Annotated in this window: 89 protein-coding genes and 2 tRNA genes (2 of these 91 running past the window's edge); 41 read left to right on the plus strand and 50 right to left on the minus strand. The window is 72.7% G+C overall.

Annotation, left to right across the window (positions count from 1 at the left end):
• The 5 genes in view from CXY01_RS06480 to pnuC are tightly spaced (each overlapping or abutting the next) and all read right to left on the minus strand, a layout consistent with a single transcriptional unit that may run on beyond the window.
• Positions 1-1,693, minus strand: partial view of a hypothetical protein gene (locus tag CXY01_RS06480; RefSeq protein WP_186813310.1) — the 5' portion only. 29 nt of this gene lie to the left of the window's left edge; 1,693 of the gene's 1,722 nt are visible here — the first part of the coding sequence; it begins with the start codon at positions 1,691-1,693; its stop codon lies beyond the left edge, outside the window.
• On the minus strand, positions 1,690-2,646 hold the full coding sequence (locus CXY01_RS20775) for a hypothetical protein (RefSeq protein ID WP_186813311.1): 957 nt from the start codon (positions 2,644-2,646) through the stop codon (positions 1,690-1,692). The genes CXY01_RS06480 and CXY01_RS20775 overlap by 4 nt, the downstream gene beginning before the upstream one ends.
• Positions 2,643-4,238 carry a MoxR family ATPase gene (locus tag CXY01_RS06485; protein WP_146926283.1) on the minus strand — a complete coding sequence of 532 codons (1,596 nt, stop codon included), beginning with the start codon at positions 4,236-4,238 and terminating at the stop codon, positions 2,643-2,645. Before CXY01_RS06485 ends, CXY01_RS20775 begins: the two co-directional genes overlap by 4 nt.
• Entirely contained in the window at positions 4,235-5,302 is a 1,068-nt protein-coding gene (locus CXY01_RS06490) for an AAA family ATPase (protein ID WP_146926284.1), read from the minus strand. The genes CXY01_RS06485 and CXY01_RS06490 overlap by 4 nt, the downstream gene beginning before the upstream one ends.
• A complete protein-coding gene (gene pnuC / locus CXY01_RS06495) occupies positions 5,299-5,889 on the minus strand; it encodes a nicotinamide riboside transporter PnuC (RefSeq protein ID WP_146926285.1) in 591 nt (196 codons plus the stop codon). Before pnuC ends, CXY01_RS06490 begins: the two co-directional genes overlap by 4 nt.
• Before the next feature lie 38 nt (positions 5,890-5,927).
• On the opposite strand from pnuC, the gene CXY01_RS06500 reads away from it, so the two are divergent.
• The 3 genes from CXY01_RS06500 to CXY01_RS06510 all read left to right on the plus strand — a co-directional run bounded on the left by CXY01_RS06500 (position 5,928) and on the right by CXY01_RS06510 (position 9,602).
• Complete coding sequence (locus CXY01_RS06500) at positions 5,928-6,599, plus strand: HAD hydrolase-like protein (RefSeq protein ID WP_146926286.1); 672 nt, start codon at positions 5,928-5,930, stop codon at positions 6,597-6,599.
• Between the two features lie 54 nt (positions 6,600-6,653).
• A complete protein-coding gene (locus CXY01_RS06505; protein WP_146926287.1) occupies positions 6,654-7,409 on the plus strand; it encodes a MerR family transcriptional regulator in 756 nt (251 codons plus the stop codon).
• A 129-nt stretch (positions 7,410-7,538) separates the two neighbouring features.
• A complete protein-coding gene (locus CXY01_RS06510; RefSeq protein WP_146926288.1) occupies positions 7,539-9,602 on the plus strand; it encodes a PQQ-dependent sugar dehydrogenase in 2,064 nt (687 codons plus the stop codon).
• 28 nt (positions 9,603-9,630) lie between these two features.
• On the opposite strand, the gene CXY01_RS06515 is transcribed toward CXY01_RS06510, so the two are convergent.
• The 11 genes from CXY01_RS06515 to CXY01_RS06565 form a co-directional block, all read right to left on the minus strand.
• Complete coding sequence (locus CXY01_RS06515) at positions 9,631-11,460, minus strand: ABC transporter ATP-binding protein (RefSeq protein WP_371862753.1); 1,830 nt, start codon at positions 11,458-11,460, stop codon at positions 9,631-9,633.
• Complete coding sequence (locus CXY01_RS06520) at positions 11,457-13,349, minus strand: ABC transporter ATP-binding protein (protein ID WP_146926289.1); 1,893 nt, start codon at positions 13,347-13,349, stop codon at positions 11,457-11,459. The genes CXY01_RS06515 and CXY01_RS06520 overlap by 4 nt, the downstream gene beginning before the upstream one ends.
• 43 nt (positions 13,350-13,392) lie before the next feature.
• Entirely contained in the window at positions 13,393-14,151 is a 759-nt protein-coding gene (locus CXY01_RS06525) for an SDR family oxidoreductase (RefSeq protein ID WP_146926290.1), read from the minus strand.
• A gap of 43 nt (positions 14,152-14,194) precedes the next feature.
• Positions 14,195-15,499 carry an aspartate aminotransferase family protein gene (locus tag CXY01_RS06530; RefSeq protein ID WP_146926291.1) on the minus strand — a complete coding sequence of 435 codons (1,305 nt, stop codon included), beginning with the start codon at positions 15,497-15,499 and terminating at the stop codon, positions 14,195-14,197.
• A gap of 64 nt (positions 15,500-15,563) precedes the next feature.
• Positions 15,564-16,724: an ABC transporter substrate-binding protein gene (locus CXY01_RS06535; protein WP_146926292.1), complete on the minus strand. Its 1,161-nt coding sequence runs from the start codon at positions 16,722-16,724 to the stop codon at positions 15,564-15,566.
• 61 nt (positions 16,725-16,785) lie between these two features.
• A complete protein-coding gene (locus CXY01_RS06540) occupies positions 16,786-17,547 on the minus strand; it encodes an ABC transporter permease (RefSeq protein WP_146926293.1) in 762 nt (253 codons plus the stop codon).
• A complete protein-coding gene (locus CXY01_RS06545; RefSeq protein WP_146926294.1) occupies positions 17,544-18,338 on the minus strand; it encodes an ABC transporter ATP-binding protein in 795 nt (264 codons plus the stop codon). Before CXY01_RS06545 ends, CXY01_RS06540 begins: the two co-directional genes overlap by 4 nt.
• Entirely contained in the window at positions 18,335-19,270 is a 936-nt protein-coding gene (locus CXY01_RS06550; RefSeq protein ID WP_146926295.1) for an ABC transporter permease, read from the minus strand. Before CXY01_RS06550 ends, CXY01_RS06545 begins: the two co-directional genes overlap by 4 nt.
• Positions 19,267-20,283: a TIGR03842 family LLM class F420-dependent oxidoreductase gene (locus CXY01_RS06555; RefSeq protein ID WP_146926296.1), complete on the minus strand. Its 1,017-nt coding sequence runs from the start codon at positions 20,281-20,283 to the stop codon at positions 19,267-19,269. The genes CXY01_RS06550 and CXY01_RS06555 overlap by 4 nt, the downstream gene beginning before the upstream one ends.
• Before the next feature lie 11 nt (positions 20,284-20,294).
• Complete coding sequence (gene hydA / locus CXY01_RS06560; RefSeq protein ID WP_146926297.1) at positions 20,295-21,713, minus strand: dihydropyrimidinase; 1,419 nt, start codon at positions 21,711-21,713, stop codon at positions 20,295-20,297.
• Between the two features lie 13 nt (positions 21,714-21,726).
• Complete coding sequence (locus CXY01_RS06565; RefSeq protein WP_146926298.1) at positions 21,727-22,575, minus strand: nitrilase-related carbon-nitrogen hydrolase; 849 nt, start codon at positions 22,573-22,575, stop codon at positions 21,727-21,729.
• Between the two features lie 224 nt (positions 22,576-22,799).
• On the opposite strand from CXY01_RS06565, the gene CXY01_RS06570 reads away from it, so the two are divergent.
• From CXY01_RS06570 to cofD, 5 genes are all read left to right on the plus strand, one after another.
• Positions 22,800-24,182, plus strand: a complete 1,383-nt coding sequence (locus tag CXY01_RS06570; RefSeq protein WP_146926299.1) for an aminotransferase-like domain-containing protein — start codon at positions 22,800-22,802, stop codon at positions 24,180-24,182.
• 320 nt (positions 24,183-24,502) lie between these two features.
• Complete coding sequence (locus CXY01_RS06575) at positions 24,503-25,486, plus strand: putative F420-0 ABC transporter substrate-binding protein (RefSeq protein WP_146926300.1); 984 nt, start codon at positions 24,503-24,505, stop codon at positions 25,484-25,486.
• Entirely contained in the window at positions 25,483-26,502 is a 1,020-nt protein-coding gene (locus tag CXY01_RS06580; RefSeq protein WP_186813312.1) for a putative F420-0 ABC transporter permease subunit, read from the plus strand. The genes CXY01_RS06575 and CXY01_RS06580 overlap by 4 nt, the downstream gene beginning before the upstream one ends.
• Complete coding sequence (locus CXY01_RS06585; protein ID WP_146926301.1) at positions 26,493-27,263, plus strand: putative F420-0 ABC transporter ATP-binding protein; 771 nt, start codon at positions 26,493-26,495, stop codon at positions 27,261-27,263. Before CXY01_RS06580 ends, CXY01_RS06585 begins: the two co-directional genes overlap by 10 nt.
• On the plus strand, positions 27,260-28,213 hold the full coding sequence (cofD, locus tag CXY01_RS06590) for a 2-phospho-L-lactate transferase (protein WP_146926302.1): 954 nt from the start codon (positions 27,260-27,262) through the stop codon (positions 28,211-28,213). The genes CXY01_RS06585 and cofD overlap by 4 nt, the downstream gene beginning before the upstream one ends.
• Here cofD and CXY01_RS06595 read toward each other — a convergent pair.
• Both CXY01_RS06595 and cofC read right to left on the minus strand, forming a co-directional pair.
• Positions 28,210-29,259 (minus strand): zinc-binding metallopeptidase family protein, encoded by a 1,050-nt coding sequence (locus CXY01_RS06595; protein ID WP_246125105.1) that lies wholly within the window; start codon positions 29,257-29,259, stop codon positions 28,210-28,212. The two genes, cofD and CXY01_RS06595, sit on opposite strands and share 4 nt — an antisense overlap.
• Positions 29,260-29,268: 9 nt before the next feature.
• A complete protein-coding gene (gene cofC, locus CXY01_RS06600; RefSeq protein ID WP_146926303.1) occupies positions 29,269-29,871 on the minus strand; it encodes a 2-phospho-L-lactate guanylyltransferase in 603 nt (200 codons plus the stop codon).
• 36 nt (positions 29,872-29,907) lie between these two features.
• On the opposite strand from cofC, the gene CXY01_RS06605 reads away from it, so the two are divergent.
• A complete protein-coding gene (locus tag CXY01_RS06605; RefSeq protein ID WP_146926304.1) occupies positions 29,908-30,486 on the plus strand; it encodes an HhH-GPD-type base excision DNA repair protein in 579 nt (192 codons plus the stop codon).
• On the opposite strand, the gene CXY01_RS06610 is transcribed toward CXY01_RS06605, so the two are convergent.
• Genes CXY01_RS06610 through CXY01_RS06625 form a run of 4 tightly spaced genes read right to left on the minus strand, consistent with a single transcriptional unit; the run spans position 30,470 to position 37,460 of the window.
• Positions 30,470-31,237: a coenzyme F420-0:L-glutamate ligase gene (locus CXY01_RS06610; protein ID WP_146926305.1), complete on the minus strand. Its 768-nt coding sequence runs from the start codon at positions 31,235-31,237 to the stop codon at positions 30,470-30,472. The two genes, CXY01_RS06605 and CXY01_RS06610, sit on opposite strands and share 17 nt — an antisense overlap.
• Positions 31,234-32,250 (minus strand): TIGR03557 family F420-dependent LLM class oxidoreductase, encoded by a 1,017-nt coding sequence (locus CXY01_RS06615; RefSeq protein WP_146926306.1) that lies wholly within the window; start codon positions 32,248-32,250, stop codon positions 31,234-31,236. Before CXY01_RS06615 ends, CXY01_RS06610 begins: the two co-directional genes overlap by 4 nt.
• Before the next feature lie 54 nt (positions 32,251-32,304).
• Positions 32,305-33,624, minus strand: coding sequence for a M1 family metallopeptidase (locus tag CXY01_RS06620; RefSeq protein WP_222594500.1), 1,320 nt, complete (start codon positions 33,622-33,624; stop codon positions 32,305-32,307).
• Positions 33,621-37,460 (minus strand): Pls/PosA family non-ribosomal peptide synthetase, encoded by a 3,840-nt coding sequence (locus CXY01_RS06625; RefSeq protein ID WP_146926308.1) that lies wholly within the window; start codon positions 37,458-37,460, stop codon positions 33,621-33,623. The genes CXY01_RS06620 and CXY01_RS06625 overlap by 4 nt, the downstream gene beginning before the upstream one ends.
• Before the next feature lie 172 nt (positions 37,461-37,632).
• Between CXY01_RS06625 and valS the strand changes: the two genes are divergently transcribed.
• Together valS and CXY01_RS06635 are read left to right on the plus strand one after the other, a co-directional pair.
• The gene (valS, locus tag CXY01_RS06630; RefSeq protein ID WP_146926309.1) at positions 37,633-40,260 is read left to right on the plus strand and encodes a valine--tRNA ligase; all 2,628 of its coding nucleotides are present in this window, start codon (positions 37,633-37,635) and stop codon (positions 40,258-40,260) included.
• Between the two features lies 1 nt (position 40,261).
• Positions 40,262-42,064, plus strand: coding sequence for an AMP-dependent synthetase/ligase (locus CXY01_RS06635; protein ID WP_146926310.1), 1,803 nt, complete (start codon positions 40,262-40,264; stop codon positions 42,062-42,064).
• Positions 42,065-42,201: 137 nt separating this feature from the next.
• Here the strand turns inward: CXY01_RS06635 and CXY01_RS06640 are convergent, their stop codons facing one another.
• The 8 genes from CXY01_RS06640 to CXY01_RS06675 form a co-directional block, all read right to left on the minus strand.
• Positions 42,202-43,395, minus strand: a complete 1,194-nt coding sequence (locus CXY01_RS06640; RefSeq protein WP_146926311.1) for a baeRF2 domain-containing protein — start codon at positions 43,393-43,395, stop codon at positions 42,202-42,204.
• A gap of 118 nt (positions 43,396-43,513) precedes the next feature.
• Positions 43,514-43,828: a chorismate mutase gene (locus CXY01_RS06645; protein WP_146926312.1), complete on the minus strand. Its 315-nt coding sequence runs from the start codon at positions 43,826-43,828 to the stop codon at positions 43,514-43,516.
• Between the two features lie 31 nt (positions 43,829-43,859).
• Positions 43,860-45,140 carry an ATP-dependent Clp protease ATP-binding subunit ClpX gene (clpX, locus tag CXY01_RS06650; protein WP_146926313.1) on the minus strand — a complete coding sequence of 427 codons (1,281 nt, stop codon included), beginning with the start codon at positions 45,138-45,140 and terminating at the stop codon, positions 43,860-43,862.
• 224 nt (positions 45,141-45,364) lie between these two features.
• Entirely contained in the window at positions 45,365-46,066 is a 702-nt protein-coding gene (locus CXY01_RS06655) for an ATP-dependent Clp protease proteolytic subunit (protein WP_146926314.1), read from the minus strand.
• Between the two features lie 34 nt (positions 46,067-46,100).
• On the minus strand, positions 46,101-46,700 hold the full coding sequence (locus tag CXY01_RS06660) for an ATP-dependent Clp protease proteolytic subunit (RefSeq protein WP_146926507.1): 600 nt from the start codon (positions 46,698-46,700) through the stop codon (positions 46,101-46,103).
• A 165-nt stretch (positions 46,701-46,865) separates the two neighbouring features.
• Positions 46,866-47,525, minus strand: a complete 660-nt coding sequence (locus CXY01_RS06665; RefSeq protein WP_146926315.1) for a dihydrofolate reductase family protein — start codon at positions 47,523-47,525, stop codon at positions 46,866-46,868.
• A gap of 76 nt (positions 47,526-47,601) precedes the next feature.
• The gene (gene tig / locus CXY01_RS06670; RefSeq protein WP_146926316.1) at positions 47,602-49,026 is read right to left on the minus strand and encodes a trigger factor; all 1,425 of its coding nucleotides are present in this window, start codon (positions 49,024-49,026) and stop codon (positions 47,602-47,604) included.
• A gap of 199 nt (positions 49,027-49,225) precedes the next feature.
• Positions 49,226-49,299 (minus strand) — tRNA-Pro (locus CXY01_RS06675).
• A 115-nt stretch (positions 49,300-49,414) separates the two neighbouring features.
• Here CXY01_RS06675 and CXY01_RS06680 point away from each other — a divergent pair.
• A tRNA-Gly gene (locus CXY01_RS06680) sits at positions 49,415-49,485 on the plus strand.
• Positions 49,486-49,502: 17 nt separating this feature from the next.
• Here CXY01_RS06680 and CXY01_RS06685 read toward each other — a convergent pair.
• The 5 genes from CXY01_RS06685 to CXY01_RS06705 all read right to left on the minus strand — a co-directional run bounded on the left by CXY01_RS06685 (position 49,503) and on the right by CXY01_RS06705 (position 63,336).
• Entirely contained in the window at positions 49,503-51,137 is a 1,635-nt protein-coding gene (locus CXY01_RS06685) for a SulP family inorganic anion transporter (RefSeq protein WP_146926317.1), read from the minus strand.
• Positions 51,138-51,214: 77 nt separating this feature from the next.
• Positions 51,215-53,119 carry an alkyl/aryl-sulfatase gene (locus tag CXY01_RS06690; protein WP_146926319.1) on the minus strand — a complete coding sequence of 635 codons (1,905 nt, stop codon included), beginning with the start codon at positions 53,117-53,119 and terminating at the stop codon, positions 51,215-51,217.
• Between the two features lie 48 nt (positions 53,120-53,167).
• Positions 53,168-54,025 carry a bile acid:sodium symporter family protein gene (locus CXY01_RS06695; protein WP_222594501.1) on the minus strand — a complete coding sequence of 286 codons (858 nt, stop codon included), beginning with the start codon at positions 54,023-54,025 and terminating at the stop codon, positions 53,168-53,170.
• 152 nt (positions 54,026-54,177) lie between these two features.
• On the minus strand, positions 54,178-62,469 hold the full coding sequence (locus tag CXY01_RS06700; RefSeq protein WP_186813313.1) for a DUF5979 domain-containing protein: 8,292 nt from the start codon (positions 62,467-62,469) through the stop codon (positions 54,178-54,180).
• Positions 62,470-62,694: 225 nt separating this feature from the next.
• Positions 62,695-63,336, minus strand: a complete 642-nt coding sequence (locus CXY01_RS06705; protein WP_146926322.1) for a hypothetical protein — start codon at positions 63,334-63,336, stop codon at positions 62,695-62,697.
• Positions 63,337-63,508: 172 nt separating this feature from the next.
• Here CXY01_RS06705 and CXY01_RS06710 point away from each other — a divergent pair, with 172 nt between their 5' ends.
• Complete coding sequence (locus tag CXY01_RS06710; protein ID WP_146926324.1) at positions 63,509-65,515, plus strand: MDR family MFS transporter; 2,007 nt, start codon at positions 63,509-63,511, stop codon at positions 65,513-65,515.
• Positions 65,516-65,587: 72 nt separating this feature from the next.
• On the opposite strand, the gene CXY01_RS06715 is transcribed toward CXY01_RS06710, so the two are convergent.
• The 3 genes from CXY01_RS06715 to CXY01_RS06725 form a co-directional block, all read right to left on the minus strand.
• The gene (locus CXY01_RS06715) at positions 65,588-66,601 is read right to left on the minus strand and encodes a TIGR00341 family protein (RefSeq protein ID WP_146926326.1); all 1,014 of its coding nucleotides are present in this window, start codon (positions 66,599-66,601) and stop codon (positions 65,588-65,590) included.
• Between the two features lie 223 nt (positions 66,602-66,824).
• Positions 66,825-67,781, minus strand: a complete 957-nt coding sequence (locus CXY01_RS06720) for an alpha/beta fold hydrolase (RefSeq protein ID WP_146926328.1) — start codon at positions 67,779-67,781, stop codon at positions 66,825-66,827.
• Positions 67,782-67,913: 132 nt separating this feature from the next.
• On the minus strand, positions 67,914-68,909 hold the full coding sequence (locus CXY01_RS06725) for an MBL fold metallo-hydrolase (RefSeq protein WP_146926330.1): 996 nt from the start codon (positions 68,907-68,909) through the stop codon (positions 67,914-67,916).
• Between the two features lie 397 nt (positions 68,910-69,306).
• Here CXY01_RS06725 and CXY01_RS06730 point away from each other — a divergent pair, with 397 nt between their 5' ends.
• The 3 genes from CXY01_RS06730 to CXY01_RS06740 all read left to right on the plus strand — a co-directional run bounded on the left by CXY01_RS06730 (position 69,307) and on the right by CXY01_RS06740 (position 74,308).
• Positions 69,307-70,434 carry an alpha/beta fold hydrolase gene (locus tag CXY01_RS06730; RefSeq protein WP_146926332.1) on the plus strand — a complete coding sequence of 376 codons (1,128 nt, stop codon included), beginning with the start codon at positions 69,307-69,309 and terminating at the stop codon, positions 70,432-70,434.
• Between the two features lie 267 nt (positions 70,435-70,701).
• Positions 70,702-73,470 (plus strand): ATP-binding protein, encoded by a 2,769-nt coding sequence (locus tag CXY01_RS06735; RefSeq protein WP_246125107.1) that lies wholly within the window; start codon positions 70,702-70,704, stop codon positions 73,468-73,470.
• A 55-nt stretch (positions 73,471-73,525) separates the two neighbouring features.
• Positions 73,526-74,308: an SDR family NAD(P)-dependent oxidoreductase gene (locus CXY01_RS06740; protein ID WP_146926335.1), complete on the plus strand. Its 783-nt coding sequence runs from the start codon at positions 73,526-73,528 to the stop codon at positions 74,306-74,308.
• Positions 74,309-74,329: 21 nt separating this feature from the next.
• Here CXY01_RS06740 and CXY01_RS06745 read toward each other — a convergent pair whose 3' ends face one another.
• Together CXY01_RS06745 and CXY01_RS06750 are read right to left on the minus strand one after the other, a co-directional pair.
• The gene (locus CXY01_RS06745; RefSeq protein WP_146926337.1) at positions 74,330-75,856 is read right to left on the minus strand and encodes an alpha-N-arabinofuranosidase; all 1,527 of its coding nucleotides are present in this window, start codon (positions 75,854-75,856) and stop codon (positions 74,330-74,332) included.
• Between the two features lie 88 nt (positions 75,857-75,944).
• A complete protein-coding gene (locus CXY01_RS06750) occupies positions 75,945-76,940 on the minus strand; it encodes a LacI family DNA-binding transcriptional regulator (protein WP_246125109.1) in 996 nt (331 codons plus the stop codon).
• Between the two features lie 337 nt (positions 76,941-77,277).
• Here CXY01_RS06750 and CXY01_RS06755 point away from each other — a divergent pair, with 337 nt between their 5' ends.
• The 3 genes from CXY01_RS06755 to CXY01_RS06765 all read left to right on the plus strand — a co-directional run bounded on the left by CXY01_RS06755 (position 77,278) and on the right by CXY01_RS06765 (position 80,993).
• Positions 77,278-78,948 (plus strand): ABC transporter substrate-binding protein, encoded by a 1,671-nt coding sequence (locus tag CXY01_RS06755; RefSeq protein WP_146926340.1) that lies wholly within the window; start codon positions 77,278-77,280, stop codon positions 78,946-78,948.
• Positions 78,949-79,029: 81 nt separating this feature from the next.
• Positions 79,030-80,067, plus strand: coding sequence for an ABC transporter permease (locus CXY01_RS06760; RefSeq protein ID WP_246125111.1), 1,038 nt, complete (start codon positions 79,030-79,032; stop codon positions 80,065-80,067).
• A gap of 38 nt (positions 80,068-80,105) precedes the next feature.
• The gene (locus CXY01_RS06765) at positions 80,106-80,993 is read left to right on the plus strand and encodes a carbohydrate ABC transporter permease (protein WP_246125112.1); all 888 of its coding nucleotides are present in this window, start codon (positions 80,106-80,108) and stop codon (positions 80,991-80,993) included.
• A 10-nt stretch (positions 80,994-81,003) separates the two neighbouring features.
• On the opposite strand, the gene CXY01_RS06770 is transcribed toward CXY01_RS06765, so the two are convergent.
• On the minus strand, positions 81,004-82,638 hold the full coding sequence (locus tag CXY01_RS06770; RefSeq protein WP_146926344.1) for a GH39 family glycosyl hydrolase: 1,635 nt from the start codon (positions 82,636-82,638) through the stop codon (positions 81,004-81,006).
• Positions 82,639-82,761: 123 nt separating this feature from the next.
• Between CXY01_RS06770 and CXY01_RS06775 the strand changes: the two genes are divergently transcribed.
• From CXY01_RS06775 to CXY01_RS20780, 3 genes are read left to right on the plus strand one after another with little or no spacing between them, the layout of a single operon-like run.
• On the plus strand, positions 82,762-83,820 hold the full coding sequence (locus CXY01_RS06775; RefSeq protein ID WP_146926346.1) for a LacI family DNA-binding transcriptional regulator: 1,059 nt from the start codon (positions 82,762-82,764) through the stop codon (positions 83,818-83,820).
• Complete coding sequence (locus CXY01_RS06780; RefSeq protein ID WP_146926348.1) at positions 83,817-84,233, plus strand: nitroreductase/quinone reductase family protein; 417 nt, start codon at positions 83,817-83,819, stop codon at positions 84,231-84,233. Before CXY01_RS06775 ends, CXY01_RS06780 begins: the two co-directional genes overlap by 4 nt.
• 47 nt (positions 84,234-84,280) lie before the next feature.
• A complete protein-coding gene (locus tag CXY01_RS20780) occupies positions 84,281-85,006 on the plus strand; it encodes a MerR family transcriptional regulator (RefSeq protein WP_186813315.1) in 726 nt (241 codons plus the stop codon).
• Between the two features lie 3 nt (positions 85,007-85,009).
• Here the strand turns inward: CXY01_RS20780 and CXY01_RS06790 are convergent, their stop codons facing one another.
• Positions 85,010-85,210, minus strand: a complete 201-nt coding sequence (locus tag CXY01_RS06790; protein WP_146926350.1) for a hypothetical protein — start codon at positions 85,208-85,210, stop codon at positions 85,010-85,012.
• A gap of 343 nt (positions 85,211-85,553) precedes the next feature.
• Positions 85,554-86,636 carry a winged helix DNA-binding domain-containing protein gene (locus CXY01_RS06795; RefSeq protein ID WP_146926352.1) on the minus strand — a complete coding sequence of 361 codons (1,083 nt, stop codon included), beginning with the start codon at positions 86,634-86,636 and terminating at the stop codon, positions 85,554-85,556.
• A 73-nt stretch (positions 86,637-86,709) separates the two neighbouring features.
• Between CXY01_RS06795 and CXY01_RS06800 the strand changes: the two genes are divergently transcribed.
• The 15 genes from CXY01_RS06800 to CXY01_RS06870 all read left to right on the plus strand — a co-directional run bounded on the left by CXY01_RS06800 (position 86,710) and on the right by CXY01_RS06870 (position 101,777).
• On the plus strand, positions 86,710-87,123 hold the full coding sequence (locus tag CXY01_RS06800; RefSeq protein ID WP_146926354.1) for a VOC family protein: 414 nt from the start codon (positions 86,710-86,712) through the stop codon (positions 87,121-87,123).
• A gap of 56 nt (positions 87,124-87,179) precedes the next feature.
• On the plus strand, positions 87,180-87,794 hold the full coding sequence (locus tag CXY01_RS06805) for an SGNH/GDSL hydrolase family protein (RefSeq protein ID WP_146926356.1): 615 nt from the start codon (positions 87,180-87,182) through the stop codon (positions 87,792-87,794).
• Between the two features lie 409 nt (positions 87,795-88,203).
• On the plus strand, positions 88,204-89,139 hold the full coding sequence (cysK, locus tag CXY01_RS06810; protein ID WP_146926357.1) for a cysteine synthase A: 936 nt from the start codon (positions 88,204-88,206) through the stop codon (positions 89,137-89,139).
• 58 nt (positions 89,140-89,197) lie between these two features.
• The gene (gene epsC, locus CXY01_RS06815; RefSeq protein ID WP_146926360.1) at positions 89,198-89,782 is read left to right on the plus strand and encodes a serine O-acetyltransferase EpsC; all 585 of its coding nucleotides are present in this window, start codon (positions 89,198-89,200) and stop codon (positions 89,780-89,782) included.
• Positions 89,783-89,830: 48 nt separating this feature from the next.
• On the plus strand, positions 89,831-90,181 hold the full coding sequence (locus CXY01_RS06820; protein ID WP_146926362.1) for a GntR family transcriptional regulator: 351 nt from the start codon (positions 89,831-89,833) through the stop codon (positions 90,179-90,181).
• Positions 90,178-91,149, plus strand: coding sequence for a DUF1648 domain-containing protein (locus tag CXY01_RS06825; protein ID WP_146926364.1), 972 nt, complete (start codon positions 90,178-90,180; stop codon positions 91,147-91,149). Before CXY01_RS06820 ends, CXY01_RS06825 begins: the two co-directional genes overlap by 4 nt.
• Positions 91,150-91,224: 75 nt before the next feature.
• On the plus strand, positions 91,225-92,268 hold the full coding sequence (locus CXY01_RS06830; RefSeq protein WP_146926366.1) for an LLM class F420-dependent oxidoreductase: 1,044 nt from the start codon (positions 91,225-91,227) through the stop codon (positions 92,266-92,268).
• Between the two features lie 389 nt (positions 92,269-92,657).
• The gene (locus CXY01_RS06835; RefSeq protein ID WP_146926368.1) at positions 92,658-93,491 is read left to right on the plus strand and encodes an ABC transporter ATP-binding protein; all 834 of its coding nucleotides are present in this window, start codon (positions 92,658-92,660) and stop codon (positions 93,489-93,491) included.
• Positions 93,492-93,555: 64 nt separating this feature from the next.
• Positions 93,556-94,599: an aliphatic sulfonate ABC transporter substrate-binding protein gene (locus tag CXY01_RS06840; protein ID WP_146926370.1), complete on the plus strand. Its 1,044-nt coding sequence runs from the start codon at positions 93,556-93,558 to the stop codon at positions 94,597-94,599.
• Positions 94,600-94,658: 59 nt separating this feature from the next.
• Positions 94,659-95,567 (plus strand): ABC transporter permease, encoded by a 909-nt coding sequence (locus CXY01_RS06845; protein WP_146926372.1) that lies wholly within the window; start codon positions 94,659-94,661, stop codon positions 95,565-95,567.
• Positions 95,564-97,624 carry an acetate--CoA ligase gene (gene acs, locus CXY01_RS06850; RefSeq protein ID WP_371862754.1) on the plus strand — a complete coding sequence of 687 codons (2,061 nt, stop codon included), beginning with the start codon at positions 95,564-95,566 and terminating at the stop codon, positions 97,622-97,624. The genes CXY01_RS06845 and acs overlap by 4 nt, the downstream gene beginning before the upstream one ends.
• Entirely contained in the window at positions 97,621-98,952 is a 1,332-nt protein-coding gene (locus CXY01_RS06855) for an O-acetylhomoserine aminocarboxypropyltransferase/cysteine synthase family protein (RefSeq protein WP_146926376.1), read from the plus strand. Before acs ends, CXY01_RS06855 begins: the two co-directional genes overlap by 4 nt.
• The gene (locus tag CXY01_RS06860; protein WP_146926377.1) at positions 98,949-99,434 is read left to right on the plus strand and encodes a CoA-binding protein; all 486 of its coding nucleotides are present in this window, start codon (positions 98,949-98,951) and stop codon (positions 99,432-99,434) included. The genes CXY01_RS06855 and CXY01_RS06860 overlap by 4 nt, the downstream gene beginning before the upstream one ends.
• A gap of 16 nt (positions 99,435-99,450) precedes the next feature.
• The gene (locus CXY01_RS06865; RefSeq protein WP_146926380.1) at positions 99,451-99,783 is read left to right on the plus strand and encodes an MGMT family protein; all 333 of its coding nucleotides are present in this window, start codon (positions 99,451-99,453) and stop codon (positions 99,781-99,783) included.
• A 104-nt stretch (positions 99,784-99,887) separates the two neighbouring features.
• On the plus strand, positions 99,888-101,777 hold the full coding sequence (locus CXY01_RS06870) for an acyltransferase family protein (RefSeq protein WP_146926382.1): 1,890 nt from the start codon (positions 99,888-99,890) through the stop codon (positions 101,775-101,777).
• Between the two features lie 12 nt (positions 101,778-101,789).
• On the opposite strand, the gene CXY01_RS06875 is transcribed toward CXY01_RS06870, so the two are convergent.
• Complete coding sequence (locus CXY01_RS06875; RefSeq protein ID WP_246125114.1) at positions 101,790-102,881, minus strand: PP2C family protein-serine/threonine phosphatase; 1,092 nt, start codon at positions 102,879-102,881, stop codon at positions 101,790-101,792.
• Positions 102,882-102,977: 96 nt separating this feature from the next.
• Between CXY01_RS06875 and CXY01_RS06880 the strand changes: the two genes are divergently transcribed.
• Complete coding sequence (locus tag CXY01_RS06880) at positions 102,978-104,246, plus strand: GNAT family N-acetyltransferase (RefSeq protein ID WP_146926386.1); 1,269 nt, start codon at positions 102,978-102,980, stop codon at positions 104,244-104,246.
• Positions 104,247-104,250: 4 nt separating this feature from the next.
• On the opposite strand, the gene CXY01_RS06885 is transcribed toward CXY01_RS06880, so the two are convergent.
• Complete coding sequence (locus CXY01_RS06885) at positions 104,251-104,700, minus strand: ribose-5-phosphate isomerase (RefSeq protein ID WP_146926388.1); 450 nt, start codon at positions 104,698-104,700, stop codon at positions 104,251-104,253.
• A 124-nt stretch (positions 104,701-104,824) separates the two neighbouring features.
• Here CXY01_RS06885 and CXY01_RS06890 point away from each other — a divergent pair, with 124 nt between their 5' ends.
• Positions 104,825-106,813: a M13 family metallopeptidase gene (locus CXY01_RS06890; protein WP_146926391.1), complete on the plus strand. Its 1,989-nt coding sequence runs from the start codon at positions 104,825-104,827 to the stop codon at positions 106,811-106,813.
• A 31-nt stretch (positions 106,814-106,844) separates the two neighbouring features.
• On the opposite strand, the gene CXY01_RS06895 is transcribed toward CXY01_RS06890, so the two are convergent.
• From CXY01_RS06895 to CXY01_RS06905, 3 genes are all read right to left on the minus strand, one after another.
• Positions 106,845-107,372 (minus strand): hypothetical protein, encoded by a 528-nt coding sequence (locus tag CXY01_RS06895; protein ID WP_146926393.1) that lies wholly within the window; start codon positions 107,370-107,372, stop codon positions 106,845-106,847.
• Between the two features lie 142 nt (positions 107,373-107,514).
• On the minus strand, positions 107,515-108,135 hold the full coding sequence (locus CXY01_RS06900) for a mycothiol-dependent nitroreductase Rv2466c family protein (protein ID WP_146926395.1): 621 nt from the start codon (positions 108,133-108,135) through the stop codon (positions 107,515-107,517).
• Positions 108,136-108,202: 67 nt separating this feature from the next.
• The gene (locus CXY01_RS06905) at positions 108,203-109,747 is read right to left on the minus strand and encodes a phytoene desaturase family protein (protein ID WP_146926397.1); all 1,545 of its coding nucleotides are present in this window, start codon (positions 109,745-109,747) and stop codon (positions 108,203-108,205) included.
• A gap of 82 nt (positions 109,748-109,829) precedes the next feature.
• Here CXY01_RS06905 and pepN point away from each other — a divergent pair, with 82 nt between their 5' ends.
• Both pepN and CXY01_RS06915 read left to right on the plus strand, forming a co-directional pair.
• Entirely contained in the window at positions 109,830-112,430 is a 2,601-nt protein-coding gene (gene pepN / locus CXY01_RS06910; protein ID WP_146926399.1) for an aminopeptidase N, read from the plus strand.
• Between the two features lie 107 nt (positions 112,431-112,537).
• On the plus strand, positions 112,538-113,038 hold the full coding sequence (locus CXY01_RS06915; RefSeq protein WP_146926400.1) for a hypothetical protein: 501 nt from the start codon (positions 112,538-112,540) through the stop codon (positions 113,036-113,038).
• Positions 113,039-113,067: 29 nt separating this feature from the next.
• Here CXY01_RS06915 and CXY01_RS06920 read toward each other — a convergent pair whose 3' ends face one another.
• Both CXY01_RS06920 and malQ read right to left on the minus strand, forming a co-directional pair.
• Positions 113,068-113,619 (minus strand): P-loop NTPase family protein, encoded by a 552-nt coding sequence (locus tag CXY01_RS06920; protein WP_146926401.1) that lies wholly within the window; start codon positions 113,617-113,619, stop codon positions 113,068-113,070.
• Positions 113,616-115,343: the 3' portion of a 4-alpha-glucanotransferase gene (malQ, locus tag CXY01_RS06925; RefSeq protein WP_246125116.1), read on the minus strand. 411 nt of this gene lie beyond the right edge of the window; only the last 1,728 of its 2,139 coding nucleotides appear in the window; its start codon lies beyond the right edge, outside the window — the gene reads right to left on this strand; its stop codon occupies positions 113,616-113,618. Before malQ ends, CXY01_RS06920 begins: the two co-directional genes overlap by 4 nt.

The following is a 115,343-nucleotide window of genomic DNA, read 5'->3' on the forward strand; positions in this document are numbered from 1 at the left end:
CCCAGGTGCTCGCCGCCATGCGGCGCACGAACGTCAGCAGGTCGTCCTCGGTCACCACGGCGTGCACGGCGTAGCCGTCGGCCCGCTCCTCGAAGCGCGCCGCCCAGTCTGCGGGCACCTGGAGCACCAGCGTGCCGCCGCCGTCGGCCGCGCGCAGGGCCTCCCCGGCCGTCGGGTCGGCGGTGGTGCCCCGCGGCCGGAACATCGTCTCGACGCCGTCGTCCGAGATGACGGCGATGTGCGCCGGACCGCGTCGTGCGTTTCTTGCGCCTGCGGCGGGGCTGCCCAGGTGGGTCCGGCGGAGCAGGTCGAGCGGGAACGCCGTGGAGCCGCCGAAGTACGCGACCACGGCCCGCAGGACCTCGTCCGCGTCGCGCGTGAACCCGTCCGTCGCGGCCACCTGCCCCGGGCCGCTCCACGTCGTGGCCTGCACCCGCGCACCGGCGCGCAGCGCCGACAGGGCGAGGATCGCCCCCGCCAGCGCGATGGGCGCGCGCGTCCGCGTGGGGTCCGGCATCGACCCCGACGAGTCCAGGTACAGGTCGAGGTCGACCGGGTGGACCTCGACGGACTCCTCCGGGTCGTCCAGGTACGACCGCCGCACCGTCGTCATCCCCGGCACGACGACGGGCGACGCGGTCACGGTGCCCGTCCAGTCGACCGTCGACAGGTCGTCGCCCACCTCCCACGGCTCGAGCCCCGCGAGCAGCTCGCCCGCGCGTCGCGGCTGCGGCCGGCTCGGGAACGGCACGAGGTGGCGTGCCGCGTGCTCCCGGTACCAGGAGACGGCCACCTCCTCCGCGGTCGTCGTCGAGCCCAGCGCCTGCAGCACCGCGTGCAGCGCGCCGGGAGTCAGCGCGTTCCCGCCCGTCGCCCCCGCGGTCACCGGCTCCGTCTCCGGGGTCGCCGTCTCGACGACCCCCACGACCCGGGGGTCCCTCGACGGGTGCAGCGCGGGGGCGCCCAGCGTCGGGTCCGTGGCCACGCCGAACGGCACCGACCCGTCGCCACCCGTCTGGCCACCGCACGCGACGCCGGCGCCCGGCTGCTGCGCCCGCAGCTGCTCGACCGGGATGGTGGACCGCACGAGCAGCGCGAAGCCGGCCGCGCCGCCGACGGGGTCGCGGGCGTAGGCGCGCACGAGCCGCGCGCAGAGCAGCGCCTGGTCGTCGGGGGTGACGTTCTTCCCGACGAGGGTGCCGCGCGTCAGACCCCAGAGGATCTCGTTCGTGCGCAGCACCAGGAGCATGAGGGAGTCCCCGGGGTCGGGCGCTCCGACCGCCGCCGACAGCGCCGCACGGTCCACCCCGAGCTGCCGCTGCAGCCGGTCGTTGATCAGCAGGTCGCACCAGAGGTTGGCGACCAGCCCGACCAGGTGGTCGAGGTCGACGAGCCCGACCCGGACGCGCGCGGCGATGCGCACGTGCGTGGCCCGGTCGACCGGCGCGAGCAGGTGGTGACCGATCTCGTGCGCGAGGACCGCGAGCGCGTGGTCCTCGACGTGCCGCTCCCGCACCACGGTCAGGTCGACGTGGACCTCGACGTCGTCGAGCGAGTACCACGCCCAGGACGGCATGCCGCAGGGGTCGGTGTGCAGCACGGGTGCGTGCAGCCGGGACGTGCGGCCCCAGGTCGCCAGCGCGGCGGCCCAGGTGGCGCGCCAGCGCTCCGCCAGCTCCTCGAGGGGCGTCATGACGCGACCCGGACCACGTCGACCCAGTACGAGTGGCGGCGGCTCACCACGACGACCCGCGGGTCGCCCCCGGCGGCGGCCCACCCCGTGACCTCGTCGTCCCACGGCACGGCGAGGCGCGGCACGGCGGCGGCCCGCTCCTCGACGTCGGGCTCGTCGAGCCGGACGACGGCACCGCCGTGGACGTCGGCCAGCACGGCCCAGCACTCGCCGTCGGCCCGGACGCGGCACCCCAGGCCGGCGTCGGTCGCGCCCGCCGAGACCTGTGGCACGGCGAGCCAGGGACCGCCGAGACCGCGGAAGCCGCCGACGCGCCGCAGCACCCCCGCGGCCTGCTCACGCCCCGGCCACCACCACGGGTCGGCCGTGTGCGCGTCGAGCACCGGTCCCGGGTCGGTGCCCGGGGCAAGGCCGAGCGCGGCGACGGCCAGCGGTGCGGGGAGCCGCGCGGCGGCGGCGAGGGCGGCCGCCCGGTAGCGGACCGCGCCCGCCCGCCACGTGGCGACGAGCACGGTCGCGCGCAGGTGGTCGACGTCGTCCGTGGGCGGTGCCGCGGCGAGCAGGTCGGCCACGACGGCGGTGTCGGCGCTGCGCTCGACGGTGCGCGCGGACGCCACCAGGAGCGGCACGACCACGTCGGGCCGCGCCCGCACGAGAGCCGCCAGGCGCGGCACGAGCTCGAGCACCGTCGCGCGCTCCACCGTGCCAGCCCGCCAGCGGCCCCGCGCGGCGAGGTCGGTCGCCGCGCCCAGCAGCGCCCGGCCGAGCCGCGGGTCGAGGTCGTCACCGTCGGCGAGCCGGTCGGCGGCGCCCGCGACGTCGAGGACGGCCGCACGCACGAGCTCGGGGTCTCCGCCTCGGGTGGCGGCCGCGCGCAGCACGTCGTCGACGAACGCGCGGTCGTCCACCACGAAGCGGCCGAACGGCGTCTCGCGGCCGAGCGGCTCCGTCACGCGCCGCTCCAGCGCAGCCACGCGAGGTAGCCGGAGTACCGCTGGTGGGCGTACTTCAGGGCGAGCGCGTCCTCGTACAGGCTGCCGTGCAGCTTGGTGGTGTCCTGCCAGCCCGACAGGATCCCCTCGATGCGCGCCAGGCGACGGCGCACCTCCGCCTCCGTCAGCCCGTCGAGCCCGGCGTGGAGCTCGTCGAGGACCGCGCCGACGGGGTCGTCCGTGTCCAGCCCCTCGGCGTCGTAGAGCATGCAGGCGCTGTCGAACAGGTCGCGCAGCCAGGAGACGCGGTCGATCCGCATCGCCTCGCGGGCCGGGTCCTCGAAGGACGGCGACGCGAGGTCGGGCTGCAGCTTGTCGTGCAGGACGAACGGCAGGACCGCCCGCAGGTCGTCGAGCCCGACCTCCGGCTGCCCGCGGAAGTACGCCATCGCCTTGGCGTAGAGGACCAGGGACTGCAGCGCCCGCACGGACAGCCCGTTGAGCGTCTGCGCGCCGATATCGGCCCGCAGGTCACGGCCCGTGTCCTGGGCGAGGACCCGGTGCGGGTCCTCCCCCGCGAGGCGGACGGTGTCCTTGGTCCGGTACTCCAGCTGCACGGCGCCGCGCTCGGCGAGCTCGAGCTGGGCCGCGAAGTACTCCAGCCGGCGCCGCACGTGCAGCGGCACGGGCACGGCGACGACCTCGCGGTGCAGCCGGTCGTGCTCGTCCTCGTCGAACACGACCGCCGGCGGGACGTGCTCCTCGGGCCGCAGCCGGCGCTCGGCCCGGTCCACCAGCTCGCCGACGAAGCGGGAGTTGAACGACAGGGCCTTCACGACGACGTCGATGCGGTCGCGCAGGGCGTCGACCACCTGGAACGTGCCGCCGCCGGCGTCGTCGTTCGCCGTGAGGTACCAGGCAGCCGCCCCCGTCTCGTAGACCTGGTCGAAGACCTCGACGTAGCCGTCCGCGAGCACCGTCAGCAGCGCCGACTGGGTGCGGGTCGGGATGCGGTTGTACTCGTCGACGATCTTCACGCGGCGTCCCAGCCACGACCGCCACGCGACGTCGATGTCCGCGAGGCTCTTGGCGGCCACCAGGTCGCTCGGCAGGGGCGTGCCGAACATGTCCTGCACGGTGAGCTGCGGGTGCCCGTGCTGCATCGCCCGGCGCACCTCGCGCACCGGGTAGCCCGCGAGGACCCCCATGAGCACGGCGCTGGCCGTCTTGCCGCGGCCCGGCCCGCCGACCAGCAGGCAGCGGCCGCGCACGGCGAACGTCAGCAGCGGGAGCAGGACGAACGACGAGTACGACTGGTCGGTGGGCAGGTCCACCTCGGCCTTGGAGTCACCGAGCCGGAACCGCGTGCGCGGGCGGTCCGGGTCGTGGAACTCGACGTCGTAGTGCGGGCTGATGATCCCGTGGTTGACCATCCAGAAGTACGCCTGGCGCAGCTTCTCGTCCAGGGCCGGCCCGGCGGTGCCGGCCGGCGTCTGCGCGCCCGCGAAGAGCTGGTCGACGTCGAGCTGGAGGGCGGCGCGCGATCCTGGCGTGCCGGCCCGGGTCGGCGCGGCGGAGACCTGCGCGAACGTCTCGTCGGGGTGCGTCGTCACGCGCCCGAGTGTGGCAGAGCGAGTGCCGCCAGCAGGTCCGGGACCACCTCGTGGCGCTGCTCCATCGGGTCGGCCAGGGGTCGTGGACGGTCCCGCAGCTGCTCGACGAGGGGCAGCGCCGCCGCGAGCCGCTCGGCGGGTGTCCCCCGCAGCTCGACCCACGGCGCGTCCTGCTCCGCGAGGACCTCCCGGAACCGCTGCTGCATGTCGTGCCGCAGGTGCTCGCCGTCGCGCAGCCCGTCCTGCACGAACGGGATCTCGTCCCCGGTCAGGAGGTAGAGGTCGGGGACGCGCTCCGCGGCGAGCGCGCGGACCGACGGGGACGGGTGGCCGACGTAGCGCTCGTGCCAGACCGCGGTCGCCAGCACGTCGGTGTCGCAGACCAGCAGAGGGACAGGCGTCCGGGTGGCGGCGTCGTCCTCGCGCCGGGCCTGCTCGCGGGCGATGAGGTCGAACTCCGCGGGGTGCCAGGGCGCGTCGAGACCTCCCGGCCGGACCTGCGACCACTCGCGCCCGAACTCCGCCACCGTCGGCAGCCCCAGGTGCGCGGTGAGCGCCTCGGTGAGCGTCGTCGTGCCCGTCGACTCGGCACCGATGACGACGACCCGCCGCACGAACCACGCGCGCACGGCGGCGGGCAGCGCCCACCAGTACGCGGCCGGGTCGGCGCGGACGGCCCGCGCGCTGACCGGCGTCCCGCGCCGCGCCGGGTCGACCTGCACCCAGCGGGCACCGAGGCGGCGGGCGAGCTCCTCGCCGTAGTCGTCGGAGCTGAACAGCGTGTCGACGGGAGCGTCCAGCAGGTCCTCGATGATCGCCGTGTGGACCCGCCACGCGGTCTCGCTCGCGTAGTCGACCGGCTCGTCGTCGAGGCCCGGGACGACGTGCGCGCCGGGCAGCTCGTCGCGCAGCCACCGCGCCCGCTGCTCCGCGGGGATGCTCTCCTGCGAGGCACCGAGCACCAGGACGGTGACCCGGTCGCACCGGGCGAGCGCGGCCCGGACGAGCGCCAGGTGGCCGGCGTGCGGCGGGTAGAACTTGCCGATGACGAGGCCGTGCCTCATGCCGGGACCGTCACCGGTGCGGGCTCGGCACCGGGCACGAGTGCGCGCCGCCAGTCGCGCCAGCCCAGCACGCACAGCCCGATGAAGCCGGCGTACAGCACGGCGGTCAGCATCAGCCCTTGGCTCGCGTACAGGCCGACGAGGACGACGTCCGTGGCGATCCACACGCTCCAGCTGCCCAGCCACTTGCGGCCCAGCATGACCTGCGCGACGAGGCTGGACGACGTCGTCAGCGCGTCCCAGAACGGCGCCGCGGAGCTCTCGGACGACGACAGCAGCGCGGTCAGCCCGACGGTGCACGCGGCGACCACGACGGCGCCGACCGGCCACACCCACCGCGGCGTCCGGGTGACCGCGAGCGCGTGGTGGTCCGGCCCGCCCCGCACCCACCAGACCCACCCGAGCACGGCCAGGGCGGCGAACACCACCTGGAGCCCCGCGTTGGCGTAGAGGCCCGCGTCCGTGAACAACCAGAGGAACAGCAGGTTGTTCGCGATGCCGACCGGGAAGTTCCAGACGTTCTGCCGGGTGGCCAGCCAGACGCACAGGGCGCCGCTGACGAACCCGAGGACCTCGACCCAGCTCACGACCGGACACCCTACGGCGATGGGAGAGGATCGGTGGTGTGACCTCACCCCTCGTCCTCCTCGACCTCGACGGCACCCTCATCGACTCCATCCCCGGCATCACGGCATCGCTCGCCGTCGCCTTCCGCCGGTGCGGGATGCCCGTCCCCACGCCCGCCGAGCTGCGCAGGTTCGTCGGGCCGCCCATCGGCGACAGCATGCGCGCGTACGGCGTCCCCGAGGACCGCGTGGCGGAGGTCGTCCGGGAGTACCGCGAGGACTTCGGCGCGACCGGGATGCACGACGCGACCGTCTTCGACGGCGTCCCCGGGCTGCTCACCGACCTGCGTGCCGCGGGGTGCCGGCTGGTCGTCGCGACGTCCAAGCCGGAGGTGTTCGCGGTGCCGATCTGCGCGGAGCTCGGGCTCACCCCGCTCCTGGACGGTGTCTTCGGGGCGCCGCTCGACGAGTCCGGTACCAAGGCGGACGTGATCGCCCGGGCGCTGGCCGCGGAGCCGGTGCCTCCCGTGGCAGCGCTCATGGTCGGCGACCGCGAGCACGACGTGCACGGAGCGCGGGCGAACGGGCTGGACTGCGTCGGCGTGACCTGGGGCTACGCGGCGCCGGGCGAGCTGGCGGACGCGGGAGCGGTCACGGCCGTCGACACGACGGACGAGCTGCGGCGCACCGTCCTGGACCGCCTGGAGCTGCCGGTCGTCCCGCGCGCTTGACCTTGACGCTGCGTCAACTCCTACCGTGGATCAGGAACACGAGAGGAGGGACGCATGGAGGTCTCGATCCAGGAGGTGGCCCGGCTGACGGGCACCACCAGCCGCACCCTGCGGCACTACGACGCCATCGGGCTGCTCGAGCCCAGCCGCGTCGGCGACAACGGGTACCGCTGGTACGACGACCGCGCGCTCGTGCGGTTGCAGCGGATCCTGCTGCTGCGCGGGCTCGGGCTCGGGCTGCCGGACATCCGGCGGGTGCTCGAGCGCGAGCAGGACGAGACCGCCGCCCTGCGCCACCACCTCGACTGGCTGCGCAGCGAGCAGCGACGACTGGAGCGGCAGGCCGCCTCGGTCGAACGGACGATCACCGCACGGGAGAACGGAGGGCCACTCGTGGCCGAGAACATGTTCGACGGTTTTGACCACACGCAGTACAAGGACGAGGTCGAGCAGCGCTGGGGAGCCGACGCCTACGCGTCGTCCGACGCCTGGTGGCGTGGGATGAGCGAGGACGAGCGAGCCGCGTGGAAGGCGACGACCGCGCAGCTCGCCACCGACTGGGGCGCCGCGGCCGACGCGGGCACCGACCCGGTGTCCGACGAGGCGCAGGAGCTCGCGCGCCGGCACGTCGCGTGGCTCGGCGGCGTCCCGGGCACGCCCGGGCACGGTGCCGCGCCGGTGAAGGAGCACGTGCTTGGCCTCGCCGACATGTACGTCGCCGACGAGCGGTTCGCCGCCAACTACGGCGGTGTCGCCGGCGCGACGTTCGTCCGCGACGCGTTGCACGAGTACGCGGCACGGAACCTTTAGGTCACGCAGGCGGAGAGGCCGGTCCGGCCTCTCCGCCGTGCGGGTTGTCCCGGTATGCGACAGAGTGACACCCGGCGATGACTGGACCGTCGCCCAGCACCTCCCCCGACGTCGCGGCAGGAGCAGACCATGCGGTGGAACCCCCTACGGATCCCGGCGGCGGTCGTCACCGCCCTGGTGCTCGTCGTCACCCTCGCGGGACCGGCCCCGGCGGCGGTGGTCGCAGGTCCGGCACCGATCACCGGAGTCGGGTCGGGCAAGTGCCTCGACGTCAACGGCGGGGCGCGGACGGCCCGGACGGGCGTGGCGATCCGCGACTGCACCGGCGCCGCGAACCAGGCATGGACGCTCACGACGAACGGCGAGCTGCAGGTCTACGACGCCGCCACCTGCCTGGACGTGGCGGGCCAGGACACCACGGCGCCGGCCGTCGTGCAGATCTACCCGTGCAACGGCGGGGCCAACCAGAAGTGGCGGCTGCAGACCAACGGCACGATCGTGGGCGTGCAGTCGGGGCTCTGCCTCGACGTCACCGGCCGCGGCACCGCGAACGGGACCGTGGTCGGCATGTGGACCTGCAACGGCCAGACCAACCAGAGCTGGACCACGACTCTCCGCACGGGTGACACGACCGCGCCGACGGTGCCGGGCAACCCGCGCGTCAGCAACCTGACGTGCAGCACGGTGACCTTCGCGTGGAACGCGTCCACCGACGCGGTCGGCGTGGCGTTCTACGACATCTACCACGACGGGCAGCAGATGACCTCGGTCAGCGGCAGCACCCTGTCGACCAGCCTCCCCGTCGTCGCCGGCGCCGTCTGGGGGCTCTACGTCAACGCCCGGGACGCGGCCGGCAACGTGTCGCAGGCCAGCACCACCGTCACCATCACCGTCCCGCAGTGCCAGGCGGACACGCAGGCGCCCACCGCACCGGGCACACCGAGCGCCACGGTGTCCGGCACCACGGTCACGCTCACCTGGGCCGCGGCGACCGACAACGTGGGCGTGCGCACGTACGAGGTCCGCCGCGGCGGCACGGCGGTCGGCACGGTGAGCGGCAACCCGCCCGTGACGACGTTCATCGACAGCGGCCTCGCGGCGTCCACCGCGTACTCCTACTCCGTCGTGGCGCGGGACGCCCAGGGCAACACCTCGCCCGCGAGCGGGTCCCGGACCGTGACCACCGGCGCCGCCTGCGGGTCGGCGGTCTGCAGCGTGACGCAGGTCGGCACCGACACGGACATCCCGTGGGGCCTCGACACGCTCCCCGACGGGACCGTGCTGTACACCCGGCGCGACGCGCAGCAGGTCGTGCGGCTCGACCCGGCCACCGGCGCGAAGACGACCGTCGGCACCGTGCCGAACGTGCAGGGCACCGACGGGGAGGGCGGGCTGATGGGGCTGGCGCTCTCGCCGACCTTCGCCTCCGACCAGTGGGTGTACCTGATGCACACCTCCCCCACGGACAACCGGATCGTGCGGATCAAGCTGGTGAACAACGCGCTGGTCACCAGCTCCGCGCAGGTGCTGCTCACCGGCATCCCGCGGAACAAGTACCACGACGGCGGTCGGCTGCGGTTCGGGCCCGACGGCAAGCTCTACGCGTCGACCGGCGACGCGCAGAACGGCGACTACGCGCAGAACACGTCGAACCTGGCGGGCAAGATCCTGCGGCTCAACCCCGACGGGACCGTGCCGTCGGACAACCCCTTCGGCAACGCCGTGTGGAGCTACGGGCACCGCAACCCCCAGGGCATCGCGTTCGACTCGCAGGGCAGGCTCTGGGAGCAGGAGTTCGGCAACTCCGTGATGGACGAGACCAACCTCATCGTCAAGGGCGGCAACTACGGCTGGCCCGCGTGCGAGGGCACCGTCGGCACCTGCGGCACCGCCGGGTTCATCGCACCCAAGCGGACCTACCCGACGTCCGAGGGGTCCTGCTCCGGGATCGCGATCGTGCGCGACGCCCTCTACGTGGCCTGCGCACGTGGCGCGCGCATGTACCGCGCGGTCATCAGCGGGTCCTCGCTGACCAACGTGCAGACGTTCTTCAGCGGCACGTACGGGCGGCTCCGCACGGTCGAGCCCGCACCCGGCGGCGGGCTGTGGCTGACCACGACCACGACCGGCGACAAGGACAGCGTCGCGAACAACAGCAACGAGCGGATCCTGCGGGTGACGCTGGGCGGCTGACGAGGTCCAGCCGCTCGCGCCCCGCGGGCTACGTGGTGCGGCGCAGCGACCGCTGCCAGTCGGCGTGCAGGTCGGCGAACCGGCCGCCCGACGCGACCAGCTCGAGGGGTGAGCCGTCCTCGACGACCCGGCCGTCCTCGATGACCAGCACGCGGTCCGAGCCCATGACCGTGGACAGCCGGTGCGCGATGACGACGGACGTGCGGTCGGCGAGCAGCGTCTGGAGGCCCTCCTGCACGAGCGCCTCCCCCGGGACGTCGAGCGAGCTGGTCGCCTCGTCGAGGATAAGCAGCGCCGGGTCCGCCAGGAACGCGCGCGCGAACGACACCAGCTGGCGCTGCCCGGCAGAGAGCCGGACCCCGCGCTTGTCCGCCTCCGTGTCGTAGCCGTCCGGCATCGCCGCGATCAGGTCGTGCACGCCGACCGCGCGTGCGGCCGCCTCGATCTGCTCCGGTGTCGCGTCCGGCCTGCCGAGCGCGATGTTGGCCCCCAGGGAGCCGGAGAACAGGTACGCCTCCTGGGTCACCATCACGACGGCCCGCCGCAGGTCGACCGGGTCGACGTCCCGCAGGTCGAGGCCGTCGAGACGGACCGACCCGGCGCGCACGTCGTAGAACCGGGCCAGCAGCTTGGCGATGGTCGACTTGCCCGCCCCGGTCTCGCCGACGAGCGCGATCGACTGACCGGCCGGGATGTGCAGGTCGACGTGCGGCAGGACGGTCGGGCCGGTGCCGTAGCCGAACTCGACGTCGTCGAACCGGACGTCCCCGCGCGGGCTCTCGAGACGGCGCGGGTGCACCGGCTCGGGGACCGTCGGCTCCTCGGCGAGCAGCGACGCGAGCTTCTCCAGGGCGGCCGTCGCCGACTGGAACGAGTTGTAGAACATGCCGATCTGCGCGAGCGGGTTGAAGAACCGCCGCGCGTAGAGGACGGCCGCCACCAGCACCCCGACCTCGATGCCGCCGTCGAGCGCCCGCAGCCCGCCGACGAGCAGGACCGCGGCCACCGTGACGTTGCCGATGAGGGTCAGCCCCGTGTCGAAGACGCCGTTGAGCCGGATCGACCGGGCGTTGGTGTCGCGGTAGTCCTCCGCCAGCTCGCCGTAGACCTCCCGCACCTGGGGCTCGCGACGGAACGCCTGCACCGCGCGGATGCCGGTCATCGTCTCGACGAACCGCACGATGAGCCGGGCCGCCGCCGTCCGCTGCTTGCGGTACTGCGCCTGCGAGCGGACCTGGAACCACCGCGTGAGGACGACTCCCGGCACGACCGCGATGAGCAGGACGAGCCCGCTGCGCCAGTCGAGGAGGACGAGCGACACCGCGGTGAACACCATCGCCAGCACGCCCGACGCGAGGGTGGTGACGCCGCCGTCGAGGAGCTCGCGCAGCGCGTCCACGTCCGAGGTCTGCCGGGAGATGATCCGGCCCGACGTGTACTTCTCGTGGAACTCCAGGCTGAGGCGCTGCGTGTGCCGGAACACCCGGCGGCGCAGGTCGAGCAGCATCGTCTGGCTCACCCGGGCCGACGCGCGCACGGTCGCGGCCGTCAGCAGCCCGCCCAGCAGCGCCGCGGCGAGGTAGGCGCCGGTGGCCAGCGTGAGCGGACCGGCGTCGCCGTCCGTGAGCGCCGGGAGCGCCTGGTCGATGCCGTACGCGACGAGCGCGGGACCGGCGACGGCCGCGAGCTGCGCGCCGACGACCAGCGCGGCGGTGGCCCACGCGGCACCGGCGACCGGTCGCAGCAGGGACCGGAGCAGGAGGAGGGACCGTCGACGCAGGCGCCGCGACTCGGCGACGGTGGCCTCGTCGTCGACGCCCTCGGGGGCCACCGGGCCGGTGCTCACCGTCGCGCTCACGGTCGGGCCTCCGCGAGCTCGTCGCTCTCCGCGTCGTCCGACCCGCCCGGCACGTCCTCGCCGTCGAGCGCCGAGAGCGCGGTGAGCACGTACCGGTAGTGCGGGTGCGTCGACAGGAGGTCGGCGTGCCGCCCGACGCCGGTGATCCGGCCGTCCTCGAGCACCGCCACCCGGTCGGCCAGCGCGACGGTGGAGGGCCGGTGCGCGACCACCAGCGTCGTGGTGCCGGTGAGCATCTCGCGCAGCCGGGCGGTCACCGCCGCCTCCGTGGTGACGTCCAGCGCCGAGAGCGGGTCGTCCAGCAGCAGCACCCGGGGGCGCACCGCGATCGCACGGGCCAGGGCGATCCGCTGCCGCTGACCGCCCGACAGGCTGAGCCCCTCCTCGCCGATGATCGTGTCGAGGCCGTCGGGCAGCCGGTGGGCGAACCCCGCGCGGGCGACGTCGAGCGCCTCGGCCAGCAGGTCGTCCGCGGCCTGCCCGGTCGCCTCCGTGCCGAGCAGCACGTTCTCGCGCACCGACGCCGAGAACAGGATGGGGTCCTCGAAGGCGATCGACACCGCCGCGCGCAGGTCCGCACGGCTCAGGTCCCGCACGTCGACGCCGTCGATACGGACGCTCCCCGCGGTGACGTCGTACAGCCGCGGGACCAGCTGGAGCAGCGTCGTCTTGCCGCTGCCGGTGAGCCCGACGAGCGCCATGGTCTCCCCCGGCTCCAGCACGAGGTCGATGCCGGCGAGGATGTCCGACCCGCCCCGCGGCTCGCCGCCGGCCGTGGTGCTGCGCGGGTGCGCGAAGTGCACGCCCGACAGCTCCACGCGCGAGCCGGCCGGGTCCGCGGCAGGCAGTGCGAGCGGCTGCGCGGGGTCCCGCACGGTGGATCCCGTGTCCATGACCTGCAGATAGCGGTCGGTCGCGGCCTTGGCGTCGAGCGTCATGGCGAGCAGCATGCCGAGGCGTTCCACCGGGTTGTTCACCACCGCGGCGGTGGCGAAGAACGCGACCAGCGCTCCGACGCTGAGCTGACCGCGGGAGGTCAGGACGACGCCGAACCCGAGCGACACCGCCAGGATCGCCTCGGGGATCGCCCCGAGCGCGAACGAGACCCGGGACAGCGTCTTCGCCTTGTGCACCTCGGTGGTGCGCAGCTCGTCGGCCTGCCGCCCGAAGTCGACCAGCGCGTCGTCCCCACGTCCGAACGCCTTGAGCACGCGGATGCCGTGCACGGACTCCTCGACCGTCGTGGCCAGGTCCCCCGCCTGGTCCCGTGCGCGGCGCGCGACGACCTTGTAGTCCTCGCGGAACCGGAAGCCCAGCCAGATCATGGGCACCGCGCCGACGAGGTAGACCAGCCCGAGCACCCAGCTGGTGGCGATCATCAGGCCGATGCCGACGACCACCGTCGTGGCGCTGACCAGCAGCATCACCAGGCCGAAGACGGTCCAGCGCCGGATGGTCCCGAGGTCGGACATGATGCGCGACAGCAGCTGCCCGCCGGACCAGCGGTCGTGGAACTCCACCGGAAGGTCCAGCAGGTGCTGGAACAGGTCGGTGCGCATGTCCCGCTCGACCGTGGTGCCCGGCGTGAGGATCAGCGCGCGGCGGCACCACACCAGGAACGCCTCGAGCGCGCCGAGCGCCAGCACGAGCAGCGCACCCAGGATCACGCCACGCCGGGAGCCCTCCGTGAGCAGGGGGCCGTTGACGATCACGCGCAGCACCTGCGGCACCGCGAGCGCCAGCAGGCTGGCGCCGAGGGCGGTCAGCCCGCCGAGCGCGATCCGCGGGAGCGCGGGGCGCGCCCAGCGACGGAGGCGCAGGAGCACCCGGGTGGTGGACTCGGGAGGGCGGGACGCGGGCGCAGGTCGTGCGGGTGGAGCAGAGGGCACACCTCCACCCTACGTACGCCCTCCGACAGTTGCCCGGTCGACCTCAGGCGCCGGTCCGCACGATCCGGTTGTTGCTCGCCTGCGCGCGCGGCCGGACCACCAGGAGGTCGATGTTCACGTGCGCCGGTCGGGACAGGGACCACGCGATCGCGTCGGCGATGTCGTCGGCCACCAGCGGCTCGTACCCGGCGTACACGGCGGCGGCCCGCTCGCTGTCCCCGTCGAACCGGACCATCGAGAACTCCTCGGTGGCCACGGCTCCCGGCGCGATCTCGATGATGCGCAGGGGCTCACCGAGGATCTCCCAGCGCAGCGTCGTTGCGAGCATCCGCTCCGCGTGCTTCGCACCGACGTACCCGGCGCCGCCCTCGTAGGTGCCGTGCGCGGCGGTCGAGGTCACGACGACGATGTCGCCGCCGCCGTCCTCGCGCAGGTGCGGGAGCAGCGCCTGGGTGACCCGCAGGGTGCCGATCACGTTGAGCTCGTACATCTGACGCCAGTGGTCGAGGTCCGCGGACTCGACCGGGTCGAGCCCGAACGCCCCTCCCGCGTTGTTGACGAGCGCGTCGAGCGGACCGTTCGCGGCCACCTGCTCAGCCAGCCGCGCGACGTCGGCGTCGTCCGTGACGTCGGCGACGACCGTGCTCGCGCCGGTCTCCTCGGCCAGCGCCGCCAGCCGGTCCGCGCGGCGCGCGGTCGCGACGACGTCCCAGCCCTCCGAGCGCAGGCGCCGGACGGTCGCGGCGCCGATCCCGGAGGACGCGCCCGTCACCAGGGCGCGTCGGGGCGTGCTCGTGCTCATGCGGAACTCCAGGGGTGAGGTGGCGGGCTGGCTGGGCAGAAGGCTAGGCGACCTCGGCGAGGACCTCGGTCAGGAGCCCGAGGCCGGTCTCGGCCTCCTCGGGCGTGACGACGCAGGGCGGCACGACGTGCACCCGGTTGTCGGCGAGGAACGGCAGGAGGCCGCGGGCCAGCGCACCGGCCTTGACCCGGCCCATCAGGGCAGCGTCGACGGGCTCCCGCGTGGCCTGGTCCCTGACCAGCTCCACGGCCCAGAACACCCCGAGCCCGCGCACCTCCCCGACGAGTGGGTTCGTGGCGGCCAGCTCCGCGAGCCCGGGGCCGAGCACGTCCCGCCCGACCGTCGCGGCGTTCTCGACGATCCCCTCGTCGGCCATCGCATCGAGCGCAGCCACGATCGAGGCCATCGCCAGCGGGTGGCCCGAGTAGGTGAGCCCGCCGGGGAAGACGCGGTCGTCGAACGTCTTCGCGATCGGCTCGCTGAGGATCACCCCGCCTGCGGGGACGTAGCCGGAGTTGACGCCCTTGGCGAAGGTGATGAGGTCCGGGACCACGTCGAAGGAGTCGAACGCGAACCACCGGCCGGTCCGCCCGAACCCCGCCATGACCTCGTCCAGGATGAGCAGGATGCCGTACCGGTCGGCGATGGCCCGGACGCCCGCCAGGTAGCCGGGCGGCGGCACGAGCACCCCGGCGGTGCCGGGGATGGTCTCCAGCAGGATCGCCGCGACGGACGTCGGACCCTCGGCCTGGATCACGCGCTCCAGGTGGTGCAGGGCGCGCTCCGACTCCTGCTCGGGCGTGGTGGCCCAGAACTCCGACCGGTACAGGTACGGACCGAAGTGGTGCACGTGCGCGCGGGCGTACTCGTTGGGCACCCGGCGCCAGTCCCCCGTCGCCACCACGGCCGCGCCGGTGTTGCCGTGGTACGAGCGGTACGCCGAGACCACCTTGTCGCGGCCGGTGTGCAGGCGGGCCATCCGGATCGCGTTCTCGTTGGCGTCGGCGCCGCCGTTGGTGAAGAAGACGCTGGTGAAGCCGTCGGGGGCATGGCTCAGCACACGCTCGGCAGCGAGCCCGCGCGTCAGGTTGGCCGTCGCCGGGGCGACCGTCGTCAGGGTCGCTGCCTGCTCCTGGATCGCCGCGACGACCTTGGGGTGCTGATGGCCGATGTTCGTGTTCACCAGCTGGCTGGAGAAGTCGAGGTACCGGCGGCCCGCGTGGTCCCAGACGGTCGAGCCGAGCCCGCCGGCGATCACCAGCGGGCTCAGGTGCGCCTGCGCCGACCACGAGTGGAAGACGTGGTCGCGGTCCAGCCGCAGCGCGGTGGCGTCGTCGTCGGTGCTCATCAGGTGCTCTCCCTCGGTGCGGTCCCGCGCGCAGGCGCCGTGCCCGACGCCTGCGCGCGAGAGGTCACTTGCCGCCGGCCTCGAGTGTGACGTCGATCGGCTCGAAGTCCTCGCCGGACACGTCGACGCCCTCGTCCTGCAGCTCGGCCAGGGCCTTCTCGACGTACTCGTTGGTGTACGCCTCGGCGTCGGGCTCCGTCGTGATGACCGTGGCCCCCTGGTCGTTCTTCGTCGTGAGGGCCACGTCGACCGTCTGCGTCCACGCGTCCTCGTCGATCATGCCGATGCCGTCGGGCGACGGCCAGATGAGCTTGTTGACCTCGTTGGTCATCCAGAGCTGGTGGCTGTTGCCCAGCTGCGAGCCGGCAGCGACCACGAGGTCCCGCGCCTCCTCCGGGTTGTCCCGCGCGAAGATCCAGCCCTTGAGGCTCGCCTTGATGAACTTCACGGTCGTGTCCTGGTACGCCTCGTCGGACGCGAGCTTCTCCGAGTTCGCCCAGATCGCGTCCTGCAGCATCGCGGTGCCCTCGTCGTTCCAGTCCACCGCGGTGAAGTCGTCGGCGGTGTACAGCTCGCCGGTCTCGGGGTTCTCGGCCTCGAGCAGCTGGGCGTACTCGTTGTAGGTCATCGCCTGCGCGGCGTCGATGTCCCCCGCCAGGAACGCGTTCATGTCGAACTGCTGCTGGACCAGCGTCACGTCCGTCGCCGGGTCGAGCCCCGCCTTGGTCATGCCGGCGAACAGCTCGAACTCGTTGCCGTAGCCCCAGTTGCCGACCGTCTTGCCCTCGAGGTCGGCGGCGGACGTGATGCCCTTGTCCGCGAACGAGACCTGGAGCGTGCCGGACCTCTGGAAGATCTGCGCGACGTCGGTGATCCCGGCGCCCTGCTCGCGCGATGCCAGCGCCTTGGGCACCCACGCGATCGCGTAGTCGACCGAGCCGTCGGCCAGCACGGACTGCGGGACGATGTCGGTGCCGCCCTCGACGATCTCGACGTCGAGCCCCTCGTCCTCGTAGTAGCCCTGGTCCACCGCCGCGTAGTACCCGGCGAACTGGGCCTGCGTGAACCACTGGAGCTGGAGCTTGACGGGGGTGAGGTCGCCTCCGGCGGAGTCGCTGGCTGCGGGCTCCTCGGACCCGCCGCCGTCGTCGGAGCTGCACCCCGCCAGGAGGAGCGCCGCGGCGACGCCGACCGCGCTCCACGCAGTACGCCTGGTGAGTCTCATGATTCGTCCTCTCGTTGGCTGTGCGATGGATCCGGCCTGGCGTCGCTGGCAGGCGGGAGGTCTAGCCCCCTTGGCGCCTCGCGACGGCGCGCTCGAGCGCGAGGGTCGCGAGGTAGAACACGAGACCGAGCAGGATGGCGCCGAGGACGAACGCCCACGCCCGTGCGTAGGCGCTGTTCGAGGCTGCCGACGTGATGCGCGACCCGAGCCCGTTCTGCAGGCCGCCGAAGTACTCGGCGACGATCGCGGCGATGACGGCGGTCGACGACGCGATCCGCAGGCCGGTGAAGAGGTACGGCAGCGCGCCGGGGATCGTCACCGTACGCGTGATCTGGCGGGGCGTAGCGGCGTAGGCCTTGAGCAGGTCCCTGTGCACGGGCTGCACCTGCCGGAGCCCCCGGAGCATGTTCACGAACACCGGCGCGAAGACGACCACGGACACGACGAGCCGCCGCGGCGTGGTGGACGTGGTGCCGAACATGGTGTTCAGCGCGGGTGCGAGGGCGACGATGGGCATCACCGACAGGGCCGCCGCGGTCGGCGACAGGAGCGTGTCGGCCATCCGGCTGCGCGCGGCGACGATCGCCGCGCCGATCGCCACGACGCTGCCGACCACGAGCCCGACCAGCACGTTCATGCCGGTGGCCAGCGCCGCGGACCAGACGAGCGGCAGGACGAGCACGAGCTGCTCGACGATCGCCGTCGGGCTCGGCAGCAGGTACGGCTTGATGCCCGCCCCCACGACGAACGCCTGCCACAGCAGCAGCGCGACGACGCCGAGCAGGACGGGTGCGACCCAGCGGCGGACGGCGGCAGCGGTCATCGCAGGTCCACCCCTCTGGCCGTGACCGGTGTGCCGTGCAGCGCCTCGCGCACCGCGGTGACGGCCGCGAAGAACGACGCGTCCTCGCGCAGCCCCTCGCCGCGCACGTCGCCGAGCGTGATCGGCACGACCGCGCTGATCCGGCCCGGCCGTGGCGACATCACGACCACGCGCTGCGACAGGAACACGGCCTCGGGGATCGAGTGCGTGACGAACACGACCGCCGCCCCGCTCTCGGCGCAGATCCGCACGAGCTCGGTCTGCATCCGTTCGCGGGTCATCTCGTCGAGCGCCCCGAACGGCTCGTCCATGAGCAGCAGGCTGGGCCGCTCCGCGAGCGACCGGGCGATGGCGACGCGCTGCTGCATGCCGCCGGACAGCTGGTGCGGGAAGTGCCCGGCGAACTCGTCGAGCCCGACGAGCGACAGGAGCTCCTTCGCGCGCACCGCCCGCTCGCCCTTGCCCACGCCGTGCAGCTCGAGCGGCAGCTCGACGTTCGCGGTCACGGTCCGCCACGGCAGGAGGCCCGCCTGCTGGAACGCGATCCCGTAGTCCTGCGCCTCGCGGGCCTGCTGCGGGGTCTTGCCGAACACCGTCAGCTCGCCGGTCGTCGGCGTGTCGAGGTCGGCGATGAGGCGCAGGAGCGTCGACTTGCCGCAACCCGACGGGCCGATGAGCGACACGAACTCCCCGGCCGCGACGTGCAGGTCGATGCCCTCGAGGGCGCTGACCTCTCCGGAGCGCGACGAGAAGACCTTCCCGACGCCACGGGCTTCCACGGCGTTCGTCATCTGACCTCCGCATAGCGGTAGCGGCCCAGGCCGAGCCCGAGCAGGGACACCAGGCCGGCGGCGAGCAGGCCGAGCAGCGCGGCCGCGGCGATCGCGGCCCAGGGCTTCGCCGGGTCACCGCTGGCGGACTGGGCGTAGCTGATGATCAGGCGCCCGATGCCGCCCTTCGTGCCGGTCGACACCTCGGCGACGATCGCGCCGACGACCGCCGTCGCGGCCCCCAGCCGCAGGGCCGGCAGCAGGTAGGGGACGCTCGCCGGCAGGCGCAGGGAGAGCATCGTGCGGTTCCAGGTGGCGGCCTGCGCCCGGAACAGCTCGACCTGCGCGGCGGGCGGCGACTGGAACCCGCGCAGCGCACCGATGGTCACCGGGAAGAACGCCAGGTAGCTCGCGATGAGCGCGACGGACATCCAGCGCTGCCACTCGAACGCGCCGATGTGGATCCGGCCACCCCAGCCGACCACCAGCGGGGCCAGCGCGATGAGCGGCACCGTCTGGCTGAGCACCACCCACGGCACCAGCGCGTGCTCGGCCAGCTGCCAGCGCTGCATGAGCGCGGCGAGCAGCAGCCCCCCGACCGACCCGACCAGCCAGCCCGCGAGCGCGACCCGCAGCGTGAACCAGCAGGCGGACAGCATCGCGCCCAGCACGGTCGGCGAGCCGGTGGCCGACGTCTCCGGCTGGAGCACGCGCTCGACGATGTCCCACACGTGCGGCATCGCGAGGTCGTCGGTCCGGGGCAGGACGCTCGCCTCGCCGAGGTGCCCGCCCGCGTCGGGGACGACGACCTTGACCAGCTCCCAGAGGGCGGCCAGCAGGAGGACCGCCAGCACCCCGACGAGGATCCGTCGGCGCGCCGTCGACCGCTCGCGCGGGCGGACGGGCACCGGGGCGGTGCGCTCCGGCGCGAGCGTGGTGGCCAGGTCGGTCATGCGGTGGCCACGACCGGGGTCGCCAGGGCGGGGATGACGTGCTCGCCGTAGACGCGCATCGTCTCCTCCTTGTTGTCGTGCTGGAGGTAGCCGGCGAACTGCGTGACGCCCAGGTCGCGCAGCGCCTCGAGCCGCTCGACGTGCTCCCGGGCGCTGCCGAGGATGCAGAACCGCTCGACGATCTCGTCGGGCACGAACGCGGCGTGGGTGTTCCCCGCGCGGCCGTGCTCGTTGTAGTCGTAGCCCTGCCGGCCGGCGATGTAGTCGGTGAGCGCCTTCGGCACGGACGAGTCGGCGCCGTACCGGGCCACGATGTCGGCGACGTGGTTGCCGACCATGCCCCCGAACCAGCGGCACTGCTCGCGCATGTGGTCGCGATCCTCGCCGACGTACATCGGCGCGGCGACGCAGAACTGCACCGCGTCCGGGTCCCGGCCCGCCTGCTCGGCGGCGTCCCTGACCACCTTGATCGTCCACGCCGCGATGTCCGGGTCGGCGAGCTGCAGGATGAACCCGTCGCCCACCTCGCCGGTGAGCTTCAGCGCGAGCGGCCCGTACGCGGCGACCCAGATGTCGAGCGCCGACCCGCGCGACCACGGGAAGTGCACCTTGGCACCGTTGACCTCGACTGCCCGGTCGTTGGCCAGCTCGCGGATGACGTGCACCGACTCGCGCAGCGTCGCCAGGTTCGACGGCTTCCCGTGCAGGGTCCGCACCGCCGAGTCGCCGCGGCCGATCCCGCAGATCGTGCGGTTGCCGTACATCTCGTTGAGCGTGGCGAACAGGGACGCGATCACCGTCCAGTCCCGCGTCGACGGGTTGGTCACCATGGGCCCCACCATCACCTTGCGGGTGGCCGCGAGGATCGCCGAGTAGATGACGAACGGCTCCTGCCACAGCAGGTGCGAGTCGAACGTCCACACGTGGCTGAACCCGTGCGTCTCGGCCAGACGCGCCAGCTCGACCGTGCGGGAGGCGGGCGGGTTCGTCTGCAGGACGACGCCGAAGTCCATGGGGTGCCCTTCTACAGGAGGTACTGGGACAGGCCGCGCGGCACGTACTTCCCGTGCCCGGCGCGTCCGCGGAAGCCGGTCTCGTCCACCACGACGGTCCCCCGCGACAGGACGACGTCGACGTGCCCGTCGATCTCGTACCCCTCCCACGCCGAGTGGTCCATGTTCATGTGGTGCGTCTTGCCCACGCCGATCGACGTGTGCCCGGCCGGGTCGTAGACCACGACGTCGGCGTCGGCCCCCGGCGCGATCACGCCCTTCGTCCCGTACAGCCCGAACATCCGCGCCGGGGTCGTCGAGGTGAGCTCCACCCACCGCTCCAGCGTGATCTGCCCGGTGACGACCCCCTGGTACATGAGGTCCATCCGGTGCTCGATCGAGCCGATCCCGTTCGGGATGGCCCGGAAGTCACCGACCCCCAGGTCCTTCTGGCCCTTCATGCAGAAGGGGCAGTGGTCGGTGGAGACCATCTGCAGGTCGTTGGTCCGCAGCGCCTGCCACATGTGCTCCTGGTGACCCTCGGCCCGGGAGCGCAGGGGTGTGGAGCACACCCACTTGGCGCCCTCGAAGCCTGGTGCTCCCAGCTGCTCCTCGAGGCTGAGGTACAGGTACTGCGGACACGTCTCGCCGAACACGTTCTTGCCGTTGTCCCGCGCCCAGGCCAGCTGCGCGACGGCCTGCTTGGCGCTGACGTGCACCACGTACAGCGGCGCGTTGGTGACGTCGGCCAGCATGATCGCGCGGTGCGTGGCCTCCTCCTCGAGCTGCCAGGCCCGCGCGATGCCGTGGAAGTACGGGTCGGTCTTGCCCTGCGCGACGAGCTGGGCGGCGAGCACGTCGATCGCCGGCCCGTTCTCCGCGTGCATCATCGTGAGCAGCCCCAGGTCGGCGGCCTTCTGCATGGCCCGCAGGATCTGCGCGTCGTCGGAGTAGAAGACGCCCGGGTACGCCATGAAGAGCTTGTAGCTGGTCACTCCCTCGGCGACCAGGCCCTCCATCGCCTTGAGGGAGTCCTCGTCGACGCCCCCGACGATCTGGTGGAAGCCGTAGTCGATCGCGCAGCTGCCGGCCGCCTTGTCGTGCCAGGCGCCGAGCCCGTCCATGACGCGCTCCCCCGTGCGCTGCACGGCGAAGTCGATGATCGTCGTGGTCCCGCCCCACGCCGCCGCGCGGGTGCCGGTCTCGAACGTGTCGGACGCGTTGGTGCCGCCGAACGGCAGCTCCATGTGGGTGTGCGCATCGATGCCGCCGGGGATGACGTACTTGCCGGTCGCGTCGATGACCTGGTCGACGCTCGCCGCCAGGTCGTGGCCCAGCAGCGTCGAGCCGGGGGCGAGCACCGCGGCGATGGTCTCGCCGTCGATCAGCACGTCGGCGGCCGTCCGCCCGGTCGCGCTGACCAGGGTGCCGCCGGTGATGAGGATCGTCATGGTCTCCTCCGGCTCAGGGCGCCACGATGGGGCCGTAGGCGTCCGGTCGGCGGTCCCGGAAGAACTGCCACCGCTCCCGCACCACGCGGATCTGGTCGAGGTCCAGGTCCCGGACGATGAGCTGGTTCTCGCTCGACGAGCCGACCTCGCCGACGTAGTTGCCGTCCGGGCCCACCGCGTACGACGAGCCGTAGAAGTTGACGGCCTGGTCGCCGTACTCGTTGTCCTCGAGCCCCACCCGGTTGTTCGCGACGACGAAGTAGCCGTTGGCCACCGCGGCGGCCGGCTGCTCGATCTCCCACAGCTTGTTCGAGATCCCCGGGGCCGTGGCGTTCGGGTTGAACACGATCTGCGCCCCGTTGAGCGCCAGCACGCGCCAGCCCTCCGGGAAGTGCCGGTCGTAGCAGATGTTGACGCCGATCGTCCCGACCGCGGTCTCGAACACGGGATACCCGAGGTTCCCGGGCCGGAAGTAGAACTTCTCCCAGAACTTCGGCAGGTTCGGGATGTGGTGCTTGCGGTACTTGCCGAGATAGCTGCCGTCCGCGTCGATCACCGCCGCCGTGTTGTAGAGCACGCCCGGCTGCTCCTCCTCGTACACAGGGAGCACCATGACGATGCCGAGCTCCTTGGCCAGCGCCGCGAACCGCTCCGTCGTCGGCCCGGGAACCGACTCCGCGTAGTCGTAGTAGGCGGTGTCCTGCGTGATCCCGAAGTACGGGCCGTAGAAGAGCTCCTGGAACGCGATGATCTGGGCGCCCTGCGAGGCGGCCTCCCGGGTCCAGGCCTCGTGGAGCGCGATCATCGACTCCTTGTCGCCCGTCCAGGTGGCCTGGGTGAACGCGACGCGTACGACGGTCATAGGGCTCCTCCGTTCGTCTTGTCTCGACCGGCCTCGGAGCCCTACGCGGCGCCTGAGTGCCCGTTCTTGGCACCGTAGCCTGGAATGTGACTGTCCGGGTTGAACATTTCTGCGCTGTTACTGACGGGTACCCGGTCGCGAACATCGGCGACTCCCACGTAAACATCTGAGCCGTCTTCCCGGCGCCCTCCGTCGGCCTCGTTGCGACGGGCATCCTGAGCCGCATGGACCTCGCCTCCCACGTGGACGACCGCAGCCCGCGCGGCATCGCGGCGACCGTGGCACGCCTCGTCCGCGGCGGTGACCTGCGACCGGGCGACCGTCTGCCGACCGTCCGGCACCTCGCCGCCGACCTCGGCGTCAGTCCCGCGACCGTCAGCGGCGCGTGGCAGGCGCTCTCGGCGGTCGGCATCGTCATCTCGCGCGGCCGCGCCGGGACCGTCGTGCTCCCGCCCCCCGCCAGCTGGCTGCCGCCGCGCTACCGCGACCTCGCCGGCGGTGCGCCCGCCCGCCTCGACCTCTCGACCGGCACCCCCGACCCCGACCTGCTGCCCCTGATCGGTCCCGCCCTGTCGCGCGTCGCCCTGCAACGCCCCGCGGCCGACGCCGGCGCCTACGTCACCTCCCCCGTCGTGCCCGCGCTCGAGCTGCTGCTCCGGGACTCGTGGCCGTTCGCGCCGCAGCGCATCACCGTGGTCGACGGCGCGCTCGACGCCATCAGCCGCACCCTCGAGCGCGTCGCGGGCTACGGGTCCCGGGTCGCCGTCGAGGACCCCGGCTTCCCGCCCCTGTTCGACCTGCTCGACCAGCTCGGGCTCGAACGGGTCCCCGTGACCCTCGACCGCCACGGCATGCGCCCCGACGCGCTCGACCGGGCCCTCGACGCCGACGCGCGCGTCGTCGTCCTGCAGCCCCGCGCCCACAACCCGACCGGCGTCAGCATGACGTCCACCCGCGCGCGCGAGCTCGCCGCCGTGCTGCGCCGGCACGACGCCCTCGTCGTCGAGGACGACCACTCCGGTGAGATCGCCTCCGCCCGCGACGTCAGCCTGGGTTCGCTCCTGCCCGACCGGGTCGTGCACGTGCGGTCCTACTCCAAGTCCCACGGCCCCGACCTGCGCATCGCCGCCGTCGGCGGACCCGCCTCGGTGCTCGACGGTCTCGTCGCGCGCCGCATGCTCGGCCCCGGCTGGACCAGCCGCCTGCTGCAGCACGTGCTCGTCGACCTCCTCACCGACACCACCGCCATCGAGGCCGTCGCCCACGCCCGCCGCGTCTACTTCGCCCGCCGCCGCGCCCTCCGTGACACGCTCGCCGGCCACGGCATCACCATCGACCCCGGTGACGGCATCAACGTCTGGCTCCCGGTGAACGACGAGCGCACCGCCCTGCTGCGGCTCGAGGCGGCCGGCATCCGCGTCGCCCCCGGCTCACCGTTCTCCGCGGACGACGGCGCGCCGCCCGGCAGCGACGCGAGCTCCCTGACCGACGCCGCGCACGGGGCGCTGGGGTCGCCGACGGGCCAGCACGTCCGCGTGACGGTCGGCCACGTCGGCGCCGACGTCGAGGAGGTCGGCCGGGCGCTCGCGCTCGCGGCGGCACCGTGAGCCGCTGTCCGCACCGACGTGAGCGTGATCCGGGACCTCCCCGAGCCCCGGATCACCGCTCGCGCCGTTCCTCGAACAGGTGTTCGATGCTACGCCCGCCGGATAGGGACGGCAAGGGATCCGCGCGAGCCGATCGTGCTCCGCTTGCCGACCCACCACCCCCCGGGCCTACGCTGTGCCCGGAACCCGTCCAGCTGTGGCCGGGTCGCGCCGCCCGGACGTGGGCGGTCCTCCGGAGGTGCGACGTGCACCCCACCCCCCCGCGCTGAGCGACGTGCTCGCGCGCCCTCACGACGACGACCCCCGGAGCCCTCATCCCGATGCCCAGGACCCGTCCGTACCTCCTGACCGCCGTCGCCGCCCTGACGCTCGTGGCGTGCTCGCCCCAGAGCTCCCCCGAGGCGGCGCCGGCCGAGACGACGAGCGCCACGTTCGCCCCGGTCACCGTCGACAACTGCGGCACGGAGGTCGAGGTCACCGCTCCGCCGACGAAGGTCGTGACCATCAAGTCCACCGCCACGGAGATGCTCCTGGCGCTGGGCCTGCAGGACGCCATGATCGGCACGGCGTTCGCGGACGGACCGGTGCCGGAGCAGTACGAGGCCGCCTCCGCCCAGATCCCGGTCGTCTCGGAGAAGGTCCCCGGCCAGGAGGCGCTGCTCGGCCTGGCGCCGGACTTCGTGTACGCCGGCTGGGAGTCCAACTTCTCGGCGGACGGCGCGGGCGACCGGGCCGTGCTCCACGACCTCGGGATCACGACGTACGTGTCCCCCGCGGCGTGCAAGGAGGCGGGCTACATGCCGGACCCGCTGACGTTCGACGAGGTCGCGGACGAGATCCGGGAGGTCGCGGCGATCTTTGGCGTGCCGGAGCGGGCCGAGGAGCTGGTCGCGGAGCAGCAGGCCACGCTGGCAGCCGTGCAGCAGCCGGCCGACGAGACGACCGCGCTCTGGTACAGCTCGGGCACGGACAGCCCGTACGTCGGCGCAGGCATCGGCGCGCCGCAGATGATCATGGACGCGGCAGGGCTGACCAACATCTTCGCGGACGTGCACGACAGCTGGACCTCGACCGGCTGGGAGCAGGTCGTGGCCGCGGACCCGGACGTCATCGTGCTCGTCGACGCCGCCTGGAACACCGCCGAGAAGAAGATCGGTCTGCTCGAGTCGAACCCGGCGACGAGCCAGCTGACCGCGGTGCAGGAGAAGCGGTACCTCGTCGTACCGTTCGCCGCGGGCGAGGCCGGGGTCCGCAACGCCGACGCGGTCGCCTCCCTCAGCGACCAGCTCGCCGAGCTGGGGTGAGGGCCCGCACGCCCCTGCCGCTGCTGGTCCTCGCCGGCCTGGCGGCGCTCGTCGTGACGGTCCTGGTCGCGGTGACGATCGGGCCGGCGGACCTCGGGGTCGCCGAGGTGGCGCGCAGCATCGCGGGGCACCTCCGCCTGCCGGTCGACGGCGTCCCGCGCCTGCACGACGCGATCGTGTGGGACCTGCGCCTGCCGCGCGTGCTCACGGCCGCCGCCGTGGGTGCCGGGCTCGCGCTCGCGGGCGCGGTGATGCAGAGCCTGACGCGGAACCCGCTGGCCGACCCGTACCTGCTCGGGCTGTCGTCGGGCGCGTCGCTGGGCGCGGTCGCCGTGCTCGTCGTCGGGGTCAGCCTGCTGCTCCCGGTCGCCGCGTTCGCCGGTGCGCTGCTGGCCCTCGTCGCCACCCTGGCCCTCGCCCGCTCGGGGAGCACGCTGTCGCCGGGCCGGACGGTCCTGGCGGGCCTCGCGGTGTCCCAGATGGCCGCCGCGGCGACGAGCTTCGTCATCTTCTGGAGCTCCACGGGCGACTCCTACCGGGAGATCCTCAACTGGCTCCTCGGCTCCCTGGCAGGTGCGACGTGGACGTCGGTCGCCATCGCGGGGGTCGCGGTGGTCGTCGTCGGCACGGTCCTGGTGCTCAGCGCGACGCGGTTGGACGCGTTCGCGTTCGGGGACACGTCGGCGGCGGCGCTCGGCATCGACGTGGACCGCACGCGGTGGACGCTGATGACGGTCGTCGCGCTGCTCACCGGGGCGATGGTCGCGGTCAGCGGCGCGATCGGGTTCGTCGGCCTGATCCTGCCGCACGCCGTGTCGTCGCTGACCGGGCCCGCGCACCGCCGCCTGCTGCCCGTCGCGGCGCTCAGCGGCGGGGTGTTCCTCATCTGGGCGGACACCCTGGCACGGACGGTCTTCGACCCGCGCGAGCTGCCCGTCGGCATCGTCACCGCGCTGATCGGCGTGCCCGTCTTCGCATTCCTGCTGCGCCGCGGGAAGGGGTCGGCATGGACCTGACCCTCGACGGCGTCGGCACGCGGCTCGGCGGGCGCTGGGTGGTGGACGGGATCGACGCGACCCCGCCGGCGGGTCACCTGACCGGGCTGCTGGGCCCGAACGGCGCCGGCAAGACCACCCTGCTGCGCCTGGTCGCGGGGCTGCTCCCGCCGGAGAAGGGCGCGGTGCTCATCGACGACGCGCCTGTGCACGAGCTGCCGCGCCGGTCGCGGGCACGACGGGTCGCCCTCCTCGAGCAGGAGTCGACGAGCACCGTGCCCCTGACGGTCCACGAGGTCGTGTCGCTCGGCCGGATCCCGTACCGGAGCCTGTGGGGCACCGACCCCGACGCCACGGCGGTGGACCGCGCTCTGGTCAGCGCGCAGGCGGGCCACCTGGCCGACCGCCCGTGGTCCTCGCTGTCCGGCGGCGAGCGGCAGCGCGTGCAGATCGCCCGGGCGCTCGCGCAGGAACCCGAGCTCCTGCTGCTCGACGAGCCGACCAACCACCTGGACGTCAGCGCGCAGCTGAGCCTGCTCGCGTTCGTCCGGGACCTGGGCACCACGACGGTCGCCGCGCTGCACGACCTCAACCTCGCGGCCGCGTTCTGCGAGCACGTGCTGGTGCTCGCCGACGGGCACCTGGCCGCGGCGGGGCACCCGCGGGAGGTCCTGACCCCGGAGCTGCTGCGCCGGGTCTACGGGGTCGAGGCCGACATCCTGCAGCACCCGCGCACGGGCCGCCCGGTCATCGCGTTCCACGAGCCGACGAGGGACGCATGAACGTCACCATCCTGTCCGGGGGCGTCGGCGGCGCCCGCTTCACCCGCGGCCTGCGCGCACTGCTGCCGGACGCGGCCGTCACGGTCGTCGCCAACACCGGCGACGACCTGTGGCTGCACGGCGTCCGCGTCTGCCCCGACCTCGACACCCTGATGTACACGCTCGGCGGTGCGGTGCACGAGGAGCAGGGCTGGGGCCGCCGCGACGAGAGCCGGCGGACCAGCGACGACCTGGCGGCGTACGGCCTCGGCTGGGAGTGGTTCACGCTCGGCGACCTGGACCTGGCCACGCACCTGGCCCGGACCGAGCTGCTCCGCGCCGGGCTGCCGCTGTCCCAGGTCACCGCCCGCCTCGCGCAGCGGTGGGCGCCGGACGTGACGCTCCTGCCGATGACCGACGACGAGGTCGAGACCCACGTGGTCCTCGCCGACGGCCGCGAGGTGCACTTCGAGGAGTGGTGGGTCCGGCACCGTGCCGCGCTCCCGGCGGTGCGGTTCGTGCAGACGAACCTGGCGACGGCCGTGCCCGCCCCCGGGGTGCTCGAGGCGATCGCGGACGCGGACGTCGTCGTCGTCCCGCCGTCCAACCCGGTGGTCTCCGTGGGGACGATCCTCGCGGTCCCGGGCGTCCGCGAGGCCCTGCGCACGACGACCGCGCCCGTGGTGGGCGTGAGCCCGGTGGTCGGTGGGGCGCCGGTGCGCGGGATGGCCGACGCGTGCCTGACCGCGATCGGCGTCGAGACCAGTGCCGCCGCCGTGGCGCGGCACTACGGCAGGAGGCCGGACGGGGTGCTGGACGCGTGGCTCGTCGACGACCGGGACGCCGACGCGGCCCGGGCGCTGCGGTCGGAGGGCTGGACGGCGGGCTCGGCCAACACGCTCATGACGGACGTGCCGACGACCGCCCGCATCGCCGCCGACGCGCTCGCGCTGGTGGGCGCACTGCCCTAGCCCAGAGGCCGCTCGACCCGGGACGCCGTCACGACGCGGTGCACGAGGTCCAGCTTGCGGGCCACGGGCTCCGCGATCGTGAACGGGTACAGGTCGCTCTTGCCCATCGCGCGGTTGACCCGGTTGAGGAACGTCGACACGGGCAGCCAGTCGGCGAGGATCTCCGCCATCGTGGCGTCCGCGTAGCTGGTCCGGGGGCGCACCTCACCGTCGGCGATCTGCGGCACGCCCTCCATCCGGACGGACAGCCCGCCGGCCGCGGCCGTCTGCAGGGTGCTGGTCAGGTGCAGGTAGTGCGCGAAGCACTCCGCGAAGTCCTCCCACGGGTGCATCGTGGCGTACTCGGAGATGAAGCTCTCCGCCCAGTCGCGCGGTGCCCCGGTGCGGTAGTGCCGGGAGATCGCATCCCGGTACGACGCGCGCTCGTCGCCGAAGATCGTCCGGCACTCGTCGATCCACCCGGTCTGCTCGACGAGGATCCACTCGTAGTAGTGCCCGACCTCGTGCCGGAAGTGCCCGAGCATCGTGCGGTACGGCTCACCGAGCCGGATCCGCAGCGCCTCCCGGTGCGCGTCCAGGGACTCCGCCAGGTCGATCGTGACGATCCCGTTGGCGTGCCCGATGGTCACGCGCGCGCCGTCCGACCGCGACGAGAGCAGGTCGAACCCCAGCCCACCCGGCCGCTCGTACCAGGGCGTGACCGGCAGCCCGAGGTCGGCGAGCTGGACGAGCAGCCGCCGCTTGTCGCCGGACGCCGTCGCCAGCTTCTCGAGCGCGAGGGTGTCGTCGTTGCCCGGCCGGGTGCGCGTGAGCCGGCACGAGATGCACTGCCCCGAGCCGGAGTCCGCCGCCGCGAGCCAGTTGCACTCCCACAGCCGGTTGGCGCACGGGAACCACCAGGTGCCGTCGACGTCGCTGCCCTGCGCGGGTGCGGCGCGCATCGTCAGCGTCGGCGGGTGCAGCCCGAGCTCCAGCCCGCAGCCGTCGCAGGACGTCGACTCGATGAACGCCACGTTCGCGCAGCGGGGACAGCGGAAGACGCGCACGCGCTGACGCTAGAGCACGGCGCCCGTCGCGGGGCCCACGCCGAGCCGCGCCACCTCGGCCAGATCCTCCGGGACGTCGACGTCACGACGAACCGTGGACGTCGCGCCGACCGCGAGCCGCACGTGACCGGCCCGCTCGTGCGCCGCTGCCGAGCCGGGCCCGAACGCCGGATCCACCGGCACCCCCGGCAGCGCGGTGAGCAGCGTCGTCCCGGTGCCGTCGGCGTCCGCGACGAACGCCCGGTCGTGGGCGTCCGCCAGCCGCAGCGCGTCCGCGAGGTCGTCGGGCCGCAGGGCGGGCAGGTCCCCGAGCAGCACGGCGACGGCCACGTCCGCGGCCGAGGCCCGGTCGATGCCCGCGCGGACGGCGCCGTTCAGCCCGCCGCCCGGCTCGTCGACGAGCTCCACCGTGCCGGCCAGCAGCGTCCGCAACGGCGCGTCGGCCGTCACGACGACCACCCGGTCGACGTCCGGCGTCGCGACGGCCGCCGCGACCGTGTCACGGGCCATCGCCCGCACCAGCCGCTCCCGCGCGGACGCGGACAGCACACCGGCCAGCCGGGTCTTCCCGTCGGCCGCCGGCTTCACGGGCACCACCACCACCCATCGCACCGGCGCATCCTCCCCCACTCGCGAGAGGATGCCGTCATGACTCTCTGGCTCACCGGCGACCCGAGCGCCGACCGGCTCCTCACCGACGACCCGTTCGCCCTGCTCATCGGCATGCTCCTGGACCAGCAGGTCACCATGGAGTCCGCCTTCGCGGGGCCGGCCAAGATCGCGGCGCGGATGGACGGTCTCGACGTCCACCGCATCGCGGAGGCCGACCCGGAGACGTTCGCCGCCCTGTGCGCGACTCCCCCGGCGGTCCACCGCTACCCCGGCTCGATGGCGGGCCGCATCCAGGCCGTGGCCGCGGCCGTGGTCGAGGACTACGACGGCGACGTCACGCGCCTGTGGACCGACGGGGACCCCGACGGGAAGACGGTCCTGAAGCGGCTCAAGGCGCTCCCGGGCTTCGGCGACCAGAAGGCGCGGATCTTCCTGGCGCTGCTGGGCAAGCAGCGCGGGGTGCAGCCGGCGGGCTGGGCGGAGGCGGCCGGCGCGTACGGGGAGCCGGGCTCGCGACGGTCGATCGCCGACGTCACCGACCCGACGTCCCTGAGCGAGGTCCGGGCCACCAAGCAGGCCGCCAAGGCGGCCGCGAAGGCTACGGCTGCTCCCTGAGCGCGTCCTTCCACCCCTGCGAGTAGGCCTCGGCGCTGCCCTGCTGGAACATGTCGTCGGCGCCGAGCCGCACGAGCACCCGCGCGCCCGGCCCGTCGTCGTCGGTGACCAGGTGGCCCAGGCCGCGGACGACGGCGAGCGGCCGCCCCTCGGCCTTGCCCTTGACCAGCTCGCCGGCGGAGGCGATCTCGTCGGCGACGGCCGCCTGCGTCATGACGAGCGGGCGGCCGAAGGAGTCGACCTGCCCGCGCAGGTCGTCCAGCACGACGAGCCCGGCGGCGCCGATGGCGATGTCGGCGACGCCCTGCCGCCAGGGCCGGCCGGCGGTGTCGGTGATGACGACGCCGATGCGGACCCCGAAGGCGTCCGACAGCCCGGCCCGGATGCGGCGCGCGGACGCGTCCGGGTCCACCGGGAGCAGCAGCACGGTGCCCTCGGGGGTGTTGGAGGCGTCGACGCCGGCCGCGGCCATGACGAGCCCGAGCCGGTTCTCCACGATCCGGGTGATCCCGCCTGCGTGCTCGCGGGTGGCGACGACGCGGACCGTCTCGTCGGTGATGGCCTGCTCGCGGTCGTCGGCGGGCACGACCCTGCCCTCCGCCTTCGAGACGACCTTGCTGGTCAGCACGAGGACGTCGCCGTCGACGAGCGGGTCGTCGCGGAGCACCCCGGCGAGCAGCCCCACGAGGTCGTCGCCGGGCGCGATCTCCGGGAGGCCGTCGGGAGCCCAGACCTCGAGGCGGGTGCTCATCGCACCAGCTTGGGCAGCACGTCCGCCCCGAACGTCTCGATCCACGCGCGCTGGTTGCGCCCGACGTTGTGCAGGTAGATGCGGTCGAAGCCCAGGTCGACGTACTTCTGGATCTCGGCGCGGTGCTTGTCGGGGTCCGCGGAGATGACCATCCGGCCCTCGAAGTCCTCGGGCCGCACCAGCTTGGCCATCTGCTCGAAGTCGAACGGCGAGCGGATGTCGGCCTTCGGGAACTTCATGCCGCCGTTGGGCCACTCGTGCATCGCGTGCGCGAGGGCCAGCTCGTCCGTCTCGGCCCACGACAGGTGGAGCTGCAGCACCTTCGGCATGGTGTCGGGGTCCTTGCCCGCCTCGCGCGCGCCCTCCTCGAACTTGCCGAAGAGGCCGGAGATCTTCTCCAGGGGCGCCCCGACGGTGATGAGCCCGTCGGCGTTCTTGCCCGCGCGCTTGGCGGTCACCGGCCCCGCGGTGGCCACGAGGATCTCGGGCGCGACCTCCGGCATGGTCCACAGGCGGGTCGACTCGACCTTGTAGAACTGCCCGGCGTGCTTGACGTCCTTGCCGGCGAGCGACGCCGTGAAGAGCTTCTTGATGATCTCGATGGCCTCGAACATGCGGTTGATCCGCTCGGGCGCCTCGGGCCAGTAGCTCGCCACGATGTGCTCGTTGAGCGCCTCGCCCGAGCCGAGCCCCAGCCAGTGCCGCCCGGGGTACATCGCGGCGAGCGTGGCCGACGCCTGCGCGACCATCGCGGGGTGCCAGCGGAAGGTCGGTGCGGTCACGCCGGGCCCGATGTCGCCGGTGGTGCGCTCGCCGAGCGCGGTAAGCACGTTCCAGACGAACGCGGCCTGCCCCTGCGCGGGGACCCACGGCTGGTAGTGGTCGGCCGCCATCACGCCGGAGAACCCGTGGGCCTCCGCGTGGACGGACAGCTCGACCGCCTCGGTGGGGTGGAACTGCTCGAGCATCGCCGCGTACCCGACCGTGAGGCCGTCCGCCGTGACCTGTGCCATCTACTGACTCCTGTGAGCGCGGGGTCCGCGGTGCTCCGCGAGGTCGTCCCCGAATCACCCTAACCGCGGGACCGTGCCGGATGATCCCGGGAGCTCCGGCAGCGCAGCCCGGTAGACCCAGTCCTCGACGAGCAGCGCGAGCGAACGGCCCGCCACCTCCGACGCGCAGGCGACGAAGAGCTCCGTGCTGACGGTCCCGTGCCGGTACCGGGCGGTCCATGTGCGCAGGAGCTCGACGAACACGTCGTCGCCCACGGTCAGCCGCAGGGCGTGCAGGGTGAGCGCACCGCGCTTGTAGAGCCTGTCGTCGAACATGCCGGCCGGCCCGGGGTCGCCGACGAGCAGGTCCTGCGGCAGACCCGCCAGCCGGGTCCGGGTCGAGCGCGCGTGCCGGTCCGCCGTCCACCCGCCCGACCGCTCCGACCACAGCCACTCCGCGTAGCAGGCGAAGCCCTCGTGCAGCCAGATGTCCCGCCAGCTGCCGACCGTCAGGCTGTTCCCGAACCACTGGTGCGCGAGCTCGTGGGCGACCAGCCGTTCCGACCCGCGTCGGCCGTCCATGTGGTTCGCCCCGAACACCGCGAGACCCTGGGCCTCCAGCGGGATCTCGAGGACGTCGTCGGTGACGACGACGGTGTACCCGGCGGCGAACGGATAGGGGCCGAACAGCTCCTCGAAGAGCGCCATCATCGCCGGCTGACGAGCGAGGTCGTGCTCGGCCGCGGCCAGCAGACGCGGGGGCGCGAGCAGCTGGGTGCCGTGCACGAGGCGCTGGTAGCGCCCGATCTGCAGCGTCGCGAGGTAGGGCGCCATCGGCTCCGGCTGGTCGTACACCCAGCGAACGCGTCCGGCTCGCGGCGTGCGGGAGACCAGCCGGCCGTTGGCGAGCACCTCGTAGCCGGCCTCCGCGGTGACCGTGAAGGTGAAGGCCGCCTTGTCGGCGGGGCTGTCGTGGCACGGGAACCAGGTGGGTGCACCGTCGGGCTGGCCGGCCACGATCAGCCCGTCCTCGAGCTCCTCCCAGCCGACCTCGCCCCACGGTCCGCGCGCGGGGTGCGGCTGCCCGCCGTAGCGCACCTCGATCGCCAGGCTCGTGCCCGCCAGCACCTCGCGTCCCAGCCGGATGGTGATCCGGCCGTCGCGATGGACCCACCGCTCGGGTCGCCGGCCGTCGACGAGGACGTGGCCGGCCCGCACCCCCTGCAGGGACAGCGACACCCGGTCGAGCGTGCGGGTGGCCCGCGCGTGGACGACCGCCCGGGCATCGAGCCGGTTGGTGGCCACGCGGTAGTCCAGCTCGAGCTCGTACCGGTCGACGTCGAGCCCGCCCGCAGGGCGGCCGGGCAGGTAGGGGTCCTCCGGCGGCTGCGTCACGCCGGGGACACCGGGTTGCCGGTCCAGCGGGACCCGGCGGGGATGGTGTCGCCGCGCAGCACGAGCGACGCGGGGCCGACGCGGGCGCCGTCGTCGAGGCTCGCCGCCGGCAGCACGACCCCGTGCGGGCCCAGGCTGGCGCCGCGCCTCAGCTCCACCGTGTCCATGCTCATGACCCGATCATGGAACACGTGCGTCTGCAGCACGCACCCGCGGTTGACCGTGGCGGCGTCGCCGAGGGTCACCAGGTCGGCCTCGGGTAGCCAGTACGTCTCGCACCAGACCCCGCGGCCGATGCGGGCGCCGAGCGTCCGCAGCCACACCGTGAGCGCCGGCGACCCGACGGTGGCCGGCCCGAGCCACGGCACCGCGACGACCTCCAGGAACGTGTCGGCCAGCTCGTTGCGCCAGACGAACGAGCTCCACAGCGGGTGGTCCCCGGTCCGCAGGCGGCCGACGAGGAGCCACTTGGCCGCCGTGGCCACGGCGCACGCGACACCGGCGGCGGCCAGCACGACCACCGGCGACAGGGCCGCGGCGGTCCCGAGCCCCCACCGTCCGAGCGCCGCCTGCAGGACCAGGAGGACCGCCACGCCGAGGCCGAACGTGCACATCACCGGCACGATCCGGCACAGCTCGACCAGGGCTCGGGCGACCCGTAGCCGGGTCGGCGGCGCGAAGGTGCGGGCGTCGTCGGCCTCCCCCGGCACCCGACGGAGCCGGACCGGCGGCGACCCGAGCCAGCTGGTGCCGGCCCGCGCGTCCTCGGGCGTGGCCGACAGCACGGCGACGAGGCCGCGCTTGGGCACCGCGCGGCCGGGCGCGATCATCCCCGAGTTGCCGAGGAACGCCCGCTTGCCCACCTTGCTGCGCTCGACGCGGAGCCAGCCGTGCCCGAGCTCGTACGAGCCGATGAGGGTGTCGTCGGCGAGGAACGCCCCGTCGCCCACGGTGGTCAGCGTCGGCAGCATGAGGGCCGTCGACGCCTCCACGTCCTTGCCGATGTCCGCCCCGAGCGCCCGCAGCCACGCGGGCGTCGCCATGCTCGAGTAGAGCGGGAACAGGGTCGTGCGGGCGTCGTCCATGAGGCGCAGCGTCGCCCACACCTGCCAGCCCGCCCGGCTGCGCACCGCGTGGTACCCCTCGCGGAACCCCAGGCCGAGCAGACGCACCGACACGAGCGTGACCACGGCGAGGACGACGACCATCGTGACCGCGGCGAGCGGGACGGCCCGCAGCGCGTCCAGTGCCGCCTCCGACCACGTCGTCGCGTCCCGCAGCCCGACCCCGACCACCACCAGACCGCACGCCGCGGCGACCACCGGCAGCGCCGCGAGCGCCGCGGCCGTCGCACCGTACGCGGCCACCCAGCGCCGGCCGCGGGGCGCCTTGTCGCGCGGCCAGTGCCGGCGCGCCGGCCCGTCGAACACCGCGGGCGACCCCACCCAGAGCTCGCCCGGCGGCACGGAGTCGAGCACCGCGGACCCGGGCGCGACCTCGGCCCAGGCGCCCACGCGGGTGCCCGGTGCGAGCGTGCTGCGCGTCCCCACGGTCGCGCGCTTGTCGATCCGGACGCGGCCCACGCGCAGGACGTCCCCGTCGAGCCAGTGCCCGCGCAGGTCGACCTCCGGCTCGACCGCGCACCCGTTGCCGAGCGTGAGCATCCCGGTCACGGGCGGCAGCGCGTGCAGGTCGACGTCGCGGCCGATCGTCGCGCCGAGCGCCCGCGCGTACTGCGCGGTCCAGGGCGCGCAGGACAGGTTCTCGGCCCCCGCGGCGGCGGCCCAGGACTCCGTGAACCACAGGCGCAGGTGCACGGACCCGCCGCGCGGGTACCGGCCGGGCGCCAGGCCACGGAGCAGCGTCCGCGCGACGAGCACGGTCGTCCCCATACGGCCCAACGGGCTGATGAGCACCAGCCACCCGAGCGCCACCCACCACCAGACGCCCGGCACGACGGGCACCCACGCGGCCCCGGTCGTCGCGACGAGCACCGCGTCGGCGGCCAGCAGCCACGTCAGCCACCGCAGGCCCACGAGCGCGGCGAGCGGGAGCGCGAGCACGGTCTGGACCGCCTGCGCCCGTACGGGCGTCGGTGCGACGACCCGCACCTCGGCGGCGACCGTCGGCTCGAACTCGTCGAGCCGCCGCGCCAGGTCCCCGATCCGCGGGTACTCGTAGACGTCGGCGACGGTCACGGTCGGGAACCGCGCGCGCAGGGCGCTCACCAGCTGCGCCGCGACCAGGCTCCCGCCGCCGGAGGCGAAGAAGTCGTCGCGCGGACCCGTCACGGCGACGCCGAGCGCGGCGGTCCACCGCTCGGCCACCCACTCACCCGTGGGACTCAGCCCGACGGCCGGTGCCGACTCCTGGTCGGCGCGTTCGAGCGGCCACGGCAGCGCGTCGCGGTCGACCTTGCCGGACCCGCGGGTGGGGATCGACGCCACGGGGGCGAGCAGCGGGACCAGTGCCGCAGGCAGGGTGCCGGTGAGGCGGTGCCGGGCGTCGGCGAGGTCCAGCTCGACCCCCGGCTCGGGCACCAGGTAGCCGACGAGCACCGACGTGCCCGCCGGGGTCCGTCGCACCGCAGCCGCGGCCCCCGCCACGCCGGGCAGACCGAGCAGCGCCGAGTCCACCTCCCCCAGCTCGATGCGCCGGCCGCCGACCTTGACCTGGTCGTCGGCGCGCCCGACGAAGACCAGCCCCGCGGGCTCGTACCGGACGAGGTCACCGCTGCGGTACGCCCGCTCCCAGCCGAGCCCGTCGGCGGGCGCGTACTTCTCGGCATCCTTGGCCGGGTCGAGGTACCGCGCCAGACCCACGCCGCCGATGATCAGCTCGCCCAGTCCACCCTCCTCGACCGGCGACCCGTCGGGCGCGACGACCGCGAGGTCCCACCCGTCGAGGGCGTGCCCGATCCGCACGGACCCGTCACCGGTGAGCAGCGCCGCGCACGCGACGACGGTCGCCTCCGTGGGTCCGTACGTGTTCCAGACCTCGCGCCCGTCCCCCACCAGCCGCGCGACCAGCTCCGGCGGGCACGCCTCGCCGCCGAAGATCAGCAGCCGGACACCGGCCAGCTCCTCGGCCCGCCACAGGCCGGCGAGCGTCGGGACGGTCGAGATGACGGTGATGCCCTGGGCCACCAGCCACGGGCCGAGGTCCATGCCGGTGCGGACCAGCGCACGGGGCGCCGGGACCAGGCAGGCGCCGTGGCCCCACGCGAGCCACATCTCCTCGCAGCTGGCGTCGAACGCCACGGACAGGCCGGCCAGCACCCGGTCGCCCGGGCCGAGCGGAGACCGCTGCAGGAACAGCCGGGCCTCCGCGTCGACGAACGCCGCGGCCGACCGGTGCGTGACCGCGACCCCCTTGGGGGCGCCGGTGGACCCCGACGTGAAGATGATCCAGGCGTCGTCGTCGACCGTGGGCCGGCGCGGCTCGGCACTGCGCCGCAGGCCGGCGAGGTCGCCCTCGGTGAGCACCCGGGCCACCCCGGCCTCCCGGAAGACGGTCTGCGCGCGCTCGTCGGGGTCGTCGACGTCCACGGGCACGTACGCGGCGCCTGCGGCGAGCACCGCGAGGATCGCCGTGTACAGCTCGGCGGTCCCCGACGGGATGCGAACGCCCACCCGGTCACCGGGGCCGATGCCCGCACCCGCCAGGCCGGCGGCGGCCACGCCGACCGCCGCGAGGAGCTCGCGATACGTCAGGACCGAGCTGCCGTCATCGAGCGCGGGGGCGTCGCCGTGCGCCGACGCGGTCGCCTCCAGGACGTCCAGGAGCGTGCGCGGGGCGGGCGCGAGGTCGGCACGGAGGAACCCCTCGGCCGTCATCGCCAGCCTCCCCGTCCGGTCGTGTGCTCCCGATCATGCGCTCACGACCCGGCGACTGGCGATCCTGCCACCCGGCGTCCGGCGAGCCGCGTCCTGGACGCGCCGTTCACCGAGTGTTCGTCTGATCGTCGACGGAGCCTCGACGCCCGCCGATCTGGGAAGATGTCGACCCATGAGCTCTGAGTCCCCGAACACGCCCGCCGCCCCCCTGACCACCACGGGCACGCGGCAGGTACCGGACCGGGTCTCCCTCGACGGTGTCGAGACCCGCTGGGACGAGGCGTGGACCGCGCAGGACCTGTACGGCTTCGACCGCACGGCCACGCGCGAGCAGGTCTACTCGATCGACACGCCTCCCCCGACGGTGTCCGGCTCGCTGCACGTGGGCCACGTGTTCTCGTACACGCACACCGACGTGGTCGCCCGGTTCCAGCGCATGCGCGGCCGCGAGGTCTTCTACCCGATGGGCTGGGACGACAACGGCCTGCCCACCGAGCGTCGCGTGCAGAACTACTACGGCGTGCGCTGCGACCCGTCCCTGCCCTACGAGGACGCGTTCACGCCGCCGTTCGAGGGCGGCGAGGGCAAGTCGGGTCCGCAGGTGCCGGTGAGCCGGAAGAACTTCGTCGAGCTCTGCGAGCGCCTGACCGTCGAGGACGAGCGGCTGTTCGAGGCGCTCTGGCGCCGGCTCGGCCTGTCCGTGGACTGGTCGCGGACCTACCAGACCGTGTCCGCGGAGTCCCGCGCCGTGGCGCAGCAGGCGTTCCTGCGCAACCTCGCGCGCGGCGAGGCGTACCAGGCCGAGGCGCCGGGCCTGTGGGACGTGACGTTCCAGACGGCGGTCGCGCAGGCCGAGCTCGAGGCCCGCGACTACCCGGGTGCGTTCCACCGGGTCGCGTTCCACGGTTCGGAGGGCCCGGTCTACATCGAGACCACCCGTCCCGAGCTGCTCCCCGCCTGCGTCGCGCTCATCGCGCACCCCGACGACGAGCGCTACCAGCACCTGTTCGGCACCACCGTCCGCTCGCCGCTGTTCGACGTCGAGATCCCCGTCCTGGCGCACCCGCTGGCCGAGCCCGACAAGGGCGCCGGCATCGCGATGTGCTGCACGTTCGGTGACCTCACCGACGTGCAGTGGTGGCGCGAGCTGCAGCTGCCGACGCGCTCCGTGGTGGGCCGCGACGGCCGCATCCTGCGCGAGACGCCCGAGTGGCTCGCCTCGGACGGCGCGCGCGCCCGCTACGAGGAGCTGGCCGGCAAGACCACGTTCTCGGCCCGCGAGGCGGTCGTCGCCGGGCTGCGCGAGACGGGCGACCTCGACGGCGAGCCGGTGACCACGCAGCGCAAGGCGAACTTCTACGAGAAGGGCGACAAGCCGCTCGAGATCGTCACCAGCCGCCAGTGGTACATCCGCAACGGCGGTCGCGACGAGGCCCTGCGCGAGGCGCTGCTGGCGCGCGGCGCGGAGCTGGGCTTCAACCCCGACTTCATGAAGGTCCGCTACGAGAACTGGGTCAGCGGCCTCAACGGCGACTGGCTGGTCTCGCGGCAGCGGTTCTTCGGCGTGCCGTTCCCGGTCTGGTACCCGCTGGACCAGGACGGCGAGCCGCAGCACGACGCCCCGCTGCTGCCGACCGAAGACCAGCTGCCCATCGACCCGTCCTCCGACGTGCCGGCGGGCTACACCGCCGACCAGCGCGGCGTGCCCGGCGGCTTCGTCGCGGACCCCGACATCATGGACACCTGGGCCACCAGCTCGCTGACCCCGCAGATCGTCGGCGGCTGGCGCACGGACCCCGACCTGTTCAGCCGCGTGTTCCCCATGGACCTGCGCCCCCAGGGGCAGGACATCATCCGCACCTGGCTGTTCTCCACGGTGGTCCGCTCGCACCTCGAGCACGGCTCGCTGCCGTGGTCGTCGGCCGCGATCAGCGGCTGGATCCTCGACCCCGACCGCAAGAAGATGTCGAAGTCCAAGGGCAACGTCGTGACGCCGATGGGCCTGCTCGAGGAGCACGGCTCCGACGCCGTCCGGTACTGGGCCGCCTCGGCGCGCCTGGGCACGGACGCGGCGTTCGAGGTCGGGCAGATGAAGATCGGCCGCCGCCTCGCCATCAAGGTGCTCAACGCCTCCAAGTTCGCGCTCTCGTTCGGTGCCGCCGACGAGCCGCTCTCGCTGGACCCCGCGCTCGTCACCTCCGAGATCGACCGCGCCATGCTGGCCGGTCTCGCGGACGTCGTGGAGAAGGCCACGGCGGCGCTGGAGGCGTACGACCACACCCGCGCGCTCGAGCTGTCCGAGACGTTCTTCTGGACGTTCTGCGACGACTACCTGGAGCTGGTCAAGGACCGCGCCTACGGCGAGCCGTCCGCGGAGACCGCGTCGGCCCGTGCCGCACTCGCGATCGCGCTCGACGTGCTCCTGCGCCTGTTCGCGCCCGTGCTGCCGTTCGCCACGGAGGAGGTCTGGTCGTGGTGGCGCGAGGGGTCGGTGCACCGCGCCCCGTGGCCCACCCCCGAGCCGCTGCGCACGTCCGCGGACCCCGGCGTGGTCGCCGCCGCGGGCTCGGCCCTCGCCGCGCTGCGCAAGGTGAAGTCCGAGGCCAAGCTGCCGCTGCGCACCGAGATCACGGCCGCCGAGCTGGTCGTGCCCGCCGCCATGCGACCGGGCGTCGAGTCGGCGCTGGGCGACATCCGGTCCGCCGGCCGGGTCACCGGCACGCTCACCCTGGTCGACGGCGACGGCGAGGCGTGCGTCGCGCGCGACGCCGTCCTGGTCCCGCCGGCGCCGAAGGCCTGACGTGCGCGAGTTCCGGTCGGACGCCCTGGTCGAGCCGGACCCGTCCGCGAGCATCCCGGGGCTGCTCTCGGACCGGCTCGCACGGGACCCGGACGGGGTGTTCGCCGAGCGGCTCGTCGACGGCGCGTGGGCGCCGGTGACGGTGTCCGCGTTCGTGGCGGAGGTGACCGCCGTGGCCAAGGGCCTGGTCGCACGCGGCGTCGAGCCCGGCGACCGTGTCGCGATCATGTCCCGCACGCGCTACGAGTGGACCCTGCTCGACTTCGCGTGCTGGGCGGCCGGGGCCCTCGGTGTGCCGGTCTACGAGACGTCGTCCGCGGAGCAGGTCCGCTGGATCGCCGCGGACGCCGGGGTCCGTCTCGCCGTGGTCGAGACCGCCAAGCACGCCGCGGTCGTCGCCCAGGTCCGCGACGACCTGCCCGGTCTGGCGGACGTGCTGGTGCTGGACGACGGCGCCGTCGACGCGCTCGTCGCCGCGGGGAGCGACGTGGCCGACGCGGAGATCGCCCGCCGCAGCGCGCTCGCGCGGGCCGACGACCTGGCGACGATCATCTACACGTCCGGCACCACCGGCCGCCCGAAGGGCGTCGAGCTCACGCACGGCAACTTCGTCGAGCTGACGCGCAACGGCGTGGCGGGCCTCGGCGACGTGTGCGCGCGGCCCGACTCCCGGACCCTGCTGTTCATGCCGCTCGCGCACGTGTTCGCGCGGTTCATCCAGGTGCTCTGCGTGCCGTCCGGCGCGGTCCTGGGCCACACGCCCGACGCCAAGCACCTGCTCGACGACCTCGCCGCGTTCCGGCCGACCTTCATCCTGGCCGTGCCCCGCGTGTTCGAGAAGGTCTACAACTCGGCCGAGCAGAAGGCGGGCTCGGGCACGAGGCTCCGGCTCTTCCGGTGGGCCGCGAAGGCGGCTGAGGACTACTCCCGCGCGCTCGACGGCTCCGGTCCCGGCGCGGCGCTCCGTACCCGGCACGCGCTGGCGGGACGCCTGGTCCACGGCAGGCTCCGCGCCGCGCTGGGTGGCCGCGCGCAGTACGCGATCTCCGGGGGCGCCCCGCTGGGCGAGCGGCTCGGGCACTTCTACCGCGGCATCGGCGTCGAGGTGCTCGAGGGGTACGGCCTCACCGAGACCACCGCGCCGACCGCGGTGAACCGCCCCGGCCTCACCAAGATCGGGACCGTCGGCCCGGCGTTCCCCGGGACGGCCCTGCGGGTCGACGACGACGGCCAGGTCTTCGTCTCCGGCCCGCACGTGTTCCGGGGCTACCGGCACGACGCCGAGGCGACCGCGGAGGCCCTCGTCGACGGCTGGTTCCGCACCGGTGACGTCGGCACGCTCGACGACGACGGCTACCTGCGGATCACCGGCCGGACCAAGGAGATCATCGTCACCGCGGGCGGCAAGAACGTCGCCCCCGCCGTGCTCGAGGACCGCCTGCGCGGTCACCCGCTCGTCAGCCAGGTCGTGGTGGTCGGCGACCAGCGACCGTTCATCGGCGCGCTCGTCACGCTCGACGCCGACATGCTCCCGGGCTGGCTCTCCAACCACGGCCTCCCGGCCATGTCCCTCGACGAGGCCGCGACCGACCCCACGGTCCTCGAGGCCCTGGACCGCGCCGCGGACCGCGCCAACGAGGCCGTCTCCCGCGCGGAGTCCATCCGCAAGCTGCGCGTGCTGACCACGGACTTCACCGAGGCGAACGGCTACCTGACCCCGTCCCTGAAGGTGAAGCGCGCCCTGATCCTCAAGGACTTCGCGTCGGACATCGACGCCCTCTACACCGACACCCGCGGCGACTGACCACCGCGACGTCCGCACTCCGACGGGTCCGACCCCTCAGGAGTGCGGACGTCGCGACCGACCGCGCGCGACGTCCGCACTCCGGCAGGTTCGACCCCGCAGGAGTGCGGACGCAGCGTCTCTGCTCGGCGGGGCGGCTACACCACCGTGCGGAGGCGGGCCTGGTCCGCCGACTGGGTGGGGACCGCCTCGCTCGGGGTCGAGTCGTCGGACCAGCGCAGCACCGCCCCGATCCCGTCGACGAGGTCGACCGTGCCGTTCTCCGCGAACGTCACGCCGGCGTCCTGACCGAGCGCAGCACGGACGAGCGCGACGTTGGCCTCCATCTCCCGGGCCTCGCTCACGCCGATCGACTCGAGGTCGCCCCGGCTGGTCGCCAGCTGCAGCGGCTCGGGACCGACCCACAGCGTCCGGTCGACGATCCCGGCGGTCTGCCCGTCGACGTGCAGCACGAGCTCGAGGACCTGGCCCCGTCGCAGCACCTCGATGACGTCGTCCAGCGCGGTCACGGCACCGTCACCACGCCCCTGCGCCTCGCGGAACCGGTCCAGCACCACCTCGCGGCGCCGGGCACGGAACTGCTCGAGCGCCTCGCCCACCCGCGCGTCGAAGGCGCCCTGGTTGACACCTTCCCCGCGGGACCCGCCCTGGACCTCGACCGTGAGCTCGCGTGCCTGCTGGCCGAGCGCCTCGCACACCAGCTTCACCTCGCGGACGTCCCCGGTGACGATCACGAGGTCCGGGCTCCGCTCCGCGACCCGCTTGTCGAGCACCGCGGCGACCGCCTCGGCGTTGCGCTCCCAGGAGTCCTCCGCACGCGTCTGGTTGCGCCGCTCGATCCCGGGAGCGCGCGTCTTGCGCACCGCGTCGTGCCCGCCCTCGACGGTCTCGGTCTCCGCACCCCCCGCGGTGCGGACGGTGCCCCCCGCGGCCCAGGTGAGGTCCGCGCCGGTGCGGTCCACCTCGACCAGCAGGTACGTGACGGTCTCGTCCGCCGCGCGCACGGCGGGCAGCAACGCCGGGGCCGGACCGAACACCGCGTGCGACTGCGCCGGCGGCTCGGCCAGGACCCGGTCGATCACGACACCCTCGGCGTCCGCGACCACGACCCGGCCGTGCGGGCCGCGCACTCCCGTGGGGACGGTCACCAGCTCGGCGATCTGGTCGAGCACCGAGGCCGACGCGCCGTCCCGCTCGAGGGAACGCCTGACGGGCTTCCACCGGTCGACGACCTCCGCGTCGTTGCTCGTCCCGGTGCGTGTCGCGTCCAGGTAGACGGTCGTGAACGGCGACGGCCGTCCGAGCAGCGGCTTGAGCCAGTGCAGGTCCATGGGCATCCCTCCGGGATCGAGATCCCCGGCGGCCGCACGTGCACTTCACCCCCGCGGCCCTGCCGGAGCTGACCCCATCTACCTTCCGCTCCTGCGGCTGGCGGCGCCACCCCGAATCTCAGTCGCGCTGCGCGTGCCCCTGGGCGATCGCCTCGTGGTGCTGGATGACCTCTTCGACGATGAAGGCCAGGAACTTCTCCGCGAACACGGGGTCGAGGTCGGCGGTGTGCGCCAGCTCGCGCAGCCGGGCCACCTGCTGCTCCTCGCGCGCGGGGTCCGACGGAGGCAGCCCGGTGGTCGCCTTGAGCACACCCACCTGCTGCGTCGCCTTGAACCGCTCCGCCAGCAGGTACACCAGGGCGGCGTCGATGTTGTCGATGCTGCCGCGCAGGCGGGCCAGCTCGGCGGGGATCGGGGTCGGCAGGTCGCTCACGGTCGCGATCCTAGGCCGGACGAGCGACCGGTCAGGCGCTCTTCTCGCGGGGTGTGCGCTTCTCCTCGCCGCTGTCCCGCGGGATCAGCGTCGGGTTCACGTTCTCCAGCACCACGTCGCGCGTGATGACGACCCGGCCGACGTCGTCGCGGCTGGGCACCTCGAACATCACCTGCTGGAGGACCTCTTCCATGATGGCGCGCAGGCCACGAGCGCCGGTGCCGCGCAGCAGCGCCTGGTCGGCGATGGAGGCGACGGCCTCGTCGTCGAACTCGAGCTCGACCCCGTCGATCTGGAACATCCGCTGGTACTGCTTGACCAGGGCGTTCTTGGGTTCGGTGAGGATGCGCACCAGCGCGTCCTGGTCCAGGCGGGAGACCGCGGCGACCACGGGGAGACGGCCGATGAACTCGGGGATCAGCCCGTACTTCTGCAGGTCCTCGGGCCGGACCTCGGCGAACAGGTCGCCCTCGTCCACCGAGTCCAGCAGCGGGGCACCGAAGCCGACGACGCGCTTGCGCGCACGGGCGGCGATGATGTCGTCGAGCCCGGAGAACGCGCCGGCCACGATGAACAGCACGTTCGTCGTGTCGATCTGGATGAACTCCTGGTGCGGGTGCTTGCGACCGCCCTGCGGCGGGACCGAGGCCGTCGTGCCCTCGATGATCTTGAGCAGCGCCTGCTGGACGCCCTCGCCGGAGACGTCACGCGTGATCGACGGGTTCTCGCTCTTGCGGGCGATCTTGTCGATCTCGTCGATGTAGATGATCCCCGACTCGGCCTTCTTGACGTCGTAGTCGGCGGCCTGGATGAGCTTGAGGAGGATGTTCTCGACGTCCTCGCCGACGTAGCCGGCCTCGGTCAGGGCCGTGGCGTCCGCGATGGCGAAGGGGACGTTCAGCATGCGGGCGAGGGTCTGCGCGAGGTACGTCTTGCCGGTGCCCGTGGGGCCGACGAGCAGGATGTTCGACTTCGCGATCTCGATGTGGTCGTCCGTCGTGGACGTGCGCACCTCACCGGCCTGCACCCGCTTGTAGTGGTTGTACACCGCGACCGCGAGGGCCCGCTTGGCCGACTCCTGGCCGATGATGTACTGCTCGAGGAACTCGAAGATCTCCTTCGGCTTCGGCAGCTCGACCAGGCCGACCTCGGTGGCCTCCGCCAGCTCTTCCTCGATGATCTCGTTGCAGAGCTCGATGCACTCGTCGCAGATGTAGACCCCGGGCCCGGCGATCAGCTTCTTGACCTGCTTCTGCGACTTGCCGCAGAAGGAACACTTGAGGAGATCGGCCCCGTCCCCGATACGAGCCACGTCGATCCCCTTCCTCGTGTCGCCCTCCGCCCGACGGGCGGTGCGTCGTCAGTGCGTCACCCCGCGGGGTGCGCGTCCTCCCCCATTGCACACCACCCGGGCCGGGATGTCAGCCGAACACACGGGTCGGCGAGTCTCGGCGTTTCGTGCATCTGTGCCGGGCGTGTCGGGTGGGACGCGCCCGAGCCGGGTCCCACCGCAGCGGGACCCGGCTCGGGAAGGTGCTACTTGGGCTGCACGGTCGTCGGGACGACGCCCTTGCGGCTCGCGAGCACCTGGTCGACGATCCCGTACTCCAGCGCCTGCTGCGCGGTGAGGATCTTGTCGCGCTCGATGTCCTTGCGGACCAGCTCGATGTCCCGCCCGGTGTGGTGAGCGATGGTCAGCTCGAGCCACTCGCGCATGCGGATGAGCTCGTTGGCGTGGATCTCGATGTCGGACGCCTGCGCGTAGCCGCCACCCTCCATCGCGGGCTGGTGGATCAGCACGCGCGCGTTCGGCAGCGCCAGACGCTTGCCGGGCGAACCCGCCGCGAGCAGCACCGCGGCCGCCGAGGCAGCCTGCCCGAGGCAGACCGTCTGGATGTGCGGCTTGATGTACTGCATCGTGTCGTAGATCGCCGTGAGCGCCGTGAACGAGCCACCGGGCGAGTTGATGTACAGGATGATGTCGCGGTCCGGGTCGGTGCTCTCCAGCACCAGCAGCTGGGCCATGACGTCGTCGGCCGAGGCGTCGTCCACCTGCACGCCGAGGAAGATGATGCGGTCCTCGAACAGCTTGGTGTACGGGTCCTGGCGCTTGAAGCCGTAGGCCGTGCGCTCCTCGAACTGCGGCAGCACGTACCGGGCGGCCGGCGAGGACGGTGCGAGACCGCCCGGCCCGGCCAGCATCCCGGCGCGCGCCATGAACTGAGATTCCATGCTCATGAGCTTCTCCTCAAGAAATGAAAGTCGGGGGCCGTCAGGCCGTGCCGCCGCCGCCGGCGACCGAGTCGGCCTTGGTGACGACCTTGTCCACGAAGCCGTACTCCAGCGCCTCGGGAGCGGTGAACCAGCGGTCACGGTCGGCGTCGGAGTTGATCTGGTCGACGCTCTTGCCTGTCTGCGCCGCCGTCAGCTCGGCCAGCACGGTCTTCATGTGGAGGATCAGCTGTGCGTTGATCCGCACGTCGGTCGCGGTGCCCCCGATGCCACCCGAGGGCTGGTGCATCATCACGCGGGCGTGCGGCAGGGCGTAGCGCTTGCCCTTGGCACCCGACGAGAGCAGGAACTGCCCCATCGACGCGGCCATGCCCATCGCGATGGTGGCGACGTCCGGCTGGATGTACTGCATCGTGTCGTAGATCGCCATGCCCGCGGTGATCGAGCCACCGGGCGAGTTGATGTACAGCCAGATGTCCTTGTCCGGGTCCTCCGCGGCCAGCAGCATCATCTGCGCGCAGATGGCGTTCGCGTTCTCGTCGCGCACCTCGGAGCCGAGCCAGATGATGCGCTCGCGGAGCAGTCGGTTGTAGATGGAGTCATTGAGGCCGAAGGCCGGGCTGTCGGCCCTGGCCATCATCGGCGCTAGCTCGTTCACGAAGGCTCCCTCGTCTGACGGTGACGTCTGTCCTGCACCGCACGACCGTCCCTGTCCGGGACCCGTGCGATGCAGTGACCCTAACGCGCAGCCACACCCGTCCATGGCCCGGCACCGAGCGTTTTCGCTGTCGGCAGAGCAGGGCGGCTACGCGCCCGCGCGACGAGTGAGGACCAGATGGACGACGCCGGACGGCGACGGGGTCGCCTCGACGTCGAAGCGCTGCTCGAGCGCCTCGAGCCCGTCCCACAGCCGTTCGCCGCGGCCCAGGACGATCGGCACGACGACCACGTGCAGGTGGTCGATCAGGTCGGCCTCGAGGAACTGCCGGACCGTGCTCACACCGCCACCGATCCGCACGTCCAGGCCGCCGGCCAGCTCACGCGCCTGCGCGAGCGCCTCGGCCGGATCCGCGTCGACGAAGTGGAAGGTCGTGCCGCCCTCCATCTCGAGGGTCGGTCGAGGATGGTGCGTCAGGACGACGACAGGGGTGTGGAAGACCGGGTCGTCACCCCACCACCCCCTCCATCCGTCGTCCTCCCACGGTCCGCGCTGAGGGCCGAACTTGTTGCGCCCCATGATCTCGGCCCCGATCCCCGGGGCCCACTGGCTCGCGAACGCCTCGTCGACCCCGAAGGACCCCTCGGTCACGCCGTGGATCCCCATCGCCCGGAACGTGCGGGTCTCGAACGCCCACTCCATCAGCCGGTGCCCCGCGTGGCCGAACGGCGCCTCCAGGGACTGGTCCTCCCCCGTACCGAAACCGTCGAGGGAGATCGAGAAGTTGTGGACGCGCACGAGTGCCATCCGCTCAGCCTAGGGAGCACCGGACGCAGGAAGGCCCCGCACCGATCGACTCGGTGCGGGGCCTTCCGGGCAGACGTCAGGCCTTGGTGTCCTCGGCCGTCTCGACCTCGTCGTCGTACACGTCGAACGCGGCGATGTCGCTCGCGGCGTCGGACGGTGCGGCAGCGGCTGCAGCGGCCTCGGCGGCGTCCGCGGCCTCGGCGGCGTCCTCGGCGTCGGAGCCGATGAACTCCGACAGGTCCACGGCGTTGCCGGAGCCGTCGGTGACAGCGACGCGGCGCAGCGCGACCGCGAGCGCCTTGGAGCGCGCGACCTCGGCGACCATGGTCGGGATCTGGCCCTGCTGGTCGATGGTCTGGATGAAGGTGTTCGGGTCCATGCCGTACTGGCGCGACGCGTTCACCAGGTAGTCGAGCAGCTCGTTCTGGCTGACCTTGATCTCCAGCTGCTCGGCGAGCGTGTCCAGGAGGATCTGGTTGCGCAGCGCGGTGGTCGCCTGCTCGCCGACCTCGGCACGGTGCTCGTCGTCCTCGAGCCGGCCCTCGCCCTCGAGGTGACGGTGCACCTCGGTCTCGACGACGCCCGCGGGCACGGGGATCTCGGTGCCGGCGAGCAGCTGCTCGAGCAGCAGGTCGCGCGCCTGCACGGCCTGGTTCGACGCCTTGATGCTGGACGCCTGCGTGCGCAGGTCGTCCGTCAGCTCCTCGAGCGTGTCGAACTCGCTGGCCAGCTGCGCGAAGTCGTCGTCGGCGTCGGGGAGCTGCCGCTCCTTGACGGTCGTGGCGGTGACGTTCACCTGGGCGGTCTCACCGGCGTGGTCGCCGCCCGCGAGGGCCGTCTCGAACGTGGTGGACTCGCCGGCCGACAGGCCCGTGAGCGCCTCGTCGAGACCCTCGAGCATGTTGCCCGAACCGATCTGGTAGCTGACGCCGGAGACGTTGTCGACCTGCTCGTCGCCGATCGTGGCCGTCAGGTCGATGACGACGAAGTCGCCCTCGGCGGCGGGACGGTCGACGCCGACCAGCGTGCCGAAGCGCTCGCGCAGCGCGTCGAGTCGGGCCGCGACGTCCTCGTCGGAGACCTCGACGTCGTCGACCGTGACGGCGATGCCGTCGAGCGCGGGGACGGTGATCTCGGGGCGGACCTCGACCTCGGCGGTGAAGTGCAGCTCACCCTCCTCGCCGGCGGGCGCGGGGGTCAGGCCGGGGACCTTGGTGACCTCGACCTCGGGCTGGCCGAGCGGGCGCAGCTTGTTCTCGCGGACGGCCTCGGCGTAGAAGCCGGACAGGCCCTCGTTGATGGCGTGCTCCAGCACGGCGGGGCGACCGACGCGCTGGTCGATGATGCGGGGCGGCACCTTGCCCTTGCGGAAGCCGGGGACGACGACGTCCTGGGCGATGTGCTCGTACGCGTGATCGATGCTCGGCTTGAGCTCGTCGTACGTCACCTCGACGGTCAGCTTGACCTTGGTGGGCTCCAGGGTCTCGACGGCGCTCTTCACTTCGATGGTCTCCAACTGATCGGGGCGGGCGCCGGCGACTCCGGCGATCTCCGTTGGTTCAGGGCCGCACGCCGTCGCCCACACCCCGGGAAGGGGCCGACGACCGCACGCTGGCGACCCTCGACCTTACGTCACGGGGAGCGACGGTCCCAAGCCGAGGGGCTGTGGGACCGCGCACTCGCGGGACTGTCGTGCTCGGTCGGGATGGCGGGATTCGAACCCACGACCTTCCGCTCCCAAAGCGGACGCGCTACCAACCTGCGCCACATCCCGGCGCACCCCACCGTGGTCCGTCGGACCACGGACCGTCAGGGTGCACGTTGCGCCCTCACGCACCCGGTACCCTGGGTGCCGCGGTCCTGGCTGTGCGTGCAACAGCCGGACCTGTGCGGACGTAGCTCAATGGTAGAGCCCCAGTCTTCCAAACTGGCTACGCGGGTTCGATTCCCGTCGTCCGCTCGCCTTCCTGTTGCGAGTCAGGGTTGAACGCCCGGTTTCCTGCCTCGCGCCCGTTCGGCGATCTCGTACGCGGTCGTCACGGACTCCATGAGGCGCGGCGTCTCCAGGACGACGGAGTCGTGCCCCAGGACGTCGAGCGTGCCGGAACGTTCGAGGAGCCGGTGCAGGATCGGAGGAACGCCGCACAGGACGAGGTGGACGTCGTGCTCGCGCAGACGCAGGCAGGCCCGCTCGAACGCGCGGAGGAACGTCGCGGACGGGATGCCTGCCGAGCCCCGCAAGGAGAGCACGACTGCCGCGTCGTGGCTGCCGCGGGCGTCGGGCCACTCGTCCTCGAGCCGGTTGATCTCGGCGAAGAACCCGCCGCCGACGTAGTGCAGGACGGTGGTGCGGTCGGACGGGATCTGCTGCGGGGCGTCGTCGATGAGCCACCCCCCGTCCCCGTCGGGGGTGAGCTGCACGAGCCGGCCCCGTCGGGACTCGGCGAACGCGTAGAGCAGGATCGACAGCGCGGCGCCGATGAAGATCGCGTCCTGCAGCGGGAGCTGGGTCGTCGCGGCGAAAGTCACGATCATCGCGGTCGCGGACAGCGGCGACGTGCGCAGGACGAGGACGATGTCGCCCGCCCGCCCTGCGATCAGCTCGCCGCCGATGACGAGCAGGAGGCCGCCGATGACCGCCATCGGGATCTGCCCGGCCACCGGCCCGACGGCCAGCACGAGCAGTGCCAGCCAGACCCCGGCGAAGATCCCCGACCAGCGGGTCTGCGCGCCGGCGCTCGTACCGACACCAGTACGGGACAGCGACCCGCCGGTGGGCAGCGCGGAGAAGAACCCGCCCGCGATGTTCGCCAGGCCCTGCGCGGCGAAGTCCTTCGACGCGTCCGGCCGCGAGCCGTCCGGGTTCCTGACCGCAGCGCCGATCCCTGCGGCCTGCGCCAGCCCGACCAGCGCGATCGCGATCGCGCCGGCGGCGAGCGCGGGCACGGCGCTCAGGTCGGGCAGCGAGAACGGGGGCAGGGAACGCGGGATCGCGGCGATGTCCTGCACCAGCTCGACGTCCGGGCGCACCACGGCGCACACGACGCTCACGACGAGCAGCGCGATCAGTGTCGCGTAGGACTTCAGCCGCCTGACGAACCGGAACGCCGCCCACACCGCGACGGTCGCGAGAGCGACGACGACGGTCGCCGGGTCCCAGCCGCCCACGTGCACGACCGCGTCCCACACCTTGCCGAGCGTGTTGTGCGGGGTCGGTGCGTAGCCCGTCGCGTCCTTGATGACGCCCGCGACGATCTGTAGGGCGATGCCCGTGGTGAACCCGGTCATCACGGCGGTGGACACGAACGACATGACCGAGCCGAGCTTGAGCAGCCCCATGACGAGCATGACGACGCCCACCAGCACGGTGAGCGTCGCGAGCCCTCCGAGGTCACCGGGGTCGAGTCCGGCCGCGGCCAGCACGCTCTGCGACGACAACGCGATCGCGCTGGTCAGCGTCGTGACCATGAGAACCGTGCGCGCGAAGACCGAGCCCACGATCGTCGGGACGACCCCGGACCACAGCCCGAGCGGAGCCGCGAACCCTCCGATGCTCGCGTATGCCATGCCCTCGGGGATCGAGAACAGCCCGGTCACGAACCCGGAGCTCACGTCCCGCGGGGTCGGGCGGCCGAAGGCGGGTTTGTCGGCGGTGGGTACTCCCACCGTCCCTTTTTCTCGATCCACCGTCACGGGGTGACGATGGCGAAGTTCTTGTCGCCGGGATCGAGCACTGCGCCGAGGCGGCCGAGCACCGCGGCGTCGCCGCTCAGCTCGATGCCCGCCCGCGCCAGGCCGTCCGCCGTGAGGTCACCTCCGGCGAGAGCCGGGAGCCGGTGCCGGGTGGTCGTGAGGGTGACGTCCGCGGCCCCGGACTGGGCGGCGGAGCTGTAGGTCAGGACGCCGTTGCCCAGGCGCAGGCGGTACCGCTCGTCGACGTCGGTCAGGACCACGTCGATGGAGAGCTTCTCGTCCCACGCCTTCGGTCCGTCCACCTGGATCGCGATCGCGTCGAACAGCATCGACGGGGTCAGCGCCGCGATGACATCGGGCGCGTTGGTCTCCGTCGGGGTGCCGAACTGACCGTCGCGCAGCTCGACCGCGCCGGAGAGGTAGAAGTCGCGCCAGGTGCCGTTCTCCGAGCCGTAGCCCAGCTGCTCGTAGGTGTCGGCGAGCAGCTCGCGCGCAGCGGCGTGGTCCGGCTGCGCGAACACGACATGGTTGACGAGCTCCGCGACCCACCGGTAGTCGCCCGCCTCGAACGATGCGCGCGCCTTGTCGACGACGGCGTCCGCGCCGCCGCCGAGCTCGACGTACCGCTTGGCCCGCTCGACGGGTGTGTGCTCCCACAGGGTGGCCGGGTTGCCGTTGAACCACCCCAGGTAGCGCTGGTAGATCGCCTTGACGTTGTGGCTGACGGAGCCGTAGTAGCCGCGCGTGCTCCACGCGTTCTCCAGCGCCGGCGGCAGCACGAGCTCCTCCGCGATCTCCGGGCCCGTCAGTCCCTTGTTCAGCAGCCGCAACGTCTGGTCGTGCAGGTAGCCGTACAGGTCGCGCTGAAGGGTCAGGAACTCGACGACGCGCTCGTTGCCCCACGCGGGCCAGTGGTGCGAGGCGAACACGACCTCGATCTCGTCGCTGAACAGGTCGATCGTCTCGGTCAGGTACGTCGCCCACGCGTGCGGGTCGCGCACTACCGCACCGCGCAGCGTCAGCAGGTTGTGCAGGGTGTGCGTGGCGTCCTCGGCGGCACACAGCGCCTTGTGGTCCGGGAAGTAGAAGAGCATCTCCGACGGGGCCTCGGTGCCCGGTGCCATCTGGAACACGATCCGCACGCCGTCGATGACCTCCTCGTGACCCGTCGTCGTGATCAGGTCCGTGGGCTCGATGAGCGTGACCGTGCCCGTCGACGTCGTCTGCCCGAGGCCCGCCCCCACGCCGCCCTGGGGACCGCGCGCCAGGGCGGCACCGTACATGTAGCCCGCCCGGCGACCCATGGCGGTACCGGCGTAGACGTTCTCTGAGATGGCGTGCTCGACGAAGCCTTCGGGTGCGTAGATGCGCACCGCGCCGGAGTCGACGTCCTCCTGCGAGGTCACGCCCTTGACGCCGCCGAAGTGGTCGACATGGGAGTGGGTGTAGATGACCGCGACGACGGGCCGGTCACCACGGTGCTCGCGGTAGAGCTCCATCGCAGCCGCTGCCGTCTCCTTCGAGATCAGCGGGTCGATGACGATGACGCCGGAGTCACCTTCGACGAACGAGATGTTGGACAGGTCTGCTCCGCGGATCTGGTAGATCCCCGGGACCACCTCGAAGAGTCCGTCGGTCGCAGCGAGCGTGGACTGGCGCCACAGGCTGGGGTTCACCGTCTCTGGCGCGTCGCCCTGCAGGAATGCGTACGACGCGTTGTCCCACAGGACAGTGCCGTCCTGCGCCGTGACGACGTTCGGCTCCCGGCGTCCGACGAGTCCGCGCGTCGCGTCCTCGAAGTCCTGCCGATCCGCGAACGGCAAGCTCTCGAGGAGCGCCCGGTGCGCCTGGACGATCGGCGCGGCGGCCGGCTTCGGGGTGGTTTCGCTTCTCTCGGGCATGACTTCCTCACTTCGACGAGGTGGACGTCTCGCCCACCGTTGATGTGCTCACTTCGGCGTGGGTGCCCTGACCGCCCGCCGGCCCAGCTCCGCGGCGACCGGCAGGAGGATCAGCTCGATGAGGACCGCGCCGACCATCACCATGACCAGCACCTCCGGCTGGTCGGTGAAGCTCGTCGTGGCGATCAGGAGCGCGGCGGAGAGATTGCGCTGCGCTGCGCCGAGCCCGGAGACGACCCGCGTGTCACGGTCCGAACCTCCGATGAGGTACCCGACGACGAGCGTGACCACGACGAACAGCGCCGAGGCGACGAACGCCCCCGTGCCGAACGAGTCGACCAGCTCCGGCAACCCGAGGCCGACCGCCAGCACCAGGCCGAGCGCGAGCGCGACGGTTCCGACGGTGTTGAGCGGGGCGGCGAGCGCCTTCGCCTCGTCGTACCGCGCCCGCACCGCCAGCGCGACGGCCAGCGGAAGGAGCATCAGGAACACCAAGGGCTTCGCGATGTCCCAGGCACCGACCTCCAGACCTGGCGCCAGCCACCCCAGCACGAGCGGGACGTACGGGATGGTCACCACCATCAGCAGGATCATCAGTCCCACGGAGTAGGGGACATCTCCCTTCGCCAGCTGAGCCAGCTTGGGAAGGAACGGAGCGCCGGCGGCCGTGCCGAGCAACAGGAGCCCGAGCGTCAGTGAGTCGTCGAGACCGAGCACCTCGGCGAGCCCCCACGCCACCGCGGGCGCCACCACGAAGTTCGAGACGAGCGCGAGCACCACGAGCCGGGCGTTCCTCAGCGGCTCGACGATCTGCCGCACCGTGAGCGACAGTCCGAGCGCCACCATCGACGCGAGCACGAAGGTCAGGATCGCGACCTTGGCCACGTCGAGCAGCGCATCCGACACGTGTCGACGCTACAGAAGCCTCGATCGGGCCGCAGGTCGGGAGCTGCCGTGCTGGCTGTCCGGGAGGACGCGACCAAGGACGTCCCAGGCCATCTCCGCATCGTCGCAGCGTCCCCCGGTGGGCGGCCCGCGACAGGTCGTCGCCGCCTCCTTCAGCCGAGCCTGGGCGCCGCCCTGCGGCCGACGACGACGGCGAGAGCACCGAGCAGCAGGAGGAGCACGGCCAGCGCGACGAGCAGTGAAGGGCTCGACCCGGTGGTCGCGAGAGCGTCCGCGCAACCCGACGCCACCCAGAGCGCCTCGGCCGACATGGGCGCCGAGGACGGTCCGGTCACGGCGGCACCCAGGCGAGATCCCCCGCCTCCGCTCGAGGTGAGCCAGGTGTTGATCACCTCGACCGGCTGGCAGACGTCGTCGCCGACGGGCAGCTGGAACTGGGCCGACGGAGGGTCGGCGGCGGTGGGGACGGTCGGTGTGCCTTCACCGTCGACGACGACCTGCACGGCGTCGGCGCTGCCCGCGTCCGTCTCCGTGACGACGCAGGTCGCGCCCTGGGGCAGGTCCTCGTACACGGCGACCCATCCACCGGCCTCGGACAGGGTCCGCGTCGGTCCTCCCGGGACCGCGACGGGCTCGGTCGCGCCGTCGACCTGCTGGGTGCAGGCGAGGCTGACCGTGAACACGTCGCCCTCGTGGGTGGGCGCGTCGGCACCGGACAGGCTCTTGACCACGCGGACCTCGCCGACGTCGAACGTGTTCGTCACGGTGAGGCTCTGCGGGTCGCCCGCGACAGTCACCACCCCGGGAGCCCCGTCGTCGACGGTCGAGACCGTCGTGGACGTGGCTCCGCCCGTGCCGGGCTCGGTGACGACGCAGCGTGCCCCGACCGGGAGCTGGTCGTAGGTGGCGGGTGATCCGGGCACAAGGGTGCGTGTGGCGCCGCCGGGGACGTCGACGGGCTCGTCGCGGAAGGTACAGGTCAGCGTGACCTGGAACGGGCCGGTGCCGTAGAGGTCGGCTCCCTCGCCTGTCACGACCTTGTCGACGACGAGCGCGCCGAGGTCGTACGTGTTGGTCACCGTGATGAGTACAGGCTCGGCGTCATCGGCCGGTACGACGGTCGTGCCGGGGCCCGCGAGGATGACGGTCCGGGAGATCGTCGTCGAGGTCGCGCCAGCCGCGTCGGTCTCGCTGACGACACAGCGGGCTCCTACCGGCAGCTCGGTGTACGTGACCGTCTCCCCGGGTCCGATCGCTCGCGCCGGTCCCCCGGGAATGTCGATCGGCTCGCCCTGGAACGTGCACCCCAGGGACACCTCGAAGGGCCCCGTGCCGTACTGGGCGCCCGCGCCGTCCACGACCTTGGCCACGCTCAGCTCGCCGAGATCGAACGTGTTCGTCACCGTGATGAGCGCCGGGTCACTGTCGTCACCGGGCACGACCGCCTGGCCGGGGGCACCGTCGACGACCGTCGTGGACACGGTCGTCGAGGTCGCGCCGGCCGCGTCCGTCTCGCTCACCACGCACTCGGCCCCGACAGGCAGGTCCGCGTACGTCACCGTCTCGCCCGGTCCGACGTCCTGCGTCGCACCGCCCGGGATGTCGATCGGCTCGCCCTGGAACGTGCACGCCAGGGACACCTCGAACGGGCCGGTGCCGTACTGGGCGCCCGCGCCGTCCACGACCTTGGCCACGCTGAGCTCGCCGAGGTCGAACGTGTTCGTCACCGTCACGAGCGCGACGACGTCCTCGGAGACGGTGATCGTCGACGGCGTGACCGCGACAGAGGTGGCACCGCCCTGGTCGGTCTCCGTCGCCGTGCACTCGGACGCATCCGGGATGCCGAACCAGACACCGGGCCGTCCCGGTGCGACGTCGCGGGTCGCCCCGCCAGGAATCGTCACCGGCGTCCCTTCGAAGGTGCACGCCAGCGTCACCTCCCACGGCCCTGTCGCGTACTGGGCGCCCTCGCCGTCGACGACCTTCTGCACGACGACCGGGGAGATGCTGTAGGTGTTCGTCACCGTGATCTCAGCGTCGCCGTCAGTGACCACGACCTCGCCGGGGTCCCCGCCGACCACGGTCGTGGTGATGTCGACCGTCGTCGCGTCACCGGTGACCGTCTCCGTCACGACGCACTCCGACCCGACCGGCAGACCGTCGTAGCGCGCGGGAGCGTCCGGGGTGACCTCGCGGGTCGGGCCGCCGGGGATCGCGATCGGCTCACCCTCGTAGGTGCACGCCAGCGACACCTCCCACGGCCCGGTCGCGTAGGGCGCCCCGATGCCGGCGAGCTGCTTGTCGACGACGATCGAGCCGACGTCGAACGTGTTGGTGATGACGACCTCCGCCGGTGCACCGGCGCCGACCGTCACGGTGTCCGGGACGACGACGGCACCCGTCGCTCCACCGTCGTCCGTCTCGGTCACGCCGCAGACCGCGCCCACCGGGAGGTTCGCGATCTGCGCCTCGAGCGGCTCCGTGCCGCCGAGCGTGACGGTGTCGTCGTACACGGTCCGCGGCTGGCCCGGTCCGGCGCCGTCGTCGTCGAACGTGCAGGTCACGGCGATGGTGAACGGGCCGTCGCCGTAGGCGGCACCGCCCTCGCCGTCGACGACCTTGAGCAGGTCGATCGCGCCGACGGCGACGGTGTTCGTCACGACCACGGAGGTCGTGACCTCGTCGTCGGCGTCGAGGGGCGCGAGGACGACCGTGGCGGAGTCGTCCGTCGTCACCGGCGGCTGACCCTCCTGGGTCACGGTGAAGGTGGTCGAGGTCGCGCCGCCCGTCGCGGACTCGGTGAGGACGCACTGCGAGCTGACGGGCAGGCCGGTCAGCTCGACCGGGTCGGCGCCGTCCTCGAGCGTGATGACCATCGGGTCGTCGGGGCCGTAGCCGTCGGCGTACACGGCCTCGCCCAGGAACGTGCACCCCACCGTGACCTCGAACGGGCCGAACGGGACGGGATCGCCGTTCTCGTCGACCGCGGTCGTGTCGACGACCTTCGCCAGGTCGAGGCCGGTCAGCTCGTAGACGTTGACCGCCTCGAGGGCGACCGGGTCCGGTTCCTCACCGATCGTCACGGTGCCGACCTGCAGCTCGGTCTCGCCGTTGCTGCCGTCCTCGGTCACGGTGCACTCGGCGCCGTAGGGCAGGTTCGGCACGACCGTGGCGTCGGGCGGGGTGACGGTGACGGGGATCGGGTCGAGCACCGTCTCGACCCACGTGCCGACGGCCGACGTGCACTGCACCTGGAGGCTGAACGAGTCGGGTGCGTACGCGGCGCCGTCGCCCGTCACCGTCTTCGTGAGCTCGAGGGAGCCGGTCGCCGTCGCGACGCCGACCTTGGTGCCCTCGGTCGGCAGCAGGTTGAACGATCCGGCGGGCGCCTCGACGACGGCGTTGGCCGCGGCCGAGTTGTAGGCGATGGACCGGTCCCCGGCCTCGGGCGCCTCCGGCGGCGTCGTGGTCGTGCCTTCGATGTCGATGGCCTCACCGGGCTCGAAGGGCGCGTCCTCGGGGAACTCGATGACGAACTTCAGCGCGGTGATCGCCTCGAAGACCTCCTCGCTCTCCCCGCCGGTGATCGGGACCCAGCCCGTCGCCGGGTCGCCGGTCGGGCAGACCGGCTCGGACAGCGGGTCCTCGAGGTCGTCCATGCAGTAGTCCTGCGCGAACGTGTAGAAGAACGTCGCCACGGCGCCGTCGGGTGCGTTGATCAGGGTCGGCGGGGGGTCGTTCGTCAGGATCGGCTTCCACTGGGATCCGCGCGCGGAGCCGGCGTAGGAGCCGGTGTCGCCGGGGACGGGGAGGCGGTCGTAGGCGACGACCTTGCTCATCGGCAGGTTGCCGACGTTGTCGATCTCCACCCGCCACGTCTCGTTGTGGCCGGGCTGGACCACGGGGGTGCACGGGTAGGCGTAGAAGCCGTCGGCGTTCGGCGTGCAGGTCGTGGAGGGGTCCGCAGCCGGGTCCACGAGGACCTCGAGCTCGTCGTCGAGGGTCGCCTTGACCAGCTTGGACTGGGCGAGCACGCCCGCCGGCACGCTGGTCACGTCCGCGTCGGCCTGGCACTGCCCTGTCCCGGTGTCGAGGCGCGCGACGCACTCGTCCCACGGCCGGTCACCAGTCGCTCCCGCGGTGTTCAGCACGACCGTCCCGGCCGGCATCCCGAGTCGGAACTGCACCTGGACCGTGATCGTGTACGTCTGGCCCACCTCGAGGACGGTGTCCTCGGGGAAGGAGAACGCGAGGATCTCGATGTCGCCGGTCTGGTCGACCGTGACGTCCGCCGGATCGGTCGGCAACGGGTCGCCGTTGGCCGGGTCCGGTGCGGTGCCGCTGAGGGCGTACGTGAACGGCTCGTCGACGTCCGCCAGGGTCAGCTGCGCTCCATCGGCGTCGGTCGGCATCGGGTCGATGACGACGAGGTCGGAGATCGGCCGGTTGCCGGTGTTGGTGACCGCGATGGTCATCGGGAAGACCGCGTTCGGGGCCTCCGTACCGCCGGTCACGGTGCCGTCGAACGCCTTGGCGACCTGCACGCCGTTCTCGGCGTGCGCGTAGACGATCTGCGCGTCCTGAGAGTCCGTACCGCTGACCGGCACGATGTCGCCGGTCTCGGGGTCGATGACGGTGTCGGCCCCCGTGACGGTGCCGTCGACGGTGTTGCTCGCCACGCCCGGTGCGTCTTCACCGGGGGCCGGCGGGTTGGAGGCGAGGTCCGGCAGGACCGGTCCACCGGTGCGCAGGTCCTCGCGTCGCTCGACGTCCATCGGCACGCTCTGGGTCGGGTTCTCGGGGTTCTCCCAGATCGACCCGTCGGTGCGCGTGAACGTGAACCGCAGCCCCTGGACGTCACCGGGGTCGACGCCGGCGGGCAGCGTGAACGTCGCCGCAGGAGTGCCAGCGACCCATGCCGCACCGCTGACGACGACGCCGTCAGCGCCCGCGGTGAAGGTGCCGCCGACAAGGGCGTCGACCTGGACCTGCTGGATCGGCGTGGCGAGGGTGGCGCCGTCGAAGTCGACGAGGTCGTACTGGTTCCAGAACTGCGGGTCGTCGTCGACGAGAACCATCTCCACCGCACGCGACGGACCGACCGGCTGCCCGGTGATCGTCATGAGCACGGGGCCGGTGCCGGGCTCGACGATCTGGTCGGGCTCGAAGTCCTTGCCGACCTCCACGGCGATCGCCGCCTCCTGGAGGGTCATGTCGGCGCCGTCCCAGGCGACGGGCGTGTCAGCCGTGGTGCCGCCGGGGTCGATGACCTGGGCGGCCGCGAGGTTCGGCACCGGTGAGTAGGCGGCGACGGTGACCGGGGCGCCGGTGTAGCGGTCGAGCGCCCGGAGCTGGAGCCCGAGCACCATCGAGCCGGACGCCTCGCTCGCGATGCGACCGTCGAACGACACCTCGACGCCGACGACATCCTGCAGGTCGGTGGTGGTGAGCGCCTCTGCCTCGGCCCCGTCGTAGACCTCCGTGCTGACGGTCGTCCCGTCCCACGTGGTCAGGGTGACCGTCGTCGTCCCCGTACCGGACGGCGGCGTCAGGTCGATGCTGCGGAGCGTGAACGCGTCGAACGGCTTGGTGCCCTCGGTGACCTGCACGTCGTCGCTGCCCTGCAGGGCGGGGTCGACCAGTCGGAGCTCGTCGACGCGCGCGAGGGACTCGTTCGTCCCGGTGACGGTGACGACCGTGGTCGGGTAGAACGCTGCGGGGGTGCCGGGCGGCGGGACCGAGATCGGTCCCCCGGTCCAGGTCTTGTCGATGCCGACGTTGATCGGCTGGTCGATGATCAGCACCGTCGCGTCGTCGGAGTCGACGTAGTCGTCACCCTCGAACGTCGCGGTGCCCTGCGCGACGTCGTTCACGAGCCCCGCGTCGGTCGTGTTGTAGATCGTGCCGTTGGTCGAGCCCAGGACCGGGCTGCCGTCGCTGCGACGGTCGTCGCGAATCTGGAACGTGAGCTGGACGTGCCGCCCGTCGGCCAGCGTCGACCGTGCCACACCGTCGCCAGGCTGAGGAGTGAGCAGGTCGTCAGTCGTGCGCGACGGCGACTCGCTGTAGGTCAGCCGGGCCGACGTGGCGTCCGCGCTCTCGTCGGCGGACAGGGTGTAGCCGGGGAACGAGCCGTCGCACGGGCACGGGTCCGCCGCTGCCGGCACCCAGGCACCGCCGATGAACAGCTCGACGCTCTCGACCTGGTCGTACTGGATCAACGGGTCGACGGACGCGTCGATGGGCTCGATGCGCACGAGGTCGAAGGCGTCGTAGAACGAGGTCGCGATCGGGGTGCTCTCGGGTGTGCCGATGTCGGAGATCACCATCGGGTCCACGCCGGAGAAGCCGTTCGTGGACCAGGTGATCTGCGCGGTCACCTGGTCGGTCGAGCGCGCCAGGACGGACGGCGGGTCGCCGCCGAGGAACGCCTTGTCGAGGAGGTCGAGGTCGCCGGCCCCGTCCACGGGGAACGGGTCGACCGTCGTGCAGCCCTCGGCGGGGTCGGTCGGCGGCACGGTCCCCGACGACGCGCTCGAGGCCCCGCAGTTGGTCAGGGGGTCGTCGCGGTCGGTCGGGCCGTCGTAGGCGGCGGTGAAGTTCGGCTGGAAGGACGTGCCGGGCGGGAACCCGCCGTCGGTCGAGTCGTAGACGAACTGCACGCCCTCGGCGCCGGCCGGCAGGTCGCAGCTCACCGCCTGCGGACCGGTCCACGGTCCGCACCCGGGCGCGGGCACCCACGCGGTCCCGTCCCAGTAGTTCACGGTGAGGGTCGAGCCCGCGGGGACGTCGGTGGTGCGGACGGACGTGGCGGTGAAGTTCGCCCAGAAGTCGCCGGGTGCGGTGGGGTCGCTCGGGTCCTGCACGACGAACTGGTCGGCCGGCGCCGTGGAGCCGTCGGGACCGAACGGCAGCAGCTCGCTGGGGTGCTGCACGATCACGCTCTGGCCGGGGACGGCGGGGAACGTCGACGGGGTGATCACCTTGGAGGTGTCGGTCGCGAGCCGGTCCGCGAGCGTGACCAGGTCGGCCGATGCCGTGTCCTGCGCGTTCGGGATCGTGGCCGTGACGTCGTTCGGGTGGGTGACGTCGTCGGCGTCCTGGTCGGGGTCGGTGTCGGCGGTGAACGGCACCGAGGCCTGGGCGCCCGTGATGATGTCGCCGGTGAACTCGATGCTGAAGCCGACGACGTCACAGTCGGGCGGAGGGTTGGGCAGCGTCCCGACCGTGGTGGTCTGATCGGTGGGCGTCGAGCCGTCGGCACAGGTGAACGAGACCGATGCCGTGTCGGCGTTCGCGGGCCATTGGACGCCTGTGCCGTCGCCCGCCGGGCCGAACCCCGTGAAGGTCAGCGGGTCGTCGCCCTCGAACGGGCTCGCCGTGCCCGGTGACGGCTCGGTCAGCACGAGGGACGTCGTCGGGTCGCCGCCGTTGGTGGCACCGATCGTCACCGTCGTCGACTCCCCGGCACTGACGGTGGCAGGGTCGAAGCTCTTCGACGCGGTGACGGAGTTGTTCGGCGGGGTGATGACGTACGTGTCGCTCGCCGTCGTCGGGTCGGACTGCCCCTCGGGGTGCACGACGTAGGACTGCACGTCGTTGGTGACGGTCGTCGCGTCGGTCAGCCCGGTGACGGCGTCGCTCTGCTGGACGGACACCGGGATGGTCGCGGTGGCACCGGGCTGGATGTCGCCTGCGAACGTGTAGCGCACGCCCTGGATGGTGCTCGGGTCGACGGAGTCGTCCAGCGGCTCCCACGAGTCGCCGTCCCAGTACTCCTGCGTGACCGTCGTCGCGTTCGGGGGCAGCGTGATGTCGCCCGTCGCCGTGTAGCCGAGGTAGGTGAACGGGTTGGGCGTCGCGGTGGGGTCGACCGGGTCCTGCACGACGAGCTGGTCCACGGGGTCGTTCGAGGTGTTGGTCGCGGACAGCGTCATCGTCGCGGCCGTCCCCGGGGCGGCGATCGCCCCCTCCGGGGTGATGGTCTTGGTGGTGTCGGAGTCGATGATCAGGGGTACGACGGGCGTGATCGTCGCGTCCGCCGGCTCCAGCGGTGCGTTGTCGGCGACGACGGTCGCCGTGTTGGTGATCGGGACGCCGTCCGCCGCGTACAGGAGGTCCGGGTCGACCTCGGCGGTCACGAGGACCTGCGCCTGCACGCCGTTGGGCACGGTCGGCCACGTCGCCGTGACCGTGTCGCTCGTCGTGTCGGCGTCGATGGCACCCCCGGCGGGACCGCTCTGGATCGAGGCGCTGACCAGCTCCAGGCCGTCAGGGAGCGGATCGGTGAGCACCGCGTTCGTGCACGGGTCGGCGTTCGGGTCGGAGCAGGAGATCGTCAGGACGAACTGCACGTTGTCGCCGGGCTCGTACGGGCCGGAGCTGGTCTCCGTCTTGCTGATCCCCCACGTCGCAGCCGCCGCGGGGAGGATCGGCCCGAGCACCAGCGGGAGCGACAGGAGGACGGCACCGAGTGCCGACCAGCCTCGGCGCCACCGATCTCGGCGATGATCACCGCTCCGTCGCAGCCGCGCTCCTTCTGAACGTCGCTCCGCCATGCCCGAGCCCTCGCCGTCTCGCCCCCGCTCGTGCCCGCACACCGTTGTGCGGACACCCGACAGATCGAGACTGGCACAGGGGTCGCCGTGAGGCACCCCGGCGACGTGACGTCAGATCAGCTTGGGGAACGTCAGCAGGAGCACCGTCGCGGCGACGAAGAGGACGATCCCCAGTCCGAGCAGGACGTAGCGACCGCGGGGTGTGCGCATCCGCTCGGAGATCGCGGTGAAGAACAGGACGGACGCGAACGCCACCGTCAGAACCGTGTAGTTGTCACCTCGCTGGTTGTCGGCGAGAGCCTGGGCGAACTTCGCGTCCGCCCGCCGGTCCGCGTCGGCGGACTGGGCCAGCTCCGGGATCGCGTACTCGGGCATGTCGAACGGCGAGAGCGGGGCGTCCGCGTTCTTCAGGGGTTCCAGGGCGATCCAGGCGTCGAACGCGGTGGCGAGCGGTTCGGGGAACCGTGTCTGCAGGAACTCGGCGACGGGCACGTTCTGCGAGCCGGTCGCCTCGACCCACTGGGCGAACAACGACGACTGCACGTCGAGCTTGCGGTTGGCGACACCCTCGAGGCGACTGGCCTCAATCCTGGCGGTGGACGCCTGGCTGAACGAGATCGACATGGACCCGCCCCACTTGCTGGCCTGGAAGCCCACCCATGCGGTGAGGATGGTCGTGACCGACAGGAGCAGGACGACGACGACCTCCCGCCAGTCCACCCGTCGCTCGATCTGGTTCTCGACGCTGCCCACGTCGCGAGTATCGACCGCACACACCGGCGGCGCGCGCTGACTCTCGTCCGACCAGGCGACCCGGGCTGGGGACCGCCCACCGGGCCCTCTGCTCCCCGAGCAGTCGGCCACGTGATCCTGTTGCGCGCCCCAGGCAACAGGTCGACGATGCCGAATGGGGCGAGGGGGGCTCATGGCCGCACAGCAGGGGGCACCACTGGTCGAGCAGGACCTGTCGAAGCGCGCGATCTGGGCGATCTTCGGCGGCCTGATGCTGGCGATGCTGCTGGCCGCGCTCGACCAGACGATCGTGGCGACCGCCCTGCCGACCATCGTCCGGGATCTCGGCGGCGCCGAGCACCTGTCCTGGGTGGTCACCGCCTACATGCTCGCGTCGACCGTGACGACACCCCTCTGGGGCAAGCTCGGCGACCTCTACGGCCGCAAGATCCTGTTCATCACCTGCATCGTCATCTTCCTGGTGGGCTCCGCGCTCGCCGGCACGTCGCAGACGATGGGTCAGCTCATCGCCTGGCGGGCCGTGCAGGGTGTCGGCGGCGGCGGGCTGATGGTGCTGGCGCAGGCGATCATCGGCGATGTGGTCCCGCCCCGGGACCGCGGCCGGTACCAGGGCGCGTTCGGCGCGGTCTTCGGACTCTCCAGCGTGGCGGGACCGCTGCTGGGCGGGTTCTTCGTCGACCACCTGTCCTGGCGCTGGGTCTTCTACGTGAACCTCCCGATCGGCGCGCTCGCGCTCGTCGTGGTCGCGGCGGTCCTGCCGGTGACGAAGGCGCGGACGTCACCGAAGATCGACGTCTGGGGCATCACGCTGCTGGCCACCGTCGCCACCTGCATCGTGCTCGTCACCAGCCTGGGCGGGACCAGCTGGGACTGGGGCTCGGTCCAGGTCATCGGCCTCTCGCTGCTCGCCGTCGTGGCCGTGGTCGCGTTCGGGTTCGTCGAGGCGCGCGTGCCCGAACCGGTCATGCCGCTGCGGCTCTTCACCAACAAGGTGTTCTCCACGACCGCCGTCGTCGGGTTCGTCGTGGGTTTCGCGATGTTCGGGTCCATCACCTACCTGCCGCTCTACCTCCAGCAGGTGCAGGGCGCGACACCCACGGGCTCGGGCCTGCAGATGATCCCGATGATGGTCGGCCTGCTGATCACGTCGATCGCCAGCGGCCAGATCATCAGCCGCACCGGCCGGTACAAGGTCTTCCCGATCCTCGGCTCCGCCATCTTCACGGTCGGCCTCTACCTTCTGTCCCTCATGGGCCGCGAGACCACGTCCGTGCAGTCCGGCCTGGCCATGTTCGTGCTCGGAGCCGGGCTCGGCATGGTCATGCAGGTGCTCGTGCTCGCCGTGCAGAACGCCGTCGAGTACCGCGACCTGGGCGTCGGCACCAGCGGTGCGACGTTCTTCCGCACCATCGGCAGCTGCGTCGGGGTCGCCGTCTTCGGCACGGTCTTCAACGCCAACCTCACGTCGAACCTGGCCGCGGCTCCCCCGACCGGCGCCGTCGGCGAGTGCTCGGGCCCCGCGCTCAGCGCGACGTCCGCGGCGCTGGCGTCGTGCTCGCCCGACGTGCAGAACTGGTTCCTCGACGGCTACTCCGACGCGATCCACACGATCTTCCTGTACGCCGTCCCGGTCGGTGCGCTCGCGTTCGTGCTGGCCTGGCTCATCCCCGAGGTCACCCTGCGCACCGCCGCGAGCCGCCCCGAGCAGGGCGAGGTGTTCGCGCTTCCGTCCAGCCGGACGTCCTTCGAGGAGCTCCGGCTGCTGCTATGGCGCGAGGTCGGCCGCCAGGACCCGCTGCGGGCCTACGCCATCCTCACCCGCGACCTCGACATCGGCCTCACCCCCGGGCAGTGCTGGATGCTCGCCCGCGTGACCGCCGAGGGCTCGCGCACGATCGACGCGATGACGTCGAGATCCGGGGTCGAGCGCGAGCGCGTGGTCGCCGCAGCCGAGGCGCTGCGCGACCGGGACCTGGTCACCATCGACACCGGGACGGTGCGCCCGACCGACGCCGGCCACGCCGTCGCGGACCAGGTCCGGGAGCACGAGCGCGTCGAGCTGCGCCGCGTCATCGACCAGTGGAGCGGCGGCGACGAGCCGGCCCTCGACCAGCTCGTCGACCAGCTGACCTGCCGCCTCTGGCGCGAGGACCCCACCCCGGCAGGCCTGCAGGTCTGAGGGCGGAGCGCAGAGGCCCGGGTGACGAGAGCTTCGCGATCGTCACACGCTGACGACTCGCCCTCGGGCCGGTCAGTCGGGACCGACCCGGCCCACCTCCCGGCGGTCACCGACGTTCGTCACGACGACCACGGGAGTCCCCCGCGGCACCACCCTCTCGAGCGAGCGGATGAGGGCGTCGGTGCCGGGGAGGTCGCCCTGCGCACGGACGTCGATCTCGACCTGGGAGCCGCTGTACGACACCTGGGTCACGTTGGCCCCGGCGACGTCCGCCAGCCAGGCGTCCGCCGCGCGCTCGACGCGCTCGGACTTCAGGGCGACCTGGTAGGTGAGGACCGTGTTGCCGACGAGCGGGATCGCGACGACGGCGAGGACCACGACGATCGTCGCGTAGGTGCGGCGTCGGCTGGCGTGCGGCTGCGCTGCGGGCGCGACGCCGTACCCGGTGATGGCGAAGACGAGCGTGCCCGCCAGGACGAGGGCGACGGCGTTCGACAGGAACAGCAGGAACGCGCCGCCGGCGAGCCCCGGTGCACCGTCGCCGAGGCACACCCCGACGACGGCGAGGGGTGGCACGAGCGAGATGGCGATCGCCACCCCGGGCAGGACCGCCGCGACGTCCCGGCGGGCCAGCGCGATCGCACCGGCGAACCCCGTCGCCACGGCGGCGATGAGGTCGAGCAGGCCGGGTGAGGTGCGTGAGGTGATCTGGCTGTTCGACAGGAGGTCGAAGGACGTGGGGACGGCGAGCGAGAACAGGGCGCCGATGGCGACGACGAGAGCGACCCCCAGGGTGACGATCCACGCGGACTGCAGGGCCGACCGTGGCGCACCGCGAGCCAGCCCCAGAGCCAGTCCCATGATCGGGGTCGACAGCGGCGCGATGATCATGGCGCCGATGACCGTCGCGGTGGAGTCGGCCAGCACCCCTGCCGTGGCGATGACCGAGCTCAGCAGGAGCATGGTCCAGAAGGCGGAGCGCTTCGCGGACACCTCCCCCGCGAACAGGTCCAGGTCCGCGGTCAGGTCGTCGTTGGTCCGACGTTGGCTGTCCGGGAGCACGCGACGCAGGACGTTCCAGGCCATTCCGGCATCGTGGCAGCGTCACCGCACACCGCGGGATCGACATGCCGTCCAGGGGCCGCGAGCATGAACCCGCGCCGCGCGGGGGTCTGCGACCTCTGGCGACCGACCTGCGACTGACCTCGACTGCGAGAGCTCCCGCCCCTCGCTGCGGCTGACGTTGCCGACCGATCGCCCGGGAAGACCGCGTCGTCGCCGCTGTGAGGGCCGCCGGCCGAGTGCGCGGCTACCCCACCCTGCCGGTTTCGGCGAGAGCCACGAACGGGGCCAGGAAACCTGACAGCGCCTGCAGCAGTGCGTCCGGCGCAGCTTCCGCCACCCAGTGACCGGTCCCAGGAACGACGAACGTCTCGACGTTCTCGGCGATGGCTGACAGCGCCCCAGCGACGGCCGCGCCCCAGCTCAGCTCACCGCCGATGCCGAGAACCGGCATGGTCAGCTTGCGGGCGGATCGCTCTCCGTTCTGTGCCATGGTCTCGTCCCACTCGCGATAGAAGCCGAAGCTGCCGGGGAGTGCGCCTGGGGCTGAGAGGCCCGTGACGTAGTAGTCGATCGCGGCGTCGGGGACCTGACCTCCCTGGACGGAGAACTCGTAGCGGAAGAAGATCGCCTCGCGGCCCTCGACGAGCTGTTCGGCGATCTCACCGGCCCGGTTGAACGCGATGTGCCAGAGCTTGTCGTTGAGCTGGCGCGGCGCGAACAGCGGCGGCGAGTGGTCCGGGGTGGGTGGCCCGGGGACCTCGGCGAGAGCGACCCGATCGACGCGGTCGGGGTGGTCGGCCGCCAGGGCGTAGCTGATCACCAGGCCGGTGTCGTGTCCGACGACGGCGAACCGGTCGTGGCCGAGCTCGTGCATGAGCGCCGCAAGGTCGTCGGCGAGGGTCGCGGAGTCGTATCCGCCCGGGGGTTTCTCGGTCAGACCGATGCCACGCTGGTCGACGGCGACCACCGTGTAGTCCTTCGCCAGCTCCGACATGACGTGGCGCCAGGCGTACCAGGTCTCCGGCCAGCCGTGCACCAGGAGCACAGCGGGTCCCGCTCCACCGATCACCGCGTGCTGGCGGATGCCGTTCGCGTCGACGAGCCGGCTCGTGAACGTGGTGGTGAATCCGTCGGGAAGGTCGGGCGCGTGCGTGACCGAGCCGTAGGCATCGGGTTCCGTGGACAGCGAGGGTGCGGTCATGAGGGAGCTCCTTTCACATGTGGTGGCCGGTGCCCGGTCGGCGCCGGCACCTGAACACTGGTCCCGGCACGCACGCGCTCGCGCCCGGGTGGACCCTGGTCGGACCCCCGGGGTTCGACGCCCGGGAGCGCGTCATGGGGTGGTGCCGAAGGGGCCGAGAGTGTTGAGGTCGAGGCGCAGCGACTCCGCCATGGCCCAGGCGTTGGGGAAGGTGAAGACGTCCGCACCGCCGAGGCGGTCCTTCCATCGCGGGACGAGCTCGTCAGCCGTCCGGGCCGCGACCGCGTCGAGGTAGGCGCGGAAGACCGCCCAGACGTTGCCCGTGTCGACGGCGGCCATGGTGCGGGCGAGGTCGACGCTGGACAGGGCCGCCTCGGCCGTGACGCGCAGGTCGGTCATGTACTCGAGCTGCACGCGGACGTCCTCGGGGGTGCCGGGACGGGTGACGTGCCCGCCGACCAGGTGGTCGAAGTCGTAGGCGAGCGCCTGCTCGTGCGCCTGGATGTACCCGGGCACGTAGGCGGACAGGGCCAGGTTCGAGAACGGCACCCATCCGGGGAAGATGACGTCGACCAGCATGAGCACCTTCTGCTGCGGGGCGTAGATGAAGCTGTTGCCCTCGCTGTGGTTGGGCCCGGGGTAGGTCAGCTGGAGGCTGTGGTCTCCGGCCTCGATGGTGAGCGTGTCGTCGAACACGACACTGGGCAGCGGCCGGTCGGGGTCGTCCAGAAGCTGTAGTCGCTGAGCGGCCGCACGGTGGGCGTAGCGCGTGGCGCGCTCGGGGAAGACGGACATGGCACCGACGTGGTCCGAGTGGTGGTGGCTGTAGACCACGTCGGTGATCGGCTTGGTGGTCACCCGGTCGATGGCGCGCAGGATGTTGTGCCCGAGGGTCGGCGGTGCGTCCACCGCGATCACGCTCTCGCCGGTGACCACGAACATCGACTGGTAGCTGCCGTCGCCGACCCAGAAGATGCCGTCTGCCAGCTCGTCGAGGACGTAGCCGGCCGCCGGGACCTCCGGGCCCCTCGCGCGGCCAGGAACCGGGGCGGTGGGTCGACTCCTGCGCTGCTCGGCGTCGACGGAGAAGACGGGTCCGGCGTCATGACGGTCCGTGGTGGTTGCCATCTGTCCCCCAGGTGGGTGCTGGTCGTTCTCGAGCCGTTCGAAGCCGTCGTCCGCGACGGGGCTCGGTCGCCGCGGTCGGCCCCTGTCGCCGAGAGGCAGGAGAGGGCAGCGTGGCCCGGCGCGACCGCCTCTCGCGCCCGGGAGACCCCCGGTCCGCCCACGGGAAGGACCGCCGCTTCGCGGGTGCCGCCCGGAGCCCAGTCCCGTTCGTGAGCACGTCGTCCGACCTGTCGAGCCGGGTTGCACCGTCCACGCCGGTGCGTGAGGTGACCTTCACCGGTGCCGATGGCCCGAGGCCCGTGAACAGACCCGGGGGGTCCCGGGCGCGACGTGACAGTGGGACGACCAGCGTCATCGGCACCGGTCACCGTGGCCGGTGTCTCTCAAGGAGATGCACATGAACGTGTTCCCTCTCGAGCCCGCGGCGCAAGGCCGACGGAGGCGCCGGACGACCCGGCTCGTGGCAATGGCGTGTGCAGCGGCGATCGGCGTCACCGGCATCGCAGCACTCGGCGGAGGCGCCTGGTCGGCCAGTGCAGCCTCCGACGCGTCGCGCACCGTCAAGGCGTCTCGCGACATCGGTCTGGTGTCGACGGCGCCGAAGCTGCCACCCGGCTTCAAGGCGACCTTCACGAGCCGGTTCGTGAAGGCGAACGACATCCGTCAGCACGTCGTGATCGGGGGCGACGGCCCACCCCTGCTGCTCGTGCACGGCTGGCCCGAGAACTGGTACGCGTGGCGACATGTGATGCCCGAGCTGGCCAAGAGCTACACCGTCATCGCCGTCGACCAGCGTGGCATCGGTCGGACGGAGGGACCCGCGGAGGGGTACGACGCGGGCACCCTCGCCGACGACCTCGCCGCTCTGATGACGAAGCTCGGCCACGAGCAGTTCGCCGTGGTCGGCCACGACACGGGGGCCGTGGTCTCGTACGCCCTGGCCGCCGACCACCGTGACCGCGTCCAGCGCCTCGCCTTCGCCGAGATTCCCGGACCTCCCGGGGTCGGTGATCTCATGGCTCCCCCGGCGCCGCCGATGTTCGTGCCCGAGCAGCTCAACGACAAGCTCTGGCACATCCCCTTCAACCGGGTGGACGACGACCTGATCCTCGACATGGTCAGCAGCAACGCCGACGCCTACTACCGCTACGAGTACGCCATCCAGGGCGGCGGGACGACGCTGCCCGACTCGGCGATCACCTACTACGTCGGCCTCTACACCCGCAGCAGGGACGCCTTGCGGACGAGCTTCGGGCTGTACCGCGCCTGGGACGACACCGTGAACCAGAACCGTGAGGTGCGCCAGGCCACGAAGCTGACGATCCCCGTCCTCGCGATCGGCGGGGAGAACAGCTGGGGCGACGCCGTGGCGCACGGCATGGAGCTCACCGCCACCGACGTGACGCCCTCGGTCCTCCCGGGCACCGGGCACTGGGTCGCCGAGCAGGCTCCGGTCGAGCTGCTCGACGTGCTGACGGACTTCCTCGCGCCGTACCGCGCTGCAGCGGCGCCGGGCCCGGAGTGACTCCAGCACACGGAGCAGAGGAGGGTGCGGCGAGGACCGGCCGGGCATCGAGCGGCCGGTCCTCGCCGCGAGCCCACCAGAGGGACGCACCAGCGCGAGACCACCGCCCCGCGGTGACGCGGCTCTCGACGCTGCGACCGGGACCGCACCCGGGCTGGTCGACGACCGGGTCACCCTTCCCTGGTCGCGTTCGGCACAGGAATAGGCTCTGGCAGAAGCCACGCACAGCGCACGTGGCGGCCAGAGGGGTGACAGGTGTCGCAGCGTGTGGGCCCGATCCAGTTGCGTGGCCGCAGGAGCGAGTGCGCCGTCCTCGACTCCCTCGTCGAGGCCGCGCGGGCCGGGGCCAGCCGGACCGTGGTGCTGCGTGGTGAGGCCGGCATCGGCAAGACCGCTCTGCTCGAGTACGTGGAGGACCGCAGCACGGACTGTCACGTCGTGCGAGTCGTCGGCATCGAGTCCGAGATGGAGCTGCCGTTCGCGGCGATCCACCAGCTCTCCCGACCGCTCCTCGACGGCCTCGGGCGCCTGCCGGTGCCGCAGCGCGAGGCTCTGGAGACGGCGTTCGGCCTCAGCTCCGGGCGTCCACCCGACCGCTTCTTCGTCGGGTTGGCCCTGCTGGGCCAGCTCGCTGAGCATGCTGAGGCACGGCCGCTGGTCTGCCTCGTCGACGACGCCCAGTGGCTCGACCGGTCCTCCGCCCAGGTGCTCTCGTTCGTCGCCAGGCGACTTCATACGGAGTCCGTCGTCCTCGTCCTCGCCGAACGTGACGGAGACGCCCCGAGCGAGTTCGAGGGCCTGCCCGAGCTGCGACTGCGCGGGTTGTCGGAACAGGACGCGGCCCGGCTCGTCACCGCTGCGAGCCTCGGCCCGCTGGACGCGTCGGTACGCGGCCGGATCCTCGCCGAGGCGCACGGCAACCCGCTCGCCCTGCTCGAGCTGCCCCGAGGGCAGTCGTCGGCCGCCTTCGCCGGCGGCTTCCCCGTCCCTGCCAGGTTGAGCGTGCCGAGCCGGATCGAGGCGAGCTATCGCCGCCGGATCGAGGTGCTCCCGAGCGAGACCCAGCGCCTGCTGCTGGTGGCATCGGCCGATCCCGTCGGTGATCCCAACCTCTTGTGGCGAGCCGTCTCCGAGCTCGGGATCCCGGCGTCCGCCGCGGCACCCGCCGAGGCGGACGACCTGATCGAGATCGACGCACGCGTGGGATTCCGCCACCCCCTCCTGCGCTCCGCGATCTATCGCGCCGCGTCACCGGCGGAGCGCCGCACCGCCCACCGAGCACTGGCCGCAGCCACCGATCCCGAGGTCGACCCTGACCGTCGCGCGTGGCACCGCGCCCAGGGCGTCCTCGGTCCCGACGACGTCGTCGCTGCCGAGCTCGAGCGGTCGGCCGGGCGGGCGAAGGCCCGCGGTGGACTCGCCGCGACGGCTGCGTTCCTGCAGCGCTCTGTCGCACTGACCCGGGACCCCGCGCGGCGGGCGGACCGCGCACTCGCCGCGGCCCAGGCGTGCCTGCACGCCGGCGCGTTCGACGCAGCATCCGGGCTGGTGGCCGCAGCAGAGACCGGACCTCTCGACGAGCTCGGTCTGGCCCGCGTGGATCGCCTGAAGGCCGAGGTGGCGTTCGCGCAGAACCGCGGCGGCGAGGCTTCGCTGCTGCTGCTCCGGGCCGCTGTCCAGCTCGAGACGCTGGACGTCCGCCTGTCGCGCGACACCTACCTCGACGCGTGGGCCGCGGCCCTCTTCGCCGGAGGTCTGGCCGACGACGGCGGCACACTCCTGGACGTCTCGCAGGCGGTCGCCGCTGCGCCCCGGCCCGTGACGCCTCCGCTCCCCTGCGACCTGCTCCTCGACAGCCTGGCCATGGTCTTCACCGACGGACGCCCCGCAGCCGCGCCCGCGCTGCGCCGCGCTGTCGCTGCGTTCGCCAGCAGCGACGTCTCCGAGGAAGAGCTCCTTCGATGGGGTTGGCTCGCGACGCGAGCGGCGAACCTGGTCTGGGACTACGACCGCGGGCTCGAGATCGGCATCACGACCGTCCGGCTCGCGCGCGACTCCGGAGCGCTCGAGGCCCTCGCCGTCGTCGACAACGCGTGCGGTCAGGCTGCCGTCTTCGGTGGAGACTTCGCGAGGGCCGCGCTGCTGGTCGCGGAGGTGGACACCCTCAAGGAAGCGACCGGCACCCGGATCGCCCCCCACGCCGCGCTCGTGCTCGCCGGAGCCCGTGGCCACGAGGGTCTGGCCTCCGACCTCATGGCAGGCGTTGTCGCCCACGCGACCGTCGGCGGCCAGGGAACAGCCCTCCAGTACGCGCGGTGGGCGAAGGCTGTGCTCATGAACGGGCTCGGCCGCTACGACGAGGCACTCACGGAGGCCGTGGCTGCGTGCGACCTCGCGCCGGAGCTGTACATCGCCTCGTGGGCGTTGAACGAGCTGATCGAGGCTGCCACACGGACGGGTCACGCCGAGCTGGCGGACGAGGCGCTCCGTCGGCTCCGGGAGCACGTGCAGGCGTGCGACACCGACTGGGCGCTGGGGATCTACGCACGGTCCAGCGCGCTGATGAGCGAGGGTGATGCGGCGGAGTCGCTGTACCAGGAGGCGGTCGAACGCCTCGGGCGCACACGGCTCCGACCGGATCTCGCCCGTACCCACCTGCTCTACGGCGAGTGGCTCCGCCGGCAGGGCCAGCGCGTGCGGGCCCGGGAACAGCTGCGCACCGCCGACGAGATGCTCACCACTCTCGGTATGGACGCGTTCGCCGAGCGTGCCGGCCGTGAGCTTCTCGCCACCGGGGAGAGAGCGCGCCGTCGGACCGTCGAGACGCAGGAGCGCCTCACGCTCCATGAGGCGCAGATCGCCCAGCTGGCGGGCGACGGTCTGACGAACCCGGAGATCGGGGCTCGACTCTTCCTCAGTGCACGCACCGTCGAGTGGCACCTGGGCAAGGTCTTCACCAAGCTGCGCGTGACGTCCCGTCGAGAGCTGAAGCTCGCGCTCCTCAAGGCCGGGCTGGCGGCCCTGCCGGCCTCGTGACGATGACGCGGCGGGACCCGACCGCGTCCCGACCCGACGCCCCTACGGTGGTGCCGTGGGTACCGCACTGATCACCGGCGCGGCGGCGGGCCTGGGGCTCGAGTTCGCCTGGCAGCTCGCCACCGCCCGCCACGACCTGGTGCTCGTCGACCGGGACTCCGAGCGGCTCGAGCAGGTCGCCGGCCGGCTGCGAGCCGTCGCGGGCGTCCGGGTCGAGGCGCTCGTCGCGGACCTGTCCGTCCGCAGCGACGTGGAGCGTGTCGCCGACCGGCTGCGGTCGGCCGAGCGCCCCGTCGGCCTGCTCGTCAACAACGCCGGCGGGGCTCCCGGGCAGCGGTTCGTGGGCGGCGACGTGAGGCGCGAGGAGGCCGTGCTCGACGTCATGGTCCGCGCCGTCCTGGTGCTGTCGCACGCCGCTGCGGGGCAGATGACCGCGCGGGGGCGTGGCGCCATCCTCAACGTCGCGTCGGTCGCCGCGCTCATCACGCTGGGCACGTACTCCGCGCACAAGGCGTGGGTCCGGACCTTCACCGAGGGCCTCGCCGTGGAGCTGCGGGGCACCGGGGTCACCGCGACGGTCGTGTGCCCCGGGTTCGTCCACACCGAGTTCCACCGCAGTGCCGGCATCGACATGACGTGGCTGCCGGAGGTCGCCTGGCTCCGCGCGGAGGACGTCGTCGCCACCGCCCTGGCCGACACCCGGCGCGGCGTCGTCATCTCGACCCCGAGCCTGCGGTACCGGCTGGGCTCGGCCGCCGCGCGGGTGATGCCCCGCCCGGTCGCGCGCGCGATCGGGGCGCCCCGGCGGCCGGCGAGTCCGAGCAGCGGCCCGCAGTGACCACCGCCGCCTCGGCGCGGGTCAGCCGAGGTCGAGCGCGACCGTGACGTACGAGTGCGCCGGCAGGTCGACCTCCAGACCCCGCGCGTGAGCCCGCACCCCGGCGTGCAGCGCGGGCGCCACCGCGTCGCCCTGCTCGGGGGTGTTGTGCGCGCCGAGGGTGGACGCCGTCAGCACGCGCGCGGTGTGCCCGACGACGTCCCGGCCGCGCAGGTCCAGCACGACGGTGCGGGCGGCGTCGGTGTCCAGGTTCGACAGGGAGACCAGCGCGGTGTCGTCCTTGACCGACGCGGAGGCTGAGACGAGCGGGAGGTCGGCGGATCCCTCGACCGGCCGCGTCGGCACGTCGCGCAGGTGCACGGTGAGCGCGTCAGCGTCGTGGTGGCCGACGTTCATCGCGAACACGTGGTAGGTCGGGGTCAGGACCAGCGCGCCGGTGTCCGGGTCCGTGAGGATCATCGCCTGCAGCACGTTGACGGTCTGCGCGATGTTCGCCATGACCACCCGGTCGGCGTGGGCGTGGAAGGCGTCGAGGTGCACAGAGGCGACCAGCGCGTCGCGCAGGGTGTTCTGCTGGTACAGGAACCCCGGGTTGGTGCCGGGCTCCACGTTCCACCACGTGCCCCACTCGTCGACGACGAGCCCCACCTTGCGGTGCGGGTCGTGGCGGTCCATGACCGTCGAGTGCCGCGTCAGCAGCTCGTCCATGACGCGGGCGCGCGCCATCGTCCGGTACCACTCGTCGGTGGTGAAGTCGGTCGCGGAGCCCTTGTCGGACCACGGACCGCTCATCGTGTAGTAGTGCAGGGACACGGCCTGGAACGGTCCCGCGGGTGCGGCCGGGTCGGCGGCGAGGTCGCCCAGCGAGCGCATCAGGGTCTCGGTCCAGTGGTAGTCCGCGTCGGCGGCGCCGGCCGCGATCCTGGTGAGCCGGTTGCCGCCCTGGTCGCGGGCGTAGGTCGCGTACTGGCGGGCCAGCGAGGCGAACTGCTCGACGCGCAGGTTGCCGCCGCACCCCCACGCCTCGTTGCCCAGGCCCCAGAACGGCACCCGCCACGGCTCCTCGCGGCCGTTCGCGCGTCGCAGCGCCGCCATGGGCGAGTCGTCCGCTCGCGTGAGGTACTCGACCCACTCGCTCATCTCGCGGACGGTGCCCGAGCCGATGTTCGCGGACACGTACGGGTCCGCGCCGAGCAGCTCGCACAGGTCCATGAACTCGTGGGTGCCGAACGCGTTGTCCTCGACGACGTCGCCCCAGTGCGAGTTGACCATCCGGGGCCGGGCGTCGCGCGGACCGATGCCGTCCTGCCAGTGGTAGTCGTCGGCGAAGCAGCCGCCCGGCCAGCGCAGGTTCGGGATCGCGATCGCGCGCAGGGCCTCCACCACGTCGGAGCGGATGCCCCGGACGTGGGGCACGTCCGAGTCCTCGCCGACCCAGAAGCCGCCGTAGATGCACCGGCCGAGGTGCTCGGCGAAGTGCCCGTAGACGTGCCGGGAGATCGTCGCGCCCGGCAGGTCCAGGTCGATGACGGCGGTGGTGGTGCTCACGGTGTTCCTTCCGGTGACAGCGAGGACGGAGCCCGAGGCGCGTCGCGGCGCGGCCGCTCGGGGCGGTGCAGGGCAGGACGGTCGCGGCTCAGCGACCGCCTCGGGTGGACCCGCGGACCACCAGGCTGACGGGCGCGACGACGTGCTCGGCCGGCCCGACCGCGCCCGCCATCCGGCGGTGCAGCAGACCGACGGCGTGCTGGGCGACGCCCCGGTGGTTGGGGTCTACCGACGTGATCCCCGGTGGCACGAAGCTCGACACCTCGAGATTGTCGAAGCCGGCGAGCTGGACGTCGTCGGGGACGCGGAGCCCGCGGTCGGCGAGCGCGGCGACGGCACCGAGCGCGATGACGTCGGTGGCCGCGAAGATGCCGTCGAACGGCAGGCCCGAGTCGATGACGTCGAGGAGCGTGGTGCGAGCGGTGTGCGAGGAGTAGGTCGCGATAGGCACGACGTACCGCTCGTCGACGGGCAGCCCGGCCTCGCGGTGGGCGCTCTCCCAGCCGGCCCGACGGTCCGACGTCATCATGTGGGCCCGGTCGAGCGTGCAGCCCAGCGCCAGGATGCGGCGCGAGCCGCGCTCGATCATGTGCGCGGTGGCCAGCCGCGCTCCCTCCTCGTTGGCGAGCCGCACGTGGTCGAAGTGCGGGGGGACGTCGCGCTCCCCCAGGAGGACGATGGGCTTCGACGTGCGCACGCGGCCGAGCTGTTCGGGATCCATCCCCGCGACGGAGAGCAGGACGCCGTCGTACAGCTGGAGGCGCGCGACGCTGACCGCCTCCAGCTCGTGCTCGGGGCTGGCGCTCGTGCGTTCCAGGACGAGGTGGCGCCCGTGCGCCTCGACGAGTGGCGCGATCTCGTCCGCGACCTCGCCGAAGTAGTCGTGGAAGCTGGGCACGATGAGGGCGACGGTGTCGGTCCTGCCGGCGCGCAGGTGCCGCGCGGTGAGGTTCACCTCGTACCCGAGCGACTCCACGGCGGCCAGGACGCGCGCGCGGGTCGGCGCTCCCACCGGCAGACGTTCGTTCAGGACGTTCGACACGGTCATGACCGAGACGCCCGCCTCGCGAGCGACGTCAGACATCGTCACCATCGGCATCCTCCTGCGGGCATTGTGTCAGTCCTCGGACCGCGCGAGACCTCGGCCATCCAGACCGCCGCCCTGCGAGTGCGCAGACAATATCGTTAAAAAGCGCTGTGTCGTCCGTTTCTCCACAACCCCGCGCCGGGCGGGTCCGCCGGACACCGACCGTCAGCCGGGGAGTTGCCCGGTGCGATCACGACAGTCGCACAGGGCTTGACTCTCGCGGTGGTTGCTCCTATTTTAACGCTAAAATCGCGACGCGACCGGTGTGGCCCCCACACCTCAAGGCGGCATGGATCTCGGGCGACGGCGCCCGCGACGTTCTCAAAGGAGAGACATGAAGCTTGACCTGACAGCACGCCTCACCCACCGGGCAGGGCGTCGCCTGACGGCCCTCGCCGCGGCCACGGCCCTCGTCGGCCTGGCAGCGTGCAGCTCCGGCGGCTCGGACGACGGTGACGCCGGCGAGAACGACGCGGCCGCCATGGCGGACTACGCCGCGGACACGACCTTCAAGGCCACGGAACCCGTGACCTTCTCCATGCTCTGGACCGACTGGCCCGAGACCCCGATCACGGACTCGTGGGAGGTCTTCGACGAGATCGAGGAGCGCACGAACGTCTCCCTCGACCTGACGAACATCCCGTTCAGCGACGCTGTGGAGAAGCGCAGCCTCCTCATCAGCTCCGGTGACGCGCCGGACATCATCCCCCTCATCTACACGGGCGACGAGCAGCAGTTCGCCGCGTCCGGGGCGGTCCTCCCCCTCAGCGACTACGAGGAGCACATGCCCAACTTCCGCAAGTACGTGGAGGAGTGGGACCTGGGCGACATGGTGGACAACCTGCGCCAGGCCGACGGCAAGTACTACATGACGCCGGGCCTGCAGGAGGTCTCCGTCCCGACGTTCACGCTCCTCATCCGCAAGGACATCTTTGACGAGGTCGGCGCCAAGGTCCCCGAGACGTGGGACGAGCTGCGCGACGGTCTGGAGAAGATCAAGGCGGCGTACCCGGACAGCACCCCGCTGGCCGACGGCTTCGAGGGTGCGTCGATGCTCAACTACGCCGCGCACGCCTTCGGCACGGTCGCCGGCTGGGGCTTCGGCAACGGCACGTTCTACGACGAGGACAGCGGCGAGTTCGTCTACGCCGCCACCAGCGACGGCTACAAGGACATGGTCGAGTACTTCCACGGCCTGGTCGAGGACGGCCTGCTGGACACGGAGTCGTTCACCGCGGCGAACGACGGCAGCGGCACGGTCACCGAGAAGTTCGCCGCCGGTCAGGTCTTCGCGGCGTCCGGTGCCAACGGCACGGTCAACGACTTCTCCACGGCGCTCGACGCCACCGTCGGCAAGGGGAACTACGAGGTCGTGCAGATCGCCCCGCCGGGCGGCGAGGCCGGTCAGGTCGTCGAGCCGCGCAACTTCTGGAACGGCTTCATGCTCACGTCCGAGGCCAAGAACCACCCGAACTTCATCGCGATGCTGCAGTTCCTCGACTGGCTGTACTACAGCCCGGAGGCGCGCGACCTGCTGCGGTGGGGCGTGGAGGGCGAGACCTACACGAAGACCGACGGGAAGTACACGCTGAACCCGGAGTTCTCGCTCGACGCGTTCAGCATCAACCCCGACGCACAGACCGACATCCTCAAGGACCTCGGCTACTCGAACGACGTCCTCGCCGGCTCGACCGAGTCGCGCGCGCTGAAGGAGTCGTACAACGCCCCCCAGTACGTCGAGTACATCGACTCGGTGCTGTCCACGCGCACGCCGCGCGACCCGTTCCCGCCTGCGCCCCTGGACGAGACCGAGCTCGAGCAGGCCTCGCTCCTCGCGACCCCCCTCAAGGACACCGTCGACACCAACACGCTGCGGTTCATCCTCGGCGAGCGTCCGCTGAGCGAGTGGGACGCGTACGTCGGTGAGCTGGAGTCGCAGAACCTCCAGGGCTATCTCGACCTGATCAACGGCGCCCGCGAGCGCTACGCCGACGAGAACGGCTGACCGGTCCGAGCCCGAGGTCCGGTGGGGCGGCGGCGACGCCGCCCCACCGGCAGCCGTGCAGGTGAGGTGGAGGTGTGACAGATGACCATGCCGCGCGAGCGCACGGACGCCGTGCTCGTCGTCGCTGACGAGCCCGGAGGGGTCGGCGCGACGACCGCAGCACCCCCGGTCGACCCGGTGCGGCGACCACCACGCCCGCCTCGCCAGAAGGTCGCGAAGGTGTCGTGGCGCCTCGCCCTGCGGCGGGACGGCGCGCTGTACCTCATGGCGCTCCTGCCGCTGCTGTTCCTCCTGGTGTTCCGCTACCTGCCCATGGTCGGGAACGTCATCGCGTTCCGGCGGTTCCGGCCGGGCGGCAGCATCTTCGGCGAGGAGTGGGTGGGGCTGCGCTACGTGCGCATGTTCATCGAGGACCCGACGTTCTGGCACGTCTTCGCCAACACCGTGATCCTCGGCGGGCTCACCCTGCTCGTCTGCTTCCCGCTGCCGATCATCCTGGCGCTCCTGCTCAACGAGGTGCGCAAGAAGTGGTTCAAGGGCGCCATCCAGTCGATCTCGTACCTGCCGCACTTCCTGTCGATCGTGATCGTGGCCGGCATGGTCATGCAGCTCACCTCGCTGCAGGGCACCGTCAACCAGATCGTCGAGGGGTTCGGCGGCGAGGCGATCCCGTTCCTGCAGCGACCGGAGTGGTTCCGGGCGATCTACGTCGGCTCCGAGGCGTGGCAGACCGTCGGCTGGGGCACGATCCTCTACCTCGCGGCCCTCACGACCGTCGACAGCTCGCTGTACGAGGCGGCCCGCATCGACGGCGCCAACCGGTGGCGGCAGACGTGGCACGTGACCCTGCCGGGCATCCGGCCCACGATGATCACGCTGCTGATCCTCAACATCGGCCTGTTCCTCAACGTGGGCTTCGAGAAGGTCCTCCTCCTCTACACGCCCCTCACGTACTCGACGGCCGACGTCATCTCGACGTACCTCTACCGGGTCGGCCTCGTGTCGAACAACCTCAGCTACGCGGCAGCCATCGGGCTGTTCCAGGCCCTCATCGGGCTCGTCATGGTCCTGTCCGCGAACTTCATCTCGCGGCGAGTGGTGGGAGCAAGCCTGTGGTGAGCACGGACGTGACCCGACCCGTCGACGAACGAGCGGGCGTGCCGGTCGGCCCTCGCGACTCGACGGGCTACCGGCTGTTCACCTGGCTCAACGCCGGCGTGCTGGTGCTCGTCACGGTGGTGATCCTCTACCCGTTCGTCACCCTGCTGGCGCAGTCGTTCTCCAGCTCGGGAGCGATCAAGGCCGGCCTGGTGAACGCCCTCCCCGTCGGCTTCAACCTCGAGACCTACCGCGTGGTGGCCGGCGACGACCGGTTCTGGACCAGCTACGGCAACACGGTCCTGTACACGGTGGTCGGGACGGTCATCGCGATGGTGCTCACGACGACCTTCGCGTACGCGATCTCCAAGCCGCACCTGCGGGGCCGCAACGCACTGATCGGGATCGCCGTCTTCACCATGTTCTTCAACGGCGGGATCATCCCCAACTACGTCCTCATCTCCTCGCTCGGCATGAAGAACACCATGTGGGCCCTCGTCCTGCCCGGGGCGCTGTCGGTGTTCAACCTGCTGGTGATGAAGTCGTTCTTCGAGAACATCCCCCGCGAGCTCGAGGAGGCCGCCCAGATCGACGGCCTGGGCTGGTTCGCGATCTTCACCCGCATCGTGCTGCCGCTGTCCAAGGCCGTGATCGCGACGATGATCCTCTTCTACTCGGTCGCCTACTGGAACGACTGGTTCACCGCGTTCCTCTACCTCGACGAGGACAACCTCTTCCCGCTGTCGCTGTTCCTGCGCAACCTCATCGCCGGTGCGACGACGACCACGGCGGCGAGTGCGGCGGCAGCCGGGACGACGTCGGCCGCCATCTCGGCGAACATCCAGGCCGTGACGATGATCCTGGCGATCATCCCGATCCTGTGCGTCTACCCCTTCGTCCAGCGGCACTTCGTCTCCGGCGTGATGCTGGGCTCGGTCAAGGGCTGAGGGCCGCCGGTCAGATCTCCTGCACGAGCGACGCGACGGCCCACGGCCGCAGGTCGAGCCGGAGCTCCAGCACGCCGGAGCTTGGGACGACGAGGGTCTCGCGGTGCAGCGCGTCGGCGACGTCGCGGAGCTCCTGCGTCTGCTGCCGCGTGAGGTTCAGCGGCTCGCCCAGCCGGTGCCACGCCTCGGCGACGTTGCCGTGGTCCCAGTCGAGCACCTCGAGCGCGAGGCGGGTGCCGGGAGCGAGTCCCTCGACGGTGTGGTGGATCGCGCGGTCCGGGCCGACGGCCGCCAGCGGGCGGGTCTCCGCGTACGCCGTCCGTGAGCCGATCGCCGTCGCGCCCATCCCGTCCGGGTAGTTGAGGAACACGGCAGCGAGCGCTCCGTCCTCGCTGCGCCGGGTGATCACACCGTGCGGCGTCGACAGCACGAGCCGGTCGCCCAGCCGTGCGAGCATCGCCATCGCGTGGAACGTGGGCTTGTGGATGCCCTGCTCGTTGACCAGGCCGAACCCGCCGTGGAACGGGCCGATGCCGGCGCCGCCCTCCTCGAACACGTCGGTGAAGGTCCAGTAGGAGATCGAGTCCGCCAGGGCGGCACCCCGCAGGAACGCCCGGGTGATGTACGTGGCCGCGAAGACGGTGTCGTGCATCCGGTCCCGGCTGGACGGCGAGCTCGACCACTCGCTGATGTGCAGCTCGGCGTCCGGGAACGGGCTCGCCTCGATGATGGCGCGCATCACCAGCAGGTCGTCGGCCGTCGCGTCGACGTGCCGCTGGATGGGCCGCCCCTGCCCGTCGGCACCGAAGGCGTAGTCCGTGGGGTAGAGGTGGGTGGACAGGAAGTCGACCGGGACGTCGCGCGTCGCGCACCAGTCGACGAACTCGTGGATCCACACCGGCTGCCAGTCGAGCGCGTCCGGGTCCGTCGCCTCCGCGGTGGCGACCTCGGCCGACCGGTCCTGCGTCTCGCCGGCGTACCGGGCGTCCGGCACGAAGACGCTGGTCGACGGTCCCCCGACCTTGAGCCCGGCGTCGATGTCCTTGATTGCCCGGGCCGTGGCCTCGTACAGCTCGAAGTACTGCGTCCGCGTCCCGGTCCAGAAGTGCGGGACGAGGTTGGGCTCGTTCCACACCTCGAACCGCCACGCGCGGACCTCGTCGATCCCGTACCGCTCGATCCAGTGCCGCACCGTGGTGGTGACCAGCTCCACCCAGCGGCCCATGTCCTGCGGCGGGCTGCAGTGCGCCTTCCACCAGAACACGGTCTCGGTCTGCGTGGCGAGCTCGCGGGGCAGGAAGCCGAGCTCCACGAACGGGCGGGCGCCCGCGGCGAGGACGGCGTCGAACACCTTGTCGACGTAGGAGAAGGTGTAGACCGGCTCCGCGAGCGGCTGAGGCGGGCCGAAGCCACCGCCGTCGCTCGCGCGGTACACGAACATGTCGTCGTGGAAGACGCCGTGGAAGCGGACGTAGCGCGCACCCAGCACGTCGACGGCCTCCCGGAAGTGGGCCTGCCAGTCCGCCCGCAGCGCCTCGTTCGCGCGCCCCGCGCCCACGCAGGCGCTCCAGACGTGCCGGAGCCCCTCCTCGACGGGCGCCCGCCCGTCGATGAGCAGGGTGGACGATCCGGCGGCTGCGGACATGACGACTCCAGCATCTCGAAAGGTTTTCGACGACTGCACGTGCTCGGCTAGGCTAACCAGCGATCGACGTGCGCGAAAGCGCGCAGAGCCGTCACGAAACTCTTTCGGAACGAGGTGCCCAGGATGGCCTCGGTGCTGCGCCGCAAGCCCACGCTCGCCGACGTGGCGCGCGCAGCGGGGGTCTCACCGGCCACCGCCTCCAAGGCCCTCAACGGCCGCGTCGACGTGGCGCCGCGGACGCGTGACCGGGTGCTCGCCGCCGTCGCCGAGCTCGGGTACCGGACCAGCACGTCGCCCGCCCCGAGCGCCACGGGCCGAGCACTGGTCGTGGTCTTCGACATCCCGGCGTCGCCGTACATCCTCAACGTGCTGCAGGGGGTCCTCGCCTCGGCCACCGACGCACACCTCGACCTGCTCACCCGGCTCGCTCCCGACCTCGCCGTCCGCACGGAGCCGGACGTCGCCCGTGCGTGGGTCGCGGACCAGCAGTCGGCCGGGGCGGTCGGCATCGTCGGGCTGACGCTGTCCGAGCCCGACGGGCTGCTGCGCGCGGCCGAGGACGCGGGGCTGCCCTTCGTGATGGTGGACCCCGTCGACGCCCGTCACCGGCCGATGATGAGCGTCCGGTCGAGCAACTGGGCGGGTGCCCGCGCAGCGGCCGAGCACCTGATCGCGCTCGGCCACCGACGCATCGCCTGGGTGGGCGGCCCCGACGCCTCCAGCGCGGCCCGGGACCGCTTCTACGGGTACCGCGCCGCCCTCGACGCCGCGGGGATCGACCTGGACCCCACGCTCGTGCGGAGCGACCGGTTCGACGTCGACGCGGGCGCCCGGCACGCCCGGGAGCTGCTCACGCTCGCGTCACCGCCCACCGCCGTCATGGCGGCCGACGACGAGATCGCCGTCGGGGTGCTCGCCACCGCCCACGAGCTCGGGGTGCGGGTCCCGGACCAGGTCAGCGTCATCGGCTTCGACGACACGCCGCAGGCTGCGTGGACGACTCCCCCGCTGACCACCGTCCGCCAGGACCTGGACGGGATGGGGCGCCTCGCCGTGCAGACGGTCCTCGGCCTGTCGTCGGGACAGCAGCCCTCGGCACGGCACATCGAGCTGGCCACCACCCTGACGGTGCGGGACACCACGGGGCCGGCGCCGCCCGGCGGACCCACACTGGGCTCATGAGCGACTGGAACCAGCAGATCATCGACGAGTTCCGAGCGAACGGCGGCGACGTCCGGACGAACGGCTTCGGCAGGGGCCTCGTCCTGCTGCACCACCGGGGGGCCCGGACCGGCACGGAGCGCGTCAGCCCCGTGGCGGGCATCCGGGTCGACGAGGACACCTGGCTCGCGGCCGCGTCCAAGGGCGGCGCGCCCGACAACCCGGCCTGGTTCCACAACCTGCTCGCGCACCCGGACGTCGAGATCGAGACGCCCGACGACGGGACGGTGCCGGTGCGGGCGACGCAGCTGGTCGGGGCCGAGCGGGACGCGGCGTGGGCCCGGTTCACCGAGCGCTCCGAGGGGTTCCGCTCCTACGAGCAGCGCACGACGCGCACGATCCCGGTCCTGCAGCTCACCCGCCGACAGGCATGAGACCGGGCTGTTGACCCTCGGGTCGCCCGAGGGTCCACAGTTCTGCTGTGGACACCGACGAGATCTCCATCGGCAGGTTCGGGCGGCTGTGCGGCCTGTCCGTGCACACGTTGCGGCACTACGACGACGTCGGCCTGCTGACCCCGGCCCGGGTGGACCCGGCGACGGGCTACCGGTACTACCGCCCCGACCAGCTCGAGCGCGCCCGGCACATCCGCTCGCTGCGCTGGACGGACCTGTCGGTCGAGGACACGCGCACCGTCCTGGACGACCCGTCGCGCACGGACGCGGTTCTCGCCGCCCACCGCGAGCGGCTGGAGCGTGACCGCGCCCGGCTGTCCGCGAGCCTGGGCGACACCGAGCGATTCGCGGGCGACGGGGTCGCGGCGTCCTCGCCGCCGGCGGGTGCGCGACCCGTCCAGGTGAAGCTGCTCGTCGCCGACGTCGACGCCGCGGCGGCGTTCTACTGCGACGCGTTCGGGTTCGAGCTCGAGGTCACGCAGCGCACGGCCGACGCGGACTTCTCCGGGTTCGTCTTCGGCCGGTACGGCGAGAGCGACTTCTTCCTGGTGCACCTGCAGACGGCCGACTACCCAGGCGCCGCAGGTCCCGCGACCATCGGGATGCTCGTGGACGACCTCGACGTCGCGCACCGCCGCGCCCTCGATGCCGGCGCGACGCAGGTGCTCGGGCCGCACGACACGGAGGGCATGCCGCGCTCGTCCGCCGTGCGGGACCCGGACGAGAACGTCGTGTGGCTGTACCAGGGCTGACGCTCAGTACCGCACCTGACCCCGCTCGGTGTCGAAGATCTGCCGGCACCCGGGGCACTCCCCGCGGTCCGGGCCGTCGTCCTCGGGGAACTCGCTCGTCGGGGTGACGAACCGGCCGCAGACGCTCATGCCGTCGCGGAAGAAGTGCTGTCGCCTGTCGTTCCGGGTCAGTCGCAGCCAGCCTTCGGTGTACGTGAGGAGCATGGCTCCAGCCTCGTCGCGGCACCGCGGCTCCGACAGGGCCGAAGGACCCGGACGACGACAACGGCCCCGGTGCTGCACCGCGACTCTCGTCGCGGGCCGCACCGGGGCCGCATGTCCGTCAGCACCTGTTGGCCTTCGCCCACCGCGCCCGCTTGTCCTTGTTGCGCGCGGCTTGAACCGCCCCCAGCGCCATTGGGGGCTGTCGAAGATCAGCCACCCGGACCATGGCCGTCTGCCGCTCTCGTAGCGGCGCGTTCCACCTCCGGGCCGATCCTTCGTGATGGGATGCTGACACCACCACGCAGACCGGGAGATCCAAGTAAGAACTGTACACCAGTTCTGGTCAGGTGTCTAGATCGACCCGGTAGGGCGTCCCGGCGAACGCCGCGAGCCGCTCGAAGGACGCGCGCATCGCGTCGCACTGGGCGGCGTCCAGCGACACCGCGAGGTGGGGTTCCGCGACGACCTCGTCCCGCTCGACGACGCGTCGCCACCACCCGACGACCTGGCTGTCGAGGACGACCGGCTGGATCACCTGGTTGGTGCCCGCCGGCGCGATCGACAGGTCGGCGATGTTCGCCGCCGTCCGGCCCTCCGTGTAGGCGACGCCGTACTCGTCGTACCCCTGCAGGACGTGCACGGTCGGCGACGGGTCCCGCGTGGGAGGGTCGGCCGGCGCGAACCAGTAGGTGAGCCCGTCGACGTCGGCGGACGTCAGGTCCTCCCCCACGATCGCGAGGCCGCGGCGGATCTGCGTGAGCGTCAGGCTCGACCACCAGCGGAAGTCCTTCACGGTGGCAGGGCCGTGGCTGACGAAGTAACGGCGGGTGAGCTCCGCGAGGGCCTCATCGGCCTCGAGGGCCGGCGTCGGTGGCACGCGCTCGTCCAGCAGGGCGTAGGTGCGCTGCTTGCCGCGGAGCACCCCGCTGACCACCACCGCCGCGAGCTCGGCCGCCATGACCAGGTAGGCCAGACGAAGGCCGCTCGCCTCGATCCCGGCGCGCGCCAGCGCCACCTGCAGCTCGTTCCGCGTCAGGTGGTGGCCGCCCTGGAGCACCTCGGTCAGGACGGCGGTCGCGCGGTCCACCAGCTCGTCGTCGATCCCCGCCTGGCGCTCGTAGTAGCGGCTCATCTGCCGGACGCGCGGACCGGTGAGCGCGAGCATCCAGCGGGCGTCCTCCGCCGCGACGACGTGCCACGTCGGACGCAGGACGTGCGTGCGCAGGATCGTCCCCGCGTCCAGCGCCGCCTGCACCGCGGCGTCGTCGGCCCCCGGCGTGCGCTGGCCGAGCGACCACTTCGCCATCGTGTACTCCTGCGCCTGGGACGCACCGAGGTGCCGCACCACGGCGGCCGGGTCGGGCAGCGGCGGGCCGGACAGGTGGTGGTTGTGCAACCGGCGGTGCGCGACCTCGAGGCGGTCCATGGGTCTCGATCCTGTTGCGTGCAGCCGAGCGGTGACAAGGTGGACGTCTGGAGACCCGTCGAAGGAGACAGCCGTGGCGACGCACCTGAACCCGTACCTGAGCTTTCGAGACAACGCCCGCGACGCGATGGAGTTCTACCGGACGGTGTTCGGCGGCGAGCTGACGCTGAGCACGTTCGGGGACTTCGGGGCCAGTGACGACCCGGCCGAGGCCGGCAAGATCATGCACGGTCAGCTCGAGTCCCCCGGCGGGCTGGTCCTCATGGGCGCGGACACGCCCGCCGGGATGGAGCGGGCCACCCAGAGCAACATCTCGGTGTCCGTCAGCGGCCAGGACCTGGCCGAGCTGCAGGGCTACTGGGACAGGCTCGCCGAGGGCGGCACCATCCAGGAGCCCTTCGCGCAGGCGCCGTGGGGTGCCACGTTCGGGATGCTGACCGACAGGTTCGGCGTCGCGTGGATGATCAACGCGGGCCCGGAGATGTGACCTCGGGCTGACGAGCCCGGTCGCGACCCGATCGCCCCGCATGATGGGGTGATCCCGTGACCTTCCTCCAGCCTGCGGACCGCATCCTGCTCACGGGCGACTCCGTGACCGACTGGGGCCGGGACCGTGCCGACCCGACGAGCCTCGGGCACGGGTACGCGGGCATCGTCGCGGCGCTCGCGGGCGCCCGGCGGCCGGACCTCGGACTGACGTTCCTCAACCGGGGCGTCGGCGGCGACACCTCCGCCATGCTGCGCGCGCGCTGGGAGCGGGACGCGGTCGCCCTGGCGCCGACGGTGGTCTCCGTCCTCATCGGCATCAACGACACCTGGCGCCGGTACGACGGGGGCAGCCCGACGTCCACCGAGGAGTACGAGGACAACCTCCGGGCCGTCGTCGGGACCACCGACCGCCTCGTGCTGATCGAGCCGTTCGTCGTGCCCGTCACCGCGGCGCAGCACGAGTGGCGCGAGGACCTCGACCCACGCATCTCGGTCGTGCGGCGGGTGGCCGCCGAGCGGCGTGCCGTGCTGGTGCCCGCGGACGGCCTGTTCGCCGCCGCGGCGGCCCGGACCGGCGCGGCGACCTGGGCGCAGGACGGCGTGCACCCGACGCCCGCCGGCCACGGTCTGCTCGCCGAGGCGTGGCTGGCCGCGGTCGGCCTCGGCTGAGCGTCCGCCTGGTGGGGATGCTTTGCGTGGGCGCAGGCGTTGACGCTAGCGTCGTGGCCGGTCGTGTGTCGGACGACGTCCGACCATTCTGATCCACGGTGATTCACTCTGACCGACTCGGTCCCGGAGGACGAAGCGATGCGCGTGCAGCCTGCCGCTCCCGCCGTCCTGCGCCGCGCCCACGTGGCGCTGCCCTGTTGTCGCTGTCTGTAGAGCGCTGGCTCCACCTTCGCGCGAGAACCCCTGACCCAGGGGCGACTCCTGCGCCAGCGCTCGCCCCGCCCCGGCCGGACAGCCCCCGCTGGTCCGCCCTCCCGCCCGGCGCGCGTGCGCCGTCGGACCTCCAGACGCATCGCTAGTCAGTCCCCACCAGCTGCCGGCCGGCCGGCAGCTCGACCGAAGAGGAACCATGGCACGCATCTACGACGACGCCACCGCGCTCATCGGCAACACCCCGCTGGTCCGCATCAACAAGATCACCGACGGCGCCCCCGCCACCGTCGTCGCCAAGCTCGAGTTCTACAACCCGGCCAACTCGGTCAAGGACCGCATCGGCGTCGCGATCATCAACGCCGCGGAGGCGTCCGGCGAGCTCAAGCCCGGTGGCACCATCGTCGAGGCCACGAGCGGCAACACGGGCATCGCGCTCGCGTTCGTGGGTGCGGCCCGCGGCTACGACGTCGTCCTGACGATGCCGGAGACCATGTCCAAGGAGCGCAAGCTGCTGCTGCGCGCCTTCGGCGCCGAGCTGATCCTCACCCCGGGCTCCGAGGGCATGCGGGGAGCGGTCAACCGCGCCGACGAGATCGTGGCGGAGCGCCCGGGTGCCATCCTGGCCCGCCAGTTCGCCAACGAGGCCAACCCGGAGATCCACCGCACGACGACCGCCGAGGAGATCTGGGCGGACACCGACGGCGAGATCGACATCCTCGTCGCGGGCATCGGCACGGGCGGCACCATCACGGGCGTCGGTCAGGTGCTCAAGGCCCGCAAGCCCGGAGTGAAGATCGTCGGCGTGGAGCCGGCGGAGTCGCCGATCCTCAACGGCGGCGCCCCCGGGCCGCACAAGATCCAGGGCATCGGCGCCAACTTCGTGCCCGAGATCCTCGACACGAGCGTCTACGACGAGATCATCGACGTCGACGCCGAGACGGCCGTGAAGGTCGCGCGTCGCGCCGCCGCCGAGGAGGGCCTGCTCGTCGGCATCTCGTCGGGCGCCTCGCTGCACGCCGCGACGCTCCTGGCTCAGCGCCCGGAGAACGCCGGCAAGCTCATCGTCGCGATCGTCCCGTCGTTCGGCGAGCGCTACCTGTCGACGGTGCTGTACGCGGACCTCGTCGACTGACGGTCCCGCACCGCCACGCACCCCGGCAGCACCACCCCACCGACAGGACGAAGGCACCGTGTCCGACCACCTGCACTTCTTCGCCACCCTGAGGGAAGACCTCGAGGCGGCCCGGAACCGCGACCCCGCGGCCCGGTCCCTGGCCGAGGTCGCCCTCGGGTACCCGGGGGTGCACGCGGTGTGGGTGTACCGGCTGGCGCACAGGATGTGGCACCGACCCGGCCTGCGGCTGCCCGCGCGACTGATCTCCCAGCTCGCGCGGGCAGTCACCGGCATCGAGATCCACCCCGGCGCCCGCCTGGGTCGCCGGCTGTTCATCGACCACGGCATGGGGGTCGTCGTCGGCGAGACCGCCGAGGTGGGCGACGACGTCGTCCTGTTCCACGGGTCGACGCTCGGCGGCAAGTCCATGCGGCACGGCAAGCGCCACCCGACCCTCGGCGACGACGTGGTCGTCGGGGCGGGCGCGAAGGTCCTGGGCCCGGTGTGGATCGGCGCGGGTGCGCAGATCGGCGCCAACGCGGTCGTCATCCACGACGTGCCTCCGGGCGCCATCGCGGTCGGGGTACCGGCGACGATCCGGCTGCGCTCGGCGGCCGCACCGTTCGACGTCGAGATCGACGACCCGGCGATCTACATCTGACTCCGTCCGACACTGTTCTAGTTGTCCTCGAACAACTATGATCGCTTCATGCTCTTCCGCGTCGACCCCGCATCGCCCGACCCGCTGTTCACGCAGCTGGCCGGGCAGGTGCGTGCCGCCGTCGCGCGCGGCGAGCTGGCCGACGGCGAGCGGCTGCCCGGCGCCCGGGAGCTCGCCGCCTCGCTCGACATCAACCTGCACACGGTGCTGCGCGCCTACCAGGAGCTGCGCGACGAGGGGCTGATCGAGCTCCGCCGCGGCCGGGGCGCCGTCGTCACCGCCCCGCCGCAGGACAACTCCGAGCTGCACGCGGCCGTCGAGACGCTCGTGCGGGTTGCCCGGTCGCTCGGCATCGCCCCGCAGACCACCACCGCCCTGGTCAAGGAGGCCCTCCGATGACGTCGCCCGTCCCGTACCGGTCCGTCACCACCGTCCTGACGCTCGTCGTCCCGCTCGCGCTCGCGGCCGTGCCGTTCGTGGTGGCCGGCGCCTGGGCGTCCGAGCTGCCCGACCAGGTCGCGGTGCACTTCGGTGCCGACGGCCCCGACCGGTACGCCTCGGTCGCCGGGGCGATCTGGCCGACCGCGATCGCCACCGTGGTCGTGGCCGTCGCGTCCTGGGCGCTCGCGTTCTTCTGGGGGCGTACGGCCCAGGTGCGGCGGGTCGCCGCAGCGACGGCGGTCGGCATGGCGGCGTTCCTGTCCACGCTCGTCGTCGGGATGCTCGACGTGCAGCGCGGGCTGACCGACACCGCCGGCACGACAGGACTGGGTCTCGTCATGACGGTGGCGTTCGCGGTCGGCATCGGAGCCGCCGCGCTCGCCGCGTGGGCCGTGCCGCGCGACGCGCACCAGCCCGCCCAGGAGCCGGTGCCACCGACCGCGGCGGTGCTCGACCTCGGTCCGGACGAGGCGGCCGTGTGGGTGACCCACGCCGAGAGCCGGTCCGCCCTGGTCATCGGGAGCAGCGTCGCGCTGCTCACGCTCGCGCTCGGGCTGCTGCTCGGGCTGCCGTTCCTGGCCGTGCCCGCCGTGCTCGTCGCGGCGATCGTGCTGTCGAGCACCTGGTTCACCGTCATGGTCGACCGCCGCGGCCTCACCGTGCGGTCGGCGGTCGGCTGGCCGCGCTTCAGCGTGCCGATCGACGAGATCCGCGAGGCCGCCGTCACGACCGTCTCCCCGCTGGCCGAGTTCGGCGGCTGGGGCTACCGGGTGGGTCGCGGTGGCCGGGTGGGCGTCGTCCTGCGCACCGGCGAGGGGCTGCAGGTGGAGCGCACGGGCGGCCGCGCGTTCGTCGTGACCGTCGACGACGCCGCCACGGGCGCCGCGCTGCTGAACACGCTCGCCGCCCGCAGCCGGGTCGGCTGACCGACACGCGATACCCGGGGTACCAGGTAGCCTGGCGCGGGCGTCGACGACGACGCCGGACCAGGAGGACTGACGATGCGGCTGGGCTACCACACGGGCTACTGGTCGGCGGGTCCCCCGCCCGGTGCGCAGGAGGCCGTCCTCGGCGCCGAGCAGCTCGGGTTCGACTCGGTCTGGACGGCCGAGGCCTACGGCTCCGACGCGCTCACCCCGCTCGCCTGGTGGGGTGCGCGCACCTCCCGCATCCGCCTCGGCACGGCGATCGCGCAGATCTCCGCCCGGACGCCGACCGCCGCGGCGATGGCGGCCCTCACGCTCGACCACCTGTCCCGCGGCCGGTTCGTCCTGGGGCTCGGCGCCTCGGGCCCCCAGGTGGTGGAGGGCTGGTACGGGCAGCCGTACCCCAAGCCGCTGGCACGCACCCGCGAGTACGTCTCGATCGTGCGGCAGGTGCTGGCGCGCGAGGCTCCCGTCACGTTCGACGGCCAGTTCTACCGGCTCCCCCTGCCCGCCGACGAGGGGTCGGGGCTGGGCAAGGCGCTGCGGTCGACCGTGCACCCGCTGCGAGCCGACCTGCCCATCCACCTGGCCGCCGAGGGTCCTCGCAACATCGCGATGTCCGCGGAGATCGCCGACGGCTGGTTGCCGCTGTTCTACTCGCCGCGCATGGACGGCGAGTACCGGACCCTGCTCGCGGAGGGCTTCGCGAAGCGCGCGGGCGGGCTGAGCCCTGTCGAGGAGTTCGAGGTCGTCGCCACGGTCCCGGTCGTCCTGGGTGCTGACGTCGAGTCCGCCGCCGACAGCGTCCGGCCGTTCATCGCGCTCTACGCCGGCGGGATGGGCGCCAAGGGCGCCAACTTCCACCGTGACGTGCTGGACCGGCTCGGGTACGCCGAGGCGTGCGACGAGATCCAGGCCCACTACCTCGCGGGTGACCGCGCGCGCGCCACGGCCGCCGTGCCGCTGGAGCTGGTGCAGGACATCGCCCTGGTGGGCACCGCCGAGGACATCCGCGCCCAGCTGCCGGCGTGGGAGACCACGGCCGTCACCACGATGCTGGTGCAGGCCGACCCGAGGACGCTGCCGGCCGTGGCGGACGCCCTGCGCCCGCCCGCCTGACCTGCCCACCGACCGCCCGCGACGCCCCGTGCGCCGCGGGCGTCGTCGTGCCCAGGCTCCGGCTCGTGGGCCGGCGTTGCCGACACCTGCGGCGAAGCGCTACTGTCGTGCCCACGTGCTGGATGCGTCGTCTCAGGATATGAGACATGCAGACCTCGGCACTCCAGAATCGACGAGCGAGGGAGGACGGACCGCCATGACCATGCAGCCGACCTCGCTGATGTGTTGTCGGTCCGCGTGCTGTCCCCCGCAGCACCGCACCGGCTCCTGACGCCGCCCAGCGTCCGCCCCTGGACCGACCAGGGACCGCCGGTGCCCCGCCCCTCGCGCGGCTGACCGGCTCCCCGCCCGTCCCGATCGGCCGCGCCCGATCCCCAGGACTCCCCCGCATGTCCCTCACCAGCACGCACGCCCCCGCGCACGTCGCCCACCCGGTGACCCTGCGCGGCGTCCGTCGCACCTTCGAGACCCCCACCGGTCCCCGCACGGTTCTCGCGGGCGTCGACCTCGAGCTCGCCGCGGGCGAGATCGTCGCGCTCGTCGGCCCGTCCGGGTGCGGGAAGTCCACGCTCCTGCGGCAGGTGAGCGGCCTGGACACGCCCGACGACGGCGCGATCCTCATCGACGGCTCGCCCGTGCGCGGCACCGACCCGCGCACCGCGGTCGCGTTCCAGGAGCCCCGCCTGCTGCCGTGGCGGACGCTCACGCAGAACATCGCGCTCGGGCTGCCGGCGGGGACGTCCCGCGCCGACGGGGCCCGCCGCGTCGCCGAGCTCCTCGCGCTGGTGGACCTGTCCGCCTCGGCCGGGCTGCGCCCCCGGCAGGTGTCCGGCGGCATGGCGCAGCGGGCGTCGCTCGCCCGGGCGCTCGCGCGCAACCCGGGGGTGCTGCTGCTCGACGAGCCGTTCGGCGCGCTCGACGCGCTCACCCGGCTGCGCATGCAGGAGCTGCTGCTCGAGGTGCACGCCGCCGAGCCGACCACCGTGCTGCTGGTCACGCACGACGTCGAGGAGGCCCTCTACCTGGCCGACCGCGTGGTCCTGCTACGCACCCCCGAACCCGACCAGAGCAGCGTCGCCCGCGTGATCGACGTCCCCGGCACCCGCCCCCGCGACCGCGCCGACTCGACGTTCGCCGGGCTGCGTGCCGAGCTGCTCGAGGGTCTCGGCGTCCCGACGCACCACGTCAGCCCCGCCGACCAGGACAAGCACCACTCCATCTGACCCATCTGATCCATCTGATCCGTACCACCCACGACCCCCCGGTCACCCCCTCTCAGGAGAGACGATGAGCATCCGCACCGCCGTGTCCGCCACAGCCGTTGCCCTCGCGACCGCCCTGGCGCTCACCGGCTGCGTCGCCGGCGAGGACACACCTCCCGCCGCTGCCGAGCCCGACACCACCGCCTCGGGCGACGCGCCCGTCGAGTGGAGCGCCGACACGCTCAACATCGACTTCGCGACGTACAACCCGCTGAGCCTCGTCATCAAGGACCAGGGCTGGCTCGAGGAGACCCTCGGCGACGACGTCACCGTCAGCTGGATCCAGTCCGCCGGGTCGAACAAGGCGAACGAGGCCCTGCGTGCCGGTGCCGTCGACGTCGGGTCGACCGCCGGGTCGGCGGCGCTGCTGGCGCGGTCCAACGGGTCGCCCATCAAGACGATCGACATCTACTCGCAGCCGGAGTGGTCCGCGATCGTCGTGCCGCAGGGCTCCGACATCACCGACGTCAGCCAGCTGGCCGGGAAGTCGGTCGCCGCGACCAAGGGCACCGACCCGTACTTCTTCCTGCTCCAGTCCCTGGAGGAGGCCGGGGTCCCGCTGGACCAGGTCGAGGTGCAGAACCTGCAGCACGCCGACGGCAAGGCCGCCCTGGAGAACGGCTCGGTCGCGGCGTGGGCCGGGCTGGACCCGCTGATGGCCGCCAGCGAGGCGACCGCCGGCTCGACGCTGCTGTACCGGAACGTGGACTTCAACACCTACGGGTTCCTCAACGCCACCGAGTCGTTCCTCGGGAAGAGCCCCGACCTGGCGCAGCTCGTCGTCGACACCTACGAGAAGGCGCGCGCGTGGGCGCAGGAGAACCCCGAGGAGGTCGTCGCGATCCTCGCCGAGGTCGCCGCGATCGACCCGGCCGTGGCCGAGACCGTCATCACCGAGCGCACCACCCTGGACCTCGACCCGGTGCCCGGCGAGGCGCAGCGCAAGGTCCTCGAGGTCGTCGGCCCGATCTTCGTGGCCAACGGTGACGTCCCCACCCAGGGCGACGTCGACAAGGCGCTGGACGAGCTGTTCGAGCCGTCCTTCGCCGAGAACGCCGACCCGTCCTGATCCGCGCCGCCGCCCCCGGAGCACCCCGGGGGCGGCGGCACCCCCTCGCAGGAGCGCAGATGTCCGACGCCGCCACCGACACCGCACCGGTCACCGGTGCCCTCCCGGTCACGGGTACGTCGACCCCGAAGGTCGACCAGGACGCCGGTCCGCACCGCGCGTCCACCCCGTTCGACGGCGGCACTCCCCGCCCGGCGTCGTCCCGTCGCGGGCTGGACCGCCGGGCGACGCGCGCCGTGGTCGGGCTCCTGCTGCCCCTGCTGCTCCTCGCGCTCTGGCAGTGGGTCACGAGCGCCGGCATCGTCGCCTCGTACCAGCTGCCCAGCCCGGCGTCGGTGTGGAACGCCGCCGTCGACCTGGCCGAGCGGAACCTGCTCGGCCCGTACGTGGCCATCTCCACGCAGCGGGTGCTCATCGGGTTCGCCATCGGCAGCGCGATCGGCCTCCTGCTCGGCGCGGTCGTCGGCCTGTCCCGCGTGGGCGACGCGCTGCTCGCCCCCACGCTCGGCGCCATCCGCGCCGTCCCGTCCCTCGCGTGGGTCCCGCTGCTCATCCTGTGGATGAAGATCGGCGAGGACTCCAAGATCACGCTGATCGCGATCGGTGCGTTCTTCCCCGTCTACACGACGGTCGCGTCCGCGCTGCGGCACGTCGACCGGCACCTCGTGGAGGTCGGCCGCGCGTACGGGCTGCGCGGCGTGCGGCTGTTCTCGAGCGTCCAGCTGCCCGCGGTCCTGCCGTCCGTGGTGTCCGGCCTGCGCCTGGCGCTCGCGCAGTCGTGGCTGTTCCTCGTCGCCGCCGAGCTCATCGCCTCGTCCATGGGCCTGGGCTTCCTGCTCATGGACTCGGGCAACAACGGACGCGTCGACCGGATCATCCTGGCGATCATCCTGCTGGCCCTGCTGGGCAAGCTGACCGACAGCCTCATCGGGCTGGCCGAGAAGTACCTGCTGAAGAGATGGGCATGAGCTCCACGATCTCCACCCTGCAGTCCGAGGCCCGCACCTACGACCCGCCGGCGGGGTTCGACGCCAACGTCGGCCCGGGGGCGTTCGACCGCGCGGAGGCCGACCCGATCGCCTTCTGGGAGGACGCCGCCCGCCGGCTCGACTGGGCGACGCCCTGGCACACGGCCCTGACGTGGGCTCCCCCGGTCGACGACGGTCACGGCGACCTGACGGTGCCCGCGGCGCAGTGGTTCGTCGGCGGGCGGCTCAACGTGGCCGTGAACTGCGTGGACCGGCACGTGGACGCCGGCCGCGGCGACAAGGTCGCGCTGCACGTCGAGGGCGAGCCGGGCGACCGCCGGACCCTCACGTACGCGGACCTGCAGCGCGAGGTGTCCCGGGCGGCGCACGCGCTCACGGCTCTCGGCATCGGTCCCGGCGACCGCGTCGTCGTGTACCTGCCGGTGCTCGCCGAGACGGTGGTCGTGACGCTCGCGATCGCGCGGATCGGGGCCGTGCACTCCCTCGTGTTCGGAGGGTTCTCCGCCGAGGCGGTCCGGTTCCGCGTGCAGGACACGGGCGCGAAGCTCTTGGTCACCAGCGACGGTCAGTACCGGCGCGGCGAGGCCGTCGAGGTGAAGTCGACCGCCGACGAGGCGGTCGCGGGCCTGGACCACGTCGAGCACGTCCTCGTCGTGCGGCGGACCGGTCAGGACGTGCCGTGGACCGACGGGCGCGACGTCTGGTGGCACGACGTCGTCGACACCGCCCCGGACGTGCACGAGGCGCAGGCCTTCGACGCGGAGCACCCGCTGTTCATCATCTACACCTCGGGCACCACCGGGCGCCCCAAGGGCCTGGTCCACACGTCGGGCGGCTACCTGACGCACGCCGCGTGGGCGCACTGGGCCCACTTCGACGCCAAGCCGGACGACGTCCACTGGTGCACCGCGGACCTGGCGTGGGTCACCGCGCACACGTACGAGATCTACGGCCCGCTGGCCAACGGGCTCACCCAGGTGATCTACGAGGGCACGCCCGACAGCCCGCACCGCGAGCGCCACCTCGAGATCATCGAGCGCTACGGCGTGACCACCTACTACACGGCCCCGACCCTGATCCGGACGTTCATGACGTGGTTCGGCGACGAGCTCCCCGGTGGGCACGACCTGTCGACCATCCGCCTGCTGGGAACCGTCGGCGAGGCGATCAACCCGGAGGCGTGGGTGTGGTTCCGCCGGACGTTCGGGGCCGACCGCGCGCCCGTGGTCGACACGTGGTGGCAGTCGGAGACGGGCGCCGCGATGATCGCGCCGCTGCCGGGCAGCACCGTCCTCAAGCCCGGCTCGGCCACCCGTCCGCTGCCGGGGATCTCGGCGAAGGTCGTCGACGACGCGGGCGTCGAGGTCGGTCCCGGCGAGGGCGGCCTGCTCGTGGTCGACCGGCCGTGGCCCGGCATGGCCCGCACCATCTGGGGCGACCCCCGGCGCTACCTCGACGCGTACTGGCGGCGGTTCGCCGGTCACGGCGAGCACGGTGGCTACTTCCTGGCCGGCGACGGCGCCTCGTACGACGCCGACAGGTACGTGTGGCTGCTCGGCCGCCTGGACGACGTGGTCAACGTCTCCGGTCACCGGCTGTCGACCATCGAGGTGGAGTCGGCGCTCGTCGCGCACCCGGCCGTCGGTGAGGCCGGCGTCGCGGGCGTGCACGACGACGTCACCGGGCAGGCGGTCGCCGCGTTCGTCGTCCCCGCGCAGGCGCCGGGTGCCGTCGACGACCTCGACGCGTGGCTCGCCGCGACGGACGCCCTGCGCGACGAGCTCCGCGCGCAGGTCGCCCGCGAGATCGGACCCGTCGCCAAGCCGCGGCACGTCCTGCTCGTGCCGGACCTGCCCAAGACGCGGTCGGGCAAGATCCTGCGCCGCCTGCTCGCCCAGATCGCCGACGGTTCGCCGCTCGGTGACATCACCTCTCTCCAGAACCCGTGGGCCGTCGAGCAGGTCGCGGTTCTCGTGTCGGCAGGGCGTACCGTGCTGCCGACCGACCGCACCAGACAGGCTGAGGAGTCCGCATGACCAGCCCCGACCACCGCTTCGGGTTCCGCACGCGGGCCCTGCACGCCGGCGGGATCCCCGACGCGACCACGGGTGCGCGCGCGGTGCCGATCTACCAGACGACGTCGTTCGTGTTCCAGGACACCGCCGACGCGGCCAACCTGTTCGCGCTGCAGAAGTACGGCAACATCTACTCGCGCATCGGCAACCCGACGGTCGCGGCGCTCGAGGAGCGGATCGCGTCCCTCGAGGGCGGCATCGGCGCGGTGGCGACGGCGTCCGGCATGTCGGCGGAGTTCATCACGTTCGCCGCGCTGGTCGGCGCCGGGGACCACATCGTCGCCTCGTCGCAGCTGTACGGCGGCACGGTCACGGCGCTCGACGTGACGCTGCGCCGGTTCGGGGTCGACACCACGTTCGTCCCCGGCACCGACCCCGCCGACTACGCCGCCGCGATCCGCCCCGAGACCAAGGTGCTGTACGCCGAGGTCATCGCGAACCCGTCCGGCGAGATCGCGGACCTGGCCGGGCTGGCCGAGGTCGCGCACGCCGCGGGCATCCCGTTCGTCGTCGACGCGACGCTCGCGACGCCGTACCTGGTGCGGCCCATCGAGCACGGCGCGGACATCGTCATCCACTCCGTCACCAAGTTCCTGGGCGGGCACGGCACGACGCTCGGCGGCATCGTCGTCGAGTCGGGCCGGTTCGACTGGGGCAGCGGGCGGTTCCCGCAGATGACCGAGCCGGTCGCCTCCTACGGCGGGGTGCGCTGGTGGGAGAACTTCGGCGAGTACGGCTTCCTCACCAAGCTGCGCTCCGAGCAGCTGCGGGACATCGGTCCCGCGCTGAGCGCCCAGTCCGCGTTCACCCTCCTGCAGGGCGTCGAGACGCTCCCCCAGCGCCTGGACGCGCACCTGGCGAACGCGCGCCTGGTCGCCGAGTGGCTCGAGGCCGACCCGCGCGTCAGCTACGTGAACTGGGCGGGCCTGCCCAGCCACCCGCACCACGAGCGCGCCGCGCACTACCTGCCGCTCGGCCCGGGCGCCGTGTTCGCCTTCGGTCTGCGGGCGACGGACGCGCAGGACGGCCGCGCGATCGGCCGGTCGTTCATCGAGAACCTGCAGCTGGCCAGCCACCTGGCCAACGTCGGCGACGCCCGCACGCTCGTCATCCACCCCGGCTCCACCACCCACCAGCAGCTGAACGCCGACCAGCTGGCCGCCGCCGGGGTGCCCGCCGACCTGGTCCGGATCAGCGTCGGGCTCGAGGACGGCGAGGACATCCTCTGGGACCTCGACCAGGCCCTGACCGCCGCGACCGGCCGCACCCGGACGGGGGTCGCCGCATGAGCGCGCGCACCTGGCAGGGACCGAGCGCTCCCGAGCGCCTGTCGCTGCTGCGCTCGACGAAGTCCATCGCGATCGTCGGCGCCTCGAACAACCCGTCCCGGGCCAGCTACTTCGTCGCGACGTACCTGCTGTCCAGCTCGCCGTACGACGTGTACTTCGTCAACCCGCGCGCCGACGAGATCCTCGGCCGGCCGGTCTACCCGTCGCTGGAGTCGCTGCCGGTCGTCCCGGACCTCGTGGACGTGTTTCGCCGCCACGACGACCTGCCGACGGTGCTGGACGAGACGGTCGCCGTGGGGGCCAAGGCCCTCTGGCTGCAGCTCGGGTCGTGGCACGAGGAGGTGGCGACGCGCGGCGAGGCCGCCGGGCTGACGGTCGTGATGGACCGGTGCGTGAAGATCGAGCACGCGCGGTTCCACGGCGGCCTGCACCTGGCCGGGTTCGACACGGGCGTCATCAGCTCCAAGCGCGCCCTGGGCTGAGCGGCTGACACCAGGCGTGGACGACGACTACGCGGAGGCCGTGCTCGACCTCGTGGCCGCGATCCCGCCGGGCCGCGCCATGACGTACGGCACGGTCGCGGAGGTCGTCGGCGACCTGCTGGAGGCCCGCGACGGCGTCCGGCGCGGCGGCCCGCGACAGGTCGGCCAGGTCATGAGCCATGCCGGCTCAGGGGTGCCGTGGTGGCGCGTCGTCAACGCCGCGGGCAGGCCGCCCGCGCGGCACACGACGCGCGCGCTGGCGCTCCTGGGCGACGAGGGCACCCCGCTGTCCGCCGACGGCACGCGGGTCGCGCTGCGTCGCGCGATCTGGTTTCCCGACGAGGTCTGACCGGCCCGCGTGTCCCCCGCGGGATCGCCCGTCGACCCGACCTACCCTGGCCGCACGGGAGCGCCCGCACGCCCCCGGAGCACGTGCACCGACCCGGGAGATCCATGACCGTCACCGCCCCGCGCCCCGCGCTCGCGGAGCAGCGGTCGCCGCGGCCGGACGCCACCCCGGCGCGCATGCCCTACCTCGGCGGGCTCGACGGCGTGCGCGCGATCGCCGTCGCCGGGGTCGTCGTCTACCACCTGGGCGCGCCGTGGATGCGCGGCGGGTTCCTGGGCGTCGACGTCTTCTTCGTCCTGTCCGGCTACCTCATCACCACGATCGTGCTCGACGAGGTGGAACGCACCGGCGGCTTCTCGTTCCGCCGGTTCTACGTCCGCCGGGCCCGCCGCCTGCTGCCCGCGCTCGCCCTGCTGCTGGTCGCGATGGCCGGGGTCGCGGTCGCGATGCCGGGCGAGGCGGCCGAGCTGCGCGGGGACATCGCGGCGGCGGCCGCCTACGGGTCGAACTGGTGGCAGATCTACGCCGACCGCTCGTACTTCGAGATGGTCAGCCGGCCACCGCTGCTCCAGCACCTGTGGTCGCTGGGCATCGAGGAGCAGTTCTACCTCGTGTTCCCGCTGGTCGTCGTGCTGGCGCTGCGGGCCGGCCGGGCGCGCGTCGGGCAGGTCGCCGGCATCCTCGCCCTGCTGTCCACCGTGGCGATGGCCGTCCTGGCCATCCGGACGTCCGCCCCCGTGCCCAACGACCCGAGCCGGGTGTACTTCGGCACCGACACGCACTCGATGGGCCTGCTCGTCGGTGCCGCCATGGCCGCCGCCTGGACGCCGTGGCGCACCTGGGACCGTGCCGGGTCGTGGGTCCGCGAGCGCGGGCGGGCCGTCCGCCGGTTCGAGGCGGGGGTCACCGACGTGCTCGGGGTGCTCGCGCTGCTCGGGGTCGTCGCCGCGTTCGTGCTGGTGGACGAGTTCAGCGACGGCCTCTACCGCGGCGGCTTCCTGGCGTTCTCGCTGCTGGCCGCGGTGCTGGTGGGTGCGGTCGCGGACCCGGCCGGCCTGCTCGGCCGGGCGCTCGGGCGCCAGCCGTGGCGCTGGCTCGGTGAGCGGTCGTACGGCATCTACCTGTGGCACTGGCCGGTCGTGATGCTCAGCCGCCCGGGTGTGGACGTCGACCTCTCGCCCTGGCTGGTCACCATCCTGCGGCTGACCGTCGTGCTGAGCCTGGCCGAGCTCTCCTACCGGTTCGTCGAGCTCCCCGTCCGCCGCGGGGCGCTGGGCCGGGCGGTCGCGCGCGTGCGTCGCCCGCACGAGGACCGCGCGCGGTCCGTGCTGCGCGTCGTCGCCGGGGCGGTCGCGCTCGTCGTCGTCGGTGGCGTCGCGACCGCGGCGCTCGCGCAGGTGCCCCGCGTCGGCGCCGAGGCAGCGTCCTGGCAGCCGGCGCCGGTGTCGTCGACGGCGTCGCAGCGAGCACCCGCGTCCTCGACCCCGACTCCGACCCCGGTCCAGACCGCACCCGCGGCACCCGTGCCGGAGCAGGTCGGCACCGTGTCCAGCATCGGGGACTCCGTCATGCTCGGCGCGGCCGCGGACCTCACCGCGCGGGGGGTCGTCGTGGACGCGGTGGAGTCCCGGCAGTTCGGCGCGATGCTCGAGCTCGTCCGGGCCGGCGTCGCGGCGGGGACGCTCGGGCACACCGTCATCGTGCACGGCGGGACCAACGGGCCCATCGACGAGGCCAGCCTCCGGGAGCTGCTCGAGCTGACCCGCGACCGGCGCGTCTACCTGGTCAACGTCCACGTCCCGCGCACCTGGGCCGACTACAACAACGAGCTGCTCGCGAGGGTCACCCCGGAGTACCCCCACGCGCACCTGCTCGACTGGAACACGCTCGGCACCGCCAACCGCGCGTGGTTCTTCAGCGACGACATCCACCTGCAGGCCGGCGGTGGGCGTGAGGGCTACGCCGACTGGCTGGTCGCCTCGATCCAGCCCTGAGTCGCGCGACCGTCAGTCGCGGTGCACCAGCACGACAGCACGGTCGTCGTCGTCGCCGGCCCGCACCCCGGCCAGCACCGCCGCCGCGGAGCCGCGACCGGGCGCCAGGACGCGGTCGGCCACCCCCATCAGGCGGTCGATGCCCTGGTCGAGGTCACCCCCGCGCGCCTCGACCAGCCCGTCCGTGTAGAGCAGCAGGACGTCGCCCCGCTCCATGCGTCCCGCGCGCGAGTGGCACCGGACGTCCGCGACGACGCCGAGCGCGGGGCTGCCGACGGTGTCGATCAGCTCGAGCCGACCCGAGCCCGCGTGCAGCTGCACCGCCGGGGGGTGCCCGGCCGACGACACCCAGAAGTCACCGGTCCGCAGGTCGATCGCCACGTGGATCGCCGTCGCGAAGCCCTCGTCCCACGCCTGCGCGAGCAGGTACCGGTTGGCGGCCCGGAGGAACTCGTCGCGCGGCATGGCCCCCAGCAGCCCACCGAACGCCCCGGACAGCTGCAGCGAGCGCACCCCCGCGTCCAGGCCCTTCCCGGACACGTCCACGAGGACGATCTCGAGCGCGTCGTCGTCGGGCCGGGTGCCCGCCACCATGAAGTCCCCGGAGAAGCCGTCGGCGTGGGCCGAGCGGATCTCGGAGTCCACCCACCAGCCCGCGGGCAGGGGCGGCACGCGTCCGTGCGCGGCGAGCCGGTCCCGCAGGTCGACCAGCATGAGGTCGCCGGGAGCACCCTGCAGCCCGAGCCGTTCCCGCTCGCGCGCGAACGCCACGCTCGCCACCACCGCCACGGTGACCACCACCAGGACGCCGGGGATGACCGTCGGCGCCCCCGACCACCACAGTCCCCAGGCGCACGCCAGGACGACCGCACCGAGGATGACCAGCGGGCGAAGGCGCAGCAGGAACACCGCCACCACGACGAGGAGCAGGAGCGCCGACGGCGGCACCCACTCGGGCTCCCGCAGGACGCCGAGCGTGAGGACGCCGGCCGCGAGGACGAAGGCCGCGACGAGCGTGGCCTGGGACCGTCCGCTCCAGCGGCGCATGGCCTGGGTGGCGCGCGTGAACAGCCCCCGCTCCGGCGCCCACCCCGTCACCCCCACAGCGCGAGCGTATCCGCAGGTCATGGCGGCGAGATACCGCCGTGCGACCGGTAAAGGTGATGCCGAGACAGCGGTCCGTACCGCACGATGGGAGCCATGAGCCCGCTTCCCGACGGATACCGCCTCGTCGACGTGCCCGAGAGCCGCAAGGACGAGTACCTCGAGGTCGACCGCCTGGCGTTCGCCTTCGACTCGAACGCCGAGACCGACGCCCTCGTGCCGATCACCTTCGAGTGGGACCGGGCGCAGGCCGTCGAGGATCCCGACGGCGCGCTCGCGGCCGTGCACGCGTCGTACGCGCACGCGATGCCGGTGCCGGGCGGCACGGTCGCCTGCTCGGGCCTCACGTGGGTGGGGGCCCGGCCGGACCAGCGCCGCCGCGGTCTGCTCACGGCGATGATCGACTCGCACTTCGCGCGGTCGCTCGCGCGCGACGAGCCGATCTCGGCCCTGTTCGCCGCCGAGCACGCGATCTACGGCCGCTACGGCTACGGGTCCGCGGCCGACGACGTGCGGCTCAAGCTCGCCCGCCGTGCCGCACTGCGCGACGTCCCGGGCAGCGAGGAGCTGACCGTGCGGCTCGCCACCGCCGACGTCGCCCGCCACAGCGCGGTGGTCGACACGGTGCACCGCGCGGCGGGCGCCGGCCGGCCCGGCTGGACCACCCGGGACAGCGACGCCTGGCGCACCCGCATGCTCGTCGACCCGCCGGCGTGGCGCGAGGGGGCCGAGCCGCTGCGGATCGTCACGGTGCACGACGGCGCCGGCGACGTCCGCGCCTACGCGATGTTCCGGCGCAAGGAGAGCTGGGCCGAGGGCGGTCCCGCCGGGACGGTCAAGGTCCGCGAGGCCGTCGCCGTCGACGCGGCCGCGACGCACCGCCTCTGGTCGTTCCTCCTGGACCTCGACCTCATGGGCTCGGTCGAGAGCCCCATGCTGCCCGTCGACGACGCGCTCCTGCACCTGCTGGTGGACCCGCGCGCGGTGGTGCCCAAGGTCAACGACAACCTCTGGGTGCGGATCCTCGACCTGCCCGTCGCCCTCGCCGCCCGCCGGTACGCGGCGCCGGTCGACGTCGTCCTCGACGTCACCGACACGCGCCTGACCGGCAACGCGGGCCGCTGGCGCCTGACCACCGGGGCCCGGCAGGACGACGGCACGTACGCGGCGGAGGTGACGAGCACGCAGGACGACGCCGACCTGCGGCTCGACGTCCGGGAGCTCGGTGCCGCCTACCTGGGCGGCCGGTCGCTCGCGGCGCAGGCCCGCGCGGGCCTGGTGTCGCAGGAGACGCCTGGCGCGCTCCAGTCGGCCGCGGCCGCGTTCCTGTGGCCCGTGGCGCCGATGTGCACCTACGTCTGGTGAGTGCCTAGCGGGCGGCCTCGTACGCGCTCAGGAGGTCGATCCGGCGCTGGTGGCGCGGGTCGTGGCTGAAGGGCTCGGCCACGAACGCGTCCACCAGCTCCAGGGCCTCGTCCACGGAGTGCTGCCGGGCCCCGATCGCGACGACGTTCGCGTCGTTGTGCTGGCGGCCCAGCTGCGCGGTGGTGAGGTTCCACGCGAGCGCGGCACGCACGCCGGTCACCTTGTTGGCGGCGATCTGCTCGCCGTTGCCCGAGCCGCCGATGACGACGCCGAGCGACCCCGGGTCGGCGACGACGGCCTCGCCCGCCGCGAAGCAGAACGGCGGGTAGTCGTCGAGCGCGTCGTACGTGTCGGCACCGTGGTCGACGACGTCGTGGCCCGCGGCGCGCAGGTGCTCGACGAGGGCGACCTTCAGCTCGTAGCCGGCGTGGTCGGAGGCGACGTGGATGCGCATGCGACCATCCTGCCGCACCCTGCCCCGGGCACGGCGTCGGCCGTCCAGCAGGCGGTCCGTCAGCCCTCGGCGTAAGCGGCTCGGTCCGCCGGGCCCGGACGCCCGGCGTCCGTAGGCTGTGCGCATGACGCGCAGTGGCATCGACCTGACCGCACTCGACCCCGACGTCCGCCCGCAGGACGACCTCTACGCCCACGTGAACGGACGCTGGCTCGCGTCCCACGTGATCCCCGCCGACCGGGCGATGGACGGCGCGTTCCGCGCCCTGCACGACCAGGCGGAGGAGCAGGTCCGCGACATCATCGCCGACGCCGGCGCGTCCGCCGCGGCCGGCACGTCCACCGACCCGGTCGAGGCGAAGGTCGGCGCCGTCTACGCCTCCTTCATGGACACCGACACCGTCGAGGCTGCCGGGGTCGCGCCGCTGCGCATGGACCTCGGTCTGGTCGAGGCGGCGACCACGCAGGCCGAGCTCACCGGGGTGCTGGGCGCGTTGCAGCGCACGGGCGCGGGCGGCGCCGTCGGCTTCTACGTCGACAACGACTCCAAGGAGCCCACGCGCTACGCGGTCCACCTGGTGCAGGGCGGCCTGGGCCTTCCCGACGAGGCCTACTACCGCGACCCGCAGTACGCCCCCGTGCTCGCGGCCTACCGCCCGCACGTCGCCCGCATGCTGCGCCTCGGTGGCGCCGCCGCGGACGAGGCCCAGGCCGACGAGCTCGCCGGTAGGGTCCTGGCCCTGGAGACCGAGCTGGCCGCCGGTCACTGGGACGTCGTCAAGGACCGGGACGCCGACCTCACCTACAACGCGCTGACGCTCACCGAGCTCGCCGAGCGTGCTCCCGGGTTCGACTGGCACTCCTGGGTGCTGGCGCTCGGCGCGCCCGCGGGGACGTTCGACCACCTCATCGTGCGCGAGCCCTCCTTCGCGGAGGCGTTCGCCGCCCTGTGGGCCAGCGAGCCCCTGGCGGACTGGAAGGCGTGGCTCAGCTACCACGTCATCTCCGACCGGGCGCCGTACCTGACCGACGCGCTGGTCGAGGCGAACTTCGACTTCTACGGACGGACCCTCACGGGGGCCCAGGAGCTGCGCGACCGCTGGAAGCGCGGCGTCTCGCTGGTCCAGGGCGTGCTCGGCGAGGCCGTCGGCAAGGTCTACGTCGACCGGCACTTCCCGCCCACGCACAAGGACCGGATGGAAGGGCTCGTCGCCAACCTGGTCGCCGCCTACCGCGAGTCCATCTCGCAGCTCGACTGGATGGGTGAGGAGACGCGCGCGAAGGCGCTGGCCAAGCTCGAGGCGTTCACGCCGAAGATCGGGTACCCCGCCCGCTGGCGCGACTACTCGACGCTCGAGGTGTCCGCGGACGACCTGCTGGGCAACGTGCGCCGCGCCTACGCGTTCGAGCAGGACCGCGAGCTGGCGAAGATCGGCAAGCCTATCGACCGCGACGAGTGGTTCATGACGCCGCAGACGGTCAACGCCTACTACAACCCGGGCATGAACGAGATCGTGTTCCCGGCGGCGATCCTGCAGCCGCCGTTCTTCGACGCGGACGCCGACGACGCCGTCAACTACGGCGGGATCGGTGCCGTGATCGGCCACGAGATCGGCCACGGGTTCGACGACCAGGGCTCCAAGTACGACGGCGACGGACGCCTCGAGGACTGGTGGACGGCCGACGACCGCGCGGAGTTCGAGACGCGCACCAAGGCGCTCATCGACCAGTACTCCGCGTTCTCCCCCGTCCAGCTCGACGGCTCGCACCACGTGAACGGCGAGCTCACCATCGGCGAGAACATCGGTGACCTCGGCGGCCTGTCCATCGCCTTCCGCGCCTACCGGATCGCCCTGGGCACCGCGCTCGAGGACGCCCCCGTGGTCGACGGCCTCACCGGCGCGCAGCGGGTGCTGCTGGGCTGGGCGCAGGTGTGGCAGGCGAAGGGTCGCGACGAGGAGATGATCCGCCGGATCGCGACCGACCCGCACTCGCCGAACGAGTTCCGCTGCAACGGCGTGGTCCGCAACGTCGACGAGTTCTACGCGGCCTACGACGTGCAGCCGGGCGACGCCCTGTACCTCGCGCCCGAGGACCGCGTCCGCATCTGGTGAGGAACGCCGCGCCTGGTCCGGGCGTCCGCCGTCAGGCGGGCAGCTCGGACCAGGAGGCGCGCGCCAGCTGGAACCCGGTGCCCGAGCCGTCCGTGCACTGCACGCCGTCGGTCGCGCTGCGGCAGGTGTAGTCGCCCACGCTCGTGCTCAGCCCGTACTCCAGCACGGGCACGTCGTCGCTCGCCACGGCGGGAGCAGGGCCGCTCACGCAGTCGAACGCGAAACCGTCCGCGTTGAGCACGAGCACGTGACCCGTCACCTCCGTGCACCCCGGCACCACCGGGGGCGCGTAGGTGTAGCTGGCGATGGTGCAGGTGACGCCGTCGACGGACATCGTGCACGCGATGTTGCCGCTGGGCAGCGCGAACGCGACCGGCTCGGTGGAGGTCGACGACGAGCTCGACGACGGGGTGCTGCCCGCGCTCGCCGAGGCGGTCGTGCCGTCGGAGGCGGTGCCGGAGCCCTGGTTGTTCAGGTACACGATCGCGACGATCGCGAGGAGCACCACGAGCACCACGTCGACGATGACGAAGAGCCGGATGTTGCGCGCCGAGGTCATGCTGCTCCGTTCCTCCCCGAGGGGGTCACCGACCCGCCCGGTTCCGGGCGGAGTCGGCGACCAGGATCACACGGGACGATCCGGACAGGCCACTCGCCTGGTCAGGTGCCCAGGACGACGCGCCGGTCGCCGGCTCCGGCGCTCAGAACGACGGGCCCGCGGTCCGCGAGCGCTTGAGCTCGTAGAAGCCGGGGACGCTGGTCACGAGGGCCAGGCCGTCGAACAGGCGACCGGCGGCCTCGCCGGTGGGCGCCGGCGTCATGACCGGACCGAAGAAGCCGACGCCGTCGATGGCGACCACCGGGGTGCCGACGTCGTCGCCGACGAGCGCGATGCCCTCGGCGTGCGACTCACGCAGGAGCGCGTCGACCTCGTCGGTGCCGGCGACGGCGGCGAGCTCGGCCGGCAGGCCGACCTCGGCGAGCGACTCGGCGATGATCGCGTCCGTGTCCGTGCGCCCACCGGGGTGGCGACGCGTGCCCATGGCGTCGTACAGCGGCTTGATGACCTGCTCGCCGTGGTCGCGGGCGGCGGCGACGATGACGCGCACGGGACCCCACGCCTCGTCCATGAGGTCGCGGTACCGCTGCGGCAGGTCGTCGTTCTTCTCGTTCAGCACGGACAGGCTCATGACGTGCCAGCGGACGTCCACGTCGCGGATCGTGGAGACCTCGTCCATCCAGCGGGACGTCATCCACGCCCACGGACAGGCCGGGTCGAACCAGAAGTCGACGACGGGGCGGGCGGTGGGCGTGCTCGTCACAAGGTCCTCCAGAGGTGTCGGTGCCTGGCGCAACCGTCCGCGCGCACCGCCGTATTCCCGCAGGTGGTCAGGCCACACCCAGCACGGACAGCGCGGCCGCCCGGCCGGGGATGCCGCTGACTCCCCCGCCGCGGCGTGCCCCGGCACCGGCGATCAGCACGCGCGGGTCCGCCGTCTCGACGCCCCAGGCACCCACCTCGTCGTCGCGCTCCGCCCACGGCCACGCGAGGTCGCGGTGGAAGATGTGCCCTCCGGGCAGGCCGACGTCGGCCTCGAGGTCGACCGGGCTGCGCACCTCGAGGCACGGGGCCCCGGTCGCGTCGCGCGCGAGGCAGTCCTCCAGGGGTTCTGCCAGGACGCTGTCGATCGAGCGCAGCGTCGCCGCGAGCGCACGCTCGCGGGCGCCGTCCGGGTCCGCCGCGAACAGCCGCGCCGGCATGTGCAGGCCGAAGGCGGTCAGCGTGTGGTGGCCGGTCGCGCGCAGGCCGGCGCCGAGGATCGAGTCGTCCGTGAGCGAGTGGCAGTACGTCTCGACCGGCGGCACGTCGGGGATCCGGCCGGCGGCGGCCTGCCGGTAGGCCGCCTCGAGCTCGGTCGCGGACTCGTGCACGTGGAACGTCCCGGCGAACGCGACCCGCGGGTCGACCCCCGAGCGCAGCCGCGGCAGGCGCGTGAGGAGCATGTTGAGCTTCAGCTGCGACCCTTCGGGGGCCGGGCCGGGCTCCCGTCCCAGCAGGCGGTCGAGCACGGCCGGCGCGCACGCCGCCAGCACGTGCCGCGCACCCACCCGGTGCTGCGTCCCGTCGGCGTCGGTCCACGTCACCTCCGCCGGCGTCGTGGCGCTGCCGGGGTCGACCGCGGTGACGTCGGCCGAGGTGACCAGCTCGGCGCCACCCGCCCGGGCGGCTCCCTCGAGCGCACCCGCCACCGCCCCCATGCCTCCGACCGGCACGTCCCAGTCCCCGGTCCCGCCGCCGATCACGTGGTACAGGAAGCACCGGTTGGCGCGGCCGCCGGGCTCGTGCGTGCCCGCGAACGTGCCGATGAGGGCGTCGGTGAGGACCACCCCGCGGACCAGGTCGGAGCCGAAGGTCGTGTCGACCACCTCGCCGACCGGCCGCTCGACCAGGTCCCGCCAGTCGTCCTGGCCCACCAGCCGGCGCGCGTCGGCCCGCGCCAGGAGCGGTTCGGTCACGGTCGGCCACAGCCGCGCCGCGAGCGCACCGGTGCGGGCGCCGAACGCGCCCCACGCGGCGACGTCGCCACCGGCTCCGACCGAGGCGAACGAGGCGGCGGTCGCGGCGTCGTCGGCCGTGTCCACGAGCAGGCCACCGTCACCCGCCGGGGTGTAGGAGGAGATCCGCCGGCGACGCAGCTCGAGCCTCAGCCCCAGCTCGTCGCGGACCTGCCGCGGCATCAGCGAGACGAGGTAGGAGTACCGCGACACGTTCGCGTCGACCCCGGGGAACGCCCGCGCCGACTGCGTCGCGCCACCCACGTGATCGGCCCGTTCGAGCAGGAGGACGGTGCGCCCCGCGCGGGCCAGGTAGGCCGCCGCGGTCAGCCCGTTGTGGCCTCCGCCGACGATGACGGCGTCGTAGGTCGTGTCCACAGGCCGACCCTAGGCGCCCAGGGCTGCGTGCGATGATCGACCCGGCCAAGAGCCACCCGATCGCGTCCCGAGGAGTACCTGCGTGCCTGGAGAGAACCTCACCCGTGCAGAGGCGCGCGAGCGCGCCGCCGTCGTCGCCACCGAGTCCTACGACGTCACCCTGGACCTCACAGGCGGTCCCACGACGTTCGGCTCGCGCACCGTGGTGCGGTTCACGGCGACCCCGGGTGCCTCGACGTTCATCGACCTCATCGCGCCGACCGTGCACGAGGTCACCCTCAACGGGCGGCCGCTCGACGTCGCCGACGTCGTCGGGGACGCGCGCATCCGGCTCGACGACCTCGCCGCGAGCAACGAGCTCGTCGTCGTCGCCGACGCCGCCTACATGAACACCGGTGAGGGCCTGCACCGCTTCGTCGACCCGGTCGACGACGAGGTCTACCTGTACTCCCAGTTCGAGGTCGCCGACTCCCGGCGCGTGTTCGCCGTGTTCGAGCAGCCCGACCTCAAGGCCACGTTCACCTTCACGGTCACGGCACCGGCGCACTGGACCGTCGTGTCCAACTACCCGCAGGTGGGCATGCCCGTGGTCGTCGAGGGCGGCGTCAACCGCAACGGCGGCGTCGACAAGGGCACCGCGACCTGGACGTTCGAGACGACGCCGCGCATCGCGTCGTACATCACCGCGGTCATCGCCGGTCCCTACCACGCGGAGCACCGCGAGCTCACGAGCCAGGACGGCCGGACCATCCCGCTGGGCGTCTACTGCCGCGGCTCGCTGGCCGAGCACCTCGACACCGACAACATCGTCGACCTCACCCGTGCCGGGTTCGACTTCTACGAGCGCGCGTTCGGCGTCCCGTACCCGTTCACCAAGTACGACCAGCTGTTCGTCCCGGAGTTCAACGCGGGCGCCATGGAGAACGCCGGCGCGGTGACCTTCCTCGAGTCCTACGTGTTCCGGTCCAAGGTCCCCGAGGCCACCATCGAGCGCCGCGCGGTGACGATCCTGCACGAGCTGGCGCACATGTGGTTCGGCGACCTGGTGACCATGCGCTGGTGGGACGACCTGTGGCTGAACGAGTCGTTCGCGGAGTACATGTCGACGCTCGCCACCGCGGAGGCCACCCGCTGGACCAGCGCGTGGACCACGTTCTCCTCCCTGGAGAAGAGCTGGGCCTACCGCCAGGACCAGCTGCCGTCCACCCACCCGATCGTGGCGGACATGCGGGACCTGGAGGACGTCGAGGTCAACTTCGACGGCATCACCTACGCCAAGGGCGCGAGCGTGCTCAAGCAGCTCGTGTCGTGGGTGGGGCAGGACGAGTTCTTCGCCGGCGTCCGCTCGTACTTCGCCAAGCACGCGTGGGGCAACACCGAGCTGCGCGACTTCCTCACCGAGCTGGAGACCACCAGCGGCCGCGACCTGTCCGCCTGGTCCGCCCTCTGGCTGGAGAAGGCGGGCGTCACGCTGCTGCGGCCGGAGATCACGGTGGACGACGCCGGGGTCATCACCTCGTTCGCGGTCCTCCAGGAGGTGCCCGACGAGCACCCCGTCCAGCGTCCGCACCGCCTCGCGATCGGCGGCTACGACCTCGACGCCGCCACCGGGCGCCTGGTGCGGACCGCGCACGTGGAGCTCGACATCGACGGCCCGCGCACCGAGGTGCCGCAGCTGGTCGGCGTGCGGCGGCCTGCGCTCGTCCTGGTCAACGACGACGACCTGGCCTACGCCAAGGTCCGCCTCGACGACCGGTCGCTGGCCGCCTCGATCGAGCACCTGGGCAAGTTCGACGACTCGCTGCCCCGCACGCTCGTGTGGACCGCTGCCTGGGACGCCACGCGCGACGGCGAGACCCCGGCCCGGGACTTCGTCGACCTGGTGCTGAACAACATCGCGCACGAGACCGACTCGTCGGTCGTGCTCGTCCTGCTGCGCCAGCTGTCCACCGCGCTCGACCTGTACGTGGCGCCCGAGCACCGGACCGCCACCGAGGTCGCCGCCGCCGACCGGCTGCTCGAGCTCGCCCGCTCGGCGCCCGCCGGCTCGGACACGCAGCTGCAGCTGGTGAAGTCCTTCGCCGGGCGGGCCGCGACCACCGGGCAGCTCGACGCGGTGCGGGACCTGCTGGACGGTCAGGCGACGCTCGAGGGCCTCTCGATCGACACCGACCTGCGCTGGGAGCTGCTCACCTCGCTGGTGACGGGTGGCCGTGCCGGCGACCCCGACATCGCCGCCCAGCTCGCCGCGGACCCGACCGCGACCGGTCAGCGCGCCGCAGCCGCCGCCCGCGCCGCGGTGCCGACGGCGGCCGCCAAGGCGACCGCGTGGGCCTCCGTGGTCGACCAGGACGGGCTGCCGAACGCGATCCAGGCCGCGACGATCGCCGGGTTCGGCCGCGTGCACGACCGCGCGCTGCTGGTCCCGTTCGTCGAGCCCTACTTCGCGGGGCTGGAGAAGGTCTGGGCGGACAAGACCAGCGAGATGGCGCAGAACATCGTCGTCGGCCTGTACCCGACCGAGCTCGTCGACGACACGTCGGTCGACGTCCTCGGCGCGACCGACGCCTGGCTCGCCGCCCACCCGGACACGCCCTCCGCGCTGCGCCGACTGGTGCTGGAGTCGCGCGACGGCGTCCGCCGGGCGCTGGCCGCCCAGGAGGCCGACCGCCGCCGCGCCTGACCGGCAGACCGGCCGGCCCGCACCCTTGAGCGGGCCGGCTCGTCGTCGGGCTCGCGCTGCCGCGAACCGGCCACAGGGAGGCGCGTCGCTCCCTAGGGTCAGCGCCTATGGGTTCCTACACCGAGGTCGTCCTGCAGCTCACGTTCCTGCCGAACACCCCCGAGCACGTGCTCGCGGCATTCTCCGCACTCGCCACGTCCCTGCCGGACGATGCCCCTCCTCTGCCTGCGCCCCACCAGGTCGACGAGACGGTCGACTGGGAGCCGACGGACGAGGTGAGCGACCCTCTGAGCGACCCGCAGCCGTGGCTGCACGACTGGTCCGCATGGCTGAGCAGCTCGATGACGGTGTCCACGACGCCGCACGCACAGCTGACCTGGTCACGGACCCAGAGGTGGGTGCTCAGCTGCCGGTGGGGGATCAAGTCGTGGCCCGAGTCGATCCTGCCCGCCCTGCAGTGGCTGGGGCCCCACCTCGAGGGATTCGACCAGCGGCCCATCGTCCTGGGGTACATGCAGTACGGGGGTGACGCGCGGCCCGCCCTCGTGTGGTTGTACCGCGGACGGATCACCCTCGAGCTGCTCACACCGGAGGACGAGAGGATGTGACGCACGCCCGCGCCCGTCCGCGGTCTGCGTCAGCGCCGCCCGGGCGGCAGCGCGTCGAGCCAGCGGTTCGCCTCGCGCGGGCTGCGCAGGCGGACGACCGGGATCGGCGACTCGGCGGAGAGGGTCGCGTACCGGGCACGGACGCGCGCGTGGGACGTCCACGACCAGAGGACGACGTTCTGGTCCGGGTCCGGGTTCAGCACATTGCGCAGGTCCTCGCGGTTGCCGTGCCACAGCTCGGTGCGCAGCAGGCCGCGACGCAGGGTCCGGCGGACCACCCTCGACGTCACGGTCCGGCGCGGGTAGTCGAGCCAGACGAAGGCGTCGGCGTCGAGGAGCAACCCGTCGGTGCCCACGGACCAGTTGCCGTCGGTCACCCAGCCCTGGTCGGCCGACGAGACGAACGCGCCGATCAGCGCACGCGCCTCGTCCAGGTCCCGCTTGGTCCAGCCGGCGTCCCAGAACACCTCGTCCAGCTCGAGGTGCGGCACGCCGAGCCGGGCGGCGAGCCTGCGGGCGAACGTCGTCTTCCCGGAGCCGGAGGTCCCGACGACCCGGACGCGGCGGAGCTGCCCGGTCACCGTCCGCTGTTGAGGACGGCCGCGAGCGAGCGCAGGCGCTGGTTGGTGAACAGGTCCTCCACGAGCACGACGCGGCCGGAGCTGTCCGCCAGCGGAACCTTCCAGTTCGGGTACTCCTGGTCGGTGCCCGGCTGGTTCTGCGCGCGCCGCTCCCCGACCGCGTCGGCCAGCGAGACGCCGACCAGCACCGACGGGGTCGCCATCACGTAGCGGTGCATCGCCTCGACGATCTCGCGCTCCGACGGGTCGTTGCCGACGAGGCCACGGTCGCGCAGGACGCCGAGCATCTGGTCGCGCTCCGACAGTGCCGCCGCACGGACCACGGCGACGGGTTCGGTGAGCAGGCCGAGCCGCTCCCGGATGGCCACGTGCTCCCCCGCCAGGTACCCCGCCGTCGGCGGCAGGTCGTGCGTCGTCACCGTGGCGAGCACCAGCGGCCGGTAGTGCTCGGGCGCCAGCGGGGCGCCGTGCATGTCGCGCTCGAACCACAGCACCGAGGTGCCGAGGATGCCGCGCTCGGACAGATAGTCCCGCACCCACGGCTCGACGACGCCGAGGTCCTCCCCGATGACGACGGCGCCGGCGCGGTGCGCCTCGAGCGCCAGGATGCCGACGAGCGCCTCGTGGTCGTACCGGACGTAGGCACCGTCAGCCGAGTCGGCACCCTCGGGGATCCACCACAGCCGGAACAGCCCGATGACGTGGTCGATGCGGATCGCACCCGCGTGCCGGAGGACGGTGCGCAGCATGTCCCGGTACGGCTTGTACGCGGCGCGGGCCAGGGCGTCCGGACGCCACGGGGGCTGCGACCAGTTCTGCCCCTGCTGGTTGTACATGTCCGGCGGAGCGCCCACGGTGGCGCCCCGGGCGAGCACGTCGCCGAGCGCCCAGACGTCCGCTCCCTGCGGGTGCACGCCGACGGCGAGGTCGTGCATGATCCCGAGCGCCATGCCGCCGTCGAGGGCCGCCCGCTGGGCGTGCGCGAGCTGCTCGTCGGCCACCCACTGCAGCCACAGGTGGAACTCGACGCGCTCGGCCAGCTCGACGCGGAGCTCGGCCACCAGCGCGGACGACGGGTCGAGCGCGGCGGCGGGCCAGTGCGTCGCGTCGGCGTACTTCTCGGCAAGCGCGCACCACAGGGCGAACGTCTCCAGCCCGGTGCCCTCCTGCTCGACGAACGCGTCGAACGCCGCCTGCCGGGCGGCCGACCGGGGTGCGGCGAAGACGACCTCGAGCGCGGCGCGCTTGGCCGTCCAGGCGGCGTCGCGGTCGATGGGGCCGGCGTCGTCGTCGGTGGCCAGCACCGGCTCGGACGCCCACTCCACGAGCGTGCGGTCCGCCGACGACAGGTAGCCTGCCTCGCGGACGTCCTCGACGCGGATGTAGAGCGGGTTCACGAACCGGCGCGTGGTCGGCAGGTAGGGCGACGGCGTGAGCGGGACGGTCGGCTCCGCTGCGTGCAGCGGGTTGATCAGGAGGAAGTCGGCGTCGAGCTCGCGCCCGGCGAGCCAGCCGATCTCGGCGAGGTCCGCCAGGTCCCCGACCCCCCACGACGCCCGCGACCGCACCGAGTACAGCTGCGCCATGAGACCCCATGCCCGGTGGTCGCGCAGCGCGTCGGGAAGCTCCAGCCGGGACGGCGTCACGACGAGCGGGCTGTGCGCGCTGGCGCTCGGTCCCTCGGCGACGATCTCGTGCCACCCCAGGGGGAGGTCCGTCGGCAG

Origin of the sequence: Cellulomonas xylanilytica (assembly GCF_007989805.1) — a bacterium.
In the GTDB taxonomy this organism is placed as follows: domain Bacteria; phylum Actinomycetota; class Actinomycetes; order Actinomycetales; family Cellulomonadaceae; genus Cellulomonas; species Cellulomonas xylanilytica.

Bases quoted from the DNA above. Each gene is read 5' to 3' on its own strand.
- CXY01_RS06890 (WP_146926391.1), top strand. From the start codon at position 104,825: ATGACGCGCAGTGGCATCGACCTGACCGCACTCGACCCCGACGTCCGC.
- CXY01_RS06575 (WP_146926300.1), top strand. From the start codon at position 24,503: ATGCCCAGGACCCGTCCGTACCTCCTGACCGCCGTCGCCGCCCTGACG.
- CXY01_RS06615 (WP_146926306.1), bottom strand. From the start codon at position 32,250: ATGGCACAGGTCACGGCGGACGGCCTCACGGTCGGGTACGCGGCGATG.
- CXY01_RS06825 (WP_146926364.1), top strand. From the start codon at position 90,178: ATGACGTCGCCCGTCCCGTACCGGTCCGTCACCACCGTCCTGACGCTC.
- CXY01_RS06715 (WP_146926326.1), bottom strand. From the start codon at position 66,601: ATGGCCTGGAACGTCCTGCGTCGCGTGCTCCCGGACAGCCAACGTCGG.
- CXY01_RS06660 (WP_146926507.1), bottom strand. From the start codon at position 46,700: ATGATGGCCAGGGCCGACAGCCCGGCCTTCGGCCTCAATGACTCCATC.
- CXY01_RS06725 (WP_146926330.1), bottom strand. From the start codon at position 68,909: ATGGCAACCACCACGGACCGTCATGACGCCGGACCCGTCTTCTCCGTC.
- CXY01_RS06550 (WP_146926295.1), bottom strand. From the start codon at position 19,270: ATGACCGACCTGGCCACCACGCTCGCGCCGGAGCGCACCGCCCCGGTG.
- CXY01_RS06730 (WP_146926332.1), top strand. From the start codon at position 69,307: ATGAACGTGTTCCCTCTCGAGCCCGCGGCGCAAGGCCGACGGAGGCGC.
- CXY01_RS06555 (WP_146926296.1), bottom strand. From the start codon at position 20,283: ATGGACTTCGGCGTCGTCCTGCAGACGAACCCGCCCGCCTCCCGCACG.
- CXY01_RS06830 (WP_146926366.1), top strand. From the start codon at position 91,225: ATGCGGCTGGGCTACCACACGGGCTACTGGTCGGCGGGTCCCCCGCCC.
- CXY01_RS06565 (WP_146926298.1), bottom strand. From the start codon at position 22,575: ATGACCGTCGTACGCGTCGCGTTCACCCAGGCCACCTGGACGGGCGAC.
- CXY01_RS06525 (WP_146926290.1), bottom strand. From the start codon at position 14,151: ATGAGCACGAGCACGCCCCGACGCGCCCTGGTGACGGGCGCGTCCTCC.
- CXY01_RS06540 (WP_146926293.1), bottom strand. From the start codon at position 17,547: ATGACCGCTGCCGCCGTCCGCCGCTGGGTCGCACCCGTCCTGCTCGGC.
- CXY01_RS06490 (WP_146926284.1), bottom strand. From the start codon at position 5,302: ATGAGGCACGGCCTCGTCATCGGCAAGTTCTACCCGCCGCACGCCGGC.
- CXY01_RS06610 (WP_146926305.1), bottom strand. From the start codon at position 31,237: ATGAGCACCCGCCTCGAGGTCTGGGCTCCCGACGGCCTCCCGGAGATC.
- CXY01_RS06585 (WP_146926301.1), top strand. From the start codon at position 26,493: ATGGACCTGACCCTCGACGGCGTCGGCACGCGGCTCGGCGGGCGCTGG.
- CXY01_RS06885 (WP_146926388.1), bottom strand. From the start codon at position 104,700: ATGCGCATCCACGTCGCCTCCGACCACGCCGGCTACGAGCTGAAGGTC.
- CXY01_RS06760 (WP_246125111.1), top strand. From the start codon at position 79,030: ATGACCATGCCGCGCGAGCGCACGGACGCCGTGCTCGTCGTCGCTGAC.
- CXY01_RS06545 (WP_146926294.1), bottom strand. From the start codon at position 18,338: ATGACGAACGCCGTGGAAGCCCGTGGCGTCGGGAAGGTCTTCTCGTCG.
- CXY01_RS06640 (WP_146926311.1), bottom strand. From the start codon at position 43,395: ATGGACCTGCACTGGCTCAAGCCGCTGCTCGGACGGCCGTCGCCGTTC.
- CXY01_RS06505 (WP_146926287.1), top strand. From the start codon at position 6,654: ATGGAGGTCTCGATCCAGGAGGTGGCCCGGCTGACGGGCACCACCAGC.
- CXY01_RS06845 (WP_146926372.1), top strand. From the start codon at position 94,659: ATGTCCGACGCCGCCACCGACACCGCACCGGTCACCGGTGCCCTCCCG.
- CXY01_RS06795 (WP_146926352.1), bottom strand. From the start codon at position 86,636: ATGGACCGCCTCGAGGTCGCGCACCGCCGGTTGCACAACCACCACCTG.
- CXY01_RS06775 (WP_146926346.1), top strand. From the start codon at position 82,762: ATGGCCTCGGTGCTGCGCCGCAAGCCCACGCTCGCCGACGTGGCGCGC.
- CXY01_RS06840 (WP_146926370.1), top strand. From the start codon at position 93,556: ATGAGCATCCGCACCGCCGTGTCCGCCACAGCCGTTGCCCTCGCGACC.
- CXY01_RS06665 (WP_146926315.1), bottom strand. From the start codon at position 47,525: ATGGCACTCGTGCGCGTCCACAACTTCTCGATCTCCCTCGACGGTTTC.
- CXY01_RS06790 (WP_146926350.1), bottom strand. From the start codon at position 85,210: ATGCTCCTCACGTACACCGAAGGCTGGCTGCGACTGACCCGGAACGAC.
- CXY01_RS06770 (WP_146926344.1), bottom strand. From the start codon at position 82,638: ATGTCCGCAGCCGCCGGATCGTCCACCCTGCTCATCGACGGGCGGGCG.
- CXY01_RS06780 (WP_146926348.1), top strand. From the start codon at position 83,817: ATGAGCGACTGGAACCAGCAGATCATCGACGAGTTCCGAGCGAACGGC.
- CXY01_RS06750 (WP_246125109.1), bottom strand. From the start codon at position 76,940: ATGTCTGACGTCGCTCGCGAGGCGGGCGTCTCGGTCATGACCGTGTCG.
- CXY01_RS06895 (WP_146926393.1), bottom strand. From the start codon at position 107,372: ATGACCTCGGCGCGCAACATCCGGCTCTTCGTCATCGTCGACGTGGTG.
- CXY01_RS06860 (WP_146926377.1), top strand. From the start codon at position 98,949: ATGAGCGCGCGCACCTGGCAGGGACCGAGCGCTCCCGAGCGCCTGTCG.
- CXY01_RS06535 (WP_146926292.1), bottom strand. From the start codon at position 16,724: ATGAGACTCACCAGGCGTACTGCGTGGAGCGCGGTCGGCGTCGCCGCG.
- CXY01_RS06570 (WP_146926299.1), top strand. From the start codon at position 22,800: ATGGACCTCGCCTCCCACGTGGACGACCGCAGCCCGCGCGGCATCGCG.
- CXY01_RS06710 (WP_146926324.1), top strand. From the start codon at position 63,509: ATGGCCGCACAGCAGGGGGCACCACTGGTCGAGCAGGACCTGTCGAAG.
- hydA (WP_146926297.1), bottom strand. From the start codon at position 21,713: ATGACGATCCTCATCACCGGCGGCACCCTGGTCAGCGCGACCGGGCGG.
- CXY01_RS06605 (WP_146926304.1), top strand. From the start codon at position 29,908: ATGACTCTCTGGCTCACCGGCGACCCGAGCGCCGACCGGCTCCTCACC.
- CXY01_RS06530 (WP_146926291.1), bottom strand. From the start codon at position 15,499: ATGAGCACCGACGACGACGCCACCGCGCTGCGGCTGGACCGCGACCAC.
- CXY01_RS06915 (WP_146926400.1), top strand. From the start codon at position 112,538: ATGGGTTCCTACACCGAGGTCGTCCTGCAGCTCACGTTCCTGCCGAAC.
- CXY01_RS06720 (WP_146926328.1), bottom strand. From the start codon at position 67,781: ATGACCGCACCCTCGCTGTCCACGGAACCCGATGCCTACGGCTCGGTC.
- CXY01_RS06880 (WP_146926386.1), top strand. From the start codon at position 102,978: ATGAGCCCGCTTCCCGACGGATACCGCCTCGTCGACGTGCCCGAGAGC.
- cysK (WP_146926357.1), top strand. From the start codon at position 88,204: ATGGCACGCATCTACGACGACGCCACCGCGCTCATCGGCAACACCCCG.
- CXY01_RS06690 (WP_146926319.1), bottom strand. From the start codon at position 53,119: ATGCCCGAGAGAAGCGAAACCACCCCGAAGCCGGCCGCCGCGCCGATC.
- CXY01_RS06625 (WP_146926308.1), bottom strand. From the start codon at position 37,460: ATGACGGCCGAGGGGTTCCTCCGTGCCGACCTCGCGCCCGCCCCGCGC.
- CXY01_RS06510 (WP_146926288.1), top strand. From the start codon at position 7,539: ATGCGGTGGAACCCCCTACGGATCCCGGCGGCGGTCGTCACCGCCCTG.
- valS (WP_146926309.1), top strand. From the start codon at position 37,633: ATGAGCTCTGAGTCCCCGAACACGCCCGCCGCCCCCCTGACCACCACG.
- acs (WP_371862754.1), top strand. From the start codon at position 95,564: ATGAGCTCCACGATCTCCACCCTGCAGTCCGAGGCCCGCACCTACGAC.
- CXY01_RS06820 (WP_146926362.1), top strand. From the start codon at position 89,831: ATGCTCTTCCGCGTCGACCCCGCATCGCCCGACCCGCTGTTCACGCAG.
- CXY01_RS06855 (WP_146926376.1), top strand. From the start codon at position 97,621: ATGACCAGCCCCGACCACCGCTTCGGGTTCCGCACGCGGGCCCTGCAC.
- CXY01_RS06870 (WP_146926382.1), top strand. From the start codon at position 99,888: ATGACCGTCACCGCCCCGCGCCCCGCGCTCGCGGAGCAGCGGTCGCCG.
- CXY01_RS06755 (WP_146926340.1), top strand. From the start codon at position 77,278: ATGAAGCTTGACCTGACAGCACGCCTCACCCACCGGGCAGGGCGTCGC.
- CXY01_RS06835 (WP_146926368.1), top strand. From the start codon at position 92,658: ATGTCCCTCACCAGCACGCACGCCCCCGCGCACGTCGCCCACCCGGTG.
- cofD (WP_146926302.1), top strand. From the start codon at position 27,260: ATGAACGTCACCATCCTGTCCGGGGGCGTCGGCGGCGCCCGCTTCACC.
- CXY01_RS06655 (WP_146926314.1), bottom strand. From the start codon at position 46,066: ATGAGCATGGAATCTCAGTTCATGGCGCGCGCCGGGATGCTGGCCGGG.